Below are 115,343 nucleotides of genomic sequence, written 5' to 3'. Positions count from 1 at the left end.
AGCGCTTGTCGAACGCGTCCAGCGCATCGACCTCGCCCTTGGGGTCAAACGGCAGGGTTGCGCCCCAGGCGTTCTCGCGTTCGGACGGGTCGAGGCCGCGGAAGAAGTCACTGAAACCCGCGATCAGGTCGGCCTTGGTGAACACCACATAGACCGGCGCGAACACCTCGAGCCGCTCGGTCAGCTCCTGCACGCGCTGGCGCAGGTTCTTCGCGAGCTCGATCGCGAACTCCGGCTTGCTGCCCGACAGCTCCGCGATGCTTGCCGCGATGATCACGCCGTTGATCGGCGCGCGCGGACGGTGCTTTTTCAGCAGGTCGAGGAACGTCAACCACTCCAGCCGGTCTTCGGTGCTGACCGTGTAGCGCCCGGCCGTGTCGAGCACGATGCCTTCGGTCGTGAAGTACCAGTCGCAGTTGCGCGTGCCGCCGAGCCCGTGGATGACGTTGCTGCGGTTGTCCTCGAACGGAAAGCGCAGGCCCGAGTTGAGGATCGCGGTGCTTTTGCCGGCGGCCGGGTTGCCGATGATCACGTACCACGGCAGCTCGTAGAGCGCCGCGTTGCCCTTCATCAGGCCCAGCTTGGATGTCTTGATCGCCTTGACCGCGTCCTGCATGCGCTCACGCAGCACCTCGGCGTCGGCGCGCGCCGCCGGCCGCGCCGCGGCTACGGCCTGGTCCGCCTGCTGCGCGACCATGGCATCGAGTTCACGCGCAGCCCGGGCCGCCCGCATGCGCTGCGCGAGCCACACGGCGCCCCAGACCAACAGGGCGAGCACGGCCGCGACGAGCAGCCACGCGCCGATGCCGGTCAGCGTGTCCGCGCCGAAATACACCACGGCCGCCGCTGCAGCCACGCCGAGCGCGCTGATCACGCGGTAGTCGGTTAACCAATACCTGAGACTGCTCATCGAACACTGCACCTGGATCAATTAGGCGGCCGCAGCCGTCGCCGTTGCGGCGGCCGTCGGAAAAGGGGTGATCGCCAGCGCGGCGCGGCAGGCGTCGTCGGCAATGCTGAGTGCGAGCACAGGCGCCTGCGCCTGCGCCGCCTGGGCGGCGGCGAGCGCGAGCAGGGCCAGCGGCGCGGCGAGCCCGACGTCGCCGCAGGCGACGCCCAGGTGCAGGCCGTGCAGGTCCGGTTCGAGCTCGGGCAGTTGCGCGACGAGCGTGCCGGCGGCCTCGATGGACCGGCTGGGACGCTGGTCGGCGTCGCTGACCAGCGCGCGCACCGCGTCGGCCGGTTGCCGCGCGACCGCGAGCGCACGTGCGCAAACATCGCCCGCCGCGCGGACCGCGGCCCGGGTGCTGCGATCCTCGCGCGATGCGGGGTCCACGATCGCGCGGTGCACCTGCAATGGCGCCACGTCCGGCACGTCCGGGGTCCTGGCTGCACCCAGCAGCAGGCCTGCGGCCGCCTCGCCGGGGATGCGGCCCTCGGGTTGCGCCGAACCGAACAGCCGTCCGGCGTGCTCGAGCGCCTCGACCGACAACGCGCCGACCAGCGAATCGGTCGCGAGCACGAGGTGGCGGTCAGCACGCGGCGCGGCGTGCAGCTCCAGGCTCAGCCGATCCAACAGGCTCCAGACTTCGCGCGCATGCGACAGCGGCACGACATTGAGTTCGAGCGCATCGGCCGCGTGCCCCATCGCCTGCGCGCGACCGCGGACAGCGTCGGACGCGATATCCCGCGCATGTGACGGCCACCGCGCCGGCAGCAGCACGTGGATCTGCAGTTGCGGTCCGGCCTGGTGGGGCGCCGCGCGCACCGAGCGCGAGTGGGCGTACACGTACCCCGGCAGCGCGCTCGCGTCGGCCGGTGTCTCGTCGTCGGGCAGGGCCTGCGCGGCGACGTCGGCGAGCAGCAACGCATCGAGCACCGGTTCGAGCAGGGCCCAGGCGCGCGCGATCTCCTCGTCCCAGCCCCCGAGGTCTTCGGCGCCGGCGTCGTGCAACGCGGCAGTGGCTGCATCGACGTCGAGGCCGTCGACGGGCGCGGCGAACACCGGCAGGCCGTACCGGTCGCGCAGGCTGGGGTGCAGCCCGGGCCGCGGGGCGGTGCGCAGCTGCGCGATGGCGTCGTCCGCATCCACGCCGGCGCGGCACGAAAGCGCATGGGCGAGCAGCGGCAACGCCCGGGGCGGCGCGTCCAGCCCGTCAGTGGCGGCCACCGCGTCCACACCCGCCGGCGCGATCTCCGCGGCGCGCACGCTTCGGCCCCGCAGGCCCGAGCGCAGCAGGTGGGCGCCCGCGATCAGCCCCATCGGCAGCGCGACCAGCCACAGCAGCAGGTCACGCGCGCCCGGGTCGGTGCGGTTGACCTGCCAGACGAAAATGACGGTCGCCCAGACCAGCCCGGTCAGCAGCAGCGCCGCCAGCAGCCACTTCCACCACGGCGAGGGACGGTCTGCGGCGGCGAGGTCGACGCCGGGATTCGCGGTTTGCACGGCGGACATGTCAGCGCCCGGGTGCAGCGGACGCGGCAGGTGCGGGCGCCGGACACGCCGTGCCTGCAGGCGCCCACAGGGACGACAGCGCCTCGCGCGGCGGCCGGACGACACGGGTGCAATGCATCGTCATTGCCCTGGGCTCAGCCGCCGACCACGGCGTGGACCTGCTGCCCGGCGATCAGCGACGCGCCGCAGGCGGTCTTGTCGCCATCGCGGGCCACGGGCTGGCCGTCGACGATCAGCGTGGCGTCGCCGCTGGCGATCGGGAACACGCCCTTGCACTGCGGGCAGGTCACCTGGTCACCCTGGCGTGCGATCGGCTTGCCGTCGATATCGGACGCAGGCGCGCCCGTGACCACGACGCCGCCATGGTCGGTCTTGTCCCCGAGGACGATGATGGGCTTGGACATCCGACGTGCTCCATGTCGGCCGGTGAGACCGGCTGCCGCGTTCCGTGCGCGTGGCGTGACGATAGCAAGACTTCCGCGGTTTTATCAGCCCGCTCGAGCCATGCGGATCGAAGCCCGGCACGCGGCCTTCGATTCGAGGTGGACGTAATCCTTCAGGCTGCGCCAGTTGCCGCCCCATTCCAGACCGGCCTCCTGGGCCAGACGCCCGTACAGGAAGTAGGCGTCGCGGGTCCACGGGTCGGCCATGTCCCACTGCAGCTTGCCGTTGCGCAGCGGGGCGCTGTCGACGGCGAGCCCGTACTGGTGACAGCTCATGCCCGCGCCGGCGCGCGTGGCCTTGCCGCCCCTCGCCAACTCCGCCTGACGCTCGGGGCTGCGATATCCCTCGACGAGCGCCATCTCGATCCCGTACTGGTCCTGCATGATCCGGTACACCGCGAGCACGCGCTGCTGGAAGGCGGGGTCGATGCGACCCCAACGGCGGTCGGCGGTGACGATCCGCTCGGGCGCCACGGCGGTCGGGGCCATCTGCGTCAGCGCGGCCTCCGCCGCGATGAACACTTCAGGCGGAAGCTCGGGCGGCGGGACCAGTCGCTCGCCGCGCAGCAGCGCGAGCACCTGCGAATCGCCGGTGTCGACCGCCGCGTCGTCGAACGAGTCCAGTTGCGGGCGCTCACGCAGCTGCAGCACGAGCAACGGCGGCAACGCGAGGATGAGCACCGTTGCCGCGATCGCCACGCGGTGCCGCCCCAGCCAAGCCTGGACCCCGCCGACCCGGGCGCGCACATCCTCGGCAGTGCGGCCACCGCGCGTCCTCGCGCGCTCGCGCTGCGCTGCGGCCGCCGCCGAGCCCCGCCGGAACAGGCGCCCGAGCGCACGCGCGCAGGCCTCGCGCGCGCTTGGAAACAGCAGCAGCCACGCGCAGATGCAGACCAGGACGAACGACACCGCAACCAGCAAGACAAACACGAGCGCGGCCCATCCCTGGATCGACTGAAGCGCGACCGGCTTGGTCGCATTGACGGTGTCTTAACGACAGCTAGAATGCCGAACCGCCATGGTCCGGCCCAGCCGGATCGGAAAAAGGAATTTCCGTGGATCGGCATGAGGCCAAGTCGACTCGCCCCAGTCTGCTGTCGGGTACCGGCGCGACGCCGGCCTCGCCCCCCGCGAGCGGGCGAATCTTAGCAAACATGGAGAACCGCCCGGAGCCGCGCGTGGCCCCCGTGCGGCCCAGACGCGTGCCCATCGGCATCGTTACTGCGCTCGCGGCGGCGGTGCTTGCCGGAGGCCTCTACGGCCTCACGCGCGGACCCGAATCCGCCGCCCCCGGGCCCGTTGTTACGAGCGCCGCCGAGGCGGACGCGCGTGCCGAAACCGTGCCGGCACCGGCCGCCGCGGCAACGATCGTCGACGCGCCCGACGACGGCCCGACGCCGTTCGAAGCCACCGAAGCCGCGGCGGCGGCAGCGCCGGCCGTCGTCCCGGTCGTGGCGCCCTCGCCGTTCGCAAACCCGCCCGCCGCACCGGCGCCGCGCGAACGTGCGCCCGCGCCCGCACAGACACCGCGTCCGCGGCGTGCCACTCCGCCGCCGGAGGCGCAATCCGCGAACGGCAAGAGCGATCTTTTCGCAACGCTGCTGCACAACATCGAGCAGGCCCCGCCCGCGGCGAGCGTCGGTCACCGGCCGACGCCGATGGACGAGCTGGTCCAACAGATTCGTCGGGAGAACGGCCAGGCGCAGGCGCGCGCGCCGCAGGACGTACAGGCGATGCTGCGCGCGTGCCCGAAGGCGAACACCGCACGGGGCGTGCAATGCCGGCAGAAGATCTGCACCCGCTTCGCCGGCACCGATCCGGCCTGCCCCGCGCCGCAGTAAACCCCGAGCGGGGCGGCGCTGCGGTCGACCGCGGCCAAATCGCAGGCAATAAAAAGCCCCGCAGGCAGGGGGGGCCGGCGGGGCTCGGGAGCTGGGCCTGGGGAGGGGCCTTCGCTCCGGATCTGCTCCAGGGGAGGGGAGAAGATCAGCGACAGACGTTGCATCTGTCGGGGGCTATAAGAGCATCGGGAACATGCACGCCACGTGAAGGTTTGCGTTAAGAAGCCGTTGAATTCAGAAACAATTCATCCCGACAAATCGGGTCGAGTTCGCCACCCGATCCGGTGCTAGTGGGACGGCCCGCTCAGTGCGCTTCGTCCCAGTTTGCCCCGACGCCGCTTTCGACTTCCAGAGGCACTTGGAGCTCGGCCGCCCCTGCCATGCGCGAAGTGACCGCGTCGATGACGGTCGGCACGAACGCCTCGTCGACCTCGAACACGAGTTCGTCGTGCACCTGCAGGATCATCAGGGCGCGCTGTGCATGGTCGGCGAGCCAGGCATCGACCGCGACCATCGCGCGTTTGATGATGTCCGCCGCCGTGCCCTGCATCGGCGCGTTGATCGCCGCCCGCTCGGCGCCGGCGCGCAGGCCCTGGCTGCGGGCCTGGATGTTCTCCAGATAAAGCCGGCGGCCGAACACCGTCTCGACATAACCCTGCTCGCGCGCCTGCTGGCGCGTGCGCTCCATGTAATCGCGCACGCCCGGATAGCGCGCGAAGTACAGCGCGATGTAGTCCTGCGCCTCGCCGCGGTTGATGCCGAGCCGCGCGGCAAGCCCGTGCGCGCTCATGCCGTACATGAGCCCGAAGTTGATCGCCTTCGCCGCGCGCCGCTCGCCCGACTCGACCTGATCGACCGACTTGCCGAACACCTCGGCCGCGGTCGCCGTGTGCACATCGAGGCCCGACGTGAACGCGCGCAGCAACGCGGGGTCTTCGGAGAGGTGCGCCATGATGCGCAGCTCGATCTGCGAGTAGTCGCAAGCGACGATCTTGCGCCCATGCGGCGCGACAAACGCGGTGCGGATGCGGCGGCCGTCCTCGGTGCGGATCGGGATGTTCTGCAGGTTCGGATCGGACGAGGCGAGTCGTCCTGTCGCGGCGCCGGCCTGGTGGTAGCTCGTGTGCACGCGGCCGGTGTCGGGGTTGATCATCTCCGGCAGCTTGTCCGTGTAGGTGCTGCGCAGCTTCGCGAGGCCGCGATAGTCGAGGATCACCCGCGGCAGCTCGTGGCGGTCGGCGATCGCTTCGAGCGCCTCTTCGTTCGCGCTCGGCTGGCCTGTGGGCGTCTTGACCAGCGTCGGCAGCTGCAACTCATCGTAGAGCAGCGCGCAGACCTGCTTGGGCGAATCGAGGTTGAACGTGCGGCCCGCAAGCTCGGTCGCGCGCTGCTGCAGTTCGAGCATGCGCCGACCCAGGTCGTTCGATTGGCGACGCAGTTCGTCGGCGTCGACGCGCACGCCGTTCGCCTCGATGCGCTCGAGCACGGGCACGAGCGGCACCTCGATCTCGCGGTACACGCGCTCCAGCGCGGGCTCGGCTTTGAGTTTCTTCGCAAGCACGCGGTGCAGGCGCAGCGTGACGTCCGCATCCTCGGCCGCGTAGCGCGTCGCGTCGTCGAGCGCGACCTGCGAGAACGAAATCTGCTTCGCGCCCTTGCCCGCCACGTCGGTGAACTTGACCGTCTCGTAGCCGAGGTAACGCTTGGCGAGCGAGTCCATGTCGTGGCGCGTCGCGGTCGCATTGAGCACAAAGCTCTCGAGCATCGTGTCGTCCGCGTAGCCGCGCACGTCAACGCCGTGGCGGCGCAGCACGTGCAGGTCGTATTTGCCGTGCTGACCGACCTTGCGCTTGCCGGCGTCCTCGAGCAGCGGGCGCAGCGCGTCGAGCACGTCGGCGCGATCGAGCTGCGCGGGCGCGCCGGGGTAGTCGTGTGCGAGCGGGATGTAGCAGGCCTGCCCCGGCTCGACGCACAGGCTTAGGCCGACGAGGTTCGCGCGCAGCGCATCGAGCGCGTCGGTCTCGGTGTCGAATGCGAACGCGTCGGCCGCCTGTAACTTGGCGATCCACACCTCGAGCTGCTCGCGCGTGAGCACACATTCGTACTCGCCGGGCGCTGCGAGCGCGGGGTCGACCGCTTCGACCGCCGGGCCCGTGCGCGCATACCCGGCGGCGGTGTTGCGCACGCTTTCGAGCGTATCGGCCGCGCCGCCGTCGAGCTCGCGCAGGGCCTGCTTGAAGCCGTAGCGTGCATACAGCGTGCGCAGCGCATCGGCGTCTCGCTCGCGCAGCACGAGCTCGGTCGGGCCGCGCTCGAGTTCAACGTCGGTGCGGATCGTCGCGAGCTCGCGGTTGAGCGGCAGGCGCTCGAGCACCGCGCGCAGGTTCTCGCCGATCTTGCCCTTGATGCCATCGGCGTTCGCGATCACGCCGTCAAGCGTGCCGTGCTCGGCGAGCCATTTCGCAGCGGTTTTCGGGCCGCATTTATCGACGCCCGGAATGTTGTCGACGCTGTCGCCGACGAGCGCCAGGTAGTCGACGATCTGGTCGGGCCGCACGCCGAACTTGTCGACCACGCGCGCGATGCAGTCCATGCGCGAGCCGGTCATCGTGTTGACGAGCGCGATGCCGCAGCCCTCGGGCGTGGGGTCGCGCACGAGCTGGGCGAAGTCCTTGTCGCCGGTGGAGATCGTGACGTCGATGCCGGCGTCGGCGGCCTGCAGCGCGAGCGTGCCGATCACGTCGTCGGCCTCGACACCGGGCACGCGCAGGATGTCGATGCCGAGTGCACTGACGATCTCGCACATCGGCTGCACCTGCGCCCGCAGGTCGTCGGGCATCGGCGGGCGGTTCGCCTTGTACTGCGCGTCGAGCGCTTCACGGAACGTGGGGCCGCTCGCGTCGACGACGTAGGCCACGTAATCGGGCCGTTCGGCGAGCGTGGAGCGCAGCATGTTGACCACGCCGAACAGCGCGCCGGTGGGCTCGCCGTGCTCGTTCGTGAGCGGCGGCAGCGCATGGAACGCGCGGTAGAGGTAGCTGGAACCGTCGATCAGCACGAGTCGTTTCATGCGTCGATTCTACGCGGCGCCCTGCATCGGCCCGTGCGCGGACGCTTCACCGCGCGCGGCCGTATGCTGGAGGCCCGACCCGGAGCCCGACCCATGCGCGCTGCCGCCCTTGCCCTGACTGCCATGCTGCTGAGCGCCTGCGCCAGCCTGCCCGGTCCGGCCGACGACCCGACCGCCGCTCTGCAGGGCGCACAGGTCACGACCCGCACCGAAGCCGGCGGCGATGTCGTCGACGAATACCGCGTGGCGGGGCAGTTGCGCGTGGTCCGCGTTACGCCGAAACGCGGGGTGACCTACTACCTTATCGACAGCGACGGCGACGGCCGCGTCGACGACACGCGCGGCGACAACGAGGGCATTTCGCCCGTGTATTACAAGCTGTTCGAGTGGTGACCGCAGATCGGGCGAAGACGCGCCGGCGCTAGCCGCTGCAGGCGCGCAGGCCGAAGTTGAGCAGCACGGTCAGCACAATCGACGCGACGATGCTGATCAGGCAACCGGACGTTCGGATTTTGACGGGCATGGCGACTCTCGCGAAGGCGGGCGCCCGTTGTTCCAAACCGCGCGTCACCCGGCGGTGACGACGCGGGCGACGACGCGCCTCAGGCCGGCTGCAGGTTCGCGAACGCGACGACGAGCCACTTGCTGCCGGCGTCGTCGAAGTTGACCTGCACCCGTGCGTGCGCGCCGGTGCCTTCGTAGTCGATCACGGTGCCGGCGCCGAAGCTCGGGTGGCGCACGGCCGCGCCGAGCGGCAGCGCGGGCGCCTCGAGTTCGGCGTGGCCCCAGTCGCGGCGGGGGCGCGGAGAAAACGCGGGTCGTGAGACCTGCACCTTCGGCCGCACCTCGTGCAGCAGCCCGGCCGGGATCTCGCGCAAAAAGCGCGACGGCATGCCGTACATGTCGCTGCCGTGGATGCGGCGCGCCTCGGCGTAGGTGATCACGAGCTTCTGGCGCGCGCGAGTAATGCCGACGTACGCGAGACGCCGCTCTTCTTCGAGCCGGCCGGCCTCCTCGTTCGATTTCGAATTCGGGAACAGGCCTTCCTCGAGCCCGACCAGGAACACGAGCGGGAATTCGAGGCCCTTCGCGCTGTGCAGCGTCATGAGCTGCACGCCGTCCTCGTCGGCGCGCGCCTGGCCCTCGCCGGCCTCGAGCGAGGCGTAGCTGAGGAACGCCACGAGCTCGGGCATCGCCGCGGCTTCGTCCTCGTCGTCGCTGCGCACGAAGCGCGATGCGACGGAAACGAGTTCGTCGAGGTTGTCCGTGCGCGAATCGAGTTGGCCGCGCGATTCGTTCGCGTAGTGCTCGCGCAGGCCGGAGCGCGCGAGCACGTGGTCAATCTTTTCCGGCAGCGGCATGTCGGCGACCTCGGTTTCGAGGCCGTCGATGAGGTGCACGAAGCCGGCGATCGCGTTGCGCGCGCGCGCGGCGAGCACGGTGCCGCCGGTCAGCGCCTGCGCGGCCTGCCACAGCGGTACGCCCAGGCCCCGGGCGAGGCGTCGCACCTCGTCAAGCGTGCGCTCGCCGATGCCACGCGCGGGCGTGTTGACCGCGCGTTCGAACGCGGCGTCATCGGCGCGATTCGAGACCAGGCGCAGGTAGGCGAGCGTGTCCTTGATCTCGGCGCGTTCGAAGAAGCGCAGCCCGCCGTACACGCGGTACGGCAGCTGCTCGCCGATCAGCGCCTCTTCGAACGCGCGCGACTGTGCGTTGGATCGATAGAGGATTGCGACCTCGCTGTAGCTGCCGCCGTCGCGCACCCACTGACGCAACCGCTCGACGACGAAGCGCGCCTCGTCGATCTCGTTGTACGCGCTGTACAGGTCGATCGGCTCGCCGGTGCCGCTGTCGGTCCACAGCTTCTTGCCGAGGCGGTCGGGGTTGTGCGCGATGACCGCGTTCGCGGCCTCGAGGATGTTCGCGCTCGAGCGGTAGTTCTGTTCGAGGCGCAGCGTCTTCGCGTCGGGGTAATCGCGCAGGAAGCGCTGCACGTTCTCGACCTTCGCGCCGCGCCAGCCGTAGATCGCCTGGTCGTCGTCGCCGACCACGAACACGCGGCCGGAGTCGCCTGCGAGCACGCGGATGAACGCGTACTGGATCGCGTTGGTGTCCTGAAACTCGTCGACGAGGATTTCGCCGAAGCGGTGGCGGTAATGCGCGAGCAGCGCGGGGTTGTCGCGCAGCAGCTCGTGCGCGCGCAGCAGCAGCTCGGCGAAATCGACGAGTCCGGCGCGATCGCAGCGCTCCTGGTACGCCGCGTAGGCGCGGCGCATCGTGTCGGCCCACTCGTCCTGCCCGCCCTGCAGGTGCTGCGGGCGACGGCCTTCGTCCTTCTGCGCGTTGATCCACCACGCGAGCTGGCGAGGCGGGAAACGCGTGTCGTCGAGCTCGAGCTGCTGGACGACGCGCTTGCACAGGCGCTGCTGGTCGTCCGAATCGAGCACCTGGAAGCCTTCGGGCAGCTTTGCTTCCTGCCAGTGCAGGCGCAGCAGCCGGTGCGCGAGGCCATGGAACGTGCCGATCCACATCCCCCGCGCGCCGCGCGGCAGCTGGGCATCGACGCGGTGGCGCATCTCGCCGGCCGCCTTGTTGGTGAAAGTCACCGCGAGAATGCCGTGCACGGGCACGCCCTGCACCTCGTGCAGCCAGGCGATGCGGTGGGTGAGCACGCGGGTCTTGCCGGAACCGGCGCCGGCGAGGACGAGGTAATGGCCGGGCGGTGCGGACACGGCCTCGCGCTGCGCCGGGTTCAGCGCGTCGAGCAGGTGGGAGACATCCATCGGCCCAGTTTAACCGGCCGCGGCCGCGCGTCCTCGGCGGAGCAGCGGCAGCAAGGCCTCGAACGGCTGCGGCCGGGCGAGCAGGTAGCCCTGCAGCTCGTCGCAGCCGCGCGCGCGCAGCCAGCTCGCCTGCTGTTCGGTCTCCACGCCTTCTGCGACGGTGTAGATGTCGAGCGAGTGCGCGAGGCCGATGATCGACTGGCAGATCGCCGCATCGTCGTCGTCGACACCCAGATCCTGCACGAACGAGCGGTCAATCTTGAGCCGCTCGATGGGAAAACGCTTGAGGTAGGCCAGGCTCGAGTAGCCGGTGCCGAAGTCGTCGACTGAAAAGCCGACACCGAGCGCGGCGAGCCGCTGCATGAGCTCGATCGCGCGCTCCGGGCTGTCCATGATCACGCTCTCGGTGAGTTCGAGCTCGAGCGTGCCGCGCGGCAGCGCGAACTCGCGCACGACCGCCTCGACGTCGACGTACAGCTCTTCGGTGAACTGCGCGGCGGAGACGTTGACTGCGAGCCGCACGTCGCCACAGCCGGCCTCGACGAGCCGCGCGTGGTGGCGCGCGGCCTCGCGCAGGATGCGGCGGCCGAGCTCGACGATGAGCCCGCTCTCCTCGCAGACGCCGATGAACTCGCCCGGCATCAGCAGCCCGCGCGTCGGGTGCTGCCAGCGCACCAGCGCCTCGAGCGCGACCGCACGGCCGGCCGGCGAGAACAGCGGTTGGAACGCGAGCACGAACTCGCCGCGCACGAGTGCATCGCGCAGCTGGGTGATCAGCTGCAGGCGCTGCGTCACGCTCGCGTCGAATTCCTCGCGGAACGGCATCGCGCGGTTCCGGCCGTGGCGCTTGGCCTGGTACATCGCGAGGTCGGCGTGGCGCAGCAGCGTCTCGGGGTCGTCGCCGTCGTCGGGGTAGCGGCAGTAGCCGATGCTGGCCGTGAGCGTGTGGGTCACGCCGCCCACGTGCATCGGCCGCGCGAGCGTCGCGGCGATGCGGCGGATCACGTCGAGCGGCGAGGCGTCGGCCGACTGCTCGGTGAGCACGGCGACGAACTCGTCGCCGCCGAAGCGGCTCACGGTGTCGGTGTCGCGCACCGCGGCCTGCAACCGCTCCGCGACTTCGACGAGCGCGGCGTCGCCGGTGCCGTGGCCGAGGCTGTCGTTGACGAGCTTGAAGTCGTCGAGGTCGATGAACACCACCGTGGTGCCGCGCCCGTAGCGCTGCGAGGCGAGGATCGCCTGCTTGAGGCGGTCCTCGAGCAGCATGCGGTTCGGCAGGCCAGTGAGTTCATCGTGCGTCGCGCGATGCGCGAGGCGCTCCTCGTAGCGCTGGCGCTCGCTGACGTCGTTGAGCACGCCCACGTAGTGCGTGAGCGTGCCGCGCTCGTCGCGCACCGGCGCGATCTGCAGGTCGTTCCAGAACAGCGAGCCGTCCTTGCGCAGGTTGCGCAGGAGCACTCGGGCCTCGCGGGCCTCGACGAGCGCCTGGCGCAGTGCGTCGAGGCCCGGCTGCTCGCGGTCGTCGCCCTGCAGGAAGCGGCAGTTGCGCCCGAGCACCTCGGCGGCGGCGTAACCGGTGATCGCTTCGGCCGCGCGATTCATGTAGACGATCGGCAGATCGGACTCGCGAGCGTCGGCGATCATGATGCCGTTGTGCGCGGATTCCACCGCGCGTCGCAGCAGCCGCATCTCGCCCTCGGCCTCGCGCTGCGCCGTCACGTCGATGAGGCCGCCGACCATGCGCGTCGCCCGGCCGTCGGCGCCCCGCAGGAACAGCCCGCGCTCGACGATCCGCGCGTACCGGCCGTCGGCGCGGCGCAGCCGGTATTCGGCATTCCACTCGCTCGCATCCGGGTCGGCGAGCGCGGGCCAGAGGCTGGCGCTGACGCACGCGTGGTCGTCGGGGTGCAGCAGCCGCTCCCAGCCCTCGATCGTCGGCGGCATCGTCTCGGGCGTATAGCCGAACTGCGCGTAGAACGAGTCGCCCCACCAGATCGCGCCGCGCTCGATGTCGTAGTCGTAGACCGCATCGCTTGTTGCGCGCGCCACAAGTTGGAAACGCTGCTCGGTGCGCTCACGCTCGGTCACGTCCTGCGCGGCGACGAGGCGCGCGGGTCGGCCGTCGAACTCGATGTCGTACGGATAGATCGCCGTGCGCACCCGACGGCCGTCGGCGCACAGATGGGTCCACGCGCGGCCTTGCGGGCGCTGCGTTCCGGGCTGGATCACCGCGCGGAAAACCGCGTCGTGCTCCTCGGGCGGGTGAATGAATTCAAGCGTGTTCGCGAGCAATGTGTCGCGGTCGTAGCCGAAGTGCCGCAGCATCGCGTCGTTGACGGCCAGGAAAAGGCGGGTCTGGCGGTCGAACACCCACATCGGCAGCGGGTTGTGCTCGAACAAGAACCGGTACTGCGCTTCGGCGCGCGCGAGCTGCTCGCGCGCGTCGGCAAGGTCGGTGACGTCCTTCATGACGCCGAACACGATGCGCTCGCCGCGATCACGCTGCACTTCGCCGCACGAGAGCATGTGGCGCACGCTGCCGTCGGGGCGCACGACGCGCAGTTCGTGCTCGGTCGGCGGGCCGCCGGCGAGTAGTGCCTCGGTCGAGCTCTGGGCGAGCGCCGCGTCGCCGGGGTGGATCGCGCCGAACGCGCGCTCGATCGTGATGCCCTGGCCCGGGTCGAGGCCGTACAGGCGGTAGCAGTTGTCCGACCACCACAGCGCGCCGGTGTCGGGGTTCCATGCGTAGTCGCCGATGCCCGCGATCCGCTCGGCGCGGCGCAGGCGCTCGTTCGTGGCCTTGAGTTCGCCGATCTCGCGTGCGAACTGCGCTTCGCGCGTCCGCGCCCTCGCCTGCGCACGTCGATGCATGAGTGCGCCGCCGGCCGCCACGCCCAGGGCAGCCGCGATCGCGCACGCGAGCAGGCTCAGCGGCTCCATGCCCGCCCGGCGTACGCGAGTTTTCGATCCGCAGCGCTCACCGCATCACCCCTTTGCGATTGAACGAGACTGTAGCCGAGGTCGCGCGATCGGCGTTGTGATCGCAGTCCGCCGACTTGAGGGCGGCATGTGGCGCGTTGCGACGGGCGCGCGTGCGTCAATGGCGGCGCAGCGTCGGCAGCAGCGCATCGAGCGGCTGCGGCCGCCCCCACAGATACCCCTGCAGCTCATCGCAGCCCCGGTCGCGCAGCCATGCGCGCTGCGCCTCGGTCTCGACGCCTTCGGCGACCGTGCCCAGATCGAGCGCATGCGCGAGGCTGATGATCGACTGGCAGATCGCCGCATCGCTCGCGTCGGCATCGAGGTCCTGCACGAACGACCGGTCGATCTTGAGGCGCTTGATCGGGAAACGTTTGAGGTACGCCAAGCTTGAATAGCCGGTGCCGAAGTCGTCGACCGAGAACGTGATGCCGAGTTCGACGAGCCCGCGCATCAGCTCGATCGCGTGTCCGGGGCGATCCATGAGAACGCTCTCGGTGAGTTCGAGCTCGAGGGCGCCCGGCGGCAAAGGCTGGCCGTCGAGCGCGTCGAGCACGTCGCGATGCAGGTCGTCGGTGAACTGCGCGGCGGAAACGTTGACTGCGATGCGTACGTCGGCGCGACCGGCCTCCACAAGGCGCCGTCGTTCGCGCAGCGCTTCGCGCAGCACGTAACGCCCGAGATCGACGATGAGCCCGCTCTCCTCGCACACCGGAATGAAATGCGCCGGCTCGAGCAGTCCGCGCAGCGGGTGGCGCCAACGCGCGAGCGCTTCGAGGGCCGCCACATGTCCGTCGGGCGTGTACTGCGCCTGGAACGCGAGCTCGAACTCGCCGCGCTCGAGCCCGGCGCGCACCTCGCTGATGAGCTGGAGGCGGCGCGAAACGGTGGTGTCGAACTCAGCCCGGTACGCCACCGCGCGGTTGCGTCCGCGACGCTTGGCTTCGTACATCGCCTGGTCGGCGTGCCGCAACAACGTGTCGGCGTCGGCGCCGTCATTGGGCGCGCTGCAGTAGCCGATGCTGGCCGTGAGCAGGTGGCGCACGTCGCCGAGCTGCATCGGCGGCGACAGGGCCTTCGCGAGGCGCGCGACGAGATCGCGCGGACGCTCACCCGGATCTTCGATCGGCAGCACGGCGACGAACTCGTCGCCGCCGAACCGGCTCACGGTGTCCATGTCGCGCACGGCCGCCTGCAGCCGGCACGCGACCTCGCGCAGCAGCAGGTCGCCGGTGCCGTGACCGAGGCTGTCGTTGACGAGCTTGAAATCGTCGAGGTCGATGAAGACCACGATCACCCGCGTGCCGCTGCGCTCGGCGGCGCGCACGGCCTGCTGCAGGCGGTCTTCGAGCAGGATGCGGTTCGGCAGCCCGGTGAGCTCGTCGTGCGTGGCGCGGTGCGCGAGCCGGTCCTCGAATTGTTGCCGGTCGGTGACGTCGTTGAGGACGCCGACGAAATGGGTCAGCTCGCCTCGCGTGCCGCGCACCGGCGAGATGTACATCTCGTTCCAGAACAACGTGCCGTCCTTGCGGTAGTTGCGCAGCAATGCGCGCACTTCGTGACCGTGGCGCAGCGCCTGGCGGATCGACTCGATCCCGGGCTGCTCGCGGTCGCCGCCCTGGAGCACGCGTGCGTTCCGGCCGGTCAGTTCCTCGGCGCGGTAGCCGGTCATGCGCTCGAACGCGGGGTTCGCGTAGACGATCGGATGAGTGGGGTCGTGCGCGTCGGTGAGGAGGATGCCGTTGTCGGCAGCCTCGACTGCGCGTTCGAGCAGGCGCAGGCGCGCCTCATGGCGGCGGGCGTCGGTGATGTCGAGCATGCCGCCGACCATGCGGGTCGCGCGGCCGCGCTCGTCTCGCTGGATCAGGCCGCGCGTGGACACGCGCACGTATTCGCCGCGTCCGTGCAGGAAGCGGTACTCGGCATGCCATTCCTCATCGCCATCCTCGACCGCGCGCTCGAAGCTGTCGACGACGCGATCGACGTCGTCGGGGTGCACGAGCCGCGTCCACGCGGAGCGGCTCATCCGCAGCTCTTCGGGCGAGTAGCCGAAGAGGGCATACAGCGAATCGCTCCACCACAGCCGGCCACGACGCACGTCGAGGTCGAACACGGCGTCACTCGTCGCGCGTGCGATGAGGCGGAAGCGCTCCTCGCTGCGCTCGCGCTCGGTCACGTCCTGCGCGGCGACGAGGCGTGCAGCGCGCCCCTCGACCTCGATGTCGTGCGCGTAGATCGCCATGCGCCGCACCGCGCCGTCGTGGCGGCGGTACGCCCACACGGCGCCCTGCGGGCGTTGCGCGCTCGGCATGCGGATCGCTTCGCGCAGGGCATCGGCGTCCTCGGGCGCGCGGATCAGGTCGAGCGAGGCACCTTCCAGTGCGTCGCGCTCGTAGCCGAAGTGCTCGAGCGCGGCGTCGTTGACCGCAATGAACGCCTGCCGGTCGCGGTCGACGACCCACATCGGCACCGGGTTGTGCTCGAACAGGAAACGGTAGTGCGACTGCGCTTCGATCACCCGCTCGCGCGCGTCCTCGAGTTCGGTGACGTCTTTCATCACGCCAAAGACGCGTCGCTCGCCTTCTTCGAGGTACAGCTCGCCCGAGGACAGCATGTAACGCACCGCGCCGTCGGGACGCACGATGCGCAGCGCGGTTTCGGTGGGCACCCCGCCTTCGAGCACGGCCTCAGTCACGCGCGCGGCGAGCGCGGCGTCGTCGGGATGGATCATCGCGAACGCACGATCGATCGACACCTCCTCGGCGGCGTCGATGCCATACAGGCGATAGCAGTTGTCCGACCACCACAGCGTGCCGCGGTCGACGTTCCACACGTATTGGCCGATGCCGGCGAGACGCTCGGCGCGGACAAGGCGGTCGTGTTGGCCCTGCAGCGCGGCGTGGCGGCGTGCGAGCGAGTCCGACCCCGAGCGCGAGCGGTGCGCGCCCAGGTGGTAGGCCGCGATCGCGAGCGCGACCGTCGGCAACAGCGCGGCGATCGTCCCGTCCGGGCGTCGCATGCGGGCCTTCCGTGGTGGGCCTGGTTCCGATCCTCGGCAGCGGCCTGTCACGGCAACGTGTTGCCCGCACGCCCGCGCTTACACTCGAGTGCTCGCCGTCGTGAGCCCGCCGATGACCCGCACCGCCCTCGCCCTCGCCGCCCTGCTCGCCTGCATGCCTACGCTCACCGCCTCCGCCGCCCCGCCCGACGCTCCCCAGCGCCTCACGCTCGAGGCCATTGCAGGTGACGTTTCGCTGTCGGGCCCGAGCCTGCTCAAGCCGAAGGTGTCCCCCGACGGGCGTTACGTGACGTTCCTGCGCGGCAAGCCCGACGACAAGAACCGGCTCGATCTGTGGGCCTACGAGGTCGCTACCGGCAAGACGCTGCGCCTCGTCGACGCCGACGACGTGCTGCCAGGCAAGGAAGAGCTCAGCGACGAGGAAAAGGCACGCCGCGAGCGCCAGCGCATCGCATCACTGAGTGGCATCGTGGACTACCAGTGGGCGCCGGATGGGAAATCACTGCTGTTCCCGCTTGGCGGCGAGCTCTACCTTGTCGACCTTGTGAAGTCCGGCAAGGACGCGGTGCGCAAGCTCACCCGCGGCGAAGGCTTTGCGACCGACCCCAAGCTCTCGCCGCGCGGGGGCTATGTGAGTTTCATCCGCGACCGCAACCTGTGGGTGATCGACCTCGCCTCCGGCAAGTCGATCCAACTCACGACCGACGGCAGCACGGTGATCGGCAACGGCGTGGCCGAGTTCGTCGCCGACGAGGAAATGGACCGCCACACCGGCTACTGGTGGGCGCCCGACGATTCGGCGATCGCGTTCGCGCGCATCGACGAGTCGAACGTGCCGGTGCAAAAGCGCTACGAGGTCTACCCCGACCGCACCGAAGTCGTCGAACAGCGCTACCCGGCCGCGGGCGATCCGAACGTGGCGATCCAGCTGGGCGTGATTGCGCCAAAGGCCGGCGCGAAGCCGCGCTGGATCGACCTCGGCACCGAGCAGGACATCTACCTGGCGCGCGTGGACTGGCGCGATCCGCAGCGCCTCACGTTCCAGCGCCAATCGCGTGACCAGAAGAAACTCGACCTCATCGAGACCGACCTGCAGACCGGCACGCAGCGGACGCTCGCGACCGAGACCGCGAAGACCTGGGTGCCGCTGCACAGCGACCTGCGCTTTCTCAAGGACGGCCGCCTGCTGTGGCGCAGCGAACGCAGCGGCTATTCGCACCTTGAGGTCATCGAGCCCGACGGCACGCGGCGCGCGCTGACCTCGGGCGAGTGGCCCGTCGATCGCGTGCTCGCGGTCGACGAGACCGCGGGGCAGGTCTACTTCGCGGCCGGTAAGGACTCGCCGCTCGACGTGCAGGTCTACCGCGTGCCGCTCGCGGGCGGCGCGATCGTGCGCCTCTCGAAGGAAGACGGCGTGCACAACGCGAGCTTTGCGAACAACGCGTCGGTTTACGTCGATAACTGGTCGACGCCGACCACGCCGCCGCAGCTCACGCTGCACCGCAACGACGGCACGCGCATCGCCACGCTCGTCGAGAACGACCTCAACGATCCGAAGCACCCGTACGCGCCGTACCGCACCGCGCACCGGCCGATCGAGTACGGCACGCTGGCCGCGGCCGACGGCACGACGGCGCTGCACTACAGCCTCATCAAGCCGCCCGGCTTCGACCCCAAGCGCGAATACCCCGCGGTCGTCTACGTCTACGGCGGGCCTGCCGCGCAGACCGTCACGCGCGCCTGGCCGGGCCGCGGCGATCACTGGTTCAACCAGTACCTTGCGCAGAACGGCTACGTCGTGTTCTCGGTCGACAACCGCGGCACGCCGCGGCGCGGCGCGGCGTTTGGCGGCGCGCTGTACGGCAAGCAGGGCACGGTGGAAGTCGAAGACCAGCGCAAGGGCGTGGAATGGCTGAAGTCGCAGCCGTGGATCGACGGCGAGCGCATCGGGGTGCACGGCTGGTCGAACGGCGGCTACATGACGCTGATGCTGCTCGCGCAGGCGCCGGAGCTGTACGCCTGCGGCGCGGCCGGCGCGCCGGTCAGCGACTGGGCGCTGTACGACACGCACTACACCGAGCGCTACATGAACCTGCCGGCCGCGAATGCCGAGGGCTACAAGACCGCGCGCGTGCTCGAGCACATCGACGGCCTCGTCGGCCCCGAGGCGCCGCGCCTGCTGCTCGTGCACGGCATGGCCGACGACAACGTGCTGTTCGGCAACGCGACTGCGGTGATGAGCGCACTGCAGAAGCGCGGCCAGCCGTTCGAGCTCATGGCGTATCCGGGCGCGAAGCACGGGCTGACCGGCGCGGACCTGCTGCACCGGCTGCGCGTGACCGAGGACTTCTTCGGCCGCTGCCTGACGCCGCAGTCGCGCGACTGACGCAAGCTCGATCCACCCGCGGCGCGCCCCGCGCGCCGTGACCTCCGGCGCATGGCCGCATGGATTTCCGCGGCGATGCTCCGGCCCTCAATGCCCAGGAGCCTCGCCATGCTCAAGCCCCTCGTCCTCGCCGTCTCGCTCGCGCTGCTCACCCCGCACGCCGCACTCGCGCAATCGCAGCCCGCACAGGCCGCAAAGGCCGCGACCGCACCGAAGCCGGCGCCGGCCTGGGTCGAACAGAGCAACGCGCATGCGCAGATCCTGCTGCAGGCGCAGGCGCCGTTCGTGCCCGAGCAGATGTCCTTCTTCGGCGTGCCCGGCTACGACACGCAGGTGTTCGACTTCCGCCCCGGCTACGCGAAGCGCTTCCGCGAGGCGACGCAGCAGGCGCGCACGCAGCTCGCGGCCCGGGCGCAGGCCGAGCGCGACCCGAACGTGCAGCAGGACCTCGCGATCCTGATCCAGGCCGCCGACGACGCGATCGAGTCGAGCGAGGTCAACGAGCGGCTCACCGTGCCGTTCCTCGACGTCGGCCAGACGGTGTTCCAGGGCATCAAGGGCCTGCTCACCGACCAGGTCCCGGCCGAGCGACGCAAGAACGCGGTCGAGCGCCTGCGTCGCTACGCCGGCCTCACACCCGACACGCAGCCGCTCGCCACGCTCGCACGCGAGCGCTATGCGGAGCACGCAGGCGATGCCAAGCGCCTCAAGCCCACGAAGATCGAAGTCGAGCAATCGCTCGCGAACCTGCCGACCTACCTCACGGGCCTCGAGGAGCTGTTTGCGAAGTACGGCCTCGCCGCCGAAGCAAAACCCGCGCTCGATGCGCTCAAGACCCAGCTCGAAGGCTATGCGGACTTCTCACGCGGCACGGTGTTGCCGAACGCGCGCACGACGTATGAGCTGCCCAAGGAGCTTTACGCGCTGCAGCTCAAGAACGTCGGCATCGACGTCGACCCGCTCGTGCTCGTCGACCGCGCCCGCGTGGGCTTCATGGAAACACGCGCGGCAATGCAGCAGCTCGCGCCGCTGGTCGCGAAGGAAAAGGGCCTCAAAGAGTCGGATTACATCGCGGTTATGCGCGCGCTCAAGCGCAAAACGCTGCCGAACGAAAAGCTCGAGGCGCACTACCGCAATGTCGTGATGCCCGCACTCGAGGAGCAGATCCGCGAGCACGACGTCGTGACGCTGCCGCAGCGGCCAATGCAGATGCGCCTGGGCACCGCGGCCGAAAGCGCCGCGCAACCCGCGCCGCATTTCCTGCCCGCGCCGCTGATCGGCAACACCGGCCAGCAGGGCACGTTCGTGCTGCCGCTCGGCAACCCGAACGCGGGCGCGGAAGGCGCGTACGACGACTTCAACTTCCCGGCCGTCGCATGGACACTGAGCGCGCACGAGGGCCGACCGGGCCATGAGCTGCAGTTCACCGCGATGGTCGAGCGCGGCATCTCGCTCGCACGCACGCTCTACGCGTTCAACTCGGTCAACGTCGAGGGCTGGGCGCTGTACGCCGAAGCCGAGATGGTCCCGTACGAGCCGCTCGAGGGGCAGCTGTTCGCGCTGCAGTTCCGGCTGCTGCGTGCCGCGCGCGCGATGCTCGATCCGATGCTCAACCTCGGGCTCATCGACCGCGACACCGCATTCAAGGTGCTCACCGAGCAGGTCGGCCTGTCGAACGCGATGGCGCGCCAGGAGGTCGACCGCTACACCGTGCGCTCGCCGGGCCAGGCCGGCAGCTACTTCTACGGCTACTCGAAGATCCTCGCGCTGCGCGCGGAAACCGAGCTCGCGCTCGGCGATGCGTTTGACCGCCAGGCATTCAACGACTTCCTGCTCGACCAGGGCCTGCTGCCACCGGACCTGCTCGCGCAGGCGGTGCGCGAGCGCTTCATTCCGGAGCAGAAGGCGAAGGCCAAGGGCGCGAGCAAGGGCTGAGCGCGTCAGTTGCAGGGGAGCTCGGCGCCTGCTCCTTGCAGCTGTGTCGCCCGGGCAACCGTCGGAAGTGCCAGACCGTTGCCACAAAGACCCGGAGGGCGCTCGACAGGACGTCGAGCGTTTTTCGAAGGGGTGAGGCGGCGTGGTCTGCGCGGCACCGCCGCGCACGCCGCCGAACGCCCGCGCCGCGGGCCGGACCCGGGACGTCCCTTCGAAAAATCCCGTCAGGCTGCACGATGCAACGAGAGGTTTGTCGGGGAAGGCCGTTTCTTTTGGTTACTTTTCTTTGGGCCAGCAAAGAAAAGTGACCCGACGCAAGGCGGAAGCTCTACAGCGAGATACAAAGCAAAGGGTCAGCTCACGCGCGCGAGCATCCGCTGATGCCCGATCAGGCGCGCCCAGCGCGCGCCCAGATCGCTCAGGCACACATAGGCCGCCTCGCCTGCGAGCCGCGCGACCATGCGCGAATCGAGCTGCAGCTGCGGCTCGGCGGCGCACAGCTCCGCGTCGAAGCCGAGCTGGCGCGCGAACAGCGCACAGCGCGCGAGGTGGTAACGGCTGCTGAGCAGCGTCACGCGGCGGCGCATGCCGTCCACGAACAGCGTCGGCTCGAGCAGCTGACGTGCGTTGCGCAGGTTCTGCAGCGTGTCGCGCGACGCGGCCTCGAGCTGCAGCGGGGCATCGGATGCCACGCCGCGCGCGAACAGGGCAGCGCGTGCGACCTCGGCCTCGGTGAGTTCACCGTGCGCGCCGCCGCCGAGCAGCACGACGTGCGCCGGCGGGCGCTGTTGCCAGAGCGAGACGGCCCGGTCCAGACGCGCCTCGAAGTCCCGGTCGATGAGCCCGCCCGGCGCGTGCTTGCCGAACACCAGCACGCACTCGCCGTGCGCGGGCTCGCACGGCGCGCGCCGCGCGGTACGCCACACGTGGAGCAGGTAGCCGACGTAGACCAGGCCCGCGGTGAGCACGCACGCGGCAAGCGCGACGAGCCCGGCGTGCAGCACGTCGCGGTCGCCAAACAGGTGCAGGCGGTGGCGGGCGCGGGTCGTCATCGAAAGGTCGGGAAGTGGAAATCGGCGCCAGTGTACGGTCGTGACGGATGCGTGAAATGCGGCGGCGGTCACGCAGGCACCGTCGATGCGGGCACGCCGTGCGCGGAACGCGACGCACGTCCCCCCGCGCGAACCGTTCAGCCACGCCGCCCGACTGCGGCAGGCCGGCGCAGACGCGCTGGCTATACTGCCGACCCGTCCGTCTGGAACGCTGCGTGCCCCTGCCGTCGCCCCCGCCCGCGCCTGCGATTGCGCCCTTGTCGGTGCGTGCCTACACCGCGACGACCGCGCTCGGCCGTGGCCGCGAGGCACAGCGCGAGGGCCTGCGCGCGGGCCGCAGCGGCCTGCGTCGCAACGACTTCGGCCCGCCGCACGACGGCGCGCCGCTGCCGTGCTGGATCGGCCGTGTCGACGGACTCGAAGACGTGGCGCTGCCGGCGGACCTCGCCGCATGGGATTGCCGCAACAACCGCCTCGCTTGGCTCGCGCTGCAGTCCGACGGCGTGCTCGACGCGCTGGCCGATGCGGTCGCACGCCACGGCGCCGAGCGCGTCGCGATCATCATCGGCACCTCGACGTCGAGCATCGGCGAGACCGAGGACGCGTACGCGCACCTGGAAGGCGACGGCGATGCGGCCGCGTTCTCCACGCGTATGGCGCGCCCGAACGTGCACACCGTGCATTCGCTCGGCGGCTTCCTGCAGCGCGTGACCGGCGTGCGCGGCCCGTGCGTGACAGTCGCCACGGCGTGCTCGTCGAGCGCAAAGGTGTTCGCGCAGGCCTCGCGCCTGATCGACGCCGGCATCGTCGATGCCGCCCTCGTCGGCGGCGTGGACACCCTGTGCGGCAGCGTGCTGTACGGCTTCAACTCGCTGCAGCTCGTCGCGCCCGAGAGGTGCCAACCGTTCGACGCGAACCGCGTCGGGCTCTCGCTCGGCGAGGCCGGCGGCTTCGCGCTGCTCGAACGCGCGTCTGAAGACGACAGCGCACCGCGGCTTGTCGGCTACGGCGAGTCGAGCGACGCCCACCACATGTCGGCCCCGCACCCCGAAGGCCTCGGCGCGCAGCTCGCGATGCGCGAGGCGTTGATGCGCGCCGGCATCGAGGCGGCCGACGTCGGCTATCTGAACCTGCACGGCACCGCCACGCCCGCGAACGACCGCGTCGAGGCGCTGGCCGTCAATGCGCTGTTTCCGCCGACGCTGCACGCGAGTTCGACGAAAGGCTTCACCGGCCACACGCTCGGCGCGGCCGGCATCGTCGAGTCGGTGATTGCGCTGATCGCGCTGGAGCACGGCGAGCTGCCGGGCACGCTCGGCAGCAGCGAACCGGATCCGGCCTGCGGCCCGCAGATCCGGTTCGACGCCGCGCACGATGGCGCGCTGCGCTACGCGATGAACAACTCGTTTGGCTTTGGCGGCAATAACTGCTCGCTGGTCTTCGCGCGCGCATGAGCCCTGGTCTGTCCCTTGCCGCCGGGCGCGGCGCGAACACCGTGACCGCATGACTGCACTGAGCGCCACTGTCGAAGGCATCGGCTTCTGGACGCGCGGCATGCCCGGCTGGGACGCTGCGCGTGCATTCGTGCAAACCGGCGCGCGCATCGACGACGCGCCGTCGCGCCCGTCACCCCAACTGCTCGCGCCGAACGAGCGTCGCCGCGCGCCCGACACCGTTGCCGTCGCGCTCGACGTCGCGCTCGCGGCCTGCGCGATGGCCGGGCGCGACCCGGCGTCGCTGCCGTCGGTGTTCGCGTCCACGCACGGCGACCTGACGATCACCGATTACATCTGCGCGACGCTCGCGAGCGCGCCAGCAACGGTGTCGCCGATCCGCTTCCACAACTCGGTGCACAACGCCGCGGCCGGGTACTGGACGATCGGCGCCGGCGCGACGCGCGCGAGCACCGCGATCAGCGCGTTCGACGCGAGCTTCGCGCAGGGCCTGCTCGACGCGCTCGCGCAGATTTCAGCCGGCGCCGAGGGGGTGCTGCTGGTCGGATTCGACGGCGCGTCGGCCGGTCCCCTCGCGCAGGTTTCGCAAAGCAGCGGCCTGCTCGGCGGCGCACTGGTGCTCGCGCGCGATGCCAAGCCCGGCGCGCCGCGCCTGCGGGCGACACTCGCCGACGGTGAACCCGACCTTGGCGGCGCGCTTGCTACCGTGGCGTCAGGCAATGCCATGGCCCCGATGTTGCCGTTGTTCGAGACGCTCGCGGGCGCGCGTGCGCAAGCCCGACTCCTGGCCGGTCCCGGTCGGGTGCTGCAAGTGGAGGTGATCGATGTCTGAGTCCGTGCAACCCGCGACCGCGCGCCGCGCACCCGTGCGCCTGGACGCGCGCAACGTCGTGGTGGTCATCCCCGCGCTCAATGAAGAACTGCGCATCCGCGGCGTGGTCGAGGACGCGCTGGCGCATTGCCCGCACGTGATCGTGATCGACGACGGCTCCACCGACGGCACGGTCGCCGCGCTCGAGGGCCTGCCGGTAATCCTGCTGCGCCACGAGCAGCGCCGCGGCAAGGGCGCGAGTCTGCGCGACGGATTTGCCGAGGCGCTGCGTCGCGGATTTGCTGCGGTGCTGACCATGGACGGGGACGGCCAGCACGCCGGCGCCGACCTGCCGCGGCTCATCGACGCCGCGAACCGCTACCCCGACCACATCGCGATCGGCGCGCGCCTGCGCAAGCGCTCGCTGCAGCCAACCTACCGCCGGCTCGCGAACGAGTTCGGCGACTGGGGCATTGCCTGGGGCTGCGGCTACCGCATCGCCGACACCCAGAGCGGCCAACGCCTGTACCCGGCGGCCGTCTGTGCGCTCGACGACGTGCCGGGCGAGGACTTCGTGTTCGAGGCGCAGATCCTGATTTCCGCCGCGCGCCGGCTCGGCATGCGCTGCGTGTCGGTGCCGATCGAATCGCGCTACGCCGGCGAAGGCGTCGCCGAGAAGTTCCGCAAGAGCCATTTCCGCCCACTGCACGACCTGTGGCGCATCACCTCGCACGTGGTGCGGCAGGTGCTGTCGCACGGCGGCCTCATCGGCTTGATCGACGTGTACCGCCGCGTGCGCGCAAGCGCACCGGTCATCCACGACCCGAGCGGCGAGTTCGGCGTGCCCCCGGGCGCGGCCGCGACGGCGCGCTCGTCCTGATCGACACGCCGTGAGCGACGCACCCGTGTCCGGGCCTGCGGCCCTGCCTGCATCGGCCGATGTCGTGCTCCTCGGCGGCGGTCTCGCCGGTCTCACGCTCGCGCTGCAGCTGCGCCAGCAGGACGCTGCGCTGCGCATCGTCGTGATCGAACGCCACCGCCACCCGGTGCGCGAAGCCGCGTTCAAGGTCGGCGAGTCGACGGTCGAGATCGGCGCGCACTACCTCGCCAACGTGCTCGGCCTGCGCGAGCACCTCGACAGCCAGCACATCCGCAAGTTTGGTTTCCGCTTTTTCTTCAGCGACGGCCGCACCGACATCGACGCGTGCACCGAACTCGGCGTGAGCCGCATCCTGCCGACGCCGTCATGGCAGATCGACCGCGGCCGCCTCGAGAACCACCTCGGCGACCTCGCACGCGAGCGCGGCATCGATTTCATCGACGGCGCCGTTGTGCGCGGCGTCGACCTCGGCGAAGGCGACGCGCCGCACGCGGTGCGCTGCGAACGCGACGGCGAAACGCACACCGTGCACGCGCGCTGGCTCGTCGATGCCAGCGGCCGCGCGGGCGTGCTCAAGCGCAAGCTCGGCCTCGCAAAGCCGAATGCGCACGACGCGAACGCTGTGTGGTGGCGCGTCGACGGGCATCTGGATCCGAACGACTGGTCGGACGATGCGCAGTGGCGGGACCGCTGCACGCCGCCTGACCGCTGGCGCTCGACGAACCACCTGTGCGGGCCCGGCTACTGGGTGTGGATGATTCCGCTCTCGTCGGGCGCGCACTCGATCGGCATCGTCTGCGACGCCGCGATGCACCCGCTCGAGACGATGAACTCGCATGCGAAGGCGACCGCGTGGCTGCAGCAACATCAGCCGCGCCTGGCGGACGCGCTCGACGCGTCCGAGCACACCGTGCAGGACTTCATGTTCCTGCGGCATTTCTCCTACGACTGCGCGCAGGTGTTCTCCCGCGAGCGCTGGGCGCTGACCGGCGAGGCCGGGCTTTTCCTGGACCCGTTCTATTCGCCGGGCAGCGACTTCATCGCGCTCAGCAACACCTACATTGCCGACCTCATCGCGCGCGACCGCGCGGGCACGTTGTTCGGCCCGTACACCGCGATGTACGAGCAGCTCTACCGCTCGTTCTACGAAAACACGCTCACGCTCTACCAGGACCAGTACCCGCTGTTCGGCGATGCGCAGGTCATGCCGCTCAAGGTGATCTGGGACTACACGTTCTATTGGGCGCTGCTCGCGCCGCTGTATTGCGGCGGACTGCAGTGCGACCTCGGCGTGCTCGGCCGCGTGCGCGATGCGTTCGTCCGCGGCAGCGAACTCAACCGTGCGATGCAGCCGCTGCTGCGCGCCTGGGGCGAGCGCAACCGGATCGAGGCCATGTCGACGCCCGATGGTCGCCTGCTCGATCAATACCGCCCGGCCTGGTTCCACACTCTCAATGCCGAGCTGCACGAGCCCGCCGATGCGGAGACGTTCGTCGCACGCACTGAGTCAAACCTGCGCCTGATGGCGCGGCTCGCCGCCGAGTTGCGTGCGCAGGCGCGCATTGCGCACCCGGAACTCGACACCGCAGCGCTCGACGCACTGTTGGCGTGCGAAACGGTCGATGTCGACGCGGAACCGCTGTTGTCGCCGATCTGGTACGCGCAGCGCGAGGCGGCGCTCGAGCCTGCCTGATCGCGCCGCGTCGCCCGGAAGCGATGCAACGCCTCCGTCGGAGCGGAGCCGACGTTGCGAGTGCCCTTACGGCTCGATCACGTGAATCGCGATGCCCGCTGCGCGGCGCTGCGCCGTCGGCACGCCCGCGCCAAGCGACACGCCGCCGCTGCGCCCGTATGAGCCGCCGCCGACGCCGAGGCTCACGGGCGGCGCCACGGTGTCGACGCCGAGCAGCAGCACGCCGTTCGCCCCGAGCGCAGCCGCTTCACTGCGCAGCCGCTCGATCGCGGCATTGGTCTGGCCCTGCGTGCCGAAGCCGATCGCGCTCGAGGCGTCGAGCCGCGCGATTTCCTCGTAGCGCTTCGGCGCCACCTGATAGACCTGCACCTGCGACGCGGTGATCGCCGGGCGCGCGCTGCCCAGCATGACTTTGTGGGTGCTCGCGCAGGCGGCCAGCATTAGCGCGCACGCGGCGGCGAGGGCAAGGGGTCGAAACGGATTCATGGGCGTGGCTCCTGCAATCACATCCGACGCTAGCCACGGGCGCGGCAACGCGGCGTGCACGCAAGGCCGCGAAGCCGAGCCGCAGGTGAACGCGTTCGCATTGACCGCCCGAGCCGCCCCCTTGCACGATGCGGGCTCGACCGTGGAGAGCCGCGCATGGACCGCCGCCGTTTCCTCGCCGCGAGCGCGGCCGCCACAAGCGCGCCGTGGCTTGGCGGTGCACCGCTCCCGGTCGCGCACGCCGCGCCCGCACACGCGCCGAGCAGCGCATCGACACGCGTCGATTTCACGACCGACGGGCTCGCGCTCGATCCGCGCGAATACGCCGCGGTGTTGCACGAGATGTCGATCGAAGCGCCGCTCGAGGCCGACGGCTACTCCCGCGGCGGCCTCGTCGCCGAGCTCGAGCGCACCTTCGCGCAGCGGCTCGGCAAGCCCGCGGCACTGTTCGTGCCGACCGGCACGCTCGCGAACCTGCTCGCGGTGCGCGCGCTCGCCGGCACCTCTCGGCGCGTGCTCGTGCAGCTCGACAGTCACCTCTACAACGACAGCGGCGACGGCGCGGCCACGCTCGCCGGCCTGACGCTGCTGCCGGTCGCCGGGCGCGACGGCGGGCTGACGCGCGACGACTTGGCGCCGTGGCTGGATCGCTCGGCGAGCGGCCGCGTCGCGACGCCGGTGGGGGCGTTGTCGATCGAGAACCCGGTGCGCCGCGACAACCACCGCATGCTCGATGTCGACGAGCTCGTGCGCATCAGCGAACTCGCGCGCGAACGCGGCGTGCGCCTGCACCTTGACGGTGCGCGGCTGTTCAACCTGCCGCAGCACTCGAAGCGCAGCGTGCGCGGACACGCGGCTTTGTTCGACACCGTGTACGTCTCCTTGTGGAAGAACTTCAACGCTGCGTCGGGTGCGGTCCTCGCCGGCCCGACTGAAGTGATCGACGGCCTGCACCATGCGCGGCGCATGTTCGGCGGCGCGCTGCCGCAGGCGTGGCCGCAGATCGCGCCCGTGCGGCGGTTTCTTGATCGCTACGAGTACGACTACGCGCGTGCGTGGGCCACGGCCGAGCGCGTGTTCGAGCGCCTGCAGGCCGATGCGCGGTTCCGCGTCACGCGCCTGCCGAACGGCACCAGCCGCGTGTTCGTCGACGTCGCGGGCGTCGACCCCGACGCGTTCGCCGCGCGCCTGGACGCGGCCGGCCTCGCGCTCGCGCCGCCGTTGCCCGATACGACGCGGTTCTGGCTGCAGATCAACCCGACCTGGCTGCGGCGCACGCCCGACGCGATCGCGGCGGTGATGCTGGAGGCGGCTGCGGCGTAGGCGGCTCAGCCAAGGCGATGCGTGGCGAGCGACAGTGGCGATGCCGAGCGATCGGGTTGCTGCGGGTTGCCGTGAGTTACGGCGTGGTCACCGGCGCTCGTGAGAGCACGGTTAGCCTGCCGCGACCGATGCGGGCAGACGCCGAGTGACGACGGGCCGGTGCTGAACACGGAGTGCGTGTCGCCCGGTCGGTCCTGCCTACCCTTGCAGCGGACCCCGTCGTTACGTGAGGTCGCATGGCAGCCGTCGCGCAGCGGCAGGCGGTCGCCAGTGGGCTCATCCCGGACGATCGCAAACATACGAGCGGGCGTGAGGGTGCGTTCCGACCCGCCGGCACGCGGCGGGCGTTTGCGCGCACGATCGACGGCTCTGATCGAGACTTCCGCGTGTGGCCGTGGCGCCCCGCCGCAAAGCGGTGGGCGTTCGCGGCTGCGCGATCGTCCAGTGGACGATCGGAAACCCCCCGACACTGCGTGAGGATGCGTCCTCCCTCGCCGAACAGCCGCGGGCCTTCGCGACGGCGCGAACGTCCGCTGGACGTTCGCAAACCCCTCACCACGTCAGGATGCGTCCCGGCCCGCCGCACAGCGGCGGTCGTTCTCGAGCGCGTGATCGTCTCCGGACGATCGCAAACGCGCTCGCTCACCCCATGCCCCCGTTGATTCCGATGACCTGGCCGTTGACGTAGCCGGCCGCGTCCGAACACAGAAAGCCCACAAGCGCGGCAACCTCGTCGGGCCGGCCCGCGCGGCCGGCCGGCACCATCTGCTTGATCACCTCCGGCGCGAACGCACCGTCGGCCATGCGCCCTTCGATGACCCCAGGCGCGACGACATTCACCGTGATCCCGCGCGAGGCCATCTCGCGCGCGAGCGAGCGGCTCGCGCCGTGCAGCGCGGCCTTTGCGGCGGCGTAATTCGTCTGGCCGCGGTTGCCGAGCACGGCGGCGACCGACGACACGCTCACGATGCGGCCCCAGCGTGTGCGCGCCATCGGCAGCAGCAGCGGCTGGGTGACGTGGAAAAAGCCGTGCAGCGACACGTCGATGACGCGCGTCCACTGCTCACGCGACATGCCGGCCATCGGCGCATCGTCGTGGATGCCGGCGTTGTTGACGACGATCTGGATTGGGCCGGCTTCGAGCAGCGTCGCGAGCGCAGCCGAGGCGACGTCCGCATCGGCCACGTCGAACGCAATGGCCTGCGCGCGCCCGCCGGCCTCGGTGATGCGCGCGACGACCTCGTCGGCCCGCGCGCGGTTTGCGTTCGCATGCACGATGACGTCGAAGCCGTCGGCGGCGAGCCGCATGCAGATCGCCTCGCCGAGGTCGCCGCTGCCGCCGGTGACGAGGGCGCGGCGGGAAGTCGTGGCGGTCATCGAGGTGCCTCGTGCAGATGGGCCGCTGATTGTCACCAAGCGCGGGGCAGCGCGCACGCGAGCTCGGTGTAGCGATCCCTCGACGACCCCGCACTGACGGTCAGGCGGCGACTTTCCGTCTTCGCGTGTGCGATTCGATCAACCGGCCGCGTGCAACACCGCGGCGCGGCCTTCGGCGATCAGCGCACCGGCGTGCGAAATCGAAAACGCGTACTGCGCGCCGCCGTCACTTTCGACAAGCACGCGGGCTTCGCATTCGATCGCGCCCGGCAGATCATCGATGCGCGCGACGTGCAGCACGACGCCGCGGAGCGCGACGAGCAGGCCGGGCTTCGCGACCGCGCCGGCCTCGCTCGCGCGCAGCCCACCGTGCACGGCCATCGCCTGCGCCCCGTATTCGCACAGGTGCACCGCGGACAGGCGGCCGTCGCGGCGCAGCGGATGCGCCGCGTCGCGGTGGTTCATCGCGTGCAGCCGGATCGACTGCGCATCCCACGCGCGTACGGCGTCCCACAGGCACATTGCACCCGCATGCGGCACCAGCGCTTCGATGCCGGCGCGATCAAGTACGACGTCGTTCGTTGTCGTGGTCATGGCGCGGCCTCCAGCGCGCGAGGCGCCGGCCGCACGATCAGCAGCGCGAGCACGAAGTTGCACAGCACGCCGAGCGCAACGGTGCCGCCGATCGCGCGCAACACCGGGATCGACGACAGCGCGAGCACCGAGAACACGAGCAGCGTGGTGAGGCTGCACACGACGATGGCATGCAGCGCGCGCAATTGCTCATCGCGTGCGTCGCCGGCGTGGTCGAAGAACAGCGCGTAATCAAGGCCGAGGCCGGCCGCGAGGATCAGTGCGACGAGATGGAACAGGTTGAGCTCGACGCCGGCCAGGCGCAGCACCGCGAGGATCCCGATCGTCGTCAGCGCCATCGGCGCGAGCACGCGCAACACGCGGCGTGCATCGCGCAACGACACCCACACCGTGAGCGCGAGCAACACGGACGCGAGCGCGAGCGCCGTTAGCACGCGCGTGCGGTATTCGGCGACGAGCGATTCCGACGCGGCCTTGAGGTCGAGCAGCGTGGCGCCGTGCGCGGTCGCGATCTGCTCGATCGCGGCGACGTCCTGGATACCGGTCAGCGAGACGAGCGCGGTTGCGCCGCCGTCGCGCTCGACGAGCAGGCCTTCGATCGCCTGCGCCAGTGGCGTGCCGGCGAGTGCCTGCGGCGTGAGCGGCGTTGCCGTGCGTGCACGCTCGACGTCCTCGAGGAACGGCTCGAACGCATCGCGCTGGAACGGGCTGGCGGCGACGGCGCGCGCAAGCATCGGCGCGAGGGCATCGCGCGTGGGCAATTGCGCCTGGCGTGCGCGCTGCGTCGCGATGCTCGGCAGGTAGCGCGATGCGAGGTCGAAGCCGCCGAGCGCGCCGCGCTTTTGCGCGGCATCGAGTGCGGGCCGCAGCCGTTCGGACGTCTGCAGCGCGGCTTCGACCGATGCGCTCTGCACGACGATGACGTAGCGCACGTCGGGCGCGCCGAGCTGTTCGCGCAGACGCGCATCGCGCGCGAGCAACTCGGCCGGCGCCGGCGTGAGCCGGGAGAGGTCGTTCTGCCAGAACGCGCCCGGCGCGAGTGCGGCGATCGCAACGGCCACGGCGGCGAGCGCGAGCCCGTGCACGACGCGGATGCGCGGCCAGCGCTGCGCGCGCGCCCACAGCCGCTGGACGCGCGGCATCGTCGCCACGTCCGGAAACGCGCCACGCCCATCGACATCAAGCAGCGCCGGCAGCACGAAGCGCGTGGCGAGCGCGGCGGTCGCCAGGCCGACGATCGTGAACACCGCGAGCTGACGCAGGCCCTCGACGCCGGCGACGAAAAACGTGAGATAGGCGATGCACGTCGACGCCACGCCGGTGCCGAGCGTGCGCCACAGCGCGCGTGCGTTGTCGCGCGGCGGCAGGCCCGGGCGCTGATGACTGAACAGGTGGATCGGATAGTCCTGCGCGACGCCGATGAGCGTGAACCCAAACGCGATCGTGATGCCATGCACCGCATCGGAGCTCAGCGCGACGGCGCCGAGGCCGGCCAGCCCGCCGCTCGCAAGCGGCAACGCGCCGAGCAGCGGCGCACGCCAGCTGCGGTACGCGAGCCACAGGATCAGCACGAACACGACGCTGTCGATCGAGCCGATCAGGCTCGCCTCACGCTGCGTGCGCGCGCCGATCTCCACCGAGAACGCGCCGGGGCCGCCGAGTTCGAGTGTCGACGCGCTCGTACCGCGCACGCGCTCGAATGCGTCGCGCAGCGCCTGCACCGCCTCGCCCTGCCCGGTCGGATCGAAGCCGGCCGCGCGCGTCTGCACGAGCAGCAGCGCGCGGCGGCCGTCGCGATCGAACCACACGCCGTGGCGGAGTTCGGGTTGATGCGCGGGCTGCCAGCTTTCGGCGAGCACCAGGGTCTCGAGCGTCGGGTCGCTCGGCAGCAGCGGCTCGACGAGCGACGCGGCCGGCGAGCCGAGGTCCTGCACGCGCAGCGCGAGTGCTTCGTTGAGCGCGGCCCGATCGAGCGGCGCGGCATCGAACGTCGGGGTGAGCAGGTAGCGGTATGCGCGCAGCGATTCGGGGATGACATCGAGCCCGAGGCCGGCGCCGTTCGCAACATGTGCAAAGCGCGGATCGGCCTGCAGCGCCTGGCGCAGCGCATCGGACTGGGCGGCCAGCGTTTCGGCGGGCGCACCGTCGAGCCCGACGAGCAGCAGCCGCGCGCCGGGGCCTTCGCCGAGCTCGTCGATGAGCAGCCGCTGCGCCGGCGTGCGCGGCTCGGGCATGAAGCGGCGCAGGTCGCCCGTCACCTCGAGCGTGCGGCCGATCCCGAGCCCGGCGAGCGCAAGCAGCGCCAGCCAGGCGAACGCGAGCGCGATGCGGCGCGCGGAGCCGCTCAAGCGTCGCGGCCGTAGCACAGTGCCGCGAACGCGCCGGGGCGGACCTGGGCGGGCAGCTTCGACGCGGCCTGCGCGGCGCCGGCGAGCAGCGTGCGCTGCAGCGGCTGCTTCGGCGCCTTCGTTTCGATGCAGCGCAGTTCCGCGCCGCGGCCGAGCAGCGTGATCGAGGTCAGCTTGCCGGCCAGCCCCGGGTCACGCGGCGTCAGCACGAGCGACCAGCGCTCGCGCGCGCCGTCGGCCTGAATGCGGTAGTGCCGCTCGAGGCGGGGGCGGTCGCCGGCCAGCAGCGCGCCGAAGCTCGCCTGCAGCGCGACCAGCTCGGGCGCGCGCGACAGTGCAAAGCGACGCGGCGCCTGCTTCTCGCGGGCGATCACGACGTTGCCACCGGTGCCGCCGGTCGCACCGGTGACGGTCGTCGTCTCGCGGTACGGGGTGCGCACATCACGCACGAGCGTGTCGGCATCGGGCCGGCGGTACTCGCCCTCGATGCGCAGCGGCGCCTTGAGCAGCGACGAGCCGCGCAGCTCGACGAACGGCGTCGTCATCGGCACCGGCCGCGCAAGACGGCTCAGGATCCAGCCGGCGTCGACGGCGGGCGCCTTGGCGGGCGCGGCATCAGCCGCCGTGAGCGGCAGCGTCGCGACGAGCAGCGCGCACGCGAGGCGGCGAAGGAGAAGCGTCATCGGCATGCCAGAAGTCAAAGAAGTTGAACCAGTTGTACGGCGCGCGCCGCGCATGGTGCTCGAGCCGCGCCGCGTAGCGCTGCACGCACTCGTGCAGCAGCGCCTGACGATGCTGCCGGTCGGCGGCAAGGCCGTCGCTGAACGGCTCGAACGACAGCTCATACGCGCGCCCGCCGCGGTACAGCCCGAACGCGAGCGAGACCGGCGTGCCGAGCATCGTCGCGATCACCCATGGGGCCACGGGGAAACGTGCGTGGCCGCCGAGAAACGGCGCTTCGATCGCGCTCTCGCCCGCGCGCGCGCGATCGACGAGCAGCGCGACGAGCGCGCCTTCGTCGGCGGCCTGCTTGATCGCAAGCACGATCGACGGCCCGTCTTGGCCGGCGTCGATCACGCTGCGCGCGATCTCGGGGTTGAGCGCATCGAGCAGCTGCGTGATCGCCGGGTTGTGACCCTTGTCGAGCACGACGCGCACTTTGACGTCGGGCCGTTCGCGCGCGAGCACGCGCAGCACATCGAAGCTGCCGAGGTGCGAGCCGAACAGCAGCACGCCGCGGCCGAGGTCGATCTGCGCGTGCAGCGACTCGAGGCCGTGGATGTCGACGTCGAAACGGCGCAGGCGACCGCTGAGCAGGAACACGCGGTCGAGGATCGTCGAGGCGAACGTGTGGATGTGGCGCATGACGTCGCCGGCATGCGGGCGTCGGTCGAGCACGCGCGCGAGGTAGGCGCGCGACGCGCGGCGTTCGGGCCCGCGCTTGAGGAAGAAATACAGCGTGATCGGCCACAGCAGCGGGCGGGCCACGCCGCGGCCGCCGTAGCGCGCGATCGATCGGATCATCCACAGCGCGAACCGCCCGCCGCCTTCGGGGCGCCGGGTCCAGTCGCCGCCCACGGCGTCCTTGCCGCTGCCGCTCATGGCGCGGCCTCGGCGACGATCTCGCCGCTTGCGAGCAGCGTGTCGCCGCGCTGCACGCGGAACCGCCAGCGCGGCGCGTCGACGGCGTGTTCGAGTGCGATGTCGGCGGCCTCGCCCGGCAGCAACGGCTGCATGAATTTCACCTGCGGCAGGCGCAGCGCGGGCAGCGTGCCGTGCTGGGCTTCGATGGCCGCGAGCACGGCGTCGAGGATCACCACGCCCGGCACGAGCGGGCGGCCGGGAAAGTGGCCGGGCAGGCAGGGGTGGTCGGGCGGGACGACGAAACGCATCGGAAGCTCGGTCGAAAGTGCGTCGCGCTCGCCGCCAGGCCCGGTCGGGCTGCAAACGAGCGCGCCGCCGATGGGCGTGCGCACGGCGTGCAACTTCAGGCCGGCCGCGGCGGCGCGGTGATGTGAAGAGCGTAGCAGGCCGATCGCGCCGGCCCGGGCCATTGGGCCCTCAGCGCATGAGGCCGGCCCAGAAAGGCGGACCGAGTTCACGCATGCGCCGCAGCAGCGCACGCGGCGCATGGCGGCGGCGGTCGGGCAGCAGCTTGCGGCGCAGCAGCCATTCGGCCGCGAAGAACACCGCGACCGCGCCGTAGTTGAGCAGGTTCGCCCACCACGACCAGGCCTGTTCCGACACCGTCCACGGCGGCGTGTGCCCGAGGCGCACGAGCAGGCCGTGCGGCTCGGCGATGAGCGCGAGCGCCGCATTCGCGACCGTGAGCACGGCGAGCATCACCGCCCAGGCGCCGGTCAGCGTGCGCGTGTAGCGCTGCTGCGCGAGCGGCATTGCGGCGGTGTCGCCGTCGTATTCGAGCGCGGCGGCGAGCCGCGTGATCAGCGGCTCGCGCGGCGGGTGCAGCGTGCGCGCGAACACCCAGGCGATCCAGCCCGTGAACAGCACCGGCGGCGCGAGCAGCGCCATCGACGGCCACGGCGTATCCAGTCCGGCGACGAGCGCGGCGAACGACGCAACCAGCGCGATCCACGCCCAGGCGCGGCGCTGCGCAAGCGGCTCGAGGAGCACCAGCAACGCGAGGTCGGCAAGCGCGAGGCTCGCCGCGAACGCACCGCCGCCATGGCTCGCCCAGTGCGCGAGCAGCGGGTACGCCGCAAGCAGCGCGATCGACGCGGCGGCGGGCGGCGTCATGGGCGGCAGACGGGTGGCGTCGGGCCGCTCAGGCGGCGACGCGGTGCTGCTCGATGTGCGCCGACAGCGAGCGCAGCGAGCCGAAGATGCGGCGGTTCTCGTCGCTGTCGCTGCGCAGCTGGAAGCCGTAGCGCTTGCTGATCGCAAGCGCGAGTTCGAGCGCGTCGATCGAGTCCAGGCCAAGCCCGTCGCCGAACAGCGGCGCCTCCGGGTCGATGCCGGCCGGCTCCACGCCCTCGAGGTTCAGGCTCTCGACCAGCAACTGGGCGAGCTCGGCTTCGGCGGGGGTTTGGGCGGACATCGGGAAGCCTCGGACTGCAATGCGGACGGCGGGGTGCGAACGATCCGGCATCGCGCCTGCGTGCGCAACCGGCGCCGGCGTGCGCACGGCTATCATGGCGTGATGACTTCAGTGTTGACCGCGCCGGGCGATTGCGCCGCCGGCATGCCCGCATGAGCGCGGCGCTCTCCCTCCACGCACCGCGCCTGCGCATCGATTACGACCCGCGCACGCCCGAAGCGCTGCTCGATGACGCCCACGTGCTGGCCGCGATCGGCTTCGGCGATGGCGCGAACGTGCACGACGACCCGCGCTGGCTGCGCGTGCGCCTGCCCCCGCACGGGCCGGCGCCGGTCGAGGTGTGGCGCAGCGATCGCCCGGTCGAGCGCGGCCGTGACGGCGACGTGGCCTGGGCGCACGACGGCGCGCTGCAGTTCGGCGCGGTCGAAATCGAGGAGCCCGCGGGCGACGACGCGCTCGGCGTCGCGGCGCAGGTCGCGTACCACCGCCTGCTCGCGTTCACTGCCGCGCGCGGCTACCCGCACCTGCTGCGCGTGTGGAACTACCTCGACGCGATCACCGACGGCGACGGCGACAGCGAGCGCTACAAGCGCTTCTGCCTCGGCCGCGGGCGCGGGCTTGGCGCCGCGATCGACGGCCCGCTGCCGGCTGCGACCGCGATCGGCCGCCCGCGTGCTGCGGGGCCCGGCGCGCGTCTTCAGGTGTACTGGCTCGCCGCGCGCACGCCCGGCACGCCGATCGAAAACCCGCGCCAGCTCAGCGCCTACCGCTACCCGCGCCAGTACGGCCCGCAGCCGCCGAGCTTCGCCCGCGCGATGCTCGCGCCTGGCGACCTCCCGTTGCTGTTGTCGGGCACTGCATCGATCGTCGGCCACGAGTCGCTGCATGCCGATTGCGTGCGCGCGCAGATCGGCGAAACGCTCGCGAATTTCGACAGCCTCATCGCCGCCGCACGCGTGCACCGCCCTGACCTGCCGCCGCGCTTTGGTGCCGGTTCGCGCTTGAAGGTCTACGTGCGCGATGCGGCCGACTTCGATGCAGTCGCCGCCGCGCTCGACGGAACGCTCGATCCCGCGGTGCCGCGCATCGTGCTGCACGCGGCCGTGTGCCGGCGCGAGCTGCGCGTGGAGATCGACGGCACGCATGCCTGAGGTCGGGCGGCCGCCCTCGGCACGGCCGCGTTAAGCTGGAGCGAATACACCACGGAGGCACGTCATGGGGCTCATCAGCCTGCTGTGGGGCATCGTCGCGATGCTCTGGATGGTCGTCGCACTCATCCCGTTTCTGGGCTGGGGTAACTGGTTTCTGATTCCGTTCGCCGCGATCGGCGCCGTGATTGCCGCGATCGGCATCGCCACGAGCCGGCCCGGCCAACGCGGCCGCGCCAAGACCGGCCTCGCGCTCAACGGCGTCGTCATCGTCGTGGCGATCCTGCGGCTCGGCATCGGCGGTGGGGTGATCTGACGGTCCGAGCTTCGGGCCGTGCGCGGAGCCCGCTCCGGGCCCGGCCTGAAGCCCCGGCCCGGAGCGGTGCGGCGGCCCGCGTGGCGCCGCGTGCGCAACGAGGCAAATCGCGCCGACGCATCAGCCGGCAGCCATGGGGTCCGCGGGCGTCGCACGTGCATGGCCGGCGCCGGGCCGCGCTGCGAGCAGCGCCTGCGTGTGCGCGTGCTGCGGTGATTGCAGCACGTCGGCCGTTGTGCCGGTTTCGACGATGCGGCCGGCTTCGAGCACGGCGATGCGCTCGCACACGGCCGCCGCCGCGGCGAGATCGTGCGTCACGAACAATAGCGCGAGCCCGCGCTCGGCCTTGAGCCCCGCGAGCAGCGCGAGGATCGCCGCGCGGTGGTGCGCGTCGAGCGCGGAGACCGCCTCGTCGCACACGAGCAGCGCCGGATCGGTGGCCAGTGCGCGCGCAATTGCGATGCGCTGTCGCTGGCCGCCCGAGAACGCATGCGGGTACCGCTCAAGCGCATCGGCGTCGAGGCCGACTGCACGCAGTAGCTCGGCCGCGCGTGCACGCCGCGACGCTGCATCGCCGCGGCCGTGGATGCGCAGTGGTTCAGCGACGATGTCGACGACGCGCAGGCGTGGGTCGAGCGACGCGTACGGGTCCTGGAACACCATGCCGGTGCGCGCGCGCCATGCCCGCAACGCCTGCGGCGACAGCGCGGCCAGATCGACCGGCGTGTCGCCTTCGACCCACTGCACGCGGCCATGCGCGCCGCGCAGCAACCGCAGCAGGGCGCGGCCGAGCGTGCTCTTGCCGCTGCCACTTTCGCCGACGAGCGCGAGGCCTTCGCCGCGGCGCAGTTCGATCGATACGTCTTCGAGTGCGTCGCGCGGCGCACGCGGGTAGCGCACGCGCAGCCCGTCGGCCTGCAGCAGCGGCGCCGCGTCCTTGCGTGCGGGCGGCGCGGCTGCGAGCGTGTCGGCCTCGAGCAGTTCGCGCGTGTATGCATGCGCGGGCTGGGCGAACACGCGTGCGGCGTCGCCGCGCTCGACGACTGCGCCGCGCTGCAGCACGAGCAGGCGCTGCGCGTAGGCTCCGACGAGCGGGAGGTCGTGGCTCACGAGCAGCACGCCCAAGCCTTCTTCACGACGCAGCGTATCGATCAGGTCGAGCACGCCGCGGGCGATGCGCGCATCGAGCGCGGACGTCGGCTCGTCGGCAATCAGCACGCGCGGGCGCAGCGCGAGCGCGAGCGCGATCGAGATGCGCTGGCGCTGCCCGCCCGAGAACTGGTGCGGGTAGCGCGCGAGCGCGGCCGCGGGATCCGGCAGTTCGACGCGTTCGAGCAGGGCCTGGGCCTGGTCACGTGCGGCCTTGCGGTCGAGCCCGTGCGCGACGCGCAGCGTTTCGACGAGTTGCGCGCCGACGGTGCGCAGTGGATGCAGTGACGCAAGCGGGTCCTGCGGCACCCACGCGAGCGTGCGGCCGCGCAGCGCGGCGTGCGCGCGTGAGCCGAGCGCCACGTCGTTGCCGTCGAGCTTCAGCGCGCCCTGCGCCTGCAGCGCGGGCGGGAGCAGGCCGAGCAAGGCCAAGGTCGTCAGGCTCTTGCCGCTGCCGCTTTCGCCGACCAGGCCAAGGCACTCGCCCGCCTGCAGTTCGAGATCAAGCGGGCCGAGCAGCGTGCCCGTGCCCGTATCGACGCGCAGGCCGCGTGCAGTGAGCAGCGCGCTCACGCCGCCGCGCTCTCGCGTGGGCGCTGCACGTCGAGCCAGTCGCGCAGGCCGTCGCCGAGGAACTGGAACAGCGCGAGCGTCGCGACGAGGAAGCCGGCCGGAAACAGCAGCGTCCACGGCGCGGCATCGAGTTCCTGCACGCCCTCGGCGAGCAGCGTGCCCCAGCTTGCGGCCGGCTCGTCAACCGACAGGCCGAGAAAGCCAAGGAAGCTTTCGACGAGGATCGCCTGCGGCAGGATCAGCCCGAGGTAGACGAACGCGAGCGGCAGCAGGTGCGGCAGCACGTGCCAGCGCAGCCGCTGGTCGAAGCGTGCGCCGGCCGCGTGCGCGGCGAGCACGAACGGCGCCTCGCGCAGCCGCGCGGCCTCGGCGCGCATCACGCGCGCAAGATCGACCCACACGTAGCCGCCGATTGCGAGCAGCAGCAGCGTGAGCGAACGCTCGAACAGCGTGAGCAGCAGGATCACGACGAGCAGGAACGGAATCGCGCTCAGCACGTCGAGCACGCGCACCATCGCGCGCTCGACGCGGCCGCCGGCGAGCCCGGCGATCGCGCCGAACGTGAGCCCGAGCCCAAGCGCGACGATGCTCGACAGCAGCCCCACGGTGAGCGAGAGCCGGCCGCCGGCCAGCGTGCGCGCGAGCACGTCGCGGCCGATCGCGTCGGTGCCGAGCCAATGCCCGGCCGCGCCCGGCGCGACCGACAGCGCATCCCAGTCCGGCGCATGCGGGTCGAGGCCGACGAGCGGCGGCCCGAACGCGCACAGGGCGGCCAGCACGCCGAGGCCGGCAAGGCAGAGGCGGGCGATCGGCGGCAGGCGGGACATGAGCATTGACGGATTGTCGCGCAGGCGGCCGGCGTTCGAACCGCGCCCGGCCTGCAAACGCCTCGGACGTCCAGCGGCACGGTCGCTGGCGGGCCGGTCCGAAGTGCACGCCGCCAGCGCGGAGAGCCGTGGTCGAGCCGTGGCTACTGTTCGACCTGCGCCCGTGCTGGGCCTGCGCGTCAGCTGCGACGCGCTCGGTGCCTTACGCCTGCTCGGCAACCTCAACGCGCTCGATGTTCCCACGCATCAGCGGGCGACGCACAGCGTCGCGACGGCTGCAAACGGAACGGCCAGACCCGTCGCGGGACACCGCATCGGTCGGCGGGTCGGTTGCGCGCCCTGTTTGCCGGCCGCGAGCGTGCTCCGGACATGCAGAACGGCTCGGCCACGCGACACGACGCACAAGCGCGCGGCCGCGGCTGCCGGACATCGGCCCGGCCCCGCCACAAAAAGGCCGAAGCACGTCCGGTAGTCACAGGCACGCCGCCCGTAGAATGCCCGCCATGAGCTTTCCCTTCGTACGCCCGCGGCGGATGCGCCGCGACGAGTTCTCGCGCCGCCTCATGCGCGAGACGGTCCTCACCGCGAATGACCTGATCTACCCGGTGTTCGTGCACGAGCTCGAAGGCCGCGCGTCGGTCGGCTCGATGCCCGGCATCGAGCGCGTGTCGGTCGACGAGCTGCTGCGCATTGCCGAGCAGGCGAGCGAGTTGCGCGTTCCCGCGCTCGCGTTGTTCCCGGTCACCGCGCCCGAGGCGAAGTCGCTCGACGCGGCGGCCGCATGGGACGACGACGGCCTCGTGCAGCGCGCGGTGCGCGCGCTCAAGCAACGTTTCCCCGAGCTCGGCGTGATCACCGACGTCGCGCTCGATCCGTACACCTCGCACGGCCAGGACGGGCTCGTCGACGCGAACGGCTACGTCGTCAACGACGAGACCGTCGAAGCGCTGGTCAAGCAGGCGCTGAGCCATGCGCGCGCGGGCGCCGACGTCGTCGCGCCGAGCGACATGATGGACGGGCGCATCGGCGAGATCCGCAATGCGCTCGAGCGCGACGGCCACGTGCACACGCGCATCCTCGGCTACAGCGCGAAGTACGCGAGCAGCTTCTATGGCCCGTTCCGCGACGCGGTCGGCAGCGCGGGCGCGCTCGGCAAGGGCAACAAGTACACCTACCAGATGGACCCCGCGAACTCCGACGAGGCGCTGCGCGAAGTCGGGCTCGATCTCGACGAGGGCGCCGACATGGTCATGGTTAAGCCGGGCCTGCCGTATCTGGACATCGTGCGCCGGGTGAAGGAGACGTTCGGCGCGCCGACGTTCGTGTACCAGGTCAGCGGCGAGTACGCGATGCTCAAGGCCGCCGCGATGAACGGCTGGCTCGACGAGCGCGCCTGCGCACTCGAAGCGCTGACGAGCATCAAGCGCGCGGGCGCGGACGGCGTGCTGACGTACTTCGCGCTCGATGCGGCCCGCTGGCTGCGCGAGGCGGGCTGAGCGAGCGCGCGTGCAACCCGCCAGGCCACCATTCCCCAGCCGCGGCGTGCGGATGCACGCCGGCGGCGTGCGACCGCCGGTCAGCGCCGTCCACGAACCTGCAGCCGGGCCCTCGCGCCGTGCTGCCGGGCGCATGCGGGCGATGCGGCGGATCCACTGCCGCGGCAGCGTGCAACGGCCCGCCGGCGGTGCCTGTGCGCTGACCCACCCCGCGGGTCAGCTTCCCGACGCGCCGCCGCGTCGCGTGCCCGGGCGCTGCTCGGCCATGCATCCAATCGGCAGCAGGCGCACCGCGGGCGCGCCCACGCATGCTTAGCACCGTGATGCGTCGCTACGCGGTCTTCGGCCACCCGATTGCTCACTCACGCTCCCCGCGCATCCACGCGGCGTTCGGCGCGCAGTGCGGCATCGAACTCGACTACACCGCGATCGACGCACCGCCCGAGTCGTTCGTTGATGCGGTCGACGCATTCGAGCGTAACGGCGGCTGCGGCGCGAACGTCACGCTGCCGCACAAGCCCGCCGCGGCGGCGCTGTGTCGCGAGGTCAGCGAGCGGGCGCGGCGTGCGGGCGCGGTCAACACGCTGATCCGGGTCGACGGCGCCTGGCACGGTGACAACACCGATGGCATCGGTCTCGTGCGGGACCTGACGCAGCGGCACGGCATCGCACTCGAAGGCGCGCGCGTGCTGCTGCTCGGCGCCGGGGGCGCGGCCGCCGGCGTCGCGCCGGCGCTGCTCGATGCCGGCATCGCACGCCTGGCGATCAGCAACCGCAGCTTCGAGCGCGCGCAGGCACTCGCGCTGCGGCTCGGCATCAACGACGGCGAGCAGCGCCTGCACCTGTGGGGCTGGGACGCGCTCGTCGAGGCGGCCGCGCGGCTGCCGGACGCGCCGCGCGCGTCGGCGGCCCGTGCGGGTTACCCGGAATTCGACCTCGTCATCAACAGCACCGCGGCCGCGCGCACGGTGGACCCGGTGGCGTGGCCACTGCCGTTTGACGACGCCGCACCGTGGACCGCCGTCGACCTCGGCTACGGCGAGGCCGCACGGCCGTTTCTCGATGCGGCGCGCGATGCCGGCGCGGCGCGCGGCATCGACGGCCTCGGCATGCTCGTCGAACAGGCGGCCGAGAGCTTCTTGCGCTGGCACGGCGTGCGTCCGGACACCGACCCCGTCTACGCGATGCTGCGCGCGGGCGACGGCGCCTGAGCGGTGGCGGTCGACCGGCTGCGGATCGCGCGCCGGTGGCTTGGCGGTCGCGATGGCAGCCCGCGCGAAGCGCGACGCGGCGCTCGTCACCACCGGCGGCGGCGGCCTAGGCTTGCGCCACCCATGAACACACCCGACGCCTTCGCAGCCGCCAACACGCCCTGCCGCAACGGCTGCGCCGCGTGCTGCATCGCGCCGTCGATCAGCTCGCCGATCCCGGGCATGCCGCACGGCAAGCCGGCGGGGATCCCATGCGTGCAGCTCGACGACGAGTGGCGCTGCCGACTGTTTGGCGACCCCGCGCGGCCGGCGGTGTGCGCCTCACTGCGACCGACGCCGTCGATGTGCGGCGCCTCGCGCGAGCACGCGCTTGCGCATCTGGCCTCGCTCGAGGACGCGACACGGCCGGACTGATCGGGATCGACGGATTCATCCGGGCCCGTTCAGCCAGAGTCGTGCAGCCGGACGCGTCCGGCCGTTGGCGTCGACCGAGTTGGATCAGCTCGTCGATGCCAGCGCGAGCAGCCCGAACGCGGCGGCGTTCTGCATCGCATGCGGGAGCGCCGCGGCAGCAAACGCATGCCGGTACGAGCGCGGCCGCCACGCCAGGTAGGCGTACGAAAACACGAAGAACGCCCACACCGTCCCGAAGAACCACATCGGCGCCACCGCGCCGTGCAGCCCGCCCCACAGCAGCGCGGACACCGCGGCGACGCGCACCGGCGAGGCGATCACGCGCGCCAGCCCCCACAGCAGCGCCGACAGCAGCAGCGTTTCGACCACGGGCGCGAACACGACGAGCCCGGCGAGATCGACCCAGCCCACCGACCACTCGGGCATGCCGTCGGTGGGCGATTCGATGCCGAACGCTCGCGCGATCGCATCGGCCGAGCCGGCGAGCACCATTGATCCCGCGAGCGACACGACGCCCGCGATCAGCGCATACGCGACCAGGCCGCGACACGGAGGCGGCGTCGCGACCGCGTCGCTCACGCGCCGATGCCCAGGTACCGGTCCTTGAGCCGCACGTAGTGCTGGGCGCTGTAGTGCAGGCCTTCGATCTCCGCGTCGCTGAGCACGCGCACTTTCTTCGCCGGGTTGCCGAGCCACAGCTCGCCCTCACCGACGACCTTGCCCGGCGCGACGAGCGCGCCCGCGCCGATGAACGCGTGTGTTTTGACCACTACGCCGTCGAGCAGGATCGCGCCCATGCCGATCAGCACCGTGTCCTCGATGCGGCAGGCATGCACGATCGCCTTGTGGCCGATCGTCACATCACTGCCGATCACGGTTGCATAGCCGCCGAGCTTCGCGTGGGGGCCGTCGTGGCTCACGTGGATCACGGTGCCATCCTGCACGTTCGTGCGCGCGCCGATCTCGATCGTGTTGACGTCGCCGCGCACCACGCACGCGGGCCAGATCGACACGTCGTCGGCGAGCGTCACACGGCCGATCACGGTCGCGGCGGGGTCGATGTAGACGCGCGCACCGAGCGCGGGGACGGTGTCGAGGTAGGGGCGGATGTTCATGAGCGAATTGTAGGCGGCCGCATGCGCTCCATCGCGCCGCGCGCGCGATTCGCCACGCCGTGCGCAGCGCATCGGGGTGCGCTGCTGATGTGGAACTTTGATTCGATCGCAGCTGGCGCGTTGCAGCGGCCAGCCGCGCACAGCCGTCCAGCGCGACGGCCTGGGACGCTGCATGGATCAAGTCTGGGGAATGCCGGCGCCCGACGGCGCCGGCGGGAACTCAGGCGATGCCGAGCTCGCTGCGCAGGCGCACGAGGCGCGTCGAGACCGCCGGGTCCAGACGCGTCTGCCCGGCCTGCGCAAAGATGCGGCCGAGCACCCGCTTTTCGTCTTCGTCGAACGTGCCGTCGCGCTCGGCGAGCGCAAGCAGTCGATCGAGTTCAGCCATGTCGAGGCAGCCCTCATTGCTGAACACCGGAATCGAGGCGAGCGCGATGTGGCTGCGGGGCTTGGTCACGGGCATTCCCTTGCCGTGAGTGGATCGGAACGGGGTGAGGCGCGCGCGCAGCGATCAAGCGTTCGCTGCGCCGTGCCATCGGCCTAGCGGTCTTACCAGACGACTTCGGCCATCGAGCAGTTCAGGCCTGAACCGATGCCCAGCAGCGCGACGCGGTCGCCCTTCTTCAGGCGCCCCATCTCCCGCAGCTTGCTGAGCACGATCGGCACCGAGGCCGGGCCGATGTTGCCGTGCTCACCGAAGATCGTCATGACCTTCTTCGGGTCGATGCCCATCGCCTTCGTGATCGCGGCGGTGTGCACCTTGCTGACTTGGTGGATCACGAACTGATCGAGCTCTTCGACCGCCCAGCCGAGCTTGAGCTTGGCGACCTGAAACGTCTTCTGTGCAAGCTTGACGCCCTCGACGAGCAGCACCCGCGTATCGGTCACCATGCCGTCGAGGTTGCCGCGGCACAGCTTGTTCCACTCGGTGGCCGCGCGCGTGACGCCGCCGCGGTAACGCGGTGCGCCGGGCGCAAGTTCGGCGCGCGCCATCACCATCGCCGCCGCGCCGGAGCCGAGCGTCAACGTCGCCATCTCGTTCTTGAAGTCCTCTTCGGTGACGTCGGCGCGGCTCATGCGCTCGATCGTCTTCTCGTACGCGAGGTCGGCGGTTTCGCCGTCGACGACGAGTGCGTAGTCGATCTCGCCGCGCTCGATCATGCGCGCGGCAATGTCCATGCCGTTGATGAACGCCAAGCACGCATTCGCGACATCGAAGTTCTGGCAGGTGTCGGGCAAGCCGAGATTGCCGCTGACGATCGAGGCGGTGGACGGTTCGAGATAGTCGCGGCTGACCGAGGTGTTGACCAGCAGACCGACGCGCTCGGGTTCGATCGCCGCGTCGGCAAGTGCCTTGACCGCCGCCAGCGTGGCCGCGTCGGAGGCCTGCATCTCGCCGTCCCAGAGGCGGCGGGCCTGGATGCCTGCAACGTCGCCGAACACGTCGGCCTTGATGCCGAGGCGGTCGAGCGTGGGCTTGAGCCGCGCATTGATCTCGTCCGAACTCAACCGACGCGGCGCGTCGATGTGGGCAAGGCCGGCGATAGCGACGTGTTGAAACAGCATGGCGACGCACCTGGCGAGCAGCAAGCCCGACAGGTTAGCCGCTTCCCGCCATACGTGCATGTACGGCAGCCGGCTGAACGGGTAAAAATCGCGGCGTTTAGCTGCGGTTCCCGTCTTTTCGACGTTTTCCGCCCGCGCTCGCGTCAGCGCGTGCCGTGCAGCGGGTACGTCTGCGCGCTGCCGGCTTCGGGCGTCGCGGGCGCCGATTGGGCGCCGCGGGCCCCGCAGCGCCACGCCGAGAAGCGTTGTTCGCCGTCGAGCGGCGGCGCGATGGGCTGGATCGTGTCGGCCTGCAGCCCCGGCGCTTCGTTGCGCGCCAGCGTTTCGAGCTCCTCACGCACGCGCAGTTCATTGCGCTCGTAGAACGCGACGCGGTCCTTGACCGACACCGCGACTTCGCCGCGCTTGTCGCACCCGGCCGGGGGGGCGCCCGCCGACAGCACACGCACCGCATTCGCGCCGGGCGCCATGTGCACCCAGGTGCAGCCGGCGGCAAAGGAGAGGACGGTGGCGAGCAGCACGATGCGCATGGGCGACCTCGAAAAAAGAACAGGCCGGGATTGTGGCCCGGCCTGCTGCACTTGGCGACGTCCGCGGCCGATGCGTTCGGCCGCGGTTGAGCTTGATGCGGCGCTTACTTCGTGCCGCCCGCCTTCGGCGCGTCGGCCGGCTTGGGCGTCGTCGCCGGCGCAGCGACGGGCTTGCCGTCCGCATCGAGCACGCGCACCTCGCCGAGCTTGAGCGCGCGCACCGGCTGCTCGATCTGCTTGAGATCACCGACCACGACCCAAGTCAGCGCGTTCGGGTCGATCCCCTTGGCAGCCTCGGCGATCTGCGCCGGGGTCAGCGACTGGATCTCGTTGACGCGCTGCACGACATAGTCGTCCGGGCGGTTGTAGCGCACGTTGCCGACGATCGTGCCGGCGATCGCCGACGCGGTCTCGTACGCACCGGGCAGGCTGCGCACTTCGTTCGCCTGGATCTTCTTGATTTCTGCCTCGCTCGGCGGCGTCTTGCCGCTCGCGTACTCGCTGACCTCACGCTGGATCTCGGCGATCGACTCCGCCGTCTTGTCGATCTGCACCGGCGCAACCGCGAGCCAGGGGCGCTGGCCGAGCGCGTTGGACAGCTGCGTGCGCGCGCCGTACGACCAGTGCTTGTTCTCGCGCAGGTTCATGTTGAGCCGCGCCGTGAACGAACCGCCGATGACCTCGTTCGCCATCTCGAGCTTCGTTGCGTTCGCGTCGGTCGTCGGCGGCATCAGGTGGCCGGCGAAGATGTTCGCCTGCACCGCGCCGGGCTGGTCGATGAGAAACACGCGCGGCTGCTTGGGCAGCGCGACGTTCGCCACGTCGACCTGCTTCGACGCGCCGCCCTCGCCCTTCCAGTCGCCGAGGTGCTTGTTGAGCAGCGGCACGATCTCATCGAGCGTGGTGTCACCGACGACGACGAGCGTCGCGCCGTCCGGGCGCATCCAGTTGCGGTGGTAGGCGAGCAGGTCGTCTCGCTTGAGCGAAGCGATCGAGTCTTCCGTGCCCGAGCCCGTGAACGGGATCGCGTACGCGTGGCCTTCGCCGTACAGCAGCGGCGGCAGCACGCGCAGCGCGGCGGTGTTCGGGCGCGCCTTCTCCTGCTTGATGCCGGCGATCCAGCTCGCCTTCACGCGGTCGATCTCGTTCTGGTCGAAGCGCGGCTCGCGCAGCATCGTCGCGAACAAGCCGAGCGACGGATCGAGCTTGTCCTTGATCGCCGACAGATACGCACTGCCGCCGTCGAGCGAAACCGCCGCGCCAAGGTTCGCGCCCAGCGCTTCGGCGCGGTTCGCGAAGCCGAGCGCGTCGTACTCGCCCGCGCCTTCGTCGAGCATGCTCATCGCGAAGCTCGACGTGCCCAGCTTGTTGCCGGCGTCGGCCTTGTAGCCGCCGTCGACGAGCAGGTTGAACTGCACGACAGGCACGTCATGGCGCTCGGCGAGGATCACCTTGACGCCGTTATCGAGCGTCGCGCGCTTGAGGTCGGGGAACTTGAGCTGCGGGTACTCACTCGGCACCGGCACGCCCTTGGAACGGTCGACCGAGCTCTTGATCGTCGTGTATTTCTTGTCGACCGGCGGCGGGTTGAGCGGCGCCGGCGTCGCCGCGGGCTCCTCGGCCAGCGGCGTGCGCTCGCCGGGCTCGACGACGATCGTGTGGCTGCCGTTGTTCGTCAGCCACTCACGGCCGGTCGTCGCAAGCTGCTGCGGCGTCGCGGCGGCGATCGTGTCGAGCGATTCGCGAAAGCAGCCCGGGTTGCCGGTGAACACTTCGCACTCGGCGAGCACGTCGGCCTTGCCGCCGAAGCCGCCGATGCGCTCGACGCCGCGGATGAAGCCGGCGCGCACGACGGTCTTGGCCTGCTCGAGTTCGGCCGCGGTCGGGCCTTCGGCGAGCAGCTTCTTGAGCTCCTCGTCGATGATCGCCTCGACCTTCTTCGGATCGACGCCGTCCTTTACGGTCGCGGTGATCATGAAGTTCGAGCCCAGCTGCGAGCTGTAGGCGCCCGCGCTCACGTTGTCGACCAGCTTGTCGCGGTGCACGAGGCGCGCGTCCAGGCGCGAGCTCTTGCTGCCGCCGAGCACCTGGGCGAGCAGCTGCAGGCGATCGATGTCGACGGTGCCGGTCGGCGCGACATTCCAGGCACGGTAGACGCGCACCTGCGGCACCTTGTCCTGCATCACCTCGCGCGTGGGCTCGGCGCGGCGCACGACGTCGACCTTCGGCTGCGCCATCGTCGGGCCGGCCGGGATGTGGCCGAAGTACTTCATCGCCTTTTCTTTCGCGGTGGCGACGTCGATGTCACCCGCGAGCACGAGCACGGCATTGTTCGGGCCGTACCAGGTGCGGAACCACTGCTTCACGTCCTCGAGCGAGGCCGCGTTGAGGTCGTTCATCGACCCGATCACGCTGTGGTGGTACGGGTGGCCCTTCGGGTACAGCGCGCGGTTGAGCTTTTCCCAGACCTGGCCGTAGGGCTGGTTCTCGCTCTGGCGCTTTTCGTTCTGCACCACGCCGCGCTGCTCGTCGAGCAGCTTCTGGTCGATCGCGCCGAGCAGGTGGCCCATGCGGTCGGACTCCATCCACAGCGCCATGTCGAGCGCGGTGGTCGGCACGTTCTGGAAGTAGTTCGTGCGGTCGGTGTTCGTGGTCCCGTTCATGTCGGTCGCGCCGACGAGCTCGAACGGTTCGAAGTACTCGCCCGGGTGGTTTTCCGAGCCGTTGAACATCAGGTGCTCGAACAAGTGCGCAAAGCCGCTGCGGCCCGCGGGCTCGTCCTTGCTGCCGACGTGGTACCAGAGGTTCGCCGCGACGATCGGCGCCTTGCGATCGGTGTGCACGATCACGCGCAGGCCGTTCGGCAGCGTGAACTGCTCGTAGGGGATGTCGACATCGGCGGTGGCCGGCGTCTGCGCGGCGGCCTTGGCCTGCGCGAGCGCAAGGGCGGGCGTGGCACCGAACAGGGCGGCGGCGAGCGAGACGGCGAGCAGGCGGCGCGGCGCGCGCGGGATCGAAGCAAGGGACATGCGGAACTCCTGTGTGGGACGGCCCCGGCCCCCCGCCGGCGCGACCGGACATCCTAGCCGCGTCGCACGGTCCGGCCGTGGGCCACAGGTCATGGGCTCGGGTGCATCGCCGGGCAGACGGGCGGACCGCGTTCGACCGCGGCGTGGCCACGGGGTTCCCGTGTCTACACGGGCATCCACGGCCCGCCCCTAGACTCGCGGCGACCCCTACACCGCTCCGGAGCTTCCGCATGGCCGCGTCCACCCCCCGCCAGTGCCTCGTGACCGGTGCCAACCGCGGCCTCGGCCTCGAGTTCTGCGTGCAGTTGCTCATCAGCGGCGCGAACGTCGTCGCCACGACGCGCTCGACGGGCCGCGCCACCAAACTCAATTCGCTCGTGGCGAAGTACCCGGGCCGACTGCACGTGCTGCCGCTGGACGTCTCCGACGCGAAGTCAGTGGCCGAGCTCGTCCGCGAGCTCCCGCTCGTGGCCGAAGGCCCATTCGACCTGCTGATCAACAACGCCGGCGTGCTGCACTCGGGCGAGCGGTTCGGCCACGTCACGGCCGCGAACCTCGACGACAGCCTGCGCACGAACGCGAGCGGCCCGTTCCTGCTGTCGCAGTCGATCGCCGAATCGCTCGCCGATGGCGCGAAGATCGCGAACATCTCGTCGCAGCTCGGCTCGATCGAGAACACCACCGCGTTCTACACGCCGACCTACGCGATCTCGAAAGCCGCGCAGAACATGGCCACCCGCCTGCTCGCCAACGCCCTGCGCGAGCGCGGCATCGTCGTGCTCGCGCTGCACCCGGGTTGGGTGCAGACCGAAATGGGCGGCCCGGACGCGCAGATCGAGCCGCGCGTGGCGGTTGAAGGCCTGCTGCGGGTCATCGACGACGCGGGCCTGGATGACAGCGGCCGCTTCTTCGACTACACCGGGCGCCCCATGCCCTGGTGAGTCGCGCCCGATGTTCCATGTGGTCCTGTTCCAGCCCGAGATCCCGCCGAACACCGGCAACGTGATCCGCCTGTGCGCGAACACGGGCGCCACCTTGCACCTCGTGCGCCCGCTCGGCTTCGACCTCGAGGACCGCCAGCTCAAACGCGCCGGCCTGGACTACCACGAGTACGCAACGCTGCAGGTGCACGACTCGCTCGACGACGCGATCGGCACGATTGAAACCGCGCTCGGCCGCGCGCCGCGCGTGTTCGCGTTGAGCACGCGCGGCCGCCAGCGCTTCGACACCGTTGCCTACGAAGCCGGCGACACGTTCGTGTTCGGCCCCGAAACCCGCGGCCTGCCCGACGCCGTGCTCGACGCATTGCCCGAAGGCCAGCGCCTGCGCCTGCCGATGCGGCCGAACAACCGCAGCCTCAATCTGTCGAACGCGGTCGCGGTGGTGGTGTTCGAGGCGTGGCGGCAGGGCGGGTATTCGGGCGGGGCGTAGCGCTCACGCGCCAGTTGCGAAGCGGCACTGCGCCGATCACGGCGCGCTCGGCGGCGCGTCGTCCGACGACGCGGCGTCTTTCCATACGTCGATGTCGTAATCGATCAGCAACCGGTGGCCGTGATCGGCGCCGGTGGTGCTGCCGACGAACCGCGCGCCGCCGCCGACTTTGATGTCCAGGTAATCGCGCGTGGTGACGTCCTCTTGCAGGCATCCGCCATCGTGCGTGCGCGCCACGGCGTCGTGGGTCTGGCGGTCGTAACAGACCCGCACGCCGCGAGGGGTGGCGGCCCAGTGGCCCGCGGTGACTGACAGCTGGCGGCGGACCGTGGCTTTTTTATCCCCGGTGGCGCTCGGCGCGGTGAACGCAATCACCAACGGGCCGTCCTCGCCCTCCGGCGCTTCGGTTGCGCGCAGCCGGGTGCTCGGGCCCCACTCCGCCGCGACGAATGCCTCCGGCGCGACGAAGTCGCCGTCGCAACGCAGGGGCTCACCCGACTGACGCTTCACCCCTTGCGGCAATGGAACAAAACGCGGACAGACCCGCACGGCGCCGGTGGAATCACGCACCCAGCGATCCGGCGACAACCTCAACAAGCCTTGCACCTCGCCGGGCGCGGGCGTGTCGGTGCCGCCGACTGCGACAGGCGGCGGCAGGTCGCGATCGGCAATGAACGTGTGTGCCTGGGCCAGGTCCGGACGCGCCGCCTGCAATGCGTCGCGCGCCTGCGGCTCACGATTGAGCACCGTCAGCAGGCGACCGAGCGTGCGCATGCGCGTAGGCTCGTCAAGGCCGGGGGCCATCGTGACGTTTCCTGCATAGACGTCGCCGATGTAGTTGAGCTTGCCCGCCTCGATCGTGAACTGCGGCGCCTTGTCCTCGGCGATGGTGTGGGTGAAGTTCATACCGCCCAGCAAGCCGATGTAATAGCGGCCGGCCTTGAGGCGTGCGGTCCACAGCCCGGGGCGACAGGGCAGGACGCCGGCGAACTTGAATGGTCCGAACAGCCCGCCGCTTGGCGTGCCGACTTCGTAGATCTGCAGCGACAAGACCGGAGGGCCACACGTCACCGATGTGATGAGCGCCCCTTCGCCCGCAGCGAGCACATCGCCGGCCTTGAGTTCCTTGCCTTGCGCAGCATGCGCGGCTAATGCCGCGGCGAGCGCGATCCATCCAATGCGCTTCACGATCCAACGTCCTGATAGTTCCCCGGCGCCAGTGTGCCGTGGGTGCCGGCGCGGCCACAAGGCAAGGAGCGCACCACTTACGTCGTGTCGGCCGAGCCGGGCAGGGCGGCGGGCTCTGCGCCGGACGCAGTCGAGGACGGTCCCGCCTGGATGCGGAACTGGGGCACCGAGCCGTGGGTGTGTAGTGCCAGACAGCATGCGTCTGTTTCGCGTCCGTACTGGGCAGACGCGCGGCGGACGCCATGTCCGATCAGGACATTGATGGGCGCCGCCCGTGTAATCGTTTGCACTGACGCTTAATGGGGTGGTTGGCTAAGCTGAGGCGATTGCTCCGGAGCCTCCATGACCCGCCAGCCCGCTTCGTTGTTCACCATCTTCGGCGCCACTGGCGACCTTTCGCAGCGGATGCTGCTGCCGTCGCTCTACAGCCTCGACCGCGAAGGCCTGCTGCCCGAAGGAATGCGCATTCTCGGCACCGCGCGCAGCGAGCACGACGATGCAGGCTTCCGGCAGTTCGTCGCCGATGCGATCGAGCGCTTCGTGCCCGATGGCGAGCGGAGCGAGGACTGCATGGCGCGGCTGCTCGCACGCGTGCACTACCAGCCGGCCTCGCTCGACGACGGCACGTCGCTCGATGCGCTCGGCGAGCGTCTGCACGCGCTGCGCGACGAGCGCGACACGGTCTACCACCTGAGCACCGCGCCGCGCTTCTACGCGCCGACGTGTGCCGCGCTCGGCGAACGCGGGCTCGCAGGACCGGGCACGCGAGTGATGCTTGAAAAGCCGATCGGACGCGACTTGGCGAGCGCGGTCGCAATCAACGACGGCGTGGGCCGCGTGTTCGACGAGGAGCGGATCTTCCGCGTCGACCACTACCTCGGCAAGGAAGGCGTGCAGAACCTGCTCGCACTGCGATTCGGCAATGCGATGTTCGAGCCGCTGTGGAACACGCGGCACATCGAGCAGGTGCAGATCACCGTGGCCGAAACCGTCGGCGTCGAAGGCCGCGGCGATTACTACGACGAATCCGGCGCGATGCGCGACATGGTGCAGAACCACCTGTTGCAGCTGCTGTGCCTGGTCGCGATGGAGCCGCCGACGCACTTCGAGCCCACCGCGGTGCGCAACGAGAAGATCAAGGTGCTGCGCTCGCTGCGTGCAATCGGCCGCGACGATGTGGCGCAGCACACGGTGACCGGGCAGTACACCGCGGGCGCCGTGGCGGGTAAGGCGGTGCCGGGGTATCTCGAGGAGCTCGGCCGCGCGAGCACGACGGAGACGTTCGTGGCGCTGCGTGCGCACATCGACAATTGGCGCTGGCGCGGCGTGCCGTTCTACCTGCGCACCGGCAAGCGCATGCCGCAGCGGCGCACCGAGATCGTGCTGCAGTTCCGCTCGGTGCCGCATTCGATCTTCGATACCGGCGCGTCGCCGCTCGCACCCAATGCACTCGTGATCCGCCTGCAGCCCGAGGAGCACATCGAGCTGCGGCTCATGAACAAGACGCCGGGCCTCGATCGCCACGGCCTGCAGCTCACGCAGGTCGCGCTGGACATGGACATGCAGGAGGAGTTCGCCGCGCACCGGCGGCGGCTCGCGTACGAGCGGCTGTATCTGGATGCGATCGAGAACAACGGCACGCTGTTCGTACGTCGCGACGAAACCGAGGCCGCGTGGCAGTGGGTCGACGCGATCCAGGACGGCTGGCGCCGCGCAGGTCTCGTGCCGAAACCCTATCCGGCCGGCACGGCGGGCCCGGCCAGCGCCCACACGCTCACGGAGAAGCACGGCCATGCCTGGCTCGACTAACACTGCAGTGCCGACCTGGCACGAATACGCCGATGCCGACGCGCTTGCGGTCGGTCTTGCCGACGCGCTCGCATGCGTCTGCTCCGACGCGATCGGCGCACGCTCGATGGCGTGGATCGCGCTCGCAGGCGGTCGCACGCCGCTGCCCGCATATGCGCGCCTCACGCGGGCGCCGGGCATCGACTGGGGCCGCGTGGTCGCGGTTGCCACGGACGAGCGCTGCGTGCCGTTCGATCACCCGGCGTGCAACACGCGCGCGCTGATGGCGCAGTTTGTAGACTCGCCGGGCTTGAGCGTGCTGCCGCTCACGCGGCCAAGTGACGGCGAACCGGACGCATCTGAACTGCTCGCCCAGCGCGAGCTGAACTCCCGCGCACAGCCGTTCGATGCGGTCGTGCTTGGAATGGGCGGCGACGCCCACACTGCGTCCCTGTTCCCCGGGGCGCCGCAGCTCGCCGGGGCGCTCGATCCCCGTAACACGCTTGAGGCGATTCGCGTCGACCCGATGCCGCTGCCGCCCGAAGCGCCATTCCCGCGCATCACGCTGACCGCCTCGCGCCTGCTGCGCGCGCACGAGATCCACGTCGCGCTCACCGGCGCCGACAAGCGCGGCGTACTCGAACGCGCGCTCGCGTCGAATGACGTGACCGCGCACCCGATCGCAATCGTGGGCCGCGCCGCACCGGACACGCGCGTGCACCTGCACTGGAGCCCCTGATGTCCCTGCATCCCGTCGTCGACCGCGTCACCGATCGCATCGTCGAGCGCAGCCGAACGCTGCGCACCGATTACCTCGAGCGCATGGACGCCGCCCGCCAGGGCGCGCCGGCCCGCGCGCGGCTGAGCTGCGGCAACCTCGCGCACGGCTTCGCCGCGGCCGGCGAGGACAAGCTGCGCCTGCGCGGCGGCCCGGCGCCGAACATCGGCATCGTGACCTCATACAACGACATGCTCTCGGCGCACCAGCCGCTCGAGCCCTACCCGTCGCTGATCCGCTCGGCCGCACGCGCGGCCGGCGGCACGGCGCAGGTCGCCGGCGGCGTGCCTGCGATGTGCGACGGCGTGACGCAGGGCCGGGCAGGCATGGAACTGTCGCTGTTCTCGCGCGACACGATCGCGCTCGCCACGGCCGTCTCGCTCTCGCACGACATGTACGACGCCGCGCTGCTGCTCGGCGTGTGCGACAAGATCGTGCCGGGCCTGTTCATCGGCGCGCTGAGCTTCGGCCACCTGCCGGTGATCTTCGTGCCGCCGGGGCCCATGACCTCGGGCCTGCCGAACAAGGAAAAGGCCGCCGTGCGCCAGCGCTACGCGACCGGCCAGGCCACGCGCGAGGAGTTGCTCGATGCCGAGGCCGGCAGCTACCACGGCCCGGGCGTGTGCACCTTCTACGGCACCGCGAACTCGAACCAGGTGCTCATGGAAGTGATGGGCCTGCACATGCCGGGCACGTCGTTCATCAACCCCGGCACCGCGCTGCGCGATGCGCTCACGGTCGCGGCGGCCGAGCAGGTGCTGCGCATCACCGCACTGGGCGACGACTACCGGCCGATGGCGCGCACGGTGGACGAAAAGTCGATCGTCAACGCTATGGTCGGGCTCGCCGCGACCGGCGGCTCGACGAACCACGCGATCCACCTCGTCGCGATGGCGCGCGCGGCAGGTGTGCTCATCAACTGGGACGATCTCGACGAGCTTTCGCGCGTGACGCCGCTGCTCGCGCGCATCTACCCGAACGGCGCGGCCGACGTGAACCACTTCCACGCGGCCGGCGGCGTCGGCTTCGTGATCCGCGAGCTCATCGACACCGGCCTGCTGCATCCGGACATCCAATGCGTGCACGGCGGCGACCTGCGCCAGCAGACGCTGGAGCCGTACCTCGACGATCTCACGCTGCGCTGGCGCGAGCCGCCGGCGCAGACGCTGGACCCGGGCGTGCTGCGGCCGGCGTCGGATGCGTTCGACCAGGAAGGCGGGCTGCGCCGGCTGCAGGGCAACCTCGGCCGTGCGGTTGCGAAGATCTCGGCGGTCGAGTCGCAGCGCCGCGCGATCAAGGCGCCCGCGCGCGTGTTCGATTCACAGGACGCCCTGCTCGAGGCGTTCCGGGCCGGCCAGCTGACGGACGACTTCGTCGCGGTGGTCCGCGGCCAGGGGCCGAAGGCGAACGGCATGCCCGAGCTGCACCAGCTCACGCCGGCGCTCGGCGTGATGCAGGACCGCGGCCAGCGCGTCGCGCTGCTCACCGACGGGCGGATGTCGGGCGCGTCGGGCAAGGTGCTTGCCGCGATCCACGTCACGCCCGAGGCACTGTCCGGTGGGGCGATCGGCCGCGTGCGCGAGGGCGACATCATCGAGATCGATGCGGATGCGGGCACGATGCAGGCCCACGTCGACGAAACCGAATGGAATGCACGCACCGTCGAGACGGGCGACCTGTCGCGCTACACGCACGGCATGGGCCGCGAGCTGTTCGCGCTCATGCGTGCGCAGGCCGGCGACGCCGAAGCCGGCGCATGCAGCCTGTTCCCAGAGGAGAGCGCACGCCCGCACGACGCGGCGCTCGCCCTCGCCGCCGGCGTCACTGCATGAGCGGGCCGCGCTACGAGCTCATCGCCGACATCGGCGGCACCAATGCGCGGTTCGCGCTCGTCGATGCGGACGCGCCGACGCCCGAGATCGTGCACGCGCAGTCGCTGCCGAACGTGCAGTACGCGAGCCTGCAGCACGCCGCGCGGCATTACCTCGACACGGTGGGCGTGCAGCCGCGGCGCGCGGCGATCGCGGTCGCCTCGCCGGTCGATGCCGACGAGATCCGCCTGACGAACCGCGCCTGGAGCTTCAGCCGCAGCGAGCTGCGCGATTCGCTCGGGCTCGATGAGCTGCTGCTGCTCAACGACTTCGGCGCGGTCGCGTGGGCCGTACCCGCGCTGCAGCCGCGCGATTGCATCGCACTGCACGGCCCGCCGGGCGCACCGCTGCGCGGGCCGGTCACGGTGCTCGGCCCCGGCACCGGGCTCGGCGTGGCGATGCTGACCGGCTCGGAATCGCGTGGCTGGCAGGTCGTGGAGACCGAAGGCGGCCATGTCACGTATGCGCCGATCGGCGACGAGGAGCAGCGCATCGCGCGCTGGCTCACCGCGCACCACGGGCGCGCATCCAACGAGCGCGTGTTGTGCGGCAAGGGGCTGTCGCATGTCGACGCCGTGCTGCGCGACGCGACGCACGCCGAAAGCGGGCAGGTTGACTCGCTGCGTGAGCCGGCGGAGGTCGTCGCGCTCGCGCTCGAAGGCCGCGACGTCGCTGCGCGCCGCGCACTCGCGCGCTTCTGCGCGGTGCTCGGCAGCGTGGCCGGCGACGCTGCGCTGATCCACGGCGCGCGCACGGTCATGATCGCCGGCGGCATCGTGCCGCGCTTCGTGCCGTTCCTGCGCTCAAGCGCGTTCCGGGAGCGGTTCCTCGCGAAGGGGCGCTTTGCCGCGTACCTGGAGTCGGTTGCGATCCAGGTCATCACCCATTCCCACCCGGGCCTGCTCGGCGCTGCCGTTGCGCTGCGCCAAGCCCTGCCGAAGGAGGCCGAATGATTGCCCAATGGACCACGCCCGAACTGCGCGCCGAGCGCGTCGATGCGATCCTGAGCCGCGCGCCGATCGTGCCCGTGCTCGCGATCGAATCGCCCGATGACGCGGTGCCGCTTGCACGTGCGCTCGTCGAGGCCGGCCTGCCGGTGCTCGAGGTCACGCTGCGCACCGACTACGCGCTCGAGGCGATCCGCCGCATCGCGACCGAAGTCGACGGTGCCTGCGTCGGCGCGGGCACGGTGCTCACGCCAGTGCACCTGGACGCGGTGCGCGAGGCCGGCGGCATGTTCGCGATCTCGCCCGGGGCGACGGATGCGCTCTACGACGCCGGCGACTCCAGCGCGATCCCGTGGATCCCGGCAATCGCGACGGCAAGCGAGCTGATGCGCGGCCTCGAACGCGGCCATCGGCGCTTCAAGTTCTTCCCGGCCGAGTCCAGCGGCGGCATCGCGGCGCTGAAGTCGTTCACCGGCCCGTTCCCGCTCGCGAAGTTCTGCCCGACCGGCGGCATCGACGCAGCGAAGGCGCCCGGCTATCTCGCGCTGCCGAATGTCGTCACCGTCGGCGGCTCGTGGATGGTGCCGAACGATGCGCTCACCGCGCGCGACTACGCGCGCATCGGCACGCTTGCTCGCGAAGCGGCCGGGCTGCGCGCGCGCTGAGCCGCGCAGCCGGACCGATCCGTCAGCGCGCCGGCACCGCAGCGTTCGGGCGCGCGCGCGGGGCGAGCAGCCGGCTGCCGCCCCACATCACGAGGATCGTCGCGACGAGCGTGATGAACATCAGGTGGATGTAGTGCAGCGGGCTCCAGACGAACGTGAACACTGCATAGAGCGCAACGCCGAACAGCAGCCCGCCGCGCAGCGCACGCGGGTCGAGGTTTGAGAACAGCACCGCGACGACGAACGCGGCGAGCACGGGCATCGAGTACAGCCCGTTGAGCTGCTGCAGCGTCGCGATGATGCTCTGCGAATGCTGATACAGCGGCACCATGGCCACCGAAACCACCGCGAACACGAGCGCGACGATCTGCCCGATGCGGCGTGCGTCCGCATTCGGGTTGATCTTCGCGAGGTGGATGTCGCAGGTGTACAACGCGGCCGCCGAGTTGAGGCACGAGTTGAAGCTCGACAGCACCGCGCCGGCGATGACGGCCGCGAACGCGCCGGACATCCACGCCGGCAGCACGTCGCCGACCAGCCGCCCGTAGGCGACGTCGCCGACATCCCCGTAAAGCTTGAACGCGATGATGCCCGGCAGCACGACAAGCGCCGGTGTGATGAGCTTGAACGCGGCAGCCGCGTAGATGCCCTTCTGCGCCTCGCGCACCGAGCCGGCGGCAAGCGCGCGCTGCGCGATCACCATGTTCGTGCCCCAGTAGAAGACGTGGATGAACACCATGCCGGTGAGCAGGGTGTGCCACGGGATATCCGAATCGTTGCCGCCGACCAGCGTCCAGCGCTCGGCCGGCACGCCGGACAGGTCCCAGCCCACCGCCTGCAACGCGAACAGCGTGACCGCGATGCCGAGCACGAGCAGGCCGAGCCCGTTGTAGGTGTCGGAGATCGCGATCGCGCGCAGGCCACCGAACGCGGCGTACGCCAGGCCGGCGAGCGCGAACAGCACGGCGATCGTGAGGATCGAAAGGTCCACGCCGAACATCGACTTCATGAACACCGCGCCCGTGTAGAGCACGACCGGCAGCAGGATGAACATGTAGCCGAGCAGGAACAGCACCGACACTGCGCGGCGCAGCCCCGGGTCCCCGAGGCGGCGTTCGAGCAACTCGGTCGTTGTCGTGCATTTGTAGCGGTAGTACATCGGCACGAGCACGTGGGCGAGGATCAAAAGGCCCGCGGCCGCGCCGAACTCCCACCACGCCACGAGCATCGCCTGGGCGCCGTTCATGCCGACGATCTGCTCGGCGCTGAGGTTGGTGAGCAGCAGCGAGCCGGCGATGAACGGCCAGGCCAGCGTGCCGCCGGCGAGGAAGAAGTCCTTGGACTCGTTCGCCCCGCGCGGTTCGCGGCGGCACCGCCACCAGGTGGCGAGCGCGACGAGCGCCGTAAGACCGAGGAAGACGGCAAGCTGGATCGGATCGATGCGCATCGCGTTGCTCCTGGGCGGCCGGCGTCGATCTTCGTGCGGCGCCGGCCGCCGCGCAATAAAAAAGGGCCCCCGCGGTTCGCTTGAACCGACAGGGGCCCCGGGGTCAGCCGTTTACGGCGTCGGTCGCGCTCAGAAGCGGTAGTTCAGGCCGAGCAGGTAGGTCCGGCCGTACTCGAAGTACTTGCGGGGGCGGTCCTCTCGGTTGTCGAAGCTGCCACGGAACGGCTCGTTCTCGAGGTTGTTGACCTGCAGCAGCAGCGACAGGTTCTCAAGCGGGCCTTCTTCGAACTGATAACCGAGCTGCAGGTCCGTGACGCCTTCGCCCTGGAATTCCTCGAATGCGCGGTCTCCGCCGAAGCCCTGCACTTCACCGAGGAAGCGCGAACGGCGCCGGTGGCTCACGCGAGCCGAGAAACCGAAGCGCTCGTAATAGACCGTCGCGTTCGAGATGTGCTTCGACAGGCCCGGGAACGTGATCGGGTCTTCGCCCTCGAACGGAATCACCTCGCTCTCGACGTACGAGTAGTTCGCCTGCATGCCGAACCCTTCAAGCGGCGCCCAGAACATATCGAACGGCAGCGACACAGCGAGCTCGTAGCCCTGCAGCTTGCCGCCATCGAGGTTCACAGGCGTCGTGTACGCGCCGATCGGGGATGCGGGCTGGGGGCCGGTGAAGCCGGGCGGGATCGGCAGCTGGCTGAAGTCGAACGGCGTCTGGACCTCGAGCACGTAGGTGCTGAAATCCTTGTAGAACACGCCGGCGCTGGCGTAGCCGCGGTTTTCAGCGAAGTACTTCTCGTACGAGAGGTCGTACGCGTAGGCCTCGTAGGGCAGCAGCTCCGGGTTGCCGCCGTTGCCTTCAAACACTACGCACGGTGCCGCAAGGCCGAGCGCCTGACAGGTGTCCTGATTGGTCTGGTTCGTGTTGATGGTGAAGCCTGCGTTTGCACGCAGGAAGTCCATGCGCGGGCGGGCGATCTGCTTGCCGGCGCCGAAGCGCACGAGCTGGTCGGCCGGCAGTTCGACGTTGAGGTTCAGGCTCGGCAGGTAATCGGTGTAGTTCGCGCCGCGTGTCGCCGGCTCATCGAGCGTGACGCCCTGGAACGTGGACACACCGCTGGAGCTCTGCTCGACGTTGATCGCCTGCACGCCGACGTTGCCGCGCACGCGGACCGCACCGACGTCGAAGTCGAGGTTGCCCTGCACGTAAGCGGTGACGATGCGCTCGTCGACCTCCCAGTTCTTCTGGTTGATGTCGCCGTTGTTGACGTTTGGACGGCGGAAATACAAGGAGTTGAACGCGGCGAGCGCGTCATAGCCGTAGAGGCCGCCGAGGTTCGCGAACGCGAAATCCGACTGAGTTCCGAACTGCGTCGGGATCGCGACTTCGGCGCCCTCCGTGCAGTCGGCACGCAGGCACAGGAAGTTCTCGTTGGAAGTGCGCGACTTCGTGCGCTCGCTGAGGTTCGCACCAAACTCCAAGCTGCTGAACACGCCTGACTCGAACGTGCGCTCCAGATCGAAACGCACCGAGTTGATCGTGTCGGTGACTTCGAAGTCCTTGATGTAACCGTCCTGGCCCCAGTCGCCGGCGTCGGTCAGGCGGAGAATGTTCGGATCCGCATAGTTGAAGCCGGTGTCGAGTTCGAAGTAGCCGTCCGGATTGAACGTGATGGCGGCGGTGTCACTGGTCCCCGCCGGCAAGCCGGCATACGTCTCGAGCAGACGCTCGTCGCGCGTGCCGCTCGACGTGCTGACGTCGACATTGAGCGTCCACGCTTCGCTGAGCTTGAGGTCGTGGTTCCAGCCCAGCGAGAACAGATCGTCCTTGGCTGCGTTGTAGTCGTTGCGCAGGACCGGACGAAAGTCGTCGAACGTCGCCTGCACCGCGGTGCCGTTGGCGTTGTTCGTGCGGCTGTCCGGCGCGCCCGGCGGGCCGAACACGAGGCCGAACTCCATGCCGCGCTTACGCTGGATCTTGTCGAACTTCGAATAGAACACATCGAGGCGCGTGGTGTAGATGTCGCTCGGCCTGAATTCGAGCACGCCGACAAAGCCGTCGCGCTCGTTCTCGGTGTCGTTCTCGTACAGCTTGCCGCCGCCGAGCACGCCGTTGTCGTAACCCCACGCCTCAAACTGGCTTTCCTGGATCGGGTTGTTCAAGCGCGCGTAGCCGAGCGCGAGGCCGACCGTATTGTCGGCGAACTGGTCGATGTAGGAAATGCTGAAGCGATTGCCGTATTCCTTGCCACCGCTCGCGTCGTTCATGTCGCCGCGCACGTTCACCGCAATCGCCTGCTCGCCGTATTCAAGCGGGCGCACCGTGCGCAGATCCACGGTGCCTGAGAGGCCCTGGCCGATCAGCGACGCGTCTTGGGTCTTGTAGACCACGACCTGGTGGATCAGCTCGGACGGGTACTGGTCGAACTCGACGCCGCGGTTGTTGCCGAGGCTCACCTGCTCGCGGCCGTTGAGCGTCGTCGTGGAGAAGTCGCCCGAGAAACCTCGGATGTTGATTTCCTGCGGGCGGCCGCCGAAGCGCTGCGCGGTCAGGCCCGGCAAACGGGCGATCGAGTCGGCGATCGAAGCATCGGGCAGCTTGCCAAGGTCTTCGGCGGAGATCGCTTCGACAATCGCGGTCTCGTCCTTCTTGGTGTCGATCGACTTTTCGATCGCGCTGCGAATGCCGGTGACCTGGACGCGGTCGAGCGTCGTCGCTGCGACTTCGGCTTCTGCGCTGACGGGATCTGCAGGCGGGGCCTGCACCTGCGCCTGGGCGCCCGAAGCGATCATCCATGTCGCCGAAGCGAGTGCGACGCTGAGCAGATTGCGTTTGAGAACCACGGTGCTACTCCCACTGCAAAGTTTGATGGACCGGCCGTGCGGCGCGGCCACGGAATCGGGGCGACAGCCCGGTGCAAAGCACGCACCGCGAGGGCGGATTGATGTTAATCCTCAGTTACGCGATGCAAGTTCCGCTGCAAACGTATTCATGCAATCAAGGGCGTTGTGCACTGCCGCAATGCTCACACGCGTGGAATAGTTTCTGCGGAGTTGCGCCTGCGCATTGCCCACTCGCCTCACCGAGGAACGTCCATGCCGAGTTCGGTTTTGCAGCGCGCGCGGCGGGCACTGTCTGTGCAGCGTCTCGTGTTATCCGCGGCGCTCGCGGTCGCCGCGCCGGTTGCAGTGGCGGCCGGTGCACTGCACGTGCCGTCGCCAGATTGGCGCGACGCAGTGATCTATTTCGCGATGATCGATCGCTTTGACGATGGCGACGCGTCGAACAACGACCAGGGCGCCGGCGAATTCGATCCGCGCGACGGCGCGCGCTACAGCGGCGGCGATCTCGCGGGCCTGACTCGACGCCTCGATTACATCAAAGGCCTCGGTGCGAGCGCGCTGTGGATCACGCCGCCGGTGGAGCACCAGTGGTGGAACACCGCGACGCGCTACGGCGGTTACCACGGCTATTGGGCGCACGACTTCAAGCGCATCGACCCGCACTTCGGCATGCTGGCCGACTACCGCGCGCTCTCGAAGGCGCTGCACGCGCGCGGCATGCACCTCGTGCAGGACGTCGTGGTCAACCACGTGGCGAATTACACCGGGTATGTCGGCGACTGGAATTCGCGCGAACCAGCTCGGCATTTCGTCGTGCATCCGGCGGCCGACGGGCGCACGGCGCCCGCGCGCGCGCCGTTCGCGCTCAATGACGTGCGCAACCCCGCGCACCGCGCCGCGGACGTGTACCACTGGACGCCGGACATCCGTGACTACGCGGACCGCACGCAGGAACTCGATTGGCAACTTGCCGGGCTCGATGACCTGAACACCGAGAACCCGGCGGTGCGGGCCGCGCTGCGCGACGTGTACGGCTTTTGGATCCGCGAGGCCGGGGTCGATGCGTTCCGCGTGGACACCGCGTTACACGTGCCGGCGGCGTTCTTTCCCGACTTCCTGCACGCGGACGACGCGCAGGCGCCGGGCGTCGCGCGTGTCGCCGCCGAGACCGGGCGCGCGGATTTTCTTTCGTTCGGCGAAGGCTTCGGCACGGACAAACCGTTCGACGAGGCGCAGGCGCGCAAGCTCGACGCGTACATGCGCACGCCCGGCGGTTTGCCGTCGATGATCAATTTCCCGCTGTACGGCAGCCTCGGTGACGTGTTCGCCCGCGGGCGCCCCACCGCGCAGCTGGCGCACCGCATTGAATCAACGATGCGCGTGCACGCGGATCCGTGGCGGATGCCGAACTTCGTCGACAACCATGACGTCGACCGATTCCTCGCCGGCGGCACCGAGCCCGCGCTCAAGCAGGCGCTGCTCGCGACGCTGACCTTGCCCGGCATCCCGGTGATCTATTACGGCACCGAGCAGGGGTTTACTGACCAGCGTGCCGCGATGTTCGCCGGCGGCTACCGCAGCGGCGGCCGCGATCGCTTCGACACGCAGGCGCCGCTGTATCGCTACCTGCGCGATGCGATCGCGCTGCGCCGCGGCTACCCGGTGTTCTCGCGCGGCACGCCGACCGTGCTTGCGTCGAACGGCGCGGACGCCGGCGCGATCGCGTGGCGGCTCGATTACGACCCGACGCGCGACGTCCGCGCAGCGCCGGGCGAGCGCACCGCCTCGACCGCGCTGATCGTGCTCAATAGCGCCGACGTGCCGGTGCTGCTGGACCGCCTCGACACGCGCCTGCCGCCCGGCACCGTGCTCGAAGGCGTGTTCGCAATCGACGGCGCGGACGAGCGCGCGGTCGTCGCGGCCGACGGCACGCTCACGCGCGTGCTGCCGCCGCGCAGTGGCTCGGTGTGGCGCGTGTCGGACGCGCGCGCGGCGGCGGCCGCGATGCCCGCCGGCCCCACGATCGACCCGCTCAAGGACGCGACGGTGCGCGCGGACTTCGAGGTGCGCGGCGCAGCGCCGGGCATGCGCGCGGTGCAAGTAGTTGTCGACGGGCGGCTTGATCGTGCGCAGACGGTGCCCGTCGAGGCCGACGGCCGCTGGCAGGCGCGCGTGCGCACGGGGGATTTCGTCGATCCGGCGCTCGAGCACCGCGTCGTCGCGTTCGATCCCGCCCGCGGCCTCGTGTCGAGCGCACAGACGTTCCGCGTCGAGCCCGCGTGGCGGCTCGCAGCCGACCGCGCCGACCCGCGCGACGACGACCGCGGCCGGACCGGTCGCTACCTGTACCCGAACGACGCCGGCTGGCGCGACGTGCGCCCGGCCGACGTCGAGCGCGTGCGCGCGTGGACCGCGAACGGCGCATTGCGTGTCGAAGTCACCATGCGTGCCCTGAGCCGCGCCTGGAACCCCGCGAACGGCTTCGACCATGTCGTGCTCACCGGCTTCGTCGAGCTGCCCGGCCAGAACGGCGGCAGCACGACGATGCCGCTGCAGAACGCATCACTGCCGGACGGGATGCGCTGGCACCGGCGTTGGCGGGCGCACGGCTGGTCGAACGCGCTGTTTGCGCACGACGGGGCATCTCCCACGCACGAGGGCGCGGCGCTGACCCCGGTGGCCGATCTGGCCGTCGGCGCGGACGCGCGCACGCTGACCTTCACGTTTCCGGCGCGATCGCTCGGCGACGCGCACATGCTCGACGGTGCGCGCGTGCACATCACCACATGGGACTACGACGGCGGCTACAGGCCGCTGGCGCCCGAGGCCGGTGCAGCCGCGTTCGGCGGCGCGGCGGCCGACGCGCCGAAGATCATGGACAGCGCCACGGTGACGCTCGCGCCCGGTTCCTGAATGCGGCTTGACGGGTGCCTCGCACCCGCGGGGCCATGCTGGCATCGACGCCGGCTGCGGGGCAGCAGCCGACAGGAGCCGACGATGACCGATTTCGACGACGCGTTGCAGCGTCTGCAGGCCCTGATCCAGACCGGTGACGTGCGTGGCGCACTCGCGGTGCTCAATGCGCGCACCGGGCACCGGTTTACGGCCCTCTACCGGTTCGACGACGACGTGCTGCGCAATGTGTGGTTCTTCGACCGGGAGCAGCCCGAGCGCGAAGCGGTCGAGGCGATGCCGGTGCGCGCGTCGTACTGCGTGTTCGTGCGCGACCGGCGCGCGACATTTCGCGTCGATGACGCCGACACCGACGACCGCGTCGCCGACCATCCCAAGCGCGACCAGATCCGCGCGTACTGCGGCGTGCCGCTGCTCGACGATGCGGGCCGCATGTTCGGCACTGTTTGCCACTTCGATTACCGGCCGCTTCGCATCAGCGACGAGAACATCGCGTTGATGGAGGCGCTGGCCCCGCTGCTGCAGCGTTACTCGGCAAACGCGGGCGAGTGCGAGGTCGACGATGCGGCCCTCGCGCTGGGCGAGGCCGCGTGCACCTCGGGGCCAAGCGCGAACCGACCGCCGCTCTCCGCGCCTTAGCGGGCGGCGCATGCGGCGGATAGATCGTTGGCGGCGCCACGTGCGGCCCCGCTGCGGCCGATGGTTCGCGCTGCCGAATCACACACCGCAGTGGATGACGGCGCTCGCGCGCGAGCGGTCCGGCCCGCGTCCTCAGGCCGTGAGCGGACTGGAGCCCACGAAAAAGCCGTTGAGCGACAGACGACCCGTGCGCGGGTCGTCGCGCAGCAGATCCGGCCGGCGGATATCGCCGCTGTGGAAGATCGTGCCGCTGTAGGCAATAAGCCGGTTGAACCGCGCGGGCACGGTGGCAACGCGCTGGAACCAGGCATTCGACTCGACCATGTAGCCCGGCGCGATGCCGTGGCTCGCTTCGAACTGCGCCGCGGACATCGACGCCGAATCGCGCATCAGCGCGGCGATCTCCTCGATCGGCCGGCGCGGCATGTAGAAGCTCGTGCCGCCGAGCGCAGGGTCGTCGAACAGGTAGAGCACTGAGGCGACGATGCGCTGGCCGGGTTGGGTTTCGAGGCGGTCGACGTGGCAGATCGATTGCCGCGGCTGCAGCGTGTGCGGCGGATAGGTGGTCAGCGACAGCCGCGCGGTCGCGCGCTGCACGCGGCGCAGCCCGAGGCGGTCGCGCAGGTGCAGCGAGAACCAGCGCTCGAGTGACTGCACGACGGACTCGGGCAGGCGCAGTTCCGGGCCCGGATAGGCGTTGTGCGGCGCATCCACGAACTGCGCGCGCTGCGCAGCTGCGAACTCGACGAGGCGCTCGGGTTCGAGCAGCGCGTCGTCGACCACCCAGCCGGTGAACGTCGGGGTGATCGCGAACGCTTCGATGCGCGGGCGGGGGTTGAACACAGGCGGCTCAGTGAGGCGTGCGAGCGAGCATGACCGCGCACGCGGGGCGTGGGGCCGGCCGTCGATCATGCATGCCGGCACCCTGCGTCACAGCGCGCGGAAGCGGATTGCCTGCCCGCCGCCGGGCGCGAGCCACAGCGACAGCGTATCGCCGCGGCGCACCTGCTTTTTCTCGACGGTAAACGCGTGCGGGTTCGTCTTCCAGTCTGCGCCCTCGCCGTCGCGGTAGATCTGCGCCTCGTAGCGGCGGCCGGCGTCGAGGAAGTCGAGCGGCAGGCTCAGCGTGCGCGCCTGCTCGTCGGTGACCGCACCCACGAACCAGTCGTCGCCGCCGCGCTGCTTACGGGCGATCGTTACAAAGTCGGCCGGCTCGCCGTTGATCACGCGCGTGTCCTCCCAGTCCACGGGCACGTCCTTGATGAAGTGGAACGCGTCCGGGTATTGCTCATAGTGCTCGGGCAGGTCGGCGGCCATCTGGATCGGGCTGTAGAGCACGACGTACTGCGCGAGTTGCTTGGCGAGCGTGGAGTGGAACACCTGTCCATTGCGGCCCTTGAGGCTGACCACGCCGGGCGTGAAGTCCATCGGGCCCGCGAGCAGGCGCGTGAACACGAGCATCGTCTCGTGCTCGGGCGGATTGCCGGGGTTGCCCCAGGCGTTGTATTCCATGCCACGTGCGCCTTCGCGCGAGACCCAGTTCGGGTAGGTGCGGCGCAGGCCGGTGTCCTTGATCGGCTCGTGCGCGTTGATCGCGATGCGGTGCTTCGCGGCCTCCTTGACGACACGCAGGTGGTGGTTGCTCATCCACTGCCCGTCGTGCCACTCGCGCAGCACGGGACCGTCGGCCACGTCCTGCCGCTCGATCTGGCCCGCGTCGCAGACGTAACCGGTCTTGACCGCGTCGACGCCGTTGCGCGCATACAGGGCGAACGCGTCGCTGAGCTGCCGCTCGTAATGGCTCACCGCGCAGCCGGTCTCGTGGTGGCCGATTAGGTGCACGCCGCGGTCTTTTGCATAGCGGCCGAGTTCTTCGATGTCGAAATCCGGCGTGGCCTTCGTGAAGTCGAAGCCCCAGCCGTTCGCGAACCACTGCCCGTCCCAGCCCGGGTTCCAGCCTTCGACGAGCACGCCGCGGAAGCCGTGCTTGGCGGCGAAGTCGATGTAGCGCTTGGTCTCGGCGGTCGTCGCGCCGTGCTTGTCGCCGCTCGCCCAGCTCTGCGTCTCCAAGTGCAGCGACCACCAGATGCCGAGGTATTTGTGCGGCTCGACCCAGCTCACGTCGCCGAGCGCATTCGGCTCGTTGAGGTTGAGGATCAGGCTCGACTCGACGAGGCCACCCGCGCGGTTACTGATCGTGAGCGTGCGCCAGGGCGTGTGGAACGGCGCGGTGCGGCGCACCTTCCAACCTTCGCTGCCGGGCGAGAGCTGCGCCTTGAGGCGGCGGCCTTCGACGCGCTGCAGCCACATGCCCGCGTAGTCCACGAGCGCGGCTTCATGGAACGACACGTAGACGCCGTCATCGGTGCGGATCGTCATCGGCGTGTGCGCGCGGCCGACTTCGCTGAGCGGCGTGGTGTTGTAGAGGTACTCGTAGCGGTTCCACTCTCCCGCCGGGATCCACCACGCGGTCGCCGGGCGCGCGACGTCGAACTCGGTCAGCTCCTCGGTGATACGCACGTCCTGGAACTGCGGCTGGTCGGGAAATTCGTAGCGGAAGCCGATGCCGTCATCGAACACCCGGAACACGACGTCGATGTCGCGCTTGAGATTGATCTTCTCGGTGAAGCGTGTGCGCAGTTCGTTGTAGCGGTTGCGCGTGAGGCGGCGTTCGCCCCAGGGCTGCTCCCAGGTCTCGTCGAAACTGCGCGTGGCCTGCGAGGTGAACGCGAGATCGCGCTGCAGCTGCTCGGCGTTCTGGAACAGGAAGCCCAGGCGGGAGGTGTTGATCAGCGGCTTGCCTTCGCGCAGCACGCGGTAGCCGATGCGGCCGTCGTCCAGATCGAGCTCGACGCGCAGCGTCTTGTCGGGCGATTCGACGCTCGCAACCGTGGCGGCCATGGCCGGGGAGTACGCGAATGTGAGTGCGAGGAGCGCAAGAACGGGCAGGCGGAACGGACGCGAAGGCTTCATCGACAGGCTCACTCGATCACGAAGACGACGGCCGTGCGGCCGGGGATGGACAGGCGCCCGTCGGCGGCAAGGCGAGCATCTCGCGCGCGCTCGTCGGCGCCCGGCTGCAACGCCGGGTGCAGCGCCCAGCGCTTGCCGGCTTGGGTGGGCAGGTCGAGCGCGCGCGCCTCGGGCGCGACGTTGATCGCGTAGAGCACTTCGCGGAAGTTCGCGTCAGCGTGGCCTTCGCCGTCGAGGTGTCCGACGATCACGGTCGGCTCCTGCGCAGGCCCGGTGTTGAGGAAGGTCAGGCGCTGCTGCACCTCCTCGGCCGTGCGCAGCCGCAGCAGCGGCGTGCTCGCACGCACGCGCAGCCAATCGTGCACCGCATCGCGCGTCCATTCGATCTCGCGCTGCGTGGGCTTGATCGACGCATCGCGCAGCACTGGCGCGAGCAGCGCCCAGTCCTTCTCGCCCTCCTCGGCTTTTGGCAAACCCGCCGCGAAGCCGTTGTCGGCGTACGTCCAGTCGAGGCGGTTGAACCAGTCGCCCGAGTCGAAGCTGTTGCGATCGAGCGACTTGCTGCGCAGCACCTCCTGCCCGGCATGCAGATAGGCGACACCCTGGCTTAGCGCGACAAGCGCGGTGCCGAGCGCCTGCACGCGGGCGCGGTCTTCGCGGCTCGTGCCGGCCGGCAGTCGCAACGCATTGAGGTCGAACAGCGTGAGGTTGTCGTGGTTCTCGGTGTAGTTGACAACTTCACCGGGCGTGGTCGCGTAGCCGGCCGGCTGGCCCTTGTAGTCGAGCTGCGACAGCGGCGCGGTGCGGCCGTCGGCGAACGTCATCGTGTAATCGCGCAGCGTGCCGGCCAGGCCCGCGCGCACGAGGTCGGCCGCGTGCAGCAGATCGCCTCGTGCGCGGTTTGGATCGGCATGTGCGTTCGGCGCGTAGACGAGGCCGTTGAGCCAGCCCTGCTGGGTGAGCAGGTCGCGGCCGGCGTCGCAGCAGCCGCCACCGCGGATCGCATCGCGCGCGCGATCGGAGAACGTCGCGATGCCGGTGCCGTCGAGCTCGCCCTGCGCGGCCTGCACGAAGCGCGCGTTGTTCGCGACCTCGCCGAAGTCCCACCCCTCGCCGATCAGTGGAATCGTGCGGTCGCCCTCGCGTTCGAGCCGCGCCTGGGTCGCCTGCATCGCCGCGCGCGGCTGGTGGCCCATGAGGTCGAAGCGAAATGAGTCGATGCCGTACTCGCGCACCCACAGCGCGACCGAGTCGACCATGAGCTTTTCCATCATCGCGTGCTCGGTCGCGGTGTTGTCGCAGCAGGTCGAGCGCTCGACAACGCCGTTCGCGTCGAGCCGGTGGTAGTAGCCGGGCACGATGCGGTCGAGCACCGAACTCGGCGCCTGGCCCGAGGTCGTGGTGTGGTTGTAGACCACGTCCATGCCCACGCGCAGGCCCGCCGCATGCAGCGCCTGCACCATGCGGCGGAACTCGCGGATGCGCACCGCGCCGTCGCGCGCGTCGGTCGCGTAGCTGCCTTCGGGTGCGTTGAAGTGGTACGGGTCGTAGCCCCAGTTGAAGCAGTCGCGCGCGGCGACCGTCTGCACCGCGGCCTGCTGGGCGGGACTGTCGGGCGCGGCGTTGGGGACCTCCGGCGTGACGCAGCCGGTCTCGGGCACGGTCGCGATGTCGAACACCGGCAGCAGATGCAGGTCGGTGAGGCCGGCCTCGTGCAGCCCGCGAAGATGGCGCATGCCGTTCGAGGTCGCGTGAGTGAAGCCGAGGTACGTGCCGCGGTGTTCGGCCGGAACGGTGGCGTCGCCCATCGAGAAATCGCGCACGTGCAACTCGTAAACCGCCATGTCGGTCAGCGCCGCTGGCGCGTCGGGGCGTGCATGGCCGCGCCAGCCGTCCGGGGCGAGCGCGGGGTCGTCGAGGTTCGCGATATAGCTGCGCGTCGAATCGGCCGTGAGGCTCACCGAGTATGGGTCGGTCACGCGATTGCGCACGAGGCCGGTGCCGGGCACGTGCAGGTCGACGAGGTAGGTGTAATAGCGCCCGCGCTGATCGCCCGGCACCGCGGCCGACCACGTGCCGGTCGCGGCGTCGCGCTGCAGCGGCAGGGCGCTCGTCGCAGGCCCAGTGCCGCCGTCGTACAGGCACAGCGCGACCGCCTGTGCTGTGGGCGCCCACAGCACCATGCGGGCGGCTTCGTCGTCGACGTGCAGGCCCAGCTCGATGTCGCGCGCGGCGGCATACACCTCGTCGAGCCGACCGGGATGTTGCACATGCGTCGCATCGAGCACGCGGCCACGCGTGTCCTCGTGCACGAGCCACCACTGGCCGGGTTCGTTCAAAGTGACTTCGCGCGCGGCCTCGGGCGCGAGGCGCAGCGTCGCGCCGTCGCCGATGAACCCAAAGCGCGTGCGTAGCGCCTCGGGCACGCTTGCGCCAGGGGTGAGCGCGAACGCGCGCGCCGCGCCGCGCACGGGACCGCCAGCGGCGGCCTGAAGCGTCGCCTCGGGCGAATGCACGAGCCGGTAGCGCCCGTCAGCGGGCTTGCCGGGCCACTGCAGCCACTGCGCATCGAGCCAATACGCTCGGGCATCGGTGCGGGCATCGGCGACCGGCGCGAGCGTGCGAGCCGGCGCGGGCGCGTCGCAGTCGGCGGTCGACATCGCATGGGCGGGCAGCGCGAGCGCGGTGGCGAGCGCACTGAATACGTATCCAGCGACGCACATTCGCGATCGCGGGTGCGCGGCCGGGCCAGAATGGCCGCGGGCGCGCGCGTGATGCGCCGCGTCGAACTCGAATTCGCAGGGGGAGTGCATGTCAGGGTCGGATCGCATCACGCAGGTCGTCATCGTCGGCGGCGGCACCGCGGGCTGGATGGCCGCCGCGGCACTGTCGAAGGTGTTGAACCGGGAGTACTCGATCCGGCTCGTGGAATCGGAGGAGATCGGCACCGTCGGCGTCGGTGAGGCGACGATTCCGATGATCAAGCTGTTCAACCAGGCGCTCGAACTCGACGAGGCGCAGTTCGTCCGCGAGACGCAGGGCTCGTTCAAGCTCGGCATCGAGTTCGTGGACTGGGGCCGGCTCGGCGACAGCTACATCCACGGCTTCGGCAAGATCGGCCAGGACCTCGGCCTCGTGTCGTTCCATCACTACTGGCTGAAGATGCACGCGCTCGGCAAGGCGGCGCCGCTCGATGCGTACTCGATCAACACGGCCGCAAGCCGGCACAACAAGTTCATGCGCCCGGTCGCGGACCGACCGAACTCGCCGCTCGCCGACATCGGCTACGCGTACCACTTCGACGCCGGTCTCTACGCGCGTTTCCTGCGCCGCTACGCCGAGGCGCGTGGCGTGGAGCGCATCGAAGGCAAGGTCGTCGACGTTTCGCTGCGCGGCAGCGATGGCTTCGTCGAGGCGGTGACGCTCGACGGCGGTCGCCGCATCGACGGCCAGCTGTTCATCGACTGCTCCGGCTTTCGCGGGCTGCTCATCGAACAGGCGCTCAAGACCGGCTACATCGACTGGACGCACTGGCTGCCGTGCGACCGCGCCGTCGCGGTGCCGTGCACGCACGGCGGACCGATCACGCCGTACACGCGCGCGACCGCGCGCGAGGCCGGCTGGCAGTGGCGTATCCCGCTGCAGCACCGCGTCGGCAACGGCTACGTGTTCTCGAGCCGCTTCATCGGCGAGGACGAGGCGACCGCCACGCTGATGCGCAATCTCGAAGGCGAGGCGCTCGCCGAGCCGCGCACGCTGCGCTTCGTCACCGGCAAGCGCAAGAAGTTCTGGAACAAGAACGTGGTGGCGGTGGGTCTTTCGAGCGGATTCATGGAGCCGCTCGAATCGACGAGCATCCACCTGATCCAGTCCGCGATCGCGCGGCTCACTGCGTTCTTTCCGTCTGCCGGATTCGATCAGGCCGACATCGACGAGTTCAACGCGCACTCGGACCGCGAGTTCGACGCGATCCGCGACTTCCTCATCGCCCATTACTGCGCGACCGAGCGCGACGACACGCCGTTCTGGGACTACGTGCGCACGATGGAGCTTCCTGCCTCGCTCGCGCAGCGCCTCGCGCTGTTCCGCGGCAACGGCCGCGTGTTCCGCGACGGCAACGAGCTGTTCGCTGAGCCGAGTTGGATCCAGGTGCTGCACGGCCAGCGAGTGCAGCCGGCCGCTTACCACGCGCTTGTCGACCTGTATCCGGAAGAGAAGATCGCCGAATACCTCGACAACATCCGCGGCGTGATCGCGAACTGCGTGCAGGCGATGCCGACGCACGAGGCGTTCATCGCGCGTCACTGCGCAGCGCCGCCGGCCTGAGACCGGCGCGCGCGGCTCAATCGAGCGCAGCGAACAGCGCACCGCGCGCCGGCAGTTCGATGCGGCCGCCCTCGATGCGGCCGGCGACAACGCCGGGCGCCTCGACCGGGCGCGCCGGCGCATCGAGCGGCAACGTGCACGTCACCGCCGCGCTGGAGAGGTTGAACGCAGCGAGCACGCGCGCGCCGTCGTGTTCGCGCAGGAACGCGAGCACCGGCTCGGGCGTATCGAGGAAGGTGATCGAACCGAGCACGAGCGCGGGCTGGGCCCGGCGCCAGCGCAGGAACGCGCGCACCGCGTTGAGCACGGAGTCGGGGTCGACGTCCTGCTTGGCGACGCTGCGCGGATGGTGGGCGTCCGCGACCGGCAGCCAGGGCTCGCCCTCGGTGAAGCCGGCCTGCTCGCCGCCGTCCCACGGCATCGGCGTGCGGCAGCCGTCGCGGCCCTTGAAGTTCGGCCAGAACGCGATGCCGTACGGGTCCTGCAACAGCTCGTACGGCACCTCGGCTTCGGTGAGGCCCAGCTCCTCGCCCTGGTACAGGCAGACCGAGCCGCGCAGCGAGCACACCAGCGCAACGAGCTGGCGCGCGAGCGCGTCGTCCGCATCGCCGTCGCCCGTGGCCGCGCTCCAGCGCGTGACCGCGCGGCGCACGTCGTGGTTGCTGATCGCCCAGCACGGCCAGCCGTCGACCATCTGCGCTTCGAGCCGCTCGACGGTCTCGCGCACGTAGGCCGCGGTGCAGTCGTCGGTCAGCAGTTCAAAGCTGTAGCCCATGTGCAGGCGGCTCGGCATCACGTACTCGGCCATCGTCGCGAGCGAGTCCTCCGACGAGATCTCGCCGAGTGCGGCGACATCGGGATAGCGATCGAGCAGTTCGCGGATGCGCTCGAGGAACGGCAGGTTCTCGGGCTGCGTGTTGTTGAAGTGGTGGTACTGGAACGCGTACGGGTTGTCCGCGGAAAACCCGCGCCCGGTGCGCAGGTGTTCGGGCTTGGGCGGGTTGTCGCGCAGCTGCGCGTCGTGGAAGCAGAAGTTGATCGCATCGAGGCGGAAGCCGTCGACGCCGCGGTCGAGCCAGAACTTCACGTTGTCGAGCTGGGCCTGCTGCACGGCCGGGTGGTGGAAGTTCAGGTCCGGCTGGCTGGCAAGGAAGTTGTGCAGGAAGTACTGGCAGCGCCGCGGCTCCCACTGCCAGGCCACGCCGCCGAAAATCGACAGCCAGTTGTTCGGCGGCGTGCCGTCAGGCCGCGCATCGGCCCACACGTACCAGTCGGCCTTGTCGCCGTCGCGGCTTTCGCGGCTTTGCCTGAACCACTCGTGCTCGATCGAGGTGTGGCTCAGCACCTGGTCGATCATCACCTTGAGGCCGAGCGAGTGCGCTTTTTCAAGCAGCCGGTCGAAGTCGGCGAGCGTGCCGAACATCGGGTCCACGTCGCGGTAATCGGCGATGTCATACCCGAAGTCGGCCATCGGCGACTTGAAGAACGGCGAGATCCAGATCGCGTCGACGCCGAGGCTTGCGACGTAGTCCAGGCGCTCGACGATGCCCGGCAGGTCGCCGATGCCATCGCCGTTGGTGTCGAGGAAGCTGCGCGGGTAGATCTGGTAGATCACCGCACCGCGCCACCATGACTGCGCTTTCGACATCGCGTCCGAATTCCTGATCGATCAAGCGCGCACTATTCCACGCATGCGACGGCGCGGCGGCGGTCCAGCGCGACGGCCGCGGTTGAATACGATTGCATCGGCGATGGTGCAGTGCGTTCGCGGCCTAGCATCCGGTCTGGCCGATGCGCATGCGCGTCCGGCCTTTGCCTGTCTTGCCGTCTGGACCTTTCATGAATCAAAAACCGACGTTGTCGTTCTGGCAGATCTGGAACATGTGTTTCGGGTTCCTGGGCATCCAGTTCGGGTTCGCACTGCAGAACGCGAACGTGAGCCGCATCTTCCAGACCCTTGGCGCGGAGATGGATGCGCTGCCCGTGCTGTGGATCGCCGCGCCGCTCACCGGCCTGCTGGTACAGCCGATCGTCGGCTACTACTCCGACCGCACGTGGACGCGCCTGGGCCGGCGCCGGCCGTATTTCCTCGTCGGCGCGGTGCTCGCGACGCTCGCGCTGTTTGCGATGCCGAACTCGCCGTCGCTGTGGATCGCCGCGGGTCTGCTGTGGATCCTCGATGCGTCGATCAACATCTCGATGGAGCCGTTCCGCGCGTTCGTCGGCGACCAGCTTCCGGTGAAGCAGCGCGCAAGCGGTTACGCGATGCAGAGCTTTTTCATCGGCATCGGCTCGGTGATCGCGAGCCTGCTGCCGTTCGCGCTGTCGAAGTTTGGCGTCGGCAACACCGCGGGGCCGGGCGAAGTGCCCGACACCGTGCGCTGGGCGTTCTACTTCGGCGCTGTGGTGTTGCTTGCGTCGATCCTGTGGACGGTGCTGCGGACGCGCGAATACCCGCCCGAGCAACTGCGTACGTACGACGAAGCGCCGCCGCTGCCGCGCCGCCCGCTCGATCCGGCGCGACTGCGCACGCAAGGTCTTGCATGGCTCGCGATCGGCGTTGCCGGGCTCGTGGCGGTCGCGATCGCCGGCCTCGACAAGCAGCTCTACATTCTCGGCGGTGGCCTGGCCACGTACGGGCTGGCGCTGCTCGCACTCGCGCATGCGAAGCGCGAGAACGCGTTCGTATCGATCATGACCGACCTGCACGACATGCCGGTGGTGATGCGCAAGCTCGCCGTCGTGCAGTTCTTCTCGTGGTTCGCGCTGTTTTCGATGTGGATCTACACGACGGCCGCGGTGACCGGCGTGCATTTCGGCAGCGATGACCCGTCCTCGGCCGCGTACAACGAAGGCGCGAACTGGGTGGGCGTGCTGTTTGCCGCCTACAACGGTTTTGCGGCGCTCGCGGCGATCGTCATCCCGTACATGGTGCGTCGCTTCGGCCTGCGCGTGAGCCACCTCGTCAACACGGTGCTCGGTGGGCTCGGGCTGCTGTCGTTCCTCGTCATCGACGATCCGAACTGGCTGCTGCTGTCGATGCTCGGCGTCGGCTTTGCATGGGCGTCGATCCTGTCGCTGCCGTACGCGCTGCTCAGCGATGCGGTGCCGGCACAGAAAATGGGCGTGTACATGGGCATCTTCAACTTCTTCATCGTGATCCCGCAGCTCGTCGCCGCGAGCCTGCTCGGCTTCCTGCTCAAGACGTTGCTCGGCAACGAGCCGATCCAGGCGCTCGCGATCGGCGGCGTCAGCATGATGGTCTCGGGCCTGTTCGTGCTGCGGGTGCGTGAGCCGGTGCTGCACGAGCCGCGTGGCCATGCAATCGGAGTGGCGTCGTGATGCGCCGGACGCTGTGCGCCGCGCTGCTCACCGCGCTGGCCGGTGCGGGCTGTGTGAGCGTGTCCGAGCGCGCCGCTCCGACGGCTGCGGATGCGCAAGCGGCCGCATCCGCGTCGGTTTCGCCCAGCGCGCCGACCGCGGACTACATCGGCACGCGCGAGCCGTTCGCCTCGGACGCGGTGTACTTCGTCGTCACCGACCGTTTCGTCAACGGCGATCCGACCAACGACCAGCGCGAGCAGGGCGGCGCAAACCGCACGTTCGACCGGCCGGTGCCGGGCGCGCCGAAGGGCCGGACCGCGAACATCGGCTACCTCGGCGGCGACTTCAAAGGCATCCTCGACAACGCCGAGTACATCGCCGACATGGGCTTCGGCGCGCTGTGGCTGACGCCGGTCGTTGACAACCCTGACGAGGCTTTCCTCGGCGGCGAGCCGGTAAAGTGGGGCGGCATGCACACCGACCAGGGCAAGACCGGCTACCACGGCTACTGGGGCGTGAACTTCTTCGAGCTCGACGAGCACCTGCCGAGCCGGGGCCTGGACTTCCGCGCGCTCACCGCAGGTCTCAAGCAGCAAGGCCTCAAGACCGTGCTCGACATCGTCGCGAACCACGGCTCGCCTTCGTACAGCGCGCCGGTCGACCAACCGAAGTTTGGCGAGCTCTACGACCGCGACAGCCGCCTCATCGCCGATCACCAGAACCTGCACCCGTCCAAGCTCGATCGGGGCAGCAACCCGCTGCACCGCTGGTACAACACCTCCGGCGGGCTCGCGCAGCTGTCCGACATCGATTCGACGCAGCCTGAAGTGCTTGATTACTTCGTCGACGCGTATTCGCAGTGGATCGACCAAGGCGCGGACGCGTTTCGCATCGACACGATCGGCTGGATGCCGCACGAGTTCTGGAACGCGTTCTCGCAGCGCATCCGCGAAAAGCGGCCGGGCTTTTTCATGTTCGCCGAGGCGTTCGACCACGACGCGGCGACGATCGCGCAGCACACACTGCCGCGCAACGCTGGCGTCAGCGTGCTCGATTTCCCGCTCAAGGAGCGGCTGGTCGAGGTGTTCGGCAAGCAGGGCGGCGGCTACGAGCGCATCGCGGAACGTTTGTATTTGACCGACGGCCCGTACGCGAACCCGTACGAGCTCATGACGTTCTACGACAACCACGACATGCCACGCATCGATGCGCGCGATACGGGTTTCATCGACGCGCACCACTTCCTGTTCACCGCGCGCGGCATCCCGGTCATCTACTACGGCTCGGAAGTCGGCTTCGAGCGCGGCAGCGCGGAGCATGCGGGCAACCGCAACTACTTCGGGCAGAAGCGCGTCGATGCGGCGGTCGGGCATCCGATCCGCGAATCGCTCAAGCGCATTGGCACACTGCGCGCGAACACGCCGGCGCTGCAGCGCGGGTTGCAGGTCAACCTTGCGTTCAAGGGCGATCGCGCGGCGTTCTACCGCGTGCTGCAGGACGGTGCGACGCAGCAGATCGCACTCGTGCTGCTCAACAAGGGCGACGCGCCGGCGCGCTTCGAGATTCGCGAACACCTGCAAGCCGGCGCGTGGCGTGCGGCGCTGGGCGGTGGCAGCGTCGCGGTAGCCGAGGGCGGCGCACTCGAGGCAACGGTGCCCGCGCACGGCGCCGAGGTGTATCTACTCGATGCATCGGTGACGCAGCCGGGTCTGCGCGCGGCGCTGAACGAGGCGATGCGGCGGGCTCGCCGCGAGGGCTGACCGGGCGAAGCTCGGGCGCCCATGCGCCTGTGGGCCGTTTGTGCTGATGCGCTCGCCGTTACCGGCGCAGGTCGGAGATCCGCAGGGCGCTCGCGAGGGCGCCAGTGCGGTCGGACGACCGCGGGCGTCTCTGCAAAAGACGTGTCGCTTGTGGCCGACTTACCGGAACACTTTATCGGCGAAGAGAAAGCGCTCGGCCTTCTCGATGTTTCTTTGAATCGTCGAAGACGATTGGTCGCGCAGTAGGCGAAGGCGTCGAGCCGTGTAACGCGCGGACACCCGCGCGCTTCCTAAGATGGCTTCCGAGCGGATGTGTCTTTCGTGCCGAGAACCGCTGCGCTCGAGGACGGCGCGACTCAGCCCCCACCCGCCCCGCACGAGCGGCGCACGACCAGCGACACCGGCAGCAGCGTGCTCTGCGCCTCCTCGTCGCGCACCTGGCGCAGCAGCGTCTCGACGAGCAACTCGCCTGCGCGCGTCGTGTCCTGCGCCACGGTCGTCAGCGGCGGCCGCGTGAAGCGCGCCATCGGGATGTCGTCGAAGCCGACCACGCTCACGTCACCGGGCACGCTGCGGCCGGCTTCGGCAAGCGCGCGGATCGCGCCGACCGCGATGAGGTCGCTCGCGGCGAAGACTGCATCGAACTCGCTCCCGCGCGCGAGCAGCGTGCGTGCGGCAGCATCGCCGGCTTCCTCCGAGCTTTCGGCATCGACCTGCAGCGCTGGATCCATCGCCAGGCCGGCGTCGTGCAGCGCCGCGTCGCAGCCGCGATAACGGTCGAAGAACTCGGGGTAGTGGCTTGACGCATCGCCGAGGAATGCGATGCGGCGGCGTCCAAGCGCGAGCAGGTGCTCGCCGACGAGCCGACCGCCGGCGAGGTTGTCGCAGCCGATCGAGATGCCCGGCTGGTCGGGCATCACCGAGCCCCAGCGCACGAACCGCGTGCCCTGCTCGACGAGCGAGACCAGCTTGTCGCGGTATTCGATGTAGTCGCCGTAGCCGAGCAGGATCAGCCCGTCGGCCTTCATGCTGTCCTCGTAATCGGCGTGCCAGTCGTCGGACAGCTGCTGGAACGAGACCAGCAGGTCCTGGCCGTGGCGCGCGCAGGCGCGCGTGATCGAGCCGAGCATCGCGTGGAAGAACGGGTTGATGTGCGACTCGTCCGCGGTCGGGTCTTCGAATAGCAGCAGCGCAAGCGTGGCCGAGCGCTGCGTGCGCAGGCTCGAGGCGTGGCGGTCGACCTTGTAGTTGAGCTCGCGGGCGACGGCCTCCACACGCTTGCGGGTCTCGGCGTTGACGAGCGGGCTGCCGCTGAGCACGCGCGAGACCGTCGCCTGCGACACGCCGGCGCGGTGCGCGATGTCGATCGAGGTGGCCTTGGTCTTGCGGCGCATGGGCATTCCAACCGGAAGCGGAACCGGCAGTCTAAGCGGCGCGCGGTGCCCGCGGCCGCAGCGCGAGCACAGCGCGACCGACCCGCAGCTGAACTGGTCGGTACAGGATTCAGTTGCGATTGATCGGCAGTGCGAATACTGCGCACATCCCGCCGCGCTAACTTCGATTTAACAACCCCGACTGCGCGGCCTGCACCGGAGTGAACCCATGAACTTCAAGAAGCCCCTGCTCGCCCTTGCCCTGCTCGCTTCGCTGCCGTTCGCGGCCTCCGCGGCGGAAGGCATCTCCTACACGTATGCCGAAGGCGGCTACCTGCGCACCGACACCGACTTCGGCGACGCCGAAGGCTTTGGCGCGAACGGCTCGGTCGCGATCGCCCCGAACTTCCACCTGTTTGGCGGCTTCAGCGGTCAGGAAGTCGATGAGTTCAGCGTCGGCGGCGTGCGCAACGACGGCTTCGACTTCGACCAGTGGCGCGCCGGCGTTGGCTACAACCACGAGATCTCGCCGCGCGCCGACCTGCTGACCCGCGTCGCCTATGAGCGTGCGGACGTGGGCGGCGCAAACTTCGACGGCTACAGCGTCGAAGCGGGCGTGCGCGGTGCGCTCGCGCCGAACTTCGAAGGCTACGCACTGGCGGGCTGGGAAGACGGTTCGGACTTCGACGGCGACTTCTACGGCCGCGTCGGCGCGCACGTGAAGTTCAGCCCGATGTGGGGCGTGTCGGGCGACGTGAAGTTCGCCGGCGGCGACACCCAGCTCTTCGTCGGCCCGCGCATCTCGTTCTAAATCGCGCTGCCGGCTCGCCGGCGAGCGGCACAGAAAAAGCCTGGCTTCGGCCGGGCTTTTTTCTTGGTGGCAAATTGTTACGAAATCGTGAAGGTCGCGGTAGGATGCGCGCGCCGCCGCGGTGGCGACGGCACCATCAAGGAATGACTCTCATGAAGAAGCAAATCGCGCTCGTGCTGGCGCTGGCCCTGCCGTTCGCGGCGTCCTCGGCCGAACTGAGCTACACCTACGTCGAAGGTGGCTACAACAAGGTCCACGTCGACGACGAGGACCTGATCGATCAGGAAGCCGACGGCGTGTTCGTGCGCGGCTCGGTCGCGCTCGGCGGCAGCGTGTACCTGCTCGGCGGCGCGTCGCGCGCCTCGCAGGATTTCCGCATCGCGCCGGAGGTGCGCGTCGACATCGACGTGAACACGACCGAGCTCGGCCTGGGGTACCACCAGTCGATGTCCGAGCGCGTGGACTTCCTCGCTGAGCTCGCCTACCTGCGCCAGGACGTGGACGTGGGCGTGGGCACGTTCGGTCGCGATGAACTGTCGGTCACTGGCGGACGCGCCTCGCTCGGCGTGCGCGGCATGATGGGCGACAGCGTCGAGGGCGTGCTCAAGGTCGGCTACCTCGACGGCGGCGATTACGAAGGCGAGTTCACCGGAACCGCTGGACTGCAGTACCGCTTCACGCCGACGTGGGGCGTGACCGGCGAGATCGAGTTCATCGACAACACGAGCCGCTATCTCGTAGGCGTGCGCGCAAGCTTCTGATCGCCCCCGCTGCTGCATGAAAAAGCCCGGCATTCGCCGGGCTTTTTTTATCGTGGCCGGTGCGGGCCACGCCGCCGTTCGGAGCGCGGCACCTCGCCGCCAACTGTTATGGGCAGGTCTTCAGCAGGCCCGCGCGCGGGTACTCGGCCTTCTGCTCGCGGGCAAGCAGCTGGCTCAGGCCCTGCGCCGGCGTCAGGCGGCCGTGCAGCACGGCCTGCACCGCGCTCGCGATCGGCAATTCGACGCCGTGGCGGTCGGCCAGCCGCATCACCTCGTCCGCGGTCTGCACCGATTCGACGACCTGCCCGATTTTTGCGACCGCAGCCTCGATCGTCTCGCCACGGCCGAGTGCGAGGCCCAGCCGGCGATTGCGCGACAGATCGCCCGTGCAGGTGAGCACCAGGTCGCCGAGGCCGGCCAGCCCCATCAGCGTTTCGGCGCGGCCGCCGATCGCCTGGTTCAGGCGCAGCATTTCATTGAGGCCGCGCGTGATCAGCCCCGCACGCGCGTTGAGCCCGAGCTCCATGCCGTCGGCGACGCCGGTGGCCACGGCAAGCACATTCTTCATCGCGCCGCCGAGCTCGGCGCCGCGCATGTCGTCGCCGGTGTAGGCGCGGAACGCGGGACCGTGCAGCAACGCGGCGACGTGGCGCGCGTGCGCCTCGTCATCCGAATGCACCGTCAACGCGGTCGGCAGGCCGGCCGCGACTTCCTTCGCGAACGACGGCCCGGTCACGACCGCGAGCGGGACGCCGGAACCGAGGTCCTCGGCGGCGACCTCATGCAGGAAGCGGCCGCTGCCGGGCTCGAAGCCCTTCGTCGCCCAGGCCACCCCGGCGTGCGCGGGCCGGTGCGGCGCGAGCGCGCGCAGCGTATCGGCGAACGCATGCGATGGCACGACGACGAGCACGAGGTCGACGCCGGCCAGCGCGGTGGCGAGGTCGGTCGTGGCGCGCAGCGTCGCAGGAAGCGCGATGCCGGGCAGGTAGCGCGGGTTCTCGTGGCGCGCGTTGATCGCCTTGACGATCGCGGCGTCACGGCCCCACAGCACGGCCGAATGGCCGTGCCGGGCGATCAGCGCGGCGAGCGCGGTGCCCCACGATCCGGCGCCGAGCACCGCGACCGTGGTCGGCGCGGTCATGGATCGCACGCCGGTCAAGGCTTCAGGCGTTGCCGCCGGTCTCGGCGCCGGCCAGGCTGGCCTGCTGCTGCTGCGCGCGCTGGCGCAGGCCTTCGGCGTAGAGCGCGTCGAAGTTGATCGGCTGCAGGAAGAACGGCGGGAAACCGCCGGCCTGGATCAAATCGCTAATGGTCTGGCGCGCGTACGGGTACAGCACGTTCGGGCAGTGCGTGCCGAGCATCGCGTCGAGCGTCTGCGCGTCGAAGCCGGTGAGGCCGAACACACCCGCCTGCTTGACCTCGACGAGGTAGAGCGACTTGTCGTTCGCGGTGCAGGTCAGGGTGATGCCGAGGACGACCTCGTACGCGTTGTCGTTGAGGCGCTGCACGCTCTGGTTGAGGTTCATCTGCAGCTGCGGCTGCGCGCTCTCGTTGAACACGGCCGGCGCGCCGGGCACTTCGAACGACACGTCCTTGAGGTAGAGCTTCTCGACGGTGAAAGCGGGGCCGTTCTCGTCGGCGGCGTCGGTCATGGCGTTCGCGCCGCCCAGGGTTTCGTCGGTCATCGGGGAGCTCCAGCAGGCAGAAAGGGGGCGATTATGGCACGCGGCACGCGCGCGTCCGGGGCGCGGTCACGGCGCCGCAGATGCGGCAAACACAGGCAGGGCGGGGCTGCGGCGGCCGGCGCCGCCGCGCGATCAGGCGCGGCCTTTGACCAGCGGCAACTCGGCCTGCTGCCACGCGGCGATCCCGCCGTCGAGCCAGTAGACCTTCTCGAAGCCGGCCTTCTTGAGGCGCTTGGCGGCGTCGGCCGAGCCCTGTCCGGTGCGGCAGACGACGACGACCGGCAGCGACTTCGCATTCGCCAGCAGCTTGCTCTCGGGGTCGAACTGGCTCGGCTGCACCGAGCGGCTGCCGGCGATGTGGCCCTTTTCGAACTCCTTCGTCGCCGACAGGTCGACCACGAGCGCGTCCTCGCGGTTGATCAGGCCAGTCAGTTCGGCCGGGCGCAGCGCCTTGAAGCCGCGTGTGAGCCGCGCGATTTCCGTGTAGATGATCGCAAGCGTGAGGCCGGCGAGCGCCAGCGACAGGTAGATGTGGCGGCCGGCAAAGGCCAGCAGTTCGTCGGTCGTCACGGCGTCAGGTCGGTCGCGGGGGCGGCGATTGTCGCCCAGCGTCGCGGGCAACACCACCGCGGCGGCCGGCGCGTCACTGTCCGGCCCACAGGTCCGGCAGGCCGCTGGTCACCCACCAGGTCTTCGCGTCCGGGTCCCAGCGCCAGGTCTCGCGGTAGCGCACGGTGCGCTCGGCCTGGGTGTGCCGGTTGATGACGCCGATCTCGATCTCGCGCACCGCGGTGCCCGCATCGATGTTGCGCGACTCCCCGAGATCGCGGTAGCCGGAAATCTGCACCTGCTTGTAACGCTCGAGTTCAAGCGCGGTCGGCGTGGCGGTGTCGGCCTGCTTGGGATCGAGCAGCTGCACCGCGCCTTCGAAGTCGCCCCAGCGGATCGCGGCCGACCACGTGTACTGCAGCGCGTCGAGGCGGTCGCGCTGGGTCGTCTTCGGCGTGCTGCCGCAGCCGACGAGCGCGAACACGGCGAGCAGCGAGAGCATCACAACGCGCAACAGGCGGAGGGGCATGGCGGGCTCGGGTGCAGCGGGTCGGGCGGCCATGCTAGCCCGATCGCGCGCGGCCGCGTCAGCCGCGCAGCTTGGCGACGTAGCGCGCGGTGAATTCGGTGGCCGCGCCGCCGTCGGGTAGGCGGGTGCGGGCCACGAGCGAGGCGCGGGCACGGCCGCGCGTTCGCAGGGTGTCGGTGAACGTCGTCCAGTCGCCATCGGGCGCGAGTTCGGCCTCGACGTCGAGGTCCGTGTAGAGCGGTGCGAGGTAGCTCAACTGGCTGTCGGCGACGAACACGTCCGCATCGAAGCCGGCTTCCTCGACGCGCAGCGACACGAGCCCCCAGCCGGCGAGCGTCATCACCGACGCGAGGCTGCCGCCAAACGCGCAACCCTTGTCGTTGACGTGCGCATCGAGCGGCGCGTGCAGACGCAGCCGAGTGCCGTCATAGCCCGCGATCGACAGCCGCATCGCGGCGACCGGCGGCATCGATTCGTAGTGGTGCAGCAAGCGGGCGAGAGCGGGGTCGGTCATGCGTCGTGGGGCCTGTGCGAAGCTGGACGGCATGGCCGGACGACCACGCGAAGCGCCGGGATGGTACGTGATCTCACTGCGACCGCGCGGTGAGCACGCCGGGCTGCGCGCGGCCGCCGCGCGCGCGGGCGCCGGGCTGATCGCGCTGTCGCCATGGCGGCTCGTGGACCGCACCGATGCGGCCACGCTCGCTGCGCTCGACGCCGCGCTCGCCGCGCCTTGCGTGGTCGTCACGAGCCCGACCGCGGTGCGCGCCGCCGCGGTGATGCGGCCGCTGCGCGACGTCCAGACGCGCTGGTGCGCGGTCGGCACCGGCACCGCGGCGGCGCTGCGTCGCGCCGGGGTCCGGGCGGTCGACGTGCCCGGACGCATGGACAGCGAGGGCGTGCTTGCACTGTCGGCATTGCAGGACGTGGCCGGCTGCACGGTCGGCCTGTTGACCGCACCGGGCGGGCGCGACGCGATCGCACCCGCGCTGGCCGCGCGCGGAGCGCAGGTGCAGCGGGCGGACGTGTACGCGCGCGAGGTGCTCGCACCGGCGCCGTCCGCGGTCGCTGCGCTCGAGCGCATCGATGCGCCGTGTGCGCTCGCGTTGTCGAGCGGCGAAGCGCTGCGGCAGGTGCTCGCCGCGCTGCCGCCGGCGGCGGTTCGCGAACTGCGCTGCGCGCAGGCGGTCGCCGCAAGTGACCGGCTTACCGCGCTCGCGCGCACGCTCGGCTTCCGCGACGTCGTGCGCGCCGCCGGCCCGCGACCCGGCCAGCTCGTGTCGGCGGCGACCGTCGCGCGCGCGCCGCGCTGAAGCCGAGCGTGCGCACGCGCGCGCTTCCGGTAGCATCCGCGGCGTCCTCCGACTGCCTCCCCCGTGGCCGATCCCGCGTCCTCCGTGTCGACCCCGCGCCGCGCGATCACGCCGTGGCTGCTCGTCGTCGCGCTCACGGGCGCGCTCGGCGTCGGGGCGTGGCAATGGCAGGTGCGTGAGTCGCGCCGCGAGGCCGAGGCGGCGGAGTCCCAGTCGCGCCTCGCCGCGCTCGAGGCGCGCCTGGATGCGCTGCGACTGGCGCAGCGCGGCCAACAGGGCCGGCTGCAGCACGCAGACGCGACGAACCGCGTGTTGCGAGATGAACTGCTCGCGCTCGGCGAGCGTGCGGCGCTGCTTGAGGACACCCTGGCCCGGCTCGCGCAGCGCGAGGCGGCGGGCCTGCATGCGCTGCGGCTGGATGAGGTCGAACTGCTGCTGGCGGCCGGCGTGCATCGTGCACAACTTATGGGCGATCTCGACGGCGCGCGTCGCGCCTACGCACTGGCGGCGGGCGTGCTCGACGGGCTCGCCGATCCGGCGCTGACCGACCTGCGGCAGACCCTCGCGCACGAGCGCGCCTCGCTCGATGCCGCCGGCGCCGATCCAAGGACGCAGGCGCTCGCAGAACTCACTGCGCTCGGCCGCCGCGTGAGTGGACCGGTGCCGATGTCGGCATCGCCCGCCGACACCGCGCCGGGCTGGCAACGGCTGTTGGGCACGCTGGTCGACGTGCGCCCGAGCGCAACCGGCACGCTGCCCCGCGAGGTCGATCGCGCCGCGTGGCAGGCCGCGCTGCAGCTCGAACTCGGGCTCGCACGCGCGGCCGCCGAGCGCCGCGACGCGACCGCATTCCGTGGCGCACTCGCGCGCGTCGGGCAGGCGCTGCGCACGCTGTGGCCGGCGTCGGCCGCGCGCGAGCGGCAGCTCGCGCGGGTGCAGGCGCTGTCCATGCACGCGCTTTCACCGACGCTCCCCGCGCTCGGCACGACACTCCAGCAACTGCGGCAGCGCCACGGCTCGCGATGAGGGCCCAGGCCGCCGCGCCTTTTGCTTTCAGGTGACTCGATGAACCCGTTCCGCCACCTGCTGTTCTGGATCGTGCTCGCCCTGCTCGGTGCGTTCGCCGCGCAGCTGCTCGTGCAGGACCCCGGCCTGCTGCTCGTGCGTTACCGCGGCTTCGACTACACGACGACGCTCGCGGTCGCGCTGTTCGTCGGCATCGCGGTGCTGCTGGGCGTGTGGCTGCTGTGGAAACTCATCACGCTGCCCATCGCCGCGGTGCGCCGGCGCCGCGAGCGGCGCACCCGCGCGCTGCTGACCGACGGGTACGAGGCGCTCGAGCACGGCCACTGGTCGCGCGCCGAGAAGTCACTCGCGTCCGCCGCCGACCATGGCGAGGGCACTGCGCTTGCGCGCCTCGGCGCCGCGCGCGCGGCCGCGGCGAACGGCGATCTCGACCTCGCGCACCGCCACCTCGACGCGCTGCCCGACGACCACGCGGGGCTGCGCGCCGTCGCGCGGGCCGAGTTCGCGCTTGCGCACGACCGCCCGCGCGACGCGCTTGTCGCGCTCGACGACCCCGACGCACAGCCGCTGCCGCCGCGCGGGCTCGCGCTGCGCGCCGAAGCGCTTGCGGCGCTCGGCCGCGCCGGCGAGGCGTACGGCCTGCTCGGTGCGCTGCGCCAGCAGAAGGTCTGGCCCGATGGGCGGCTGACGCGGCTCGAAGCGACCTGGGCCGAGGCGGGCCTGCGCGAAGCGCCGGATGCGAACGAACTCGCCGATCGCTGGGACGCGATGCCCAAGCCGCTGCGTCGCGATCCGCGCATCGTCGCCGCATACGCCGAGCGCGCGGCCGCCCTGAACTGGGACGAGGCCGCAGCGAAGAGCATCGAAGACGCGCTCGACGCGCACTGGGACGAATCGCTGGCCGCGCTGTACGGGCAGCTGCCGATCGGCCGCCTGGATGCGCGTCGCGAGCGCGCCGAGCGCTGGCTGCAGGCGCATCCTGCGAGCCCGGCGCTGCACTTCACGCTGGGGCGGCTCGAGGCCGAGCGCGGGCTGTGGCCGACCGCCGAGACGCACCTGCAGACCGCGATCACGCACGGCGCCGGCCGTCCGGCCTGGGAAGCGCTCGGCGAGGGCTACGCGACCGCCGGCGACGACGTCCGCGCGCGCACGGCCTATGCGAACGCGCTGCGCGCCGGGCGCGGCGAGGCGCTGATCGAGTGGCCGCGCGCGACGACGCCGGCGATCACCGACGGCCCGCTCGAAGAGCGCGAGGCGCATGCGCTGCCGCGCCTGCGCGACTGAGGCGTCGCGTCTCGATACACCGTTACTTCAGGCTTGCCGTTACGTCAGGCGTGCGACCGCAGCGCATCGACGCGCTGCGGTCGCCGTAACCTCAGAACGTCTCGATCAGGGGCTCGGCGCCGCCACGGCGCCCGCTGCCGCGCTGCCCACGGTCGCCGCCGGGCCTGCGGCGGACTTGTGCGCAACGATGCCCTTCGAGGCGTATGAAGCCGCGCGCACGAGCACATCGCGCACGATGGCTTCCATCGGCGTGCCCTTGATGTTCGACATGCCACCGACCATGCCGCCGATGCCGGCCCAGGCCGCGCCGCCCCAGCTCGTGCTCGAGGTCGTGTTGTCAGCCACGAACGTCTCGGAACTGACCACCTTCGCGCGGTTGACGTCGATGATGCGCAGGTCGAGCGAGAGTTCGGACTGCTGCTTCGTCTTCGCGATCGAGCCCACGACCGGGATCATCCCGCCGCCGAACGACCGGCTCTGGGTGCTGGTGCCGATCGAGGTGATCGCGCCGGAGATCATGAACTCCGCCTGCTCGGCCTCGACGGTCTTGCCGACGAGCGCCAGCTCCTCACGCAGCTCGTCGAGCGCCTCGCGCTCCTGGATGTCGAAGCAGCCGGTCTGCTTGAGCGCGGTCGTGAGCATCGCGCCCATGCCGTCGCCGATGCCCGGATAGCCGACGCTCGCGTTGCCCGACGCCGCCCGCGCAAGGCGCTCCAAGCCGGAGACCGGATCGTTGCCCTGCGAGCCCGCCTCGCAACCGGCCGACTTGCACTTGAGCTCGCCGACGACCACGCGCGCCACCGGCACGTCGCACTGGGGCAGCTCATATTGCTTCTGATCGACCGTCGTGGCCGGGTCGGCCGCGGACGCGGCAAAGCTGGCGAACAGCGCCGCCAGGCAGACTACGTGCTTCATTGCATTCCCCAATCGCGGCGATGGGCGCCGGACCCGTCGGGCCGTCCTGACCCGATGGGCGAATGCTAGCGCCAGAGTCGATGCCGCGACACCGGGAACCAGCCTTGGTCAGCGCTCGAGGATTGCCACCACGCCCATGCCGCCGGCGGTGCAGATCGAGATCAGGCAGCGGCCGCCGCCGCGCTGCGCGAGCTCCTTCGCGGCCGCGGCGACGATGCGTGCGCCTGTCGCCGCGAACGGATGGCCGGTCGCGAGCGAGGAGCCGTTCGGGTTGATGCGAGCGGGGTCGATCGCGCCCAGCGGTGCGTCCAGGCCGAGGCGATCACGGCAGTACTCGACGCTTTCCCACGCGCGCAGTGTGCACAGCACCTGCGCGGCGAACGCCTCGTGGATCTCGTAGAAATCGAAGTCTTGCAGGCTCAGGCCGTTGCGCGCGAGCATTTCGGGCACCGCGATCGTCGGCGCCATGAGCAGGCCTTCGCCGTGCACAAAGTCCACCGCCGAGACGTGCACGTCGCGCAGCCACGCAAGCGGTTCCAGGCCGCGCGCCTGCGCCCATTCGGCCGAGCCGAGCAGACAGGCGGCGGCGCCGTCGGTGAGCGGCGTCGAGTTCGCGGCGGTCAGGGTGCCGCGGCCGGAGGTCTTGTCGAACGCGGGCTTGAGCGCGGCGAGCTTTTCGAGCGTGCTGTCGGGGCGCAGCACGTTGTCGCGCGTGACGCCGCGGAACGGCACGACGAGGTCATCCAGAAAGCCGCGTTCATACGCAGCCGCGAGCTTTTGGTGCGAGCTCAGCGCCCAGGCGTCCTGCGCCTCGCGCGGGATGTTCCACTGCTTGGCCATGTCCTCGCAGTGCTCGCCCATGCTCTTGCCGGTGCGCGGCTCGGCGACGCCAGGAAAATCGGGCTTGAGTTCGTTGAGCTTGAAGCCGCGGAACACCGCGAGCTTGTCGCGCGGCGTCTTCGCGGCGTTCGCAGCGAGCAGGCGGCGGCGCAGCGACTTGCCGTAGACGATCGGCACGTCGGACGTGGAGTCCGAACCGCCGCCGATGCCGGATTCGATCTGCCCGAGCGCGATCTTGTTCGCGACATGGGAGATCGTGTCGAGCGAAGTGCCGCAGGCGCGCTGCATCGTGATGCCCGGCGTGAGCGGCGACAGCCCCGACGACAGCGCGGCTTCGCGCCCGAGGTTCCAGTCCGCGGAGTGCTTGATGACCGCACCGAGCGCGACCTCGCCGAGCTGCAGTCCGTGCAGGCCGTATTGCTCGACGAGCGCGCCGAGCGTGCGGATCGACATGCCGAGGTTGCCGACATCCGCGTAGGCGGTGTTCTGGCGGCAGAACGGAATGCGCACGCCGCCGATCACGGCGACGGGACGGCCTTGCAGCATCTTCAGGCTCCTCACGACGGCCCGCACAGCGGCGCGGGCATAATGCGATCGAGTGTAGCGCCCGCCGTCGCGAGCGACCAAACGCCTGCGTATCGAATGAGTTCAGCTTCGGACGACCCCACTGCGAACGCCGTGCACGTGCTCGGCGCGCTCGCGCTCGAACTGCGCGGCGACGCGCCGGTTGCGCGCGACCGCCTCGCCCAGCACGAGGCCGGTGCGCTCGCCGAGCGCATCGCGAACGACCTTGCGCGCTTCGCGCCCGCGGCGGCGTCGCTCGATCTCGTCACCGTCGGCGCGCATTACGACCCGGTGGAACTGCTGCGCCCGGCGTGGCCGCTGCACCAGGAACTCGACCAGCTCGCCGCGCGCGCACCGAGCAGTGGCGGCGGTGCGCGCGTGATCGCGTTCGGCGCCCACGGGCAGGCGCTGCCGGGCGCGTTAGCGCCATCGCCCGAACATGCCGGCGGGCCGTTGCGCCTGGTGCCGTTCGTGCTCGGCGGCGATGCCGACACCGCGGCCGCGGTCGGCGATGCGTTCGAGCGCGAGCTGCTCGAGCGCGGCATGGCCGGCGCGGACACGGCGCTCGCGGCACAGGAGCTGTTCGGCCTGCGTGTCGAGCACGCGCGCTACCTCACCGCGCACGACCTCGCCGCGATGACCGCGCTGCAGTACGAACACGCCGGCCTGGCGCCGCTGTGGCCGCTGCTCGAGACCGCGCTGCTGGAACCGACCGGCGAGGCCTGGCTCGACGCCGCACCCGAGCCGCTCGTGCGCTACGGCGACGGCGAAGCGCGCATCGCGCTGTTCTCGCCGAACGGCTGGCATGCACGCTACGAGCCTGATGCGGATTGCACGGACGAGGACGCACGCGCCCGCCTGCATCGGCGTTTCACGCAGTTCGAAGTGCGCCAGCGGCAGATCGCCGCGGTGTTCGCCGCACACGGCGTGCCGGTGCAGTTCGTGCATTGCCCGGCCGAGACCGACTGCCGCGCCGTGCTCGTCTGAGCGCTGCGGCCCACTGCGCGAAGCACTTGATGCGGCTGGTCGTCTTCGGCAACTCCGGCTCCGGCAAGAGCACGCTGTCGCGCGCGCTCGCATCGACGCATGCGCTCGCGCACCTGGATCTCGATTCCATCGTCTGGGAGCCGGGCCGGATCGCGGTCGCACGCGCGGCCGAGGCCGTGCAGGCGGACCTGCAGGCGTTCATGGACGCACACGCGGCGTGGGTCATCGAGGGCTGCTACGGCGAGCTGGTCGCGATCGCCGCGCAGCGCGCCGACGAGCTCGTGTTCCTCAACCCCGGCGTGGAGGCCTGCCTCGTGCACAACAGGCGCAGGGCGTGGGAGCCGCACAAGTACGCCTCGCGCGCCGAGCAGGATTCGATGTTCGACGCCTTGCAGGCGTGGGTGGCCGCGTATGCGACGCGCGAGGACGCGTGGTCGCTGCGCGCGCATCGGGCGCTGTTCGATGCGCATGCCGGATGCAAGATCGAGCAGACGGGCGCATCACTGGAGGCGCTCGCGACGCGCTGGGATGTGCAGCGTGCGGTGATGCATGCCACCGGGCCCGACGCGGCCGATTGATTCTGTTCCGGCCGATGCGCAGCGCATCGCCGTCGAATCTCAACGCATCGCGCGTGACACGGTGCGGTTTACCGAATCGATCAACCGCGCGAGCGCCTCGCGCGGCTGCGCGTCAGAGGGTGCCCGACGCATCGTCAGCGTTTGTCGAGGTGCGAGTGGTGGACATGCGCGCCCGACGAACCACCCGGCGCCGCATGCGCCGGGTGCGATCAGCGTTCGAACTCCCGCTCGAAGATGCGGTAGCCCGCGTCGGTCATGCCGAGCGCCGCATAGGTGTCCTGCGCGCGTACGTTGTCGCGCTCGACGTACAGGCGCAGGCCTACGACGCCCTCGGTCTGCCGCGCGAGCTGCTCGACGTGGCGGTACAGCGCCGAGAACACGCCCTGCCGGCGGTGCGCCTCGGGCACGTACACGCTCTGGATCCACCACCAGTCGCCGCAGCGCCAATCGCTCCACTCGCGCGTGAGCATCAGGGTGCCGACCGCCTCGCCAATCGTCTCGCGACCGGCCACAGTGACTTCGCGCATCGCGACGAAGTAACGGGCTTTTGCCGGATCGACGAGGCCGGCCTCGACGCCGGCGAGCACCGTCGCCGGGTCGAGGTGCTTGTGCTCGGTTTCGCGCGCCATCGCGATCGCCCACTGCGCGAGCATTTCGGCATCGCGCAGGTGCGCGTCGCGCACGCGCAGTGTCGAGTCCATGCGCTCAGCGCTTGCCGGTGATCACGCCGCAGGCCACGCGCGGGCCGGCATCGCCGGACGGCTGGCTGCGGTAGTCGTCGGCCTTGCCGTGCACGATCACGGCAAGACCCGCGACGTCGTTCGCCGCGCCGCCGCCGAGCGTGACGCCCTGCGCATGCGCGTCGACACGGGCGACGCCCTGCGCGTTCGCGAGCAGGTTGTTCATGTCGCCGGCATGGTGCGTGGCGGTGCCGACCTGGCCGTGCGGCTGGCCGGCCGGATTGAAGTGGCCGCCCGCGCTGCTCGCGTCGGCCGCGCTGCAGTCGCCGCGCTCGTGGATGTGGATCGCGTGCGTGCTGCCGGGCGTGAGGCCGCCGATTTCGCCGGTGAAATGCACGCCGCTGCCCATCGGCATCGCGGTCAAGCGCCCGCTCACGAGGCTGCCCGAGGCAGGGGCCAGCACGACGCTGGCTTCGCGCATCGTCGAGACGGCCGGCGCGGCGGCGGCCGCTGTCCCGGTCGAGGCGGCGGTGGTCGACGGGCTGCTCGCGCAGGCGGCGAGCACGAGGGCGGCGGATGCGGCAAGCAGCGCGGTCTTCATCGTTCGGCTCCGGTCAATCGGGGTGGCCGAGGCTAGCGCAGCACAGGTGATCGCGTGCACAAGGCTCAGCGCGCACGGTCGCCGCGCAGCTTGCGGCCCATCGTGTTGCGGCCCAGCCCCAGCCGCGCGGCGGCCTCCGTGCGGCGTCCGCCGGTGTAGGCGAGCGCGGCGTCGATGAGCGCGCGTTCAAAGCGTTCAAGGGCGCGTGCGTGCAGTTGGGACTGGCCGCGTTCGAGCTGCGCGGTCGCCCACGTGCCGAGCGCGTCGTCCCAGCGCTCGGGGTCTGCCTGCGACGCGGCGCTCGCGGCGCGAACGCCGAGCGCCTCGTCGACGTCGTCGGCATCGATGCGCTCGGTCGGTGCCAGCGCGGCGAGGCGCCAGCACAGGTTTTCGAGTTCGCGCACGTTGCCGGGCCAGTCGTGCGCGTGCAGCCGTGCGAGTGCATCGCCCGACAGGCGCTTGGGCGGCGCGTCGAACTTCGCCGCGGCCGCGGCGAGGAAGCGCTCGGCGAGGATGCCGAGATCCTCGCGGCGCTCCCGCAACGGCGGCAGGCGCAGGCGCACGACGTCGAGCCGGTGCAGCAGGTCGGCGCGGAAGCGTCCGTCGGCTGCGAGCGCTTCGAGGTCCTGGTGCGTGGCCGCGACGACGCGCACGTCGACGCGGATCAGCTCGCGGCCGCCGACGCGAAAGAACTCGCCCTCGGCAAGCACGCGCAGCAGGCGCGTCTGCAACGCGAGCGGCATGTCGCCGATCTCGTCGAGGAACAGCGTGCCGCCGTCGGCCTGCTCGAAGCGGCCGACGTGGCGACGCGTTGCGCCGGTGAACGCGCCGGCCTCGTGGCCGAACAGTTCGGATTCGAGCAGTTCGGCCGGGATCGCCGCGGTGTTGAGCGCGACGAACGGGCGGCGCGCGCGCGGCGATTCGCGGTGCAGCGCGCGTGCGACGAGTTCCTTGCCGGTGCCCGTCTCCCCGGTGATCAGCACCGACAGCGGCGCCTGCGCGAGGCGGCCGATCGCGCGGTAGAGCGTGCGCATTGCAGGCGCGTCGCCGACGAGTCCGGGCGCGTCGGGCGCCGGGGTGGGCGCGACGTCCGCGGTCGGCGCGGGATCGCGCCCGAGCGTGCGCGTGACGAGCGCGACGGCGTCGTCGAGGTCGAACGGTTTCGACAAAAACTCATGCGCGCCACCGCGGAACGCGCCCGCAGTGCTCGCGACGTCGGTGTACGCGCTCATGACGATGACCGGCAGCTGCGGCGCACGCGCCTTGAGCTTGTCGAGCAGCGCGAGGCCGTCGTCGCCGGGCATGCGCACGTCGGTGAACAGCAGGTCCGGCGGCGGCTGCGCATCGAGCGCATCGAGCACCGCGGCCGCGCGATCGAACGCGTCGACGACGTGGCCGGCTTGGCGCAGCGCCGCGGCGAGCACGAAGCGCACGCTGCGGTCGTCGTCGACGATCCACACGCGCGCGCTCATGCGGCCGCTCCGGCGCGCATCGGCAGCAGCAGCGTGAACACCGTATGCCCCGGCCGCGAGCGGTACGCGAGCGAGCCGCGGTGCTCGCGCGCGACCTGCTGCGCGAGCGCGAGCCCGAGCCCGCTGCCTTCGGCGCGCCCGGACACGAGCGGCAGGAACAGCTGCTCGGCGAGGGCCTCCGGCACGCCGTGGCCGTCGTCGATGATTTCCAGCCGCAGCGCGATCGGGTGCACGGCCTCACCGATGCGCAGGCCGTGCTCGACTCGCGTGCGCAGCGTGACCTGACCGGCGCCGGCTTCGATCGCGTTGCGCACGAGGTTCCACACCGCCTGCGTGAGGCGGTCGCTGTCGCCGTCGAACTCGGGCAGGCTCGGGTCGTAGTCGCGCAGCAGGCGCACCGCCCAGCCGGCGTCGTGCTCGGCCAGGCGCAGCACGCGCTCGAGCACGGCGTGGATATTGAGCGGTGCGTGCACGCGCGGCGGCGCCGGGTTCAGCAGGCGGTCGACGAGCCCGGTCAGGCGCGCGATTTCGTCGTCGATGAGGTCGATGAGATCGCGCGTGTCGGCGTCGCGCGGATCAATGCGCCGCCCGAGCAGTTGCGCCGCGCCCTTGAGCCCGGCGAGCGGGTTGCGCAGTTCGTGCGCGAGGCCCTTGAGCGAGGCGGCGAGCGCGGACGGCAGCAGCAGGGCGGGGTCGTCGCCGGGGAACTCGTCGACCGGGTGCGCTTCGAGCAGCGCGCCGCCGTCGTCGTCGGCGCTGAGCCAGACGTCGGCGAAGCGGTCGTCGGTGTCGGGGTAGCGCAGGCGCACGCGGCGCACGCGCAGCGGCGCGGACTCGCCGGCCACGATGCGCGCCAGCGCGGCGCCGAGGCGCGCGTCGGCATCAAGTGCGGTCAATGCGGCGCCGTGCAGGCGGCGGGCGCCGACGCCGAGCCAGCGTGCGAACGCGGCGTTGCACGTGCGCAGCGTGCCGGCCGCATCGAGCACGGCGACCGGCGTGGTCAGCGGATCGAGCGCGGGCGCGGCAAGGGCGGGCATCGCGCCATGGTAGTGCACGGTCGCGGGCCGCATGACCCGCGGCGTACGGTCAGAGCCGCGGCAGCGAGCAGTCGATGCGCAGGCCGCCGGTGTCGGCCGGGTGCGCGTCGAGACGGCCGTCGTGGGCCTGCGCGATCGCGCCTGCGAGCATGAGCGCCAGGCCCAGCCCCTCGTCGGCCGGCGCCGGCTGCGGCGCGTCGAACAGGCCGGCAAGCGCGGTCGGGTCGGGCGCGGGGCCGCGGTCGATGACGCTCACGCGCACGCCGGCGTCGAGCGGCTCGATGCGCAGCACCGGCGCGTGGGCCGGATCGCGCGCGCGGGCATGCGAGAGCAGGGTGCCGAACATCTGCACGAGGCGCGGTTCGTCGCCGTCGATCTCGATCGCGTCGGTGCCGCCGATGAACTCGGGCTCGGTCGCCGCATCCGGCACCGCACCGAGCGCGAGATCGAGCACGAGCGCGAGCGAGCACGGGCCGCGGCGCGTGACGAGGCGGTTCTGCTCGGCGCGGGTGAAGTCGCCGAGCTCCTCGATCATGCGGTTGAGCCGGCGCGTCTGGCGGTCGATCACATCGACGAGCTCACGCTGGCGTTCGGGCGGCAGCGCGCCGCTGCGCAGCAGGAACGCGGCGGTCTGCAGCGGCGCGAGCGGGCCCTTGAGGTCATGCGCGAGACGATCGCTCCAGCGCTTCATGCCAAAGCCTCGCGTTCGGCCTGCAGGACGCACACGCGCTCGATCTCGGCGATCTCGGCCGGCTTGACGAGGTGGTGGTCGAAGCCGGCGTCGTGCGTGCGCCGGCGGTCTTCAGGCTGGCCCCAGCCGGTCACGGCGACGAGCGTGAGTGCGCTGCCGCCGGGGGCGGCGCGGAGGCGTCGTGCGAGTTCATAGCCGTTGAGGCCGGGCATGCCGATATCCAAGAACACCACCTGGGGCTGGAAGCGCGCGACGGCCTCGACCGCCGCGTGCGGGTCGTACAGTCGCTGCGCATCGTGGCCGAGCAGTTCGAGCGTCATTGCGAGCGTGTCGGCCGAATCACAATTGTCGTCGACGACGAGCACACGGCGACGCGCCGCGACCGGTGCGGATGCGTTCGTCGAGGGCGCTGCATCGACCGCCGTATCCACCGCGGCGCGCGGCAGCCGCACGACAAAACGGCAGCCTTGGCCGACGCCTGCGCTGTGCGCATGCACGTCGCCACCATGCATCTCGACGATGCGCTTGACGAGCGTGAGGCCGATCCCGAGGCCGCCGCGGGCGCGCTCGACCGAGGTGTCGACCTGGGTGAACAGCTCGAAGATGCCGCGCGCGTCCTCGGCGCGCAGGCCGATGCCCCGGTCTTCGACGCAGATCTCGACGCTATCGGCGTCGCACTGCACGTGCACGTGGATCGGCTGTCCGGCGTCGGAATACTTGACCGCATTGTTGAGCAGGTTCGAGAACACCTGCGAGAGCCGATGGCGATCGGCGACGAGCGGGATCGGCGCATCGGGCAGTTCGAGCTGCAGCGCATGCGCGCCGCCATCGAGCAGAGGCGCCGTCGTTTCAACCGCCGATTCGAGCACCGCCTGCAGCGTGACGGGTTCACGCTTGAGCGTGAGCTTGGCCTGGCTGATGCGTGCGACGTCGAGCAGGTCGTCGATCAGCCGCACGAGCATCGCGAACTGGCGCTGCATCGTGTCCTGCAGCCGCGCCGGCTCGAAGCCCGGCAGTGGGTCGCGGTCGGCGAGGCGGAACAGGTTGATCGCGTTGCCGAGCGCCGCGAGCGGGTTGCGGAGCTCGTGCGCGAGCGTCGCGAGGAACTCGTCCTTGCGCCGGTCCTGCTCGAGCAGCCGCGCTTCCGCGCCTTCGCGCACGGTGATCTGCGCCTGCAGCTCGGCATTGCGCGCGGCCAGCTGCGCGTTTGCGTTGCGCAGCGACACGTTGAGCCTCTCGAGCTCCCGCGCCTTCTCGACCTGCAGCGCTTCGTTCGCCGCTTCGAGCCGCTCGTTGGCGAGCTGCAATTCGCGGCGCTTGCGGTACAGCTCGGCGAGCACCATGACCTTGCTGCGCAGGATCTCGGGGATCACCGGCACGCTGACGTAATCGACCGCGCCGAGCTTGTAGCCGCGCAGGCGGTCCATGTCGGTCACGTTGACCGCGGTGACGAAAATGATCGGCGTCTTTTCGAAGCGTGGGTGCTGGTGGATGAGGTTCGCGGTCTCGAACCCGTCCATGCCCGGCATGTTCACGTCGAGCAGGATCAGCGCGAACTCCCCGTCCATGAGCCGGCGCAACGCCTCGGTGCCCGAGCCGGCCTCGACGAGGTTTTCGCCGAGCGGCTCGAGAATCGCGCGGTACGACAGCAATCGCCCCGGCTGGTCATCGACCAGCAGGATGTTGACCGGTTCGACCGGCGTGGCGGGAAACGGGCTCATCAGCGGTGCAGCCACTGGCGCAGCATCGCGAGCAGGTCATCCGTGACCACGGGTTTGGCGAGATAGTCCGACGCGCCGGCTTCGAGGCATTTCTCGCGGTCGCCCTTCATCGCCTTCGCGGTCAGCGCGATCATCGGCAACGCACGCGATTCGGGGTCGGCGCGGATCGCGCGCATCGTGTCGTAGCCGTCGAGGCCCGGCATCATGATGTCCATGAGCACGAGGTCGATCGCCGGGTCGGCCGCGACCTTCTCGATCGCCTCCTGGCCGGTGCCGGCCGTGATCACGTGCATGCCGTGCCGCTCGAGCACGCTCGAGAGCGCGAAGATGTTGCGCACGTCGTCGTCGACCACGAGCACGCGCCGGTTGCGCAGCGCATCGTCGGAGGCATGCAGCGAGCGCACCATGCGCTGCTGCGATTCGGGCAGGTTCTTGACCACGCGGTGCAGGAACAGCGCGGTCTCGTCGAGCAGGCGCTCGGGCGATTCGACGCCCTTGATCACCACGCTCTTGGCCATGCGGCGCAGGCGGCGGTCTTCGTCGGCCGCGAGCTCCTTGCCCGTGAACACGACGACCGGCACCTCGCGCACGCGCGGCTCGCCCTGCATGCGCTCGAGCAGGTCGAAGCCGGTCATGTCGGGCAGGCGCAGGTCGAGCACGACGCAGTCGTACTCGTCCGCCGTCAGTTTCTCGAGCGCTTCGGCGCCGCTGCCGACGGTGTCGATCGCGATGTCGTCGTGGCCGATCAGCGCCTCGATGCTCATGCGCTCGCGCTCGTCGTCCTCGACGATGAGCACGCGCTTGGTTCGCGGCTGCGTGTAGCGCCGGATGCGGTCGAACGCCTCACCGATGAGTTCGCTCGACGCGGGCTTGGCGAGGTACGCGAACGCACCGCGTTCGAGGCTGTGGTGACGCTCCTCGTCGACGGTGACGATCTGCACCGGGATGTGGCGCAGGTCCGGGTCCTGCTTGAGCCGCGCGAGCACGGCCCAGCCGAGCATGTCGGGCAGGAAGATGTCGAGCGAGACCGCGACCGGGTGGTAATCGCGGGCCAGCCGCAGCGCTTCGGTGCCGCTGGTCGCCACGAGCACGTTGAACCCGCTCGCGCGCGCATGGTCACGCATCACGCAGGCGTAGCGCGCGTCGTCCTCGACGACGAGCAGCGTGGGCCGCTCGGGATCGAGCCCATCCCGGTCGTCATCGACCGCCTCGGACGCGCCGCCAAGCGATTCGCTGACCGGCGGCAGGGCGACGGGCGTGCGCGCGTCGCCGCGCGTGGGCGCCGGCAGCGCCTCGCCGGCAGCCAGCGGCAGGTAGAGCGTGAACGTGCTGCCGCGGCCCGGTGCGCTTTCGAGCCGCAGCTCACCGCCGAGCAGGCCGGCAATCTCTCGGCTGATCGCCAGGCCGAGACCGGTGCCGCCGTACTTGCGCGCCGTGCCGGCGTCGGCCTGCTGGAACGCTTCGAACACGAGGCGCTGTTTGTCGGGGGCGATGCCGATGCCGGTGTCGCTGACCTCGAACGCAACGACCTGCGAGGCCGCGTCGAGCGTCGGATGGCCGATCGTCCAGCCCGAACGCACCGGCCGCACGGCGAGCCGCACGCTGCCGCGTTCGGTGAACTTGAACGCGTTCGACAGCAGATTCTTGAGGATCTGCTGCAGGCGCTTGGCGTCGGTGGTGAGCGTGCGCGACAGCCCTGGGGCGATGCCGACACCGAACTCGAGCCCGCGGCGCTCGGCCTCGTGGCGGAAGCCGCGCTCGAGGTTTTCGCGCAGGTGCGCGAACGCGACGTCCTCGCGCTCGACGCTCACCGTGCCCGACTCGATCTTCGACAGATCGAGGATGTCGCTAATCAAGTGCAGAAGATCGGTGCCGGCGCCGTGGATCGTGCGCGCGAACTCGACTTGCCGCGAGGTGAGGTTCGTATCCGGGTTCTCGGCGAGCTGCTGGCCGAGGATGAGGATCGAGTTGAGCGGCGTACGCAGCTCGTGCGACATATTCGCGAGGAACTCGCTCTTGTAGCGCGAGGTGAGCGCGAGCTCGGCGGCTTTCTCCTCGAGCGCCATGCGCGCCTGTTCGATCTGCTTGTTCTTCGTTTCGACCTCGGCCTTCTGCTCGGCGAGCAGCGCGGCCTTGAGTGCGATCTCCTCGTTCGTCTGCTGCAGCTCCTTCTGCTGCGACTGCAGTTCACCGGCGAGCTGCTGCGACTGCGCGAGCAGGCTCTCGGTGCGCATCGTCGATTCGATCGTGTTGAGCACGATGCCGATGCTTTCCGACAGCTGCTCGAGCAGGCCGCGCTGGCTGGGGGTGAACTCAGCGAGCGAGGCGAGCTCGAGCACCGCCTTGACCTCGTTCTCGAACAGCACCGGCAGCACGATCACGCTGCGCGGCGTGACATCGAGCAGGCCGGACTGGATGCGCACCGCACCCGGCGCGACGTCGTCGACGACGATGACGCGGCCCTGCGCCGCGCACTGGCCGATCAGCCCTTCGCCGAGTTCGATCGTGTGCATCACCGGCGAGCTCGGTGCGTCGGCATAACCGGCGAGCTGGCGCAGGCGCGGACGCGGGCCGCCGCTTTCGACGACGTACATCAGGCCCTGCTGCGCATTGACGAGCGGCGCGAGCTCGCCGAGCAGCATGCGGCCGAGCGTGATGAGGTCGCGCTGGCCCTGCATCATGCCGCTGAACTTCGCGAGGTTGGTCTTCAGCCAGTCCTGCTCACGGTTCGACTCGGTGGTCGCGCGCAGCGTGCCGATCATCGAGTTGATGTTGTCCTTCAGATCCGCGACCTCGCCGCGCACGTCGACGGTGATCGAGCGCGTGAGATCGCCCTGCGTCACCGCCGTCGCCACCTCGGCGATCGCGCGCACCTGCGTGGTGAGGTTGGCCGCGAGCTGGTTCACGTTCGCGGTCAGGTCCTTCCAGATGCCCGCGGTGCCCGGCACGTTCGCCTGGCCGCCGAGGCGGCCTTCGACGCCGACCTCGCGCGCCACGGTCGTGACCTGGTCGGCGAAGATCGCGAGCGTTTCGGTCATGCCGTTGATGGTGTCGGCAAGCGCGGCGATTTCGCCCTTCGCTTCCACGGTCAGCTTCTTGTGCAGGTCGCCGGTCGCGACCGCGGTCACGACCTTCGCGATGCCGCGGACCTGCGTGGTCAGGTTCGACGCCATCGAGTTGACGTTGTCGGTGAGGTCTTTCCACGTGCCCGCGACGCCCGGCACCTGCGCCTGGCCGCCGAGCTTGCCTTCGGTGCCGACCTCGCGCGCCACGCGCGTGACTTCCGCGGCGAAGCCGTTGAGCTGGTCCACCATCGTGTTCAGCGTGTCTTTGAGCTGCGCGATCTCGCCCTGCGCATCGACCGCGATCTTGCGGCTCAAGTCGCCCTTCGCCACGGCCGTGGCGACTTCAGCGATGTTGCGCACCTGCGTGGTCAGGTTCGACGCCATCGAGTTGACGTTGTCGGTGAGGTCTTTCCACGTGCCCGCGACGCCCGGCACCTGCGCCTGGCCGCCGAGCTTGCCTTCGGTGCCGACCTCGCGCGCCACGCGCGTGACTTCCGCGGCAAAGCCGTTGAGCTGGTCCACCATCGTGTTGATGGTCTGCTTGAGCTCGGCGATCTCGCCCTTCACGTCGACCGTGATCTTGCGGCTGAGATCGCCCTTCGCGACGGCGGTCGTGACCTCGGCGATGTTGCGCACCTGACTGGTCAGGTTGCCGGCCATCGAGTTCACGTTGTCGGTGAGGTCCTTCCACGTGCCTGCAACGCCCGGCACCTGCGCCTGGCCGCCGAGGCGGCCTTCGGTGCCGACCTCGCGCGCCACGCGCGTGACTTCCGCCGCGAAGCCGTTGAGCTGGTCCACCATCGTGTTGATGGTGTCCTTGAGTTCGCGGATCTCGCCGCGCACGTCGACGGTGATCTTGCGCGACAGGTCGCCCTTCGCGACCGCCGTGGTCACGTCGGCGATGTTGCGCACCTGCGAGGTGAGGTTGCTCGCCATCGCGTTGACCGAGTCGGTCAAGTCGGCCCAGGTGCCGGCGACGCCGGGCACGACGGCCTGACCGCCGAGGCGGCCTTCGGTGCCGACCTCGCGCGCCACGCGCGTGACCTCCGCGGCAAAGCCGTTGAGCTGGTCCACCATGGTGTTGATGGTGTCCTTGAGCTCGGCGATCTCGCCGCGCACGTCCACGGTGATCTTGCGGCTGAGATCGCCCTTCGCGACCGCGGTGGTCACGTCGGCGATGTTGCGCACCTGCGTCGTGAGGTTCGACGCCATCGAGTTCACGTGGTCGGTCAAATCCTTCCACGTGCCAGCGACGCCAGGCACTTCGGCCTGGCCGCCGAGCTTGCCTTCGGTGCCGACCTCGCGCGCCACGCGCGTGACTTCGGCGGCAAAGCCGTTGAGCTGGTCCACCATCGTGTTGATGGTGTCCTTGAGTTCGCGGATTTCACCGCGCACGTCGACCGTGATCTTGCGGCTGAGGTCGCCCTTTGCGACCGCGGTGGTCACCTCGGCGATGTTTCGCACCTGCGAGGTGAGGTTGCTCGCCATCGCGTTGACCGAGTCAGTCAGATCCTTCCAGGTGCCGGCGACGCCGGGCACGATCGCCTGGCCGCCGAGCTTGCCCTCGGTGCCGACCTCGCGCGCCACGCGCGTGACTTCCGATGCAAAGCCGCGCAGCTGGTCGACCATCGTGTTGATGGCTTCCTTGAGCTGCAGGATCTCGCCGCGCACGTCCACGGTGATCTTGCGGCTGAGGTCGCCGTTCGCCACGGCGATCGTCACCTCGGCGATGTTGCGCACCTGGGCGGTGAGGTTGCTCGCCATCTGGTTGACCGAGTCGGTCAGATCCTTCCAGACGCCGGACACGTTGTTGACCTGCGCCTGGCCGCCGAGGCGGCCCGCGGTGCCGACCTCGATCGCCACGCGCGTGACCTCGGACGCGAACTCGCCCATCTGCTCGATCATGCGGTTGACGATCGTCGCCGAGCGCAGGAACTCGCCCTGCAGCGCGCGGCCGTCGGCCTCGAGCGGCACGGTGCGCGAAAGATCGCCCTTCGCGACCGCGGCCATCGCCTCGGTCATCGTTTCGACCGGCCGCACGAGGTCGTCGATGAGTTCGTTGACCGAGCGCTCCATCTGCGTCCACGCACCGGCTCCGGGGCCGGGCTGGATGCGCTGACGCGTCTGGCCCTCGCGGCCGACCTTGTCGCCGACGCGGTCGAGCTCGGCGGCGAGCCTGCGGTTGTGCGCGACGATCTGGTTGAACGCGTCGGCCAGGCGCCCCTCGAGGCCGTCCCAGTGGCGCGGGAGCTGGACGCTGAAATCGCCGTCGCGCATCGCGGCCATGGCGGATAGCAGTTGGTGCAGCGCGTCGACATCGTCGGTGACGGGCGGCACCGGGCGCACGGGAGTCAGCAGTTCGGACACGGCGGGTACTTCGAGAGGCCCGTTCCCCACGGGCGTGGACCGGCGAGTGTAGCGAGGCTGCAACGGCCGTTTCTTGTTGCGGTCTTCACATCGCAACCACACCGGATGCGGTCTGCGGCACGGCGTTTGCATCGGTGGGCGCCTCGACCGGTGTTGCCGACGCTCGGCGGACTCCGCCGGGCGCCCGTCCCGCTCGGCGGCAGGCGGCTGTAAGGCCCCGGCGCTGCCTGGGATTCCGTTCGGCGCCCCCGCCGCCCTCTGCTGCCGGTTTTGCAGCTCGGTTATGACGGGCGCTGCCGGCAGGGCGATGGCGCGCGGGTGACGCTGCTCGGCCGCATTGCGCGTGGCACGCGGTTGCCGCTGGATGGCGCCGGTGCCGATCGCCTCGACTGTGAGCACGGGTGCACCCGCTTAGCAGCGCAGGCCGTTGGCGACGAGCGGGCCGGTGATCCCGAGGGATGTCCTGAAAAACTCGCACGCGCCCTCGATTGGGCCAGTCGCGCTCTGGCGACCGGCGTGCGCAGCCGTGACGCCGGTCCCGATCCGCGTGCGCACGCGGCGATATGGTGCCTGCGCCGACGGGGGGTCCGGAGGACACGCATGAAACGATCTAGGTGGCTCCTGCGGGACCGCCCACTCGACCCGCGGACGATGCTCGCGGCGCGTTACGGCCGCCACGGTGCGATCGAACGGCAGCCGTTCGCGTCCTCGCGCCCGGCTGCGAACGTCGCCCCGTCGACGGCTGCGATACACGCGCCTGTCGCGGAACGGCTGTCGAATGCGCTGCGATTGACGCTGTCGCCGCCACCGTTCGCCGCGCGCATGCTCGCGAACCTGAGCTTCGGCGCCACCCCCGCCAGCCTCGCCGAGTTCAACGCGCTCGGGCACACCGACTTCGACCGCCTCGCGAACTGGGTCGAGTGGCAGCTCGATTGGTCTGCGATCGACGACAGCGCGCTCGATGCGCGTCTGAGCGGCGCCGGCTACACCACGCTCGACAAGTCGCTCACCCAGCTGTGGGCCGACCACGTGCGGCCGGATCCCGAATACGCCGTGCGCATGCGGCCGGCGCAGGAAGTGCAGCGCGCGGCGTTCGTGCGCGCGACGTTCTCGCGCCGCCAGCTGCGCGAGCGCATGGTCGATTTCTGGCACGACCACTTCAACGTCACCGCAAGCGACTTCGCGGCCGGCCCGGTCTACGTGCACTACGACCGCGACGTGCTGCGCGCGCATGCGCTCGGCAATTTCCGCGCGATGCTCGAAGCGGTCGCGACGAGCCCGGCGATGCTGTTCTACCTCGACAACCTGTCGAACACGCGCGCCGGCCCGAACGAGAACTGGGCGCGCGAGCTGCTCGAGTTGCACACGCTCGGCGCCGAGCATTACCTCGGCTTCATGGACCCGTTCCAGGTCCCGCCCGATGCGGTCGACCCGGCGTATCCGAGCGGCTACACCGACGTCGACGTCTACGAGACCGCCTCGGCGTTCACCGGCTGGTCGCTGAAAAACGGCCACTGGGAATTCCCGGCCGACAACGACGGCACGTTCGTGTATCGCCAGTCATGGCACGACGCGGGCCCGAAGTTCGTGCTCGGCCGCATGCTCAACCCCGAGCAGCCGGCAATGAAGGACGGGCGCGACATCCTCGACCGTCTCGCGAGCCACCCGGCAGTTGCCCGGTTCGTGTGCAGCAAGCTGATCCGCCGCTTCATCGACGACACGCCGCCGCCCGGGCTCGTCGCCAGCGCGGCCGCGGTGTTCCGCCAGCACTGGCAGAGCCCGGACCAGCTCGTGCACGTGATGCGCCACGTCCTCACCTCGCAGCCGATGTTCAACGCGTGGGGTGGCAAGGTGCGCCGTCCGTTCGAGGCCGCGGTGGCCGCATTGCGCGCGACCGGCAGCGGGTTCACGGTGCGCCTCGGCCACGATCGATCGAACGATTTCATGTGGATGTTCGGCGTCACGGGGCACGAGCCGTACGCATGGGCCGCGCCGAACGGCTACCCCGACGTCGCCAGGGCCTGGTCGGGGTCGAACAGCTTTGCGATGACCTGGAAGGTGCTGAACTGGCTCACCGAGGCCAGCGACGCCGCCGGCCCGCTGCTGCCGATCCTCGCGACCTCGCGCGCCGAGGTGCCGGTGTGGACCGCGAACGCGCTGGTGGACTTCTGGTGCCGCCGCCTGCTCGGCGCGCTGCCGTCCGCCGCGCGCCGACAGACGCTCGTCGCGTTCATGGCGCAGAACGGCGAACCGGGCAGCTACGTGATTGCCGACACTGACCAGTGGGCCGGCGGCGACCTCAAGCGCCACTACAACCAGCAGCGGCTGCGCAGCCTCGTTGCGCTGATCCTGATGTCGCCCGAATTCATGAGCCGCTGATGGACACGCCTTCGATTTCGCGCCGCCACTTCCTCAAGGGCTGCACGGCCGCCGCGGCGGTCGCCGCCGCTGGCCCGCAGCTGTTTTTCTCGTCCGTGCACGCGGCCGCGAATGGCCACGACACGCTCGTGGTGCTGTTCCTGCGCGGCGGCCTGGACGGGCTCAACCTTGTGGTGCCGGTGTCGGGCGAGGACCGCGCGCATTACGAGGCCGCGCGGCCCACGTTGGCGATCCCGGTCTCCGGCACGTACGGCGCGCTGCCGCTGACGCTCGCAAGCGGCGCGGCGACGGGCTTCGGCCTGCACCCGTCGGCCGTCGGCCTGCGCGATCTGTGGGACGGCGGGCAGCTCGCCATCGTGCACGCCTGCGGCCTGCGCGAGTCGGTCACGCGCAGCCACTTCGATGCGCAGCTCACGATCGAACTGGGCGTGATGGGCCGGCAGGGCATCGGCACCGGCTGGCTGGCGCGCGCGATGAACACCCAGCCCGGCGTCAGCGGCGCCGAGCCCATGCCCGCGCTCGCGGTCAACAGCCGCCAGCCGGCCAGCTTCGGAGGCAGCACCCACGCGCTGACGATGGCGAGCCCCGGGGACTTCCAGCTTAACTCCGGCGCGTGGAACTGGCAGAAGACGCGCGCCGACTCGCCGGCCGGCCTGGTCGGCGTCAACGAAACGCTCGCGCGCCTGTGGGGCGGCCCGACCGGCCTCGAAGGCGACGGCGCGCGCGCCGAACGCGCGCTGTCGACGATCGCGCGCCAGAGCTTCGGCGCGCCGCCGGCGGGCTGGCCAACGAGCACGATCGCCCGGCAGTTGTGGACAGTCGCGCAGTCGATCCGCGCCGGCCTCGGCCTGCGCTACGCCGCGCTTGATCTGGGCGGCTGGGACACGCACGACGGACAGGGCAGCGCCGGCAGCGGCTACCACTACTTCCAGAACAAGGTCGCCGAGCTCTCGCAGGCGCTTGCCGCGTTTCACAACGAGCTCGCGCTGACCGGGCATGCCGGCCGCGTGACCACGGTCGTGCAGTCCGAGTTCGGCCGCCGCGTGCGCGAGAACGCGGCGCGCGGCACCGATCACGGCTACGGCAACCCCGTGCTCGTGCTCGGCGGCGCCGTCAACGGCCGCCGCTTCTACGGCCAGTGGCCCGGCCTTTCGCCCGAGACGCTGTCGCCAACTTACGGCGACGTGCCGGTAACCACCGATTACCGGCAGGTGATCGGCGAGATCCTCGTCAGGCGCATGGGCCACACCGATGTCGCGGCGGTCTTCCCAGGCTATGCCGCCAGCGCGCTCGGCATCGTGCGCAGCGTGAGCGCGTCTGCGGCCGGGCCGGTTGCGGTGTCGGTGGGCGCCACACGTGCGGACGATGTGTCAGCCCGGATGCCTCGCGAGTACAACAGCGTCTTCGCGCGGGTGGTGCGTGCGCTGCGGCGGTTGTTCGGCGCGCGCCCGATCGATTAGCGCGCCTGCGAGCGCGTCATGAACCGGCTGTGCGGGTCGGGCCGGTAATCGCCGAACGGCCCGCAGTCTGTGAAGCCGGATCGCGCATACAGCCGGTGCGCGGCCGCGAATTCGGCCGACGTGCCGGTCTCCAGACTCAGCCGCTCGTAGCCGCGACGGTGCGCCTCGTCGATCAAATGCAGCAGCAGCTCCGCCGCGACGCCGCGGCCCCGGTGCGGCGTCGCGGTCCGCATCGATTTGACCTCGCCGTGTAACGCGTCGAGCTGCCGGAGCGCGGCGCAGCCGAGAAGCGCATCGCCGTCCCACGCGCTCCAAAAGGTGATATCGGCGGCGCGCAATCGCTCAAGGCCGAGCGCATGCACCGATCCGGCCGGTGAAAGGCCGGCAAGTTCGGACAGATGGCCGCGCAGCAGCGCGACGACGGCCGGGTGCTCGAGATCTCCGCTGCGGATGTCCATCGTGCGCCTTGAACAGAAACGGCCCGGGTTTGCATCCCGGGCCGCGCTTCGGCGGGCCAGCATCCGCCCAGCCGAAGCGACGGATGCCTAACCTCGAATGCCGATCAGATGATGTGGTGCACCTGGTACCCGGGCGAGTAAGAACCGGACGCTTGCGCAGCATCGCCGCGCGCCCGGTTCGAACGCCCGCCGCCCTGCGGCGGGCCGAACATCCGCCCGGCCGAAGCCGTGGACGTCTGGCCGCGTCAGTGCGTCAGATCGTGTAGTACATCGGGTACTCGAGCGGGTGAGAACCGGGCGCTTGCGCGGCATCGCCGCGCGCCTGGTTCGAACGCCCGCCGCCCGCGGCGGGCCGGACATCCACCCGGCCGAAGCCGTGGACGCCCGGCCGCTTCGATGCGTCAGATCGTGTAGTACATCTGGTACTCGAGCGGATGCGTCGCCGCGCGGAACGCGGTGACTTCCTTCATCTTCATGCCGATGTAGGCGTCGATGAAGTCGTCGGTGAACACGCCGCCGGCCTTGAGGAAGTCGCGGTCCGCGTCGAGCGCTGCGAGCGCCTGATCGAGGCTGTGGCACACGGTCGGGATGCCCTTCTCCTCTTCCGGTGGCAGGTCGTACAGGTCCTTGTCGCTCGGTGCACCGGGGTCGATCTGGTTCTTGATGCCGTCCAGGCCGGCCATCATCAACGCGGCGAAGATCAGGTAGCCGGAGTTCATCGCATCGGGGAAGCGCATCTCGACGCGGCGCGCCTTCGGGTTGGCCACGTACGGGATGCGGCACGAGGCCGAGCGGTTGCTCGCCGAGTAGGCCAGCATCACCGGCGCTTCGAAGCCCGGCACGAGGCGCTTGTACGAATTCGTCGTCGAGTTCGTGAACGCGTTGAGCGCACGCGCGTGCTTGAAGATGCCGCCGATGTACCACAGCGCCATCTGGCTCAGGCCGCCGTAGCCGTCACCACTGAAGAGGTTCTGCCCGCCCTTGGCGAGGCTCATGTGCACGTGCATGCCGCTGCCGTTGTCGCCCACGATCGGCTTAGGCATGAACGTGGCGGTCTTGCCGTTGCGGTGCGCGACGTTCTTGATCACGTACTTCGTCGCGAGCAGCTCGTCGGCCTTGCTCACGAGCGTGTTGAACTTCGTGCCGATCTCGCACTGGCCCGCGTTCGCGACCTCATGGTGGTGCACCTCGACTTCGATGCCGAGCGCGGTGAGCGTCTTGCACATCTCGGCGCGGATGTCGTGCAGCGAATCGAGCGGGGCGACCGGGAAGTAGCCGCCCTTCACCATCGGCCGGTAGCCGGTGTTGCCGCCCTGGTAGTCGCGGCCGGAGTTCCACGCGGCTTCTTCGGAGTCGACGTGGAAGAAGGTGTGGCCCATCTCGTTCGCGAAGCGCACCGAATCGAAGATGAAGAACTCGGGTTCCGGACCGAAGAACGCGGTGTCGGCGATGCCGGAGGACTTGAGGTACGCCTCGGCGCGCTTGGCGATGCCGCGCGGATCGCGCGTGTAGCCCTGCATCGTGGTCGGGTCGAGGATGTCGCAGACCAGCACGAGCGTCGGGTCGGCGGTGAACGGGTCAAGGAACGCGGTGCCCGGGTCGGGCAGCAGCACCATGTCCGACTGCTGGATGCCGCGCCAGCCGGTGATCGAGCTGCCGTCGAACATCTTGCCGTCCTCGAACAGGCCCGGTTCGATGATCGAGGCCGGGAACGTCACGTGGTGCTGCACGCCGCGCATGTCGGCGAAGCGCAGGTCGACGAATTCGACCTTGTGGTCACGGATGAGCTTTTCGACGTGTTCGAGCGACATGGCAACTCCAGGCGAGGGCAAAGGCGCACCGCAGCGGCGGGCTTCGCGGGTTAGATAGCAATCGCCGTGCCAACCTCGAGCGCCTGTCGCGGCGCGGATTCGTGCGCCTCGGGCCACAGCCGCTGCACCGATTTGGTGCGCCCAAGGCGTGTAATGCACCGGATTGGTGCACACATCGCTTCGGCTATGCTGCGCCCGCCCCGCGGCCGAGCGCCGGCGGGCCTTTGCCGCCCGCACGTCGCGGCGCTGCGGTTGCCGCCGCGCCTCGCGCCTGCCCCAGCTTGCGACCGTCCATGTCCGACCTGTTTTCCGCGCTGCTGCTCGGCCTCATCGAAGGCGTTACCGAATTCCTGCCGATCTCGAGCACGGGCCACTTGCTGATCGCCCAGCACTGGCTCGGCGCGCGCTCGGACCTGTTCAACATCGTGATCCAGGCCGGCGCGATCCTCGCGATCACGCTCGTGTTCCGGCAGCGGCTGTGGTCGCTGGCGACGAACCTGCGGGATCCGGACAACCGCGACTACCTGTTCAAGATCGCGACCGCGTTCGCGGTGACCGCACTCGTCGGCCTTCCGGTGCGCCTGGCCGGTTGGGAACTGCCCGAGACGGTGACGCCGGTAGCGACCGCGCTGATCCTCGGCGGCATCTGGATGCTGATCGCCGAGCGCGTGGCCGCACGGCGGCCCGAGTCGGCGCGCATCACCTGGACGGTCGCGATCCTGGTCGGCCTCGCCCAGGTCGTGGCCGGCGTGTTCCCGGGCACCTCGCGCTCAGCCGCGGCGATCTTCATGGCGATGCTCGCCGGCACCGGCCATCGCGCGGCGGCGACGGAGTTCGTGTTCCTCGTCGGCATCCCGACGATGTTCGCGGCGAGCGGCTATGCGCTGCTCGAGCACGTGCTCGAGTCCGGCACGGGTGGCGAGGCCTGGGGCGAACTCGGCGCAGCGTTCGTCGCCGCGAGCGTGACCGGCTTCGTCGTCGTGCGCTGGCTGCTGGGCTACATCAAGCGCCACAGCTATGCGCCGTTTGCGATCTACCGCATCGTGCTCGGCGCGGCGCTGTTGCTGTTGCTGCCGGCCGGCGGCTGACGCGGGGGACAGCGCCGCATCAGGCGCTTCCGCGGGTGCGAACCCGACTGCTAACCTCGCGCCCCCGAAGCCTGTGCGTAAGGAGTACGCCGGATGTTCAAGAAACTGCTGTCCGCGGTCGGCATCGGCGGCGCCACGGTCGATACCCAGCTGGTCACACCGGTGCTGCAGCCCGGCGAGCGCTTTCGTGTCGACGTGCACGTTGAGGGCGGCGAGGTCCGCCAGGCCATCGACGGTCTCCAGCTCGCAGTCGTCACCCGCGTGGAGATCGAAGCGGGCGATCACGAATTCGTCGGTGCCCACGTGGTGCAGCACTGGACGGTTGCTGACGGCTTCGTGCTGGAGCCGGGCGAGCGCCAGACGATCCCGTTCGAAGCGGTGCTGCACCCGGAAACCCCGGTGACCGAAATCGACTGCCGCAGCAACCAGACCCGCGTCTGGCTGCAGACCGGGCTTGCGATCGACATGGCGAAGGACGCCAGCGACCGCGACCCGGTGCGCGTGGCGCCGACGCCGGCCATGCGGGCGTTCCTGTCGGCGATGCGCACCTGCGGTTTCGCGCTGCAGACGGCCGACGTCGAGAAGGGATTCCTCAACGCGAAGACGTTCCGCTCGCACAGCGGCTGCTACCAGGAATTCGAGTTCCGGCCGATGTCGCTCGGCCACGGCCTGGTGCAGCAGGTGGAAGTGTCCTTCGTGCCCGAAGAGCAACGCACCCACGTGCTGCTTGAGATTGACCGCGCGTTCCGCGGCGACAGCTTCCGCGCGTTCACGATCGATCATCGCCAGATCGACGAGGCGTCGCTGACCAGCCGCATTCGCGAGGCCGTCGGCCGCCGATAAGCGCGTGATTGCCCGCGCCTGACACACGATGACGGCCGCGCGATGCGGCCGTCATCGTGTCGGGCCGGTCAGCCGGGGACGCCCGGGTGCAGCGAATAGGTGCCGTACACCGCCGCCTCCGCAAGCACGTGGCCGTGCATCGCGCGCAGCGCCGCGGCGCCGTCGAAGCGCTCGGGCAGGTCGAGCCGCTCGACGTCGAGCGCGAACACGCGGAAGAAATAGCGGTGCAGGCGCAGGTCGTTCGGCGGCGGAAACGCGCCGTCGTAGCCGCGCCAGTCGCCGGCCATGTCCGAGTTGTCGGCAAACCAGCCCGTGTACGAGTTCAGGCCTTGGCGGCTGCCGGCCGGACCCGCCGGGTCGGCCTTGCCGTGCGGGACGACGCCGTCGCTGCACGCGCCGGCCGCGATCTCGCGCACCTCGGCCGGGATGTCGACCATCACCCAGTGCACGAACTCGGTGCGCGGCTGGTCGACCGGGATCTCGACGCCGGGCTTGCCGACCATCTCGGCGACGGTCGGCACGTCCGGGTCGAGCACGAGCAGCGCGAACGACTTCGTGCCGGCCGGCGCGTCGTCCCAGCGCAGGTGCGGGTTGCGGTTGTCGCCGAAACCGACGTCGTCGCCGTCGCGGCGGCCGGCCGCGAACTGCGCCGGCAGCCGTTGGCCCGGCTCGAAACTCTCGCTCGTGATGCGCATGGCGCTCCTTCCTCGGACAGGGGCGTCGACCTTACCTGCGCCGGTGTCGACGCGGAACCGCGTCGGGGTGCGGTCGGCGCGCTGCGACGGCCGGGCGGGTGGACGGCGGTTGCCGTTTTCCGCGCGTTGCGCATGCGCCGGCTTGCTCGGCGGCGACACGACGATCGCCGCGGGCGGTGGTCGGTGCGGTTGCGACCGACGGCGCGGCACACGCCGCGATGCGCCGGCAGGCGCCGGTCGACCTGTCATCGACCGGCTTGCTGCCTCACTCGCCCGGGTAGCCCAGCCGCTGCGCGACCGGCGCAAGCTGCGCGAACGCGTCGGCGAGCGGGCCGGTGAAACGGCGCCAGTCGCCGGCCGGCAGTCGCCCGGGGCCGAGGGCACCGTCGCCGGCCGGCGGCAGGTCGAGCTGCAGCGCCTCGCCCAGCACGCGCGCGATCGCGACCGGGTCGTTCTCGATGCCGTCCAGGCGCACGATCCGGTGCGGGAACAGCTCGCCCTCGACGAGTGCAGCGACGTGTTCGAGCACGTCCGCGAGCCAGCGCGCGCCGGCCTCGGGCGAGTCGAGCGCGAACGGCACCGGGCCGCCGTGCGCGAGCCAGTCGAGCAGCATGTCGCGGGGATCGCGCAGCGCGACCATGAGCACGGCCTCCGGCAGGTGCGGGCGCAGCGCGTGCAGCAGCGCGTTGTCCCACCACGGAAGCCAGTCGAACACCGGTCCCGCGGTCACGCCGCGCGTGGGCAGCTGCGCGCGCCACTGCGCGACGAGCTGCGCGCCATCGAGGCTGCCGTCGAGCAGTTGCTCCGACGTGGGGTAGCGCTGCAGGGCATCGTCGGGCGGCTGCGGGCCGAGGCGGTCGGCGAGCAGGGGCACGCCGACAGCGCGCAGCGCGGTAGCCAGCCGCTCGACCATCGACCCCGGCGGGCCCCACAGCAGGAGCACGCCGGGCGTGTTCTCGGGCGGTGTCGCAATTGCCGGCAACGCGTCGGGCAGCGGCGCGGTCGGCTCCAGCCGCGGCAGGCGCTGCGGCGCGGCCTCGGCCTGGACGCCGGCCCAGGTCGCGATCGCGGCTTCGGGTTGGCCGGCGAGGTCGAGCGCGCGGCCGAGCATCTGGCGCAGGCCTCGCTGCACATCGGCGTCCGGCGCGCGTGAGATGAGCTCGCGCAGGTAAGCAACCGCCGCGTCCGGCTTGCGCTGCACCAGTGCATCGACGATGCGCAGTTCGGCGCGCGTGTGGCCGGGCTGCAGTTCGACGATGCGGCGCGCGGTCGCTTCGGCCTGGGCGGCATCGCCGGCCGCGTCGAGCACGGTGACCTGCGCTTCGAGCGCGGGCACGAACTCGGGCATCGCCTCGACCCAGCGCGCCACCACGGCGCGCGCGCCCTCGCCCGCGAACGGTTCGAACAGCAACCGCGCATGCCACAGGTCCGGTTGGCGCGGCAGCTCGGCGAGCTGCGCCTCGAGCGTCTGCCGCGCCTCGTCGACGAGGCCCAGGCGCTGCCAGGCCTCGATGAGTGCGGTCAGCGTGCGGCGGTCACGCAGCGTCGAGAACGCCTGGCGCAGGCGTGGCAGCGCGGCTTCGGTGCGGCCGGCCGCGAGTTCGAGCTCGCCGACGAGGCGCTGCAGCGCGGGCGACGCGTCGCCGGACTCCAGCAGCGGCGCGAGCTCGTCAGCGGCCTCGGCCGGGCGGCCCTGGCGAGCGACGAGTTGGGCGATGAGCGAGCGCAGCGGGCGGGATTCGGGCTGGTGCGACAGCACGCCCCGGAACGCCTGCTCGGCGAAAGCGACATGGCCCTTGGCGAGGTACGCGAACGCGAGCGCGTGGCGCAGCGTCGGCTCCTCGGGCGCGCGCTCCGCGGCGGCGCTGAGGATCTTGAGCGCGTCGTCGGCCCGGCCGCGACGCAGCGCGATCGTGCCTTCGAGCGCCCTGATCTGCGGGTGCTCGGGCGCGATGCGCGCAGCCGTGCGCGTGAGGCGCTCGGCGTCGTCGAGCTCGCCGCGGCCGAGCGCGAGGTGCGCCTGCATGATGTAGGCGGGGAACTGGTTCGGGTCGAGGCCGAGGCTGCGCGCGAGCGCGGCCTGGGCGTCGTCGAGCTTGCGGTCGGCGAGCAGCAGGCCGGCGCGCTCGAGGTGCAGGTTCGCGTCGTCCGGGGCGAGCGCGAGCGCGGCGTCGAGCGCGGCGAGTGCGCCGTCGCGGTCGCCGGCCAGGCGCAGTGCGGCGCCGAGCAGGCGGTGGGCGGTGGGGTCCTGCGGCTGCGCGGCGACGGCGTCGCGCGCCTCCGCCTGCGCCTGCGCGGCGTCGCCGCGGCGCAGCGCGTCGATGAGGGTGTCGTACATAGAAGGCCCGGTGACGGCGAAACGCCCGATTGTAGCGACGCGCGCCGTAGCGGCGCGGCGCGCGCGCTCAGCCGACCGCCGCCGCGAGGCGCGAGGCGACCCAGCGTTCGGCGAAGCCGTCGAGGTGCCGGTTTTCGATGAATCCGCAGTGCCCACCGTGGCGCGCGATCTCGAGCGATGCGTTCATCGGCAGGGTCAGTGCGGCGAAGTCGGCGACCGGAATGACCGGGTCGTCGGCCGAGGTCAGCACGCTCACCGGCACCTGCACGCCCGCGAGGCGCGCGCCGCCGATCGAATAGCCGTCGAAGTACCGCTCGAGCGTGCCGAACTCGGTGTGGCGCTCGACGAGCCAGCGCGTGAGCGCGCGCAGCGGCAGGCCGAGCGTGCGGTCGTCGACGTCGAACGCAGTCGGAAACAGCGCGCGCTTGCGCACCAGCGAGGCGCGCCACTTGCGCTGGAAGTAACGCTCGTAGACCGGCAGGCCCGACTCCATCGCGTCCATCGTGCGCGCCGGATCGAGCACCGGACACACCGCGGCGACGTGCGCGATCGGCAGCCCGGCGGCAGGCGCGCGCAGCGCGAGCCGCAATGCGAAGTTGCCGCCGAGCGAGTAGCCGGCGACGACGAGCGGCCGCCGCGCGAAGCGGCGCGCGACCTCGCCGGCCGCGTGCACGACCTCGTCGATGCGGTTGGAGTGGAACAGCGCTTCGTTGAGGTGGTGGGTGTCGCCGTGGTCGCGAAAGTTGAGCCGGAACACCTCGAAGCCGCACTCGAGCAGCGCGGCCGCGGTGAGCCGCATGTAGCTGGAATCGACGCTGCCTTCCCAGCCGTGCAGCAGCAGCGCGAGGCCGCGGGCGGCAACGCCGGGCCGTGCGCTGTGCACGCCGTGCAGGCGCACGCCCTCGCCCGCATCGATGAGGTGCTCGGTCGACACGGCATTGCAGGCGGCCAACCGCTGCTCGCCGCGCCGGCGGCGCCACGGGCTCGAGCCGAGCAGCGTCTGCAGGTGCGGGTTGCGCAGGCTGCGCGGCGGACGGTAGTCGCCTGCGTGCAGGCCGGCGTCGGCGGCCGTCGGGGCGGCCGGCCGCGGGGGCGGGGTTGCGACGCGCGTCATTCGCTTTCGACGGGCGCGGCCTCGGCGGCGCGGCGGCGCGCGCGCGGCGTGCC

89 protein-coding genes and 1 pseudogene (1 of these 90 running past the window's edge) are annotated in these 115,343 nt (G+C 70.4%); 37 read left to right on the top strand and 53 right to left on the bottom strand.

The genetic code is table 11. The features are described from left to right. From tssM to IE075_RS10015, 4 genes are all read right to left on the bottom strand, one after another. Positions 1–910: the 5' end (the start) of a type VI secretion system membrane subunit TssM gene (tssM, locus tag IE075_RS10030; protein WP_189456073.1), read on the bottom strand. The gene continues 2,876 nt to the left of window position 1, outside the view; only the first 910 of its 3,786 coding nucleotides appear in the window; the start codon lies at positions 908–910; its stop codon lies off the left edge, out of view. A gap of 21 nt (positions 911–931) precedes the next feature. Then, entirely contained in the window at positions 932–2,455 is a 1,524-nt protein-coding gene (locus IE075_RS10025) for a hypothetical protein (protein ID WP_189456065.1), read from the bottom strand. Between the two features lie 134 nt (positions 2,456–2,589). After that, positions 2,590–2,859, bottom strand: a complete 270-nt coding sequence (locus tag IE075_RS10020) for a PAAR domain-containing protein (RefSeq protein WP_189456063.1) — start codon at positions 2,857–2,859, stop codon at positions 2,590–2,592. Between the two features lie 84 nt (positions 2,860–2,943). After that, on the bottom strand, positions 2,944–3,828 hold the full coding sequence (locus tag IE075_RS10015) for a M15 family metallopeptidase (protein WP_189456061.1): 885 nt from the start codon (positions 3,826–3,828) through the stop codon (positions 2,944–2,946). 224 nt (positions 3,829–4,052) lie between these two features. On the opposite strand from IE075_RS10015, the gene IE075_RS10010 reads away from it, so the two are divergent. After that, positions 4,053–4,739 carry a hypothetical protein gene (locus IE075_RS10010; protein ID WP_189456059.1) on the top strand — a complete coding sequence of 229 codons (687 nt, stop codon included), beginning with the start codon at positions 4,053–4,055 and terminating at the stop codon, positions 4,737–4,739. 304 nt (positions 4,740–5,043) lie between these two features. On the opposite strand, the gene polA is transcribed toward IE075_RS10010, so the two are convergent. Continuing rightward, positions 5,044–7,809: a DNA polymerase I gene (gene polA, locus IE075_RS10005; protein ID WP_189456057.1), complete on the bottom strand. Its 2,766-nt coding sequence runs from the start codon at positions 7,807–7,809 to the stop codon at positions 5,044–5,046. A 93-nt stretch (positions 7,810–7,902) separates the two neighbouring features. Between polA and IE075_RS10000 the strand changes: the two genes are divergently transcribed. After that, positions 7,903–8,202 (top strand): DUF2782 domain-containing protein, encoded by a 300-nt coding sequence (locus IE075_RS10000; RefSeq protein ID WP_189456055.1) that lies wholly within the window; start codon positions 7,903–7,905, stop codon positions 8,200–8,202. Positions 8,203–8,411: 209 nt separating this feature from the next. Here IE075_RS10000 and uvrD read toward each other — a convergent pair whose 3' ends face one another. The 3 genes from uvrD to IE075_RS09985 all read right to left on the bottom strand — a co-directional run bounded on the left by uvrD (position 8,412) and on the right by IE075_RS09985 (position 16,590). Then, entirely contained in the window at positions 8,412–10,592 is a 2,181-nt protein-coding gene (gene uvrD, locus IE075_RS09995; RefSeq protein WP_189456053.1) for a DNA helicase II, read from the bottom strand. Between the two features lie 9 nt (positions 10,593–10,601). Further along, positions 10,602–13,532: a sensor domain-containing protein gene (locus tag IE075_RS09990; RefSeq protein WP_189456050.1), complete on the bottom strand. Its 2,931-nt coding sequence runs from the start codon at positions 13,530–13,532 to the stop codon at positions 10,602–10,604. 157 nt (positions 13,533–13,689) lie between these two features. Beyond that, entirely contained in the window at positions 13,690–16,590 is a 2,901-nt protein-coding gene (locus IE075_RS09985; RefSeq protein WP_189456048.1) for a sensor domain-containing protein, read from the bottom strand. A 154-nt stretch (positions 16,591–16,744) separates the two neighbouring features. Here IE075_RS09985 and IE075_RS09980 point away from each other — a divergent pair, with 154 nt between their 5' ends. Continuing rightward, positions 16,745–18,976 (top strand): S9 family peptidase, encoded by a 2,232-nt coding sequence (locus IE075_RS09980; protein WP_229792481.1) that lies wholly within the window; start codon positions 16,745–16,747, stop codon positions 18,974–18,976. Positions 18,977–19,084: 108 nt separating this feature from the next. Beyond that, positions 19,085–20,911 carry a DUF885 domain-containing protein gene (locus IE075_RS09975; RefSeq protein WP_229792453.1) on the top strand — a complete coding sequence of 609 codons (1,827 nt, stop codon included), beginning with the start codon at positions 19,085–19,087 and terminating at the stop codon, positions 20,909–20,911. Positions 20,912–21,264: 353 nt separating this feature from the next. Here the strand turns inward: IE075_RS09975 and IE075_RS09970 are convergent, their stop codons facing one another. Beyond that, positions 21,265–21,963 carry a YdcF family protein gene (locus IE075_RS09970; protein ID WP_189456042.1) on the bottom strand — a complete coding sequence of 233 codons (699 nt, stop codon included), beginning with the start codon at positions 21,961–21,963 and terminating at the stop codon, positions 21,265–21,267. A gap of 248 nt (positions 21,964–22,211) precedes the next feature. Here IE075_RS09970 and IE075_RS09965 point away from each other — a divergent pair, with 248 nt between their 5' ends. From IE075_RS09965 to IE075_RS09950, 4 genes are read left to right on the top strand one after another with little or no spacing between them, the layout of a single operon-like run. After that, positions 22,212–23,417, top strand: a complete 1,206-nt coding sequence (locus IE075_RS09965; RefSeq protein WP_189456656.1) for a beta-ketoacyl-[acyl-carrier-protein] synthase family protein — start codon at positions 22,212–22,214, stop codon at positions 23,415–23,417. Between the two features lie 49 nt (positions 23,418–23,466). Then, complete coding sequence (locus IE075_RS09960) at positions 23,467–24,249, top strand: beta-ketoacyl synthase chain length factor (protein ID WP_189456041.1); 783 nt, start codon at positions 23,467–23,469, stop codon at positions 24,247–24,249. Further along, positions 24,242–25,108: a glycosyltransferase family 2 protein gene (locus tag IE075_RS09955; protein ID WP_189456038.1), complete on the top strand. Its 867-nt coding sequence runs from the start codon at positions 24,242–24,244 to the stop codon at positions 25,106–25,108. The genes IE075_RS09960 and IE075_RS09955 overlap by 8 nt, the downstream gene beginning before the upstream one ends. 43 nt (positions 25,109–25,151) lie before the next feature. Beyond that, on the top strand, positions 25,152–26,801 hold the full coding sequence (locus IE075_RS09950; RefSeq protein ID WP_229792480.1) for an NAD(P)/FAD-dependent oxidoreductase: 1,650 nt from the start codon (positions 25,152–25,154) through the stop codon (positions 26,799–26,801). 66 nt (positions 26,802–26,867) lie between these two features. Here IE075_RS09950 and IE075_RS09945 read toward each other — a convergent pair whose 3' ends face one another. Further along, complete coding sequence (locus tag IE075_RS09945) at positions 26,868–27,287, bottom strand: hypothetical protein (RefSeq protein WP_189456036.1); 420 nt, start codon at positions 27,285–27,287, stop codon at positions 26,868–26,870. Between the two features lie 156 nt (positions 27,288–27,443). Between IE075_RS09945 and IE075_RS09940 the strand changes: the two genes are divergently transcribed. After that, the gene (locus tag IE075_RS09940; RefSeq protein WP_189456034.1) at positions 27,444–28,610 is read left to right on the top strand and encodes a threonine aldolase family protein; all 1,167 of its coding nucleotides are present in this window, start codon (positions 27,444–27,446) and stop codon (positions 28,608–28,610) included. Positions 28,611–29,252: 642 nt separating this feature from the next. Here IE075_RS09940 and fabG read toward each other — a convergent pair. From fabG to IE075_RS09900, 8 genes are all read right to left on the bottom strand, one after another. Next, complete coding sequence (gene fabG, locus IE075_RS09935) at positions 29,253–29,987, bottom strand: 3-oxoacyl-ACP reductase FabG (RefSeq protein ID WP_189456032.1); 735 nt, start codon at positions 29,985–29,987, stop codon at positions 29,253–29,255. A gap of 138 nt (positions 29,988–30,125) precedes the next feature. Further along, complete coding sequence (locus IE075_RS09930) at positions 30,126–30,581, bottom strand: hotdog family protein (protein WP_189456030.1); 456 nt, start codon at positions 30,579–30,581, stop codon at positions 30,126–30,128. Then, positions 30,578–32,929, bottom strand: a complete 2,352-nt coding sequence (locus IE075_RS09925; protein WP_189456028.1) for an MMPL family transporter — start codon at positions 32,927–32,929, stop codon at positions 30,578–30,580. The genes IE075_RS09930 and IE075_RS09925 overlap by 4 nt, the downstream gene beginning before the upstream one ends. After that, entirely contained in the window at positions 32,926–33,612 is a 687-nt protein-coding gene (locus IE075_RS09920) for a LolA-related protein (RefSeq protein WP_229792452.1), read from the bottom strand. The genes IE075_RS09925 and IE075_RS09920 overlap by 4 nt, the downstream gene beginning before the upstream one ends. Further along, the gene (locus IE075_RS09915; RefSeq protein WP_189456649.1) at positions 33,545–34,507 is read right to left on the bottom strand and encodes a lysophospholipid acyltransferase family protein; all 963 of its coding nucleotides are present in this window, start codon (positions 34,505–34,507) and stop codon (positions 33,545–33,547) included. Before IE075_RS09915 ends, IE075_RS09920 begins: the two co-directional genes overlap by 68 nt. Positions 34,508–34,527: 20 nt before the next feature. Continuing rightward, positions 34,528–34,821, bottom strand: coding sequence for a beta-hydroxyacyl-ACP dehydratase (locus tag IE075_RS09910; RefSeq protein ID WP_189456647.1), 294 nt, complete (start codon positions 34,819–34,821; stop codon positions 34,528–34,530). A gap of 169 nt (positions 34,822–34,990) precedes the next feature. Beyond that, positions 34,991–35,686 (bottom strand): COG4648 family protein, encoded by a 696-nt coding sequence (locus IE075_RS09905; protein WP_189456027.1) that lies wholly within the window; start codon positions 35,684–35,686, stop codon positions 34,991–34,993. Between the two features lie 28 nt (positions 35,687–35,714). Beyond that, a complete protein-coding gene (locus tag IE075_RS09900; protein ID WP_189456025.1) occupies positions 35,715–35,987 on the bottom strand; it encodes a phosphopantetheine-binding protein in 273 nt (90 codons plus the stop codon). A 152-nt stretch (positions 35,988–36,139) separates the two neighbouring features. On the opposite strand from IE075_RS09900, the gene IE075_RS09895 reads away from it, so the two are divergent. Both IE075_RS09895 and IE075_RS09890 read left to right on the top strand, forming a co-directional pair. Further along, entirely contained in the window at positions 36,140–37,138 is a 999-nt protein-coding gene (locus IE075_RS09895; RefSeq protein WP_189456023.1) for a chorismate transformation FkbO/Hyg5 family protein, read from the top strand. 64 nt (positions 37,139–37,202) lie between these two features. After that, positions 37,203–37,451, top strand: a complete 249-nt coding sequence (locus IE075_RS09890) for a hypothetical protein (protein ID WP_189456020.1) — start codon at positions 37,203–37,205, stop codon at positions 37,449–37,451. Positions 37,452–37,571: 120 nt separating this feature from the next. Here IE075_RS09890 and IE075_RS09885 read toward each other — a convergent pair whose 3' ends face one another. Next, positions 37,572–39,173: a dipeptide ABC transporter ATP-binding protein gene (locus IE075_RS09885; protein WP_189456019.1), complete on the bottom strand. Its 1,602-nt coding sequence runs from the start codon at positions 39,171–39,173 to the stop codon at positions 37,572–37,574. Next, the gene (locus IE075_RS09880; protein ID WP_189456017.1) at positions 39,170–40,006 is read right to left on the bottom strand and encodes an ABC transporter permease; all 837 of its coding nucleotides are present in this window, start codon (positions 40,004–40,006) and stop codon (positions 39,170–39,172) included. Before IE075_RS09880 ends, IE075_RS09885 begins: the two co-directional genes overlap by 4 nt. Before the next feature lie 497 nt (positions 40,007–40,503). On the opposite strand from IE075_RS09880, the gene hemB reads away from it, so the two are divergent. From hemB to IE075_RS09865, 3 genes are all read left to right on the top strand, one after another. Then, positions 40,504–41,496: a porphobilinogen synthase gene (gene hemB / locus IE075_RS09875; RefSeq protein WP_189456015.1), complete on the top strand. Its 993-nt coding sequence runs from the start codon at positions 40,504–40,506 to the stop codon at positions 41,494–41,496. Between the two features lie 308 nt (positions 41,497–41,804). Continuing rightward, entirely contained in the window at positions 41,805–42,707 is a 903-nt protein-coding gene (gene aroE, locus IE075_RS09870) for a shikimate dehydrogenase (RefSeq protein ID WP_229792451.1), read from the top strand. 123 nt (positions 42,708–42,830) lie between these two features. Further along, complete coding sequence (locus tag IE075_RS09865) at positions 42,831–43,121, top strand: YkgJ family cysteine cluster protein (protein ID WP_189456012.1); 291 nt, start codon at positions 42,831–42,833, stop codon at positions 43,119–43,121. Positions 43,122–43,205: 84 nt separating this feature from the next. On the opposite strand, the gene IE075_RS09860 is transcribed toward IE075_RS09865, so the two are convergent. The 6 genes and pseudogenes from IE075_RS09860 to IE075_RS09835 form a co-directional block, all read right to left on the bottom strand. After that, positions 43,206–43,700, bottom strand: a complete 495-nt coding sequence (locus IE075_RS09860; protein WP_229792450.1) for a CPBP family glutamic-type intramembrane protease — start codon at positions 43,698–43,700, stop codon at positions 43,206–43,208. Further along, complete coding sequence (locus IE075_RS09855) at positions 43,697–44,236, bottom strand: gamma carbonic anhydrase family protein (RefSeq protein WP_189456010.1); 540 nt, start codon at positions 44,234–44,236, stop codon at positions 43,697–43,699. Before IE075_RS09855 ends, IE075_RS09860 begins: the two co-directional genes overlap by 4 nt. 220 nt (positions 44,237–44,456) lie before the next feature. Further along, the gene (locus IE075_RS09850; protein ID WP_189456008.1) at positions 44,457–44,693 is read right to left on the bottom strand and encodes a hypothetical protein; all 237 of its coding nucleotides are present in this window, start codon (positions 44,691–44,693) and stop codon (positions 44,457–44,459) included. A 92-nt stretch (positions 44,694–44,785) separates the two neighbouring features. Continuing rightward, positions 44,786–45,802: a 3-oxoacyl-ACP synthase III gene (locus IE075_RS09845; protein ID WP_189456007.1), complete on the bottom strand. Its 1,017-nt coding sequence runs from the start codon at positions 45,800–45,802 to the stop codon at positions 44,786–44,788. A gap of 215 nt (positions 45,803–46,017) precedes the next feature. Continuing rightward, positions 46,018–46,332 (bottom strand): annotated as a pseudogene (locus IE075_RS09840) (DUF4156 domain-containing protein); the annotation flags it as partial. Positions 46,333–46,436: 104 nt separating this feature from the next. Beyond that, the gene (locus IE075_RS09835) at positions 46,437–49,361 is read right to left on the bottom strand and encodes a M16 family metallopeptidase (protein WP_189456003.1); all 2,925 of its coding nucleotides are present in this window, start codon (positions 49,359–49,361) and stop codon (positions 46,437–46,439) included. Positions 49,362–49,591: 230 nt separating this feature from the next. Here IE075_RS09835 and IE075_RS09830 point away from each other — a divergent pair, with 230 nt between their 5' ends. Both IE075_RS09830 and IE075_RS09825 read left to right on the top strand, forming a co-directional pair. After that, positions 49,592–50,302, top strand: a complete 711-nt coding sequence (locus tag IE075_RS09830) for an SDR family oxidoreductase (protein WP_189456001.1) — start codon at positions 49,592–49,594, stop codon at positions 50,300–50,302. Between the two features lie 10 nt (positions 50,303–50,312). Continuing rightward, the gene (locus tag IE075_RS09825; RefSeq protein ID WP_189455999.1) at positions 50,313–50,792 is read left to right on the top strand and encodes a tRNA (cytidine(34)-2'-O)-methyltransferase; all 480 of its coding nucleotides are present in this window, start codon (positions 50,313–50,315) and stop codon (positions 50,790–50,792) included. 36 nt (positions 50,793–50,828) lie between these two features. On the opposite strand, the gene IE075_RS09820 is transcribed toward IE075_RS09825, so the two are convergent. Then, positions 50,829–51,980, bottom strand: coding sequence for a hypothetical protein (locus tag IE075_RS09820; protein WP_189455997.1), 1,152 nt, complete (start codon positions 51,978–51,980; stop codon positions 50,829–50,831). Positions 51,981–52,322: 342 nt separating this feature from the next. On the opposite strand from IE075_RS09820, the gene zwf reads away from it, so the two are divergent. From zwf to IE075_RS09795, 5 genes are read left to right on the top strand one after another with little or no spacing between them, the layout of a single operon-like run. Then, positions 52,323–53,789 (top strand): glucose-6-phosphate dehydrogenase, encoded by a 1,467-nt coding sequence (zwf, locus tag IE075_RS09815; RefSeq protein ID WP_189455995.1) that lies wholly within the window; start codon positions 52,323–52,325, stop codon positions 53,787–53,789. Further along, positions 53,773–54,507 carry a 6-phosphogluconolactonase gene (gene pgl, locus IE075_RS09810; RefSeq protein ID WP_189455994.1) on the top strand — a complete coding sequence of 245 codons (735 nt, stop codon included), beginning with the start codon at positions 53,773–53,775 and terminating at the stop codon, positions 54,505–54,507. Before zwf ends, pgl begins: the two co-directional genes overlap by 17 nt. Next, positions 54,507–56,378 (top strand): phosphogluconate dehydratase, encoded by a 1,872-nt coding sequence (gene edd, locus IE075_RS09805; RefSeq protein ID WP_189455992.1) that lies wholly within the window; start codon positions 54,507–54,509, stop codon positions 56,376–56,378. Before pgl ends, edd begins: the two co-directional genes overlap by 1 nt. Continuing rightward, entirely contained in the window at positions 56,375–57,370 is a 996-nt protein-coding gene (glk, locus tag IE075_RS09800; RefSeq protein WP_189455990.1) for a glucokinase, read from the top strand. The genes edd and glk overlap by 4 nt, the downstream gene beginning before the upstream one ends. Continuing rightward, positions 57,367–58,029 carry a bifunctional 4-hydroxy-2-oxoglutarate aldolase/2-dehydro-3-deoxy-phosphogluconate aldolase gene (locus IE075_RS09795; protein WP_189455988.1) on the top strand — a complete coding sequence of 221 codons (663 nt, stop codon included), beginning with the start codon at positions 57,367–57,369 and terminating at the stop codon, positions 58,027–58,029. Before glk ends, IE075_RS09795 begins: the two co-directional genes overlap by 4 nt. Positions 58,030–58,051: 22 nt before the next feature. Here IE075_RS09795 and IE075_RS09790 read toward each other — a convergent pair whose 3' ends face one another. Then, positions 58,052–59,476: a solute:sodium symporter family transporter gene (locus IE075_RS09790; RefSeq protein ID WP_189455987.1), complete on the bottom strand. Its 1,425-nt coding sequence runs from the start codon at positions 59,474–59,476 to the stop codon at positions 58,052–58,054. A 129-nt stretch (positions 59,477–59,605) separates the two neighbouring features. Next, positions 59,606–62,320 (bottom strand): TonB-dependent receptor, encoded by a 2,715-nt coding sequence (locus IE075_RS09785; RefSeq protein ID WP_189455985.1) that lies wholly within the window; start codon positions 62,318–62,320, stop codon positions 59,606–59,608. Between the two features lie 252 nt (positions 62,321–62,572). On the opposite strand from IE075_RS09785, the gene IE075_RS09780 reads away from it, so the two are divergent. Further along, the gene (locus IE075_RS09780; protein ID WP_189455983.1) at positions 62,573–65,233 is read left to right on the top strand and encodes an alpha-amylase family glycosyl hydrolase; all 2,661 of its coding nucleotides are present in this window, start codon (positions 62,573–62,575) and stop codon (positions 65,231–65,233) included. A gap of 84 nt (positions 65,234–65,317) precedes the next feature. After that, positions 65,318–65,872: a GAF domain-containing protein gene (locus IE075_RS09775; protein WP_189455981.1), complete on the top strand. Its 555-nt coding sequence runs from the start codon at positions 65,318–65,320 to the stop codon at positions 65,870–65,872. 132 nt (positions 65,873–66,004) lie between these two features. On the opposite strand, the gene IE075_RS09770 is transcribed toward IE075_RS09775, so the two are convergent. The 3 genes from IE075_RS09770 to IE075_RS09760 form a co-directional block, all read right to left on the bottom strand. After that, complete coding sequence (locus tag IE075_RS09770; protein WP_189455979.1) at positions 66,005–66,715, bottom strand: DUF6445 family protein; 711 nt, start codon at positions 66,713–66,715, stop codon at positions 66,005–66,007. Positions 66,716–66,802: 87 nt separating this feature from the next. After that, positions 66,803–68,845 carry a glycoside hydrolase family 97 protein gene (locus IE075_RS09765; protein WP_189455977.1) on the bottom strand — a complete coding sequence of 681 codons (2,043 nt, stop codon included), beginning with the start codon at positions 68,843–68,845 and terminating at the stop codon, positions 66,803–66,805. Positions 68,846–68,853: 8 nt separating this feature from the next. Continuing rightward, complete coding sequence (locus tag IE075_RS09760; protein WP_189455975.1) at positions 68,854–71,568, bottom strand: alpha-1,6-glucosidase domain-containing protein; 2,715 nt, start codon at positions 71,566–71,568, stop codon at positions 68,854–68,856. Between the two features lie 88 nt (positions 71,569–71,656). Here IE075_RS09760 and IE075_RS09755 point away from each other — a divergent pair, with 88 nt between their 5' ends. After that, positions 71,657–73,171, top strand: coding sequence for a tryptophan halogenase family protein (locus tag IE075_RS09755; protein WP_189455973.1), 1,515 nt, complete (start codon positions 71,657–71,659; stop codon positions 73,169–73,171). Positions 73,172–73,187: 16 nt separating this feature from the next. On the opposite strand, the gene IE075_RS09750 is transcribed toward IE075_RS09755, so the two are convergent. After that, positions 73,188–74,819: an alpha-glucosidase family protein gene (locus IE075_RS09750; RefSeq protein ID WP_189455971.1), complete on the bottom strand. Its 1,632-nt coding sequence runs from the start codon at positions 74,817–74,819 to the stop codon at positions 73,188–73,190. A gap of 191 nt (positions 74,820–75,010) precedes the next feature. Between IE075_RS09750 and IE075_RS09745 the strand changes: the two genes are divergently transcribed. Together IE075_RS09745 and IE075_RS09740 are read left to right on the top strand one after the other, a co-directional pair. Next, on the top strand, positions 75,011–76,513 hold the full coding sequence (locus tag IE075_RS09745; protein WP_189455969.1) for an MFS transporter: 1,503 nt from the start codon (positions 75,011–75,013) through the stop codon (positions 76,511–76,513). Continuing rightward, positions 76,513–78,255: an alpha-amylase family glycosyl hydrolase gene (locus tag IE075_RS09740; RefSeq protein WP_189455967.1), complete on the top strand. Its 1,743-nt coding sequence runs from the start codon at positions 76,513–76,515 to the stop codon at positions 78,253–78,255. The genes IE075_RS09745 and IE075_RS09740 overlap by 1 nt, the downstream gene beginning before the upstream one ends. 356 nt (positions 78,256–78,611) lie before the next feature. Here the strand turns inward: IE075_RS09740 and IE075_RS09735 are convergent, their stop codons facing one another. Continuing rightward, a complete protein-coding gene (locus IE075_RS09735; RefSeq protein WP_189455965.1) occupies positions 78,612–79,649 on the bottom strand; it encodes a LacI family DNA-binding transcriptional regulator in 1,038 nt (345 codons plus the stop codon). A gap of 208 nt (positions 79,650–79,857) precedes the next feature. Between IE075_RS09735 and IE075_RS09730 the strand changes: the two genes are divergently transcribed. Both IE075_RS09730 and IE075_RS09725 read left to right on the top strand, forming a co-directional pair. Next, positions 79,858–80,439 (top strand): porin family protein, encoded by a 582-nt coding sequence (locus IE075_RS09730; protein WP_189455963.1) that lies wholly within the window; start codon positions 79,858–79,860, stop codon positions 80,437–80,439. Between the two features lie 152 nt (positions 80,440–80,591). After that, positions 80,592–81,200, top strand: a complete 609-nt coding sequence (locus tag IE075_RS09725; protein WP_189455961.1) for an outer membrane beta-barrel protein — start codon at positions 80,592–80,594, stop codon at positions 81,198–81,200. A gap of 106 nt (positions 81,201–81,306) precedes the next feature. Here IE075_RS09725 and IE075_RS09720 read toward each other — a convergent pair whose 3' ends face one another. The 5 genes from IE075_RS09720 to IE075_RS09700 form a co-directional block, all read right to left on the bottom strand. Further along, the gene (locus IE075_RS09720; protein ID WP_189455959.1) at positions 81,307–82,341 is read right to left on the bottom strand and encodes an NAD(P)H-dependent glycerol-3-phosphate dehydrogenase; all 1,035 of its coding nucleotides are present in this window, start codon (positions 82,339–82,341) and stop codon (positions 81,307–81,309) included. 22 nt (positions 82,342–82,363) lie between these two features. Next, positions 82,364–82,885: a protein-export chaperone SecB gene (gene secB, locus IE075_RS09715; protein ID WP_189455957.1), complete on the bottom strand. Its 522-nt coding sequence runs from the start codon at positions 82,883–82,885 to the stop codon at positions 82,364–82,366. Between the two features lie 132 nt (positions 82,886–83,017). Then, positions 83,018–83,455 carry a rhodanese-like domain-containing protein gene (locus IE075_RS09710; RefSeq protein ID WP_189455956.1) on the bottom strand — a complete coding sequence of 146 codons (438 nt, stop codon included), beginning with the start codon at positions 83,453–83,455 and terminating at the stop codon, positions 83,018–83,020. A 73-nt stretch (positions 83,456–83,528) separates the two neighbouring features. Next, complete coding sequence (locus tag IE075_RS09705; protein WP_229792449.1) at positions 83,529–83,963, bottom strand: hypothetical protein; 435 nt, start codon at positions 83,961–83,963, stop codon at positions 83,529–83,531. 58 nt (positions 83,964–84,021) lie between these two features. Next, positions 84,022–84,477, bottom strand: a complete 456-nt coding sequence (locus tag IE075_RS09700) for a YiiD C-terminal domain-containing protein (protein WP_189455954.1) — start codon at positions 84,475–84,477, stop codon at positions 84,022–84,024. A 67-nt stretch (positions 84,478–84,544) separates the two neighbouring features. Here IE075_RS09700 and IE075_RS09695 point away from each other — a divergent pair, with 67 nt between their 5' ends. The 3 genes from IE075_RS09695 to IE075_RS09685 all read left to right on the top strand — a co-directional run bounded on the left by IE075_RS09695 (position 84,545) and on the right by IE075_RS09685 (position 87,586). Then, the gene (locus IE075_RS09695; protein ID WP_229792448.1) at positions 84,545–85,276 is read left to right on the top strand and encodes a uroporphyrinogen-III synthase; all 732 of its coding nucleotides are present in this window, start codon (positions 84,545–84,547) and stop codon (positions 85,274–85,276) included. 84 nt (positions 85,277–85,360) lie between these two features. Continuing rightward, on the top strand, positions 85,361–86,302 hold the full coding sequence (locus tag IE075_RS09690) for a uroporphyrinogen-III C-methyltransferase (RefSeq protein WP_189455950.1): 942 nt from the start codon (positions 85,361–85,363) through the stop codon (positions 86,300–86,302). 39 nt (positions 86,303–86,341) lie between these two features. Further along, positions 86,342–87,586: a heme biosynthesis HemY N-terminal domain-containing protein gene (locus tag IE075_RS09685; protein WP_189455948.1), complete on the top strand. Its 1,245-nt coding sequence runs from the start codon at positions 86,342–86,344 to the stop codon at positions 87,584–87,586. A gap of 105 nt (positions 87,587–87,691) precedes the next feature. Here the strand turns inward: IE075_RS09685 and IE075_RS09680 are convergent, their stop codons facing one another. Together IE075_RS09680 and IE075_RS09675 are read right to left on the bottom strand one after the other, a co-directional pair. Then, on the bottom strand, positions 87,692–88,501 hold the full coding sequence (locus IE075_RS09680) for a CsgG/HfaB family protein (RefSeq protein WP_189455946.1): 810 nt from the start codon (positions 88,499–88,501) through the stop codon (positions 87,692–87,694). Positions 88,502–88,609: 108 nt separating this feature from the next. After that, a complete protein-coding gene (locus tag IE075_RS09675) occupies positions 88,610–89,887 on the bottom strand; it encodes an acetyl-CoA C-acetyltransferase (RefSeq protein ID WP_189455944.1) in 1,278 nt (425 codons plus the stop codon). Positions 89,888–89,983: 96 nt separating this feature from the next. Here IE075_RS09675 and IE075_RS09670 point away from each other — a divergent pair, with 96 nt between their 5' ends. Next, positions 89,984–90,892 (top strand): hypothetical protein, encoded by a 909-nt coding sequence (locus IE075_RS09670; RefSeq protein WP_189455942.1) that lies wholly within the window; start codon positions 89,984–89,986, stop codon positions 90,890–90,892. A 29-nt stretch (positions 90,893–90,921) separates the two neighbouring features. Beyond that, entirely contained in the window at positions 90,922–91,470 is a 549-nt protein-coding gene (locus IE075_RS09665; protein WP_189455940.1) for a P-loop NTPase family protein, read from the top strand. 209 nt (positions 91,471–91,679) lie between these two features. Here IE075_RS09665 and IE075_RS09660 read toward each other — a convergent pair whose 3' ends face one another. The 7 genes from IE075_RS09660 to IE075_RS09630 all read right to left on the bottom strand — a co-directional run bounded on the left by IE075_RS09660 (position 91,680) and on the right by IE075_RS09630 (position 103,104). Further along, positions 91,680–92,171 (bottom strand): GNAT family N-acetyltransferase, encoded by a 492-nt coding sequence (locus IE075_RS09660; protein ID WP_189455938.1) that lies wholly within the window; start codon positions 92,169–92,171, stop codon positions 91,680–91,682. A gap of 4 nt (positions 92,172–92,175) precedes the next feature. Beyond that, entirely contained in the window at positions 92,176–92,751 is a 576-nt protein-coding gene (locus tag IE075_RS09655) for a superoxide dismutase family protein (RefSeq protein WP_189455937.1), read from the bottom strand. A 65-nt stretch (positions 92,752–92,816) separates the two neighbouring features. Beyond that, positions 92,817–94,223, bottom strand: a complete 1,407-nt coding sequence (gene ntrC, locus IE075_RS09650; protein ID WP_189455935.1) for a nitrogen regulation protein NR(I) — start codon at positions 94,221–94,223, stop codon at positions 92,817–92,819. Further along, positions 94,220–95,260 carry a two-component system sensor histidine kinase NtrB gene (locus tag IE075_RS09645; protein WP_189455933.1) on the bottom strand — a complete coding sequence of 347 codons (1,041 nt, stop codon included), beginning with the start codon at positions 95,258–95,260 and terminating at the stop codon, positions 94,220–94,222. The genes ntrC and IE075_RS09645 overlap by 4 nt, the downstream gene beginning before the upstream one ends. Positions 95,261–95,309: 49 nt before the next feature. Further along, the gene (locus tag IE075_RS09640) at positions 95,310–95,951 is read right to left on the bottom strand and encodes a sensor histidine kinase (protein ID WP_189455931.1); all 642 of its coding nucleotides are present in this window, start codon (positions 95,949–95,951) and stop codon (positions 95,310–95,312) included. Then, positions 95,948–97,672 (bottom strand): response regulator, encoded by a 1,725-nt coding sequence (locus IE075_RS09635; protein WP_189455929.1) that lies wholly within the window; start codon positions 97,670–97,672, stop codon positions 95,948–95,950. The genes IE075_RS09640 and IE075_RS09635 overlap by 4 nt, the downstream gene beginning before the upstream one ends. Next, complete coding sequence (locus tag IE075_RS09630) at positions 97,672–103,104, bottom strand: HAMP domain-containing protein (RefSeq protein ID WP_229792447.1); 5,433 nt, start codon at positions 103,102–103,104, stop codon at positions 97,672–97,674. The genes IE075_RS09635 and IE075_RS09630 overlap by 1 nt, the downstream gene beginning before the upstream one ends. 600 nt (positions 103,105–103,704) lie before the next feature. On the opposite strand from IE075_RS09630, the gene IE075_RS09625 reads away from it, so the two are divergent. Both IE075_RS09625 and IE075_RS09620 read left to right on the top strand, forming a co-directional pair. Beyond that, positions 103,705–105,483, top strand: coding sequence for a DUF1800 domain-containing protein (locus IE075_RS09625; RefSeq protein ID WP_189455925.1), 1,779 nt, complete (start codon positions 103,705–103,707; stop codon positions 105,481–105,483). Then, entirely contained in the window at positions 105,483–106,943 is a 1,461-nt protein-coding gene (locus tag IE075_RS09620) for a DUF1501 domain-containing protein (protein ID WP_189456638.1), read from the top strand. The genes IE075_RS09625 and IE075_RS09620 overlap by 1 nt, the downstream gene beginning before the upstream one ends. On the opposite strand, the gene IE075_RS09615 is transcribed toward IE075_RS09620, so the two are convergent. Further along, on the bottom strand, positions 106,940–107,401 hold the full coding sequence (locus IE075_RS09615; protein WP_189455923.1) for a GNAT family N-acetyltransferase: 462 nt from the start codon (positions 107,399–107,401) through the stop codon (positions 106,940–106,942). The two genes, IE075_RS09620 and IE075_RS09615, sit on opposite strands and share 4 nt — an antisense overlap. 401 nt (positions 107,402–107,802) lie before the next feature. Then, the gene (glnA, locus tag IE075_RS09610) at positions 107,803–109,212 is read right to left on the bottom strand and encodes a type I glutamate--ammonia ligase (RefSeq protein ID WP_189455921.1); all 1,410 of its coding nucleotides are present in this window, start codon (positions 109,210–109,212) and stop codon (positions 107,803–107,805) included. A 293-nt stretch (positions 109,213–109,505) separates the two neighbouring features. Between glnA and IE075_RS09605 the strand changes: the two genes are divergently transcribed. Both IE075_RS09605 and IE075_RS09600 read left to right on the top strand, forming a co-directional pair. Beyond that, the gene (locus tag IE075_RS09605; protein ID WP_189455919.1) at positions 109,506–110,300 is read left to right on the top strand and encodes an undecaprenyl-diphosphate phosphatase; all 795 of its coding nucleotides are present in this window, start codon (positions 109,506–109,508) and stop codon (positions 110,298–110,300) included. A gap of 93 nt (positions 110,301–110,393) precedes the next feature. Beyond that, the gene (locus IE075_RS09600; protein WP_189455917.1) at positions 110,394–111,143 is read left to right on the top strand and encodes a sporulation protein; all 750 of its coding nucleotides are present in this window, start codon (positions 110,394–110,396) and stop codon (positions 111,141–111,143) included. Between the two features lie 68 nt (positions 111,144–111,211). Here IE075_RS09600 and IE075_RS09595 read toward each other — a convergent pair whose 3' ends face one another. From IE075_RS09595 to IE075_RS09585, 3 genes are all read right to left on the bottom strand, one after another. Then, entirely contained in the window at positions 111,212–111,838 is a 627-nt protein-coding gene (locus IE075_RS09595; RefSeq protein WP_189455914.1) for a YbhB/YbcL family Raf kinase inhibitor-like protein, read from the bottom strand. A gap of 265 nt (positions 111,839–112,103) precedes the next feature. Further along, entirely contained in the window at positions 112,104–114,176 is a 2,073-nt protein-coding gene (locus IE075_RS09590) for a tetratricopeptide repeat protein (RefSeq protein ID WP_189455912.1), read from the bottom strand. Between the two features lie 67 nt (positions 114,177–114,243). After that, positions 114,244–115,230 carry a YheT family hydrolase gene (locus IE075_RS09585; RefSeq protein ID WP_189456636.1) on the bottom strand — a complete coding sequence of 329 codons (987 nt, stop codon included), beginning with the start codon at positions 115,228–115,230 and terminating at the stop codon, positions 114,244–114,246. Between the last annotated feature and the right edge of the window lie 113 nt (positions 115,231–115,343).

This window comes from Cognatilysobacter bugurensis, from assembly GCF_014652095.1.
In the GTDB taxonomy this organism is placed as follows: domain Bacteria; phylum Pseudomonadota; class Gammaproteobacteria; order Xanthomonadales; family Xanthomonadaceae; genus Cognatilysobacter; species Cognatilysobacter bugurensis.
This window is presented reverse-complemented; position numbering and strand designations above follow the sequence as displayed.

Coding starts and splice junctions, on each gene's coding strand:
- IE075_RS10020 (WP_189456063.1), bottom strand. CDS start 2,859: ATGTCCAAGCCCATCATCGTCCTCGGGGACAAGACCGACCATGGCGGC.
- IE075_RS09600 (WP_189455917.1), top strand. CDS start 110,394: ATGTTCAAGAAACTGCTGTCCGCGGTCGGCATCGGCGGCGCCACGGTC.
- aroE (WP_229792451.1), top strand. CDS start 41,805: ATGCTTAGCACCGTGATGCGTCGCTACGCGGTCTTCGGCCACCCGATT.
- IE075_RS09700 (WP_189455954.1), bottom strand. CDS start 84,477: ATGACCGACCCCGCTCTCGCCCGCTTGCTGCACCACTACGAATCGATG.
- uvrD (WP_189456053.1), bottom strand. CDS start 10,592: ATGGATGTCTCCCACCTGCTCGACGCGCTGAACCCGGCGCAGCGCGAG.
- ntrC (WP_189455935.1), bottom strand. CDS start 94,223: ATGAGCGCGCGCGTGTGGATCGTCGACGACGACCGCAGCGTGCGCTTC.
- polA (WP_189456057.1), bottom strand. CDS start 7,809: ATGAAACGACTCGTGCTGATCGACGGTTCCAGCTACCTCTACCGCGCG.
- IE075_RS09685 (WP_189455948.1), top strand. CDS start 86,342: ATGAACCCGTTCCGCCACCTGCTGTTCTGGATCGTGCTCGCCCTGCTC.
- IE075_RS09955 (WP_189456038.1), top strand. CDS start 24,242: ATGTCTGAGTCCGTGCAACCCGCGACCGCGCGCCGCGCACCCGTGCGC.
- IE075_RS09790 (WP_189455987.1), bottom strand. CDS start 59,476: ATGCGCATCGATCCGATCCAGCTTGCCGTCTTCCTCGGTCTTACGGCG.
- edd (WP_189455992.1), top strand. CDS start 54,507: ATGTCCCTGCATCCCGTCGTCGACCGCGTCACCGATCGCATCGTCGAG.
- IE075_RS09765 (WP_189455977.1), bottom strand. CDS start 68,845: ATGAAGCCTTCGCGTCCGTTCCGCCTGCCCGTTCTTGCGCTCCTCGCA.
- IE075_RS10010 (WP_189456059.1), top strand. CDS start 4,053: ATGGAGAACCGCCCGGAGCCGCGCGTGGCCCCCGTGCGGCCCAGACGC.
- glnA (WP_189455921.1), bottom strand. CDS start 109,212: ATGTCGCTCGAACACGTCGAAAAGCTCATCCGTGACCACAAGGTCGAA.
- IE075_RS09735 (WP_189455965.1), bottom strand. CDS start 79,649: ATGCGCCGCAAGACCAAGGCCACCTCGATCGACATCGCGCACCGCGCC.
- IE075_RS10000 (WP_189456055.1), top strand. CDS start 7,903: ATGCGCGCTGCCGCCCTTGCCCTGACTGCCATGCTGCTGAGCGCCTGC.
- IE075_RS09960 (WP_189456041.1), top strand. CDS start 23,467: ATGACTGCACTGAGCGCCACTGTCGAAGGCATCGGCTTCTGGACGCGC.
- IE075_RS09660 (WP_189455938.1), bottom strand. CDS start 92,171: ATGGACTCGACACTGCGCGTGCGCGACGCGCACCTGCGCGATGCCGAA.
- IE075_RS09990 (WP_189456050.1), bottom strand. CDS start 13,532: ATGGAGCCGCTGAGCCTGCTCGCGTGCGCGATCGCGGCTGCCCTGGGC.
- IE075_RS09890 (WP_189456020.1), top strand. CDS start 37,203: ATGGGGCTCATCAGCCTGCTGTGGGGCATCGTCGCGATGCTCTGGATG.
- IE075_RS09975 (WP_229792453.1), top strand. CDS start 19,085: ATGCTCAAGCCCCTCGTCCTCGCCGTCTCGCTCGCGCTGCTCACCCCG.
- IE075_RS09615 (WP_189455923.1), bottom strand. CDS start 107,401: ATGGACATCCGCAGCGGAGATCTCGAGCACCCGGCCGTCGTCGCGCTG.
- IE075_RS09620 (WP_189456638.1), top strand. CDS start 105,483: ATGGACACGCCTTCGATTTCGCGCCGCCACTTCCTCAAGGGCTGCACG.
- IE075_RS09680 (WP_189455946.1), bottom strand. CDS start 88,501: ATGAAGCACGTAGTCTGCCTGGCGGCGCTGTTCGCCAGCTTTGCCGCG.
- IE075_RS09930 (WP_189456030.1), bottom strand. CDS start 30,581: ATGACCACGACAACGAACGACGTCGTACTTGATCGCGCCGGCATCGAA.
- IE075_RS09675 (WP_189455944.1), bottom strand. CDS start 89,887: ATGCTGCAAGGCCGTCCCGTCGCCGTGATCGGCGGCGTGCGCATTCCG.
- IE075_RS09595 (WP_189455914.1), bottom strand. CDS start 111,838: ATGCGCATCACGAGCGAGAGTTTCGAGCCGGGCCAACGGCTGCCGGCG.
- IE075_RS09730 (WP_189455963.1), top strand. CDS start 79,858: ATGAACTTCAAGAAGCCCCTGCTCGCCCTTGCCCTGCTCGCTTCGCTG.
- IE075_RS09655 (WP_189455937.1), bottom strand. CDS start 92,751: ATGAAGACCGCGCTGCTTGCCGCATCCGCCGCCCTCGTGCTCGCCGCC.
- fabG (WP_189456032.1), bottom strand. CDS start 29,987: ATGACCGCCACGACTTCCCGCCGCGCCCTCGTCACCGGCGGCAGCGGC.
- IE075_RS09750 (WP_189455971.1), bottom strand. CDS start 74,819: ATGTCGAAAGCGCAGTCATGGTGGCGCGGTGCGGTGATCTACCAGATC.
- IE075_RS09635 (WP_189455929.1), bottom strand. CDS start 97,672: ATGAGCCCGTTTCCCGCCACGCCGGTCGAACCGGTCAACATCCTGCTG.
- IE075_RS09855 (WP_189456010.1), bottom strand. CDS start 44,236: ATGAACATCCGCCCCTACCTCGACACCGTCCCCGCGCTCGGTGCGCGC.
- IE075_RS09640 (WP_189455931.1), bottom strand. CDS start 95,951: ATGAAGCGCTGGAGCGATCGTCTCGCGCATGACCTCAAGGGCCCGCTC.
- hemB (WP_189456015.1), top strand. CDS start 40,504: ATGAGCTTTCCCTTCGTACGCCCGCGGCGGATGCGCCGCGACGAGTTC.
- IE075_RS09830 (WP_189456001.1), top strand. CDS start 49,592: ATGGCCGCGTCCACCCCCCGCCAGTGCCTCGTGACCGGTGCCAACCGC.
- IE075_RS09665 (WP_189455940.1), top strand. CDS start 90,922: ATGCGGCTGGTCGTCTTCGGCAACTCCGGCTCCGGCAAGAGCACGCTG.
- IE075_RS09945 (WP_189456036.1), bottom strand. CDS start 27,287: ATGAATCCGTTTCGACCCCTTGCCCTCGCCGCCGCGTGCGCGCTAATG.
- IE075_RS09865 (WP_189456012.1), top strand. CDS start 42,831: ATGAACACACCCGACGCCTTCGCAGCCGCCAACACGCCCTGCCGCAAC.
- IE075_RS09910 (WP_189456647.1), bottom strand. CDS start 34,821: ATGCGTTTCGTCGTCCCGCCCGACCACCCCTGCCTGCCCGGCCACTTT.
- IE075_RS09905 (WP_189456027.1), bottom strand. CDS start 35,686: ATGACGCCGCCCGCCGCCGCGTCGATCGCGCTGCTTGCGGCGTACCCG.
- IE075_RS09725 (WP_189455961.1), top strand. CDS start 80,592: ATGAAGAAGCAAATCGCGCTCGTGCTGGCGCTGGCCCTGCCGTTCGCG.
- IE075_RS09590 (WP_189455912.1), bottom strand. CDS start 114,176: ATGTACGACACCCTCATCGACGCGCTGCGCCGCGGCGACGCCGCGCAG.
- IE075_RS09670 (WP_189455942.1), top strand. CDS start 89,984: ATGAGTTCAGCTTCGGACGACCCCACTGCGAACGCCGTGCACGTGCTC.
- IE075_RS09775 (WP_189455981.1), top strand. CDS start 65,318: ATGACCGATTTCGACGACGCGTTGCAGCGTCTGCAGGCCCTGATCCAG.
- IE075_RS09835 (WP_189456003.1), bottom strand. CDS start 49,361: ATGTCCCTTGCTTCGATCCCGCGCGCGCCGCGCCGCCTGCTCGCCGTC.
- IE075_RS09895 (WP_189456023.1), top strand. CDS start 36,140: ATGAGCGCGGCGCTCTCCCTCCACGCACCGCGCCTGCGCATCGATTAC.
- IE075_RS09920 (WP_229792452.1), bottom strand. CDS start 33,612: ATGACGCTTCTCCTTCGCCGCCTCGCGTGCGCGCTGCTCGTCGCGACG.
- IE075_RS09755 (WP_189455973.1), top strand. CDS start 71,657: ATGTCAGGGTCGGATCGCATCACGCAGGTCGTCATCGTCGGCGGCGGC.
- IE075_RS10025 (WP_189456065.1), bottom strand. CDS start 2,455: ATGTCCGCCGTGCAAACCGCGAATCCCGGCGTCGACCTCGCCGCCGCA.
- IE075_RS09795 (WP_189455988.1), top strand. CDS start 57,367: ATGATTGCCCAATGGACCACGCCCGAACTGCGCGCCGAGCGCGTCGAT.
- zwf (WP_189455995.1), top strand. CDS start 52,323: ATGACCCGCCAGCCCGCTTCGTTGTTCACCATCTTCGGCGCCACTGGC.
- IE075_RS09940 (WP_189456034.1), top strand. CDS start 27,444: ATGGACCGCCGCCGTTTCCTCGCCGCGAGCGCGGCCGCCACAAGCGCG.
- IE075_RS09825 (WP_189455999.1), top strand. CDS start 50,313: ATGTTCCATGTGGTCCTGTTCCAGCCCGAGATCCCGCCGAACACCGGC.
- glk (WP_189455990.1), top strand. CDS start 56,375: ATGAGCGGGCCGCGCTACGAGCTCATCGCCGACATCGGCGGCACCAAT.
- secB (WP_189455957.1), bottom strand. CDS start 82,885: ATGACCGACGAAACCCTGGGCGGCGCGAACGCCATGACCGACGCCGCC.
- IE075_RS09760 (WP_189455975.1), bottom strand. CDS start 71,568: ATGTGCGTCGCTGGATACGTATTCAGTGCGCTCGCCACCGCGCTCGCG.
- IE075_RS09780 (WP_189455983.1), top strand. CDS start 62,573: ATGCCGAGTTCGGTTTTGCAGCGCGCGCGGCGGGCACTGTCTGTGCAG.
- IE075_RS09605 (WP_189455919.1), top strand. CDS start 109,506: ATGTCCGACCTGTTTTCCGCGCTGCTGCTCGGCCTCATCGAAGGCGTT.
- IE075_RS09980 (WP_229792481.1), top strand. CDS start 16,745: ATGCCTACGCTCACCGCCTCCGCCGCCCCGCCCGACGCTCCCCAGCGC.
- IE075_RS09645 (WP_189455933.1), bottom strand. CDS start 95,260: ATGCCCGCCCTTGCCGCGCCCGCGCTCGATCCGCTGACCACGCCGGTC.
- IE075_RS09845 (WP_189456007.1), bottom strand. CDS start 45,802: ATGCTGTTTCAACACGTCGCTATCGCCGGCCTTGCCCACATCGACGCG.
- IE075_RS09720 (WP_189455959.1), bottom strand. CDS start 82,341: ATGACCGCGCCGACCACGGTCGCGGTGCTCGGCGCCGGATCGTGGGGC.
- IE075_RS09625 (WP_189455925.1), top strand. CDS start 103,705: ATGAAACGATCTAGGTGGCTCCTGCGGGACCGCCCACTCGACCCGCGG.
- IE075_RS09740 (WP_189455967.1), top strand. CDS start 76,513: ATGCGCCGGACGCTGTGCGCCGCGCTGCTCACCGCGCTGGCCGGTGCG.
- IE075_RS09970 (WP_189456042.1), bottom strand. CDS start 21,963: ATGACGACCCGCGCCCGCCACCGCCTGCACCTGTTTGGCGACCGCGAC.
- pgl (WP_189455994.1), top strand. CDS start 53,773: ATGCCTGGCTCGACTAACACTGCAGTGCCGACCTGGCACGAATACGCC.
- IE075_RS09705 (WP_229792449.1), bottom strand. CDS start 83,963: ATGCCCCTCCGCCTGTTGCGCGTTGTGATGCTCTCGCTGCTCGCCGTG.
- IE075_RS09880 (WP_189456017.1), bottom strand. CDS start 40,006: ATGCTCATGTCCCGCCTGCCGCCGATCGCCCGCCTCTGCCTTGCCGGC.
- IE075_RS09745 (WP_189455969.1), top strand. CDS start 75,011: ATGAATCAAAAACCGACGTTGTCGTTCTGGCAGATCTGGAACATGTGT.
- IE075_RS09985 (WP_189456048.1), bottom strand. CDS start 16,590: ATGCGACGCCCGGACGGGACGATCGCCGCGCTGTTGCCGACGGTCGCG.
- IE075_RS09900 (WP_189456025.1), bottom strand. CDS start 35,987: ATGTCCGCCCAAACCCCCGCCGAAGCCGAGCTCGCCCAGTTGCTGGTC.